The organism is Terriglobus roseus (assembly GCF_900105625.1).
In the GTDB taxonomy this organism is placed as follows: Bacteria; Acidobacteriota; Terriglobia; order Terriglobales; family Acidobacteriaceae; genus Terriglobus; species Terriglobus roseus_B.
Window position 1 is genome coordinate 1,150,532 of sequence record NZ_FNSD01000001.1, and the last position, 115,343, is coordinate 1,265,874.

87 protein-coding genes and 2 pseudogenes (2 of these 89 running past the window's edge) are annotated in these 115,343 nt (G+C 56.8%); 41 read left to right on the forward strand and 48 right to left on the reverse strand.

Features of this window, described 5'->3' with window-relative positions:
* On the reverse strand, nucleotides 1-878 hold the 5' portion of the coding sequence (locus BLW03_RS04505) for a hypothetical protein (protein ID WP_212733131.1). 202 nt of this gene lie to the left of the window's left edge; only the first 878 of its 1,080 coding nucleotides appear in the window; the start codon lies at nucleotides 876-878; its stop codon lies off the left edge, out of view.
* Between the two features lie 613 nt (nucleotides 879-1,491).
* Between BLW03_RS04505 and BLW03_RS04510 the strand changes: the two genes are divergently transcribed.
* Together BLW03_RS04510 and BLW03_RS04515 are read left to right on the forward strand one after the other, a co-directional pair.
* On the forward strand, nucleotides 1,492-1,770 hold the full coding sequence (locus BLW03_RS04510) for a prevent-host-death protein (protein ID WP_074652540.1): 279 nt from the start codon (nucleotides 1,492-1,494) through the stop codon (nucleotides 1,768-1,770).
* 6 nt (nucleotides 1,771-1,776) lie between these two features.
* Nucleotides 1,777-2,187, forward strand: a complete 411-nt coding sequence (locus tag BLW03_RS04515) for a putative toxin-antitoxin system toxin component, PIN family (protein ID WP_074652541.1) — start codon at nucleotides 1,777-1,779, stop codon at nucleotides 2,185-2,187.
* Between the two features lie 417 nt (nucleotides 2,188-2,604).
* Here BLW03_RS04515 and BLW03_RS04525 read toward each other — a convergent pair whose 3' ends face one another.
* A complete protein-coding gene (locus BLW03_RS04525) occupies nucleotides 2,605-4,866 on the reverse strand; it encodes a GH92 family glycosyl hydrolase (protein ID WP_348270828.1) in 2,262 nt (753 codons plus the stop codon).
* A 974-nt stretch (nucleotides 4,867-5,840) separates the two neighbouring features.
* Complete coding sequence (locus BLW03_RS04530; protein WP_074652543.1) at nucleotides 5,841-6,707, reverse strand: NmrA family NAD(P)-binding protein; 867 nt, start codon at nucleotides 6,705-6,707, stop codon at nucleotides 5,841-5,843.
* 90 nt (nucleotides 6,708-6,797) lie between these two features.
* On the opposite strand from BLW03_RS04530, the gene BLW03_RS04535 reads away from it, so the two are divergent.
* From BLW03_RS04535 to BLW03_RS20990, 6 genes are all read left to right on the forward strand, one after another.
* Complete coding sequence (locus tag BLW03_RS04535) at nucleotides 6,798-7,460, forward strand: TetR/AcrR family transcriptional regulator (protein WP_083350693.1); 663 nt, start codon at nucleotides 6,798-6,800, stop codon at nucleotides 7,458-7,460.
* A 295-nt stretch (nucleotides 7,461-7,755) separates the two neighbouring features.
* A complete protein-coding gene (gene tssD / locus BLW03_RS04540) occupies nucleotides 7,756-8,262 on the forward strand; it encodes a type VI secretion system tube protein TssD (protein ID WP_074652545.1) in 507 nt (168 codons plus the stop codon).
* Nucleotides 8,263-9,475: 1,213 nt separating this feature from the next.
* The gene (locus BLW03_RS21280; RefSeq protein WP_432279821.1) at nucleotides 9,476-10,330 is read left to right on the forward strand and encodes a tyrosine-type recombinase/integrase; all 855 of its coding nucleotides are present in this window, start codon (nucleotides 9,476-9,478) and stop codon (nucleotides 10,328-10,330) included.
* A 239-nt stretch (nucleotides 10,331-10,569) separates the two neighbouring features.
* A complete protein-coding gene (locus BLW03_RS21285; protein ID WP_432279822.1) occupies nucleotides 10,570-11,286 on the forward strand; it encodes a tyrosine-type recombinase/integrase in 717 nt (238 codons plus the stop codon).
* Nucleotides 11,287-11,796: 510 nt separating this feature from the next.
* Complete coding sequence (locus BLW03_RS20775) at nucleotides 11,797-12,069, forward strand: hypothetical protein (protein ID WP_074655775.1); 273 nt, start codon at nucleotides 11,797-11,799, stop codon at nucleotides 12,067-12,069.
* A gap of 418 nt (nucleotides 12,070-12,487) precedes the next feature.
* Complete coding sequence (locus tag BLW03_RS20990) at nucleotides 12,488-12,634, forward strand: hypothetical protein (protein ID WP_244502219.1); 147 nt, start codon at nucleotides 12,488-12,490, stop codon at nucleotides 12,632-12,634.
* Nucleotides 12,635-12,868: 234 nt separating this feature from the next.
* Here BLW03_RS20990 and BLW03_RS20995 read toward each other — a convergent pair.
* Together BLW03_RS20995 and BLW03_RS04565 are read right to left on the reverse strand one after the other, a co-directional pair.
* Nucleotides 12,869-13,165 (reverse strand): annotated as a pseudogene (locus BLW03_RS20995) (glycosyltransferase family 2 protein); the annotation flags it as partial.
* A gap of 38 nt (nucleotides 13,166-13,203) precedes the next feature.
* Entirely contained in the window at nucleotides 13,204-14,046 is an 843-nt protein-coding gene (locus tag BLW03_RS04565; protein WP_074652549.1) for a PIG-L family deacetylase, read from the reverse strand.
* A 163-nt stretch (nucleotides 14,047-14,209) separates the two neighbouring features.
* On the opposite strand from BLW03_RS04565, the gene BLW03_RS04570 reads away from it, so the two are divergent.
* Both BLW03_RS04570 and BLW03_RS04575 read left to right on the forward strand, forming a co-directional pair.
* The gene (locus BLW03_RS04570; RefSeq protein WP_244501962.1) at nucleotides 14,210-15,607 is read left to right on the forward strand and encodes an MATE family efflux transporter; all 1,398 of its coding nucleotides are present in this window, start codon (nucleotides 14,210-14,212) and stop codon (nucleotides 15,605-15,607) included.
* A 32-nt stretch (nucleotides 15,608-15,639) separates the two neighbouring features.
* Nucleotides 15,640-19,188 carry a TonB-dependent receptor gene (locus tag BLW03_RS04575; protein ID WP_074652550.1) on the forward strand — a complete coding sequence of 1,183 codons (3,549 nt, stop codon included), beginning with the start codon at nucleotides 15,640-15,642 and terminating at the stop codon, nucleotides 19,186-19,188.
* Between the two features lie 236 nt (nucleotides 19,189-19,424).
* Here BLW03_RS04575 and BLW03_RS21290 read toward each other — a convergent pair.
* Nucleotides 19,425-19,799, reverse strand: a pseudogene (locus BLW03_RS21290) (amidohydrolase family protein); the annotation flags it as partial.
* 48 nt (nucleotides 19,800-19,847) lie between these two features.
* On the opposite strand from BLW03_RS21290, the gene BLW03_RS20785 reads away from it, so the two are divergent.
* From BLW03_RS20785 to BLW03_RS04615, 7 genes are all read left to right on the forward strand, one after another.
* A complete protein-coding gene (locus BLW03_RS20785; protein WP_212733132.1) occupies nucleotides 19,848-20,006 on the forward strand; it encodes a hypothetical protein in 159 nt (52 codons plus the stop codon).
* A gap of 1,431 nt (nucleotides 20,007-21,437) precedes the next feature.
* Nucleotides 21,438-21,737 carry a DUF3761 domain-containing protein gene (locus BLW03_RS21295; protein WP_074652553.1) on the forward strand — a complete coding sequence of 100 codons (300 nt, stop codon included), beginning with the start codon at nucleotides 21,438-21,440 and terminating at the stop codon, nucleotides 21,735-21,737.
* 175 nt (nucleotides 21,738-21,912) lie between these two features.
* Entirely contained in the window at nucleotides 21,913-22,164 is a 252-nt protein-coding gene (locus BLW03_RS04595; protein WP_074652554.1) for a hypothetical protein, read from the forward strand.
* Nucleotides 22,164-22,352, forward strand: coding sequence for a hypothetical protein (locus BLW03_RS04600; protein ID WP_074652555.1), 189 nt, complete (start codon nucleotides 22,164-22,166; stop codon nucleotides 22,350-22,352). The genes BLW03_RS04595 and BLW03_RS04600 overlap by 1 nt, the downstream gene beginning before the upstream one ends.
* 2,108 nt (nucleotides 22,353-24,460) lie before the next feature.
* The gene (locus BLW03_RS04605) at nucleotides 24,461-24,868 is read left to right on the forward strand and encodes a response regulator (RefSeq protein WP_074655777.1); all 408 of its coding nucleotides are present in this window, start codon (nucleotides 24,461-24,463) and stop codon (nucleotides 24,866-24,868) included.
* 358 nt (nucleotides 24,869-25,226) lie between these two features.
* Nucleotides 25,227-25,478: a hypothetical protein gene (locus tag BLW03_RS04610; RefSeq protein ID WP_074652556.1), complete on the forward strand. Its 252-nt coding sequence runs from the start codon at nucleotides 25,227-25,229 to the stop codon at nucleotides 25,476-25,478.
* A 515-nt stretch (nucleotides 25,479-25,993) separates the two neighbouring features.
* Complete coding sequence (locus BLW03_RS04615; RefSeq protein WP_083350327.1) at nucleotides 25,994-28,447, forward strand: EAL domain-containing protein; 2,454 nt, start codon at nucleotides 25,994-25,996, stop codon at nucleotides 28,445-28,447.
* Between the two features lie 542 nt (nucleotides 28,448-28,989).
* Here the strand turns inward: BLW03_RS04615 and BLW03_RS04620 are convergent.
* Nucleotides 28,990-30,234, reverse strand: coding sequence for a GGDEF domain-containing protein (locus BLW03_RS04620; protein ID WP_074652558.1), 1,245 nt, complete (start codon nucleotides 30,232-30,234; stop codon nucleotides 28,990-28,992).
* Nucleotides 30,235-30,682: 448 nt separating this feature from the next.
* Complete coding sequence (locus tag BLW03_RS04625) at nucleotides 30,683-31,210, reverse strand: hypothetical protein (protein ID WP_074652559.1); 528 nt, start codon at nucleotides 31,208-31,210, stop codon at nucleotides 30,683-30,685.
* A gap of 1,069 nt (nucleotides 31,211-32,279) precedes the next feature.
* On the opposite strand from BLW03_RS04625, the gene BLW03_RS04635 reads away from it, so the two are divergent.
* Nucleotides 32,280-33,968, forward strand: a complete 1,689-nt coding sequence (locus BLW03_RS04635; protein WP_083350328.1) for a putative bifunctional diguanylate cyclase/phosphodiesterase — start codon at nucleotides 32,280-32,282, stop codon at nucleotides 33,966-33,968.
* Nucleotides 33,969-34,445: 477 nt separating this feature from the next.
* Here BLW03_RS04635 and BLW03_RS04640 read toward each other — a convergent pair whose 3' ends face one another.
* The 3 genes from BLW03_RS04640 to BLW03_RS04650 all read right to left on the reverse strand — a co-directional run bounded on the left by BLW03_RS04640 (nucleotide 34,446) and on the right by BLW03_RS04650 (nucleotide 37,090).
* Nucleotides 34,446-34,940: a response regulator gene (locus BLW03_RS04640; protein WP_074652562.1), complete on the reverse strand. Its 495-nt coding sequence runs from the start codon at nucleotides 34,938-34,940 to the stop codon at nucleotides 34,446-34,448.
* 253 nt (nucleotides 34,941-35,193) lie between these two features.
* The gene (locus tag BLW03_RS04645) at nucleotides 35,194-35,934 is read right to left on the reverse strand and encodes a Crp/Fnr family transcriptional regulator (RefSeq protein WP_074652563.1); all 741 of its coding nucleotides are present in this window, start codon (nucleotides 35,932-35,934) and stop codon (nucleotides 35,194-35,196) included.
* A 901-nt stretch (nucleotides 35,935-36,835) separates the two neighbouring features.
* Nucleotides 36,836-37,090 carry a hypothetical protein gene (locus BLW03_RS04650; RefSeq protein ID WP_074652564.1) on the reverse strand — a complete coding sequence of 85 codons (255 nt, stop codon included), beginning with the start codon at nucleotides 37,088-37,090 and terminating at the stop codon, nucleotides 36,836-36,838.
* Nucleotides 37,091-40,077: 2,987 nt separating this feature from the next.
* Between BLW03_RS04650 and BLW03_RS04655 the strand changes: the two genes are divergently transcribed.
* On the forward strand, nucleotides 40,078-40,791 hold the full coding sequence (locus BLW03_RS04655; protein WP_074652565.1) for a PAS domain-containing protein: 714 nt from the start codon (nucleotides 40,078-40,080) through the stop codon (nucleotides 40,789-40,791).
* A gap of 32 nt (nucleotides 40,792-40,823) precedes the next feature.
* Here the strand turns inward: BLW03_RS04655 and BLW03_RS04660 are convergent, their stop codons facing one another.
* Entirely contained in the window at nucleotides 40,824-41,093 is a 270-nt protein-coding gene (locus tag BLW03_RS04660; RefSeq protein ID WP_074652566.1) for a hypothetical protein, read from the reverse strand.
* A gap of 78 nt (nucleotides 41,094-41,171) precedes the next feature.
* Between BLW03_RS04660 and BLW03_RS04665 the strand changes: the two genes are divergently transcribed.
* Nucleotides 41,172-41,471, forward strand: a complete 300-nt coding sequence (locus BLW03_RS04665; RefSeq protein ID WP_074652567.1) for a hypothetical protein — start codon at nucleotides 41,172-41,174, stop codon at nucleotides 41,469-41,471.
* Between the two features lie 1,044 nt (nucleotides 41,472-42,515).
* Here the strand turns inward: BLW03_RS04665 and BLW03_RS04670 are convergent.
* On the reverse strand, nucleotides 42,516-45,251 hold the full coding sequence (locus BLW03_RS04670) for an outer membrane protein assembly factor BamB family protein (RefSeq protein WP_170834962.1): 2,736 nt from the start codon (nucleotides 45,249-45,251) through the stop codon (nucleotides 42,516-42,518).
* A gap of 1,404 nt (nucleotides 45,252-46,655) precedes the next feature.
* Between BLW03_RS04670 and BLW03_RS20790 the strand changes: the two genes are divergently transcribed.
* Entirely contained in the window at nucleotides 46,656-48,095 is a 1,440-nt protein-coding gene (locus BLW03_RS20790) for a hypothetical protein (RefSeq protein WP_212733134.1), read from the forward strand.
* Nucleotides 48,096-48,219: 124 nt separating this feature from the next.
* Complete coding sequence (locus BLW03_RS04685) at nucleotides 48,220-48,513, forward strand: PqqD family protein (RefSeq protein WP_074652571.1); 294 nt, start codon at nucleotides 48,220-48,222, stop codon at nucleotides 48,511-48,513.
* Between the two features lie 377 nt (nucleotides 48,514-48,890).
* On the opposite strand, the gene BLW03_RS04690 is transcribed toward BLW03_RS04685, so the two are convergent.
* The 3 genes from BLW03_RS04690 to BLW03_RS04700 all read right to left on the reverse strand — a co-directional run bounded on the left by BLW03_RS04690 (nucleotide 48,891) and on the right by BLW03_RS04700 (nucleotide 52,900).
* Complete coding sequence (locus BLW03_RS04690; protein WP_083350329.1) at nucleotides 48,891-50,840, reverse strand: TonB-dependent receptor; 1,950 nt, start codon at nucleotides 50,838-50,840, stop codon at nucleotides 48,891-48,893.
* 89 nt (nucleotides 50,841-50,929) lie between these two features.
* Nucleotides 50,930-52,168: a hypothetical protein gene (locus tag BLW03_RS04695; RefSeq protein WP_074652572.1), complete on the reverse strand. Its 1,239-nt coding sequence runs from the start codon at nucleotides 52,166-52,168 to the stop codon at nucleotides 50,930-50,932.
* Nucleotides 52,169-52,216: 48 nt separating this feature from the next.
* On the reverse strand, nucleotides 52,217-52,900 hold the full coding sequence (locus BLW03_RS04700; protein WP_074652573.1) for an RNA polymerase sigma factor: 684 nt from the start codon (nucleotides 52,898-52,900) through the stop codon (nucleotides 52,217-52,219).
* A gap of 188 nt (nucleotides 52,901-53,088) precedes the next feature.
* On the opposite strand from BLW03_RS04700, the gene BLW03_RS21300 reads away from it, so the two are divergent.
* The 7 genes from BLW03_RS21300 (at nucleotide 53,089) to BLW03_RS04730 (ending at nucleotide 63,206) form a co-directional block, all read left to right on the forward strand.
* Nucleotides 53,089-53,301: a helix-turn-helix transcriptional regulator gene (locus BLW03_RS21300; RefSeq protein ID WP_432279813.1), complete on the forward strand. Its 213-nt coding sequence runs from the start codon at nucleotides 53,089-53,091 to the stop codon at nucleotides 53,299-53,301.
* 287 nt (nucleotides 53,302-53,588) lie between these two features.
* A complete protein-coding gene (locus BLW03_RS20320) occupies nucleotides 53,589-54,194 on the forward strand; it encodes a hypothetical protein (RefSeq protein ID WP_139285096.1) in 606 nt (201 codons plus the stop codon).
* A gap of 37 nt (nucleotides 54,195-54,231) precedes the next feature.
* Entirely contained in the window at nucleotides 54,232-55,008 is a 777-nt protein-coding gene (locus BLW03_RS04710; RefSeq protein ID WP_139285097.1) for a hypothetical protein, read from the forward strand.
* Nucleotides 55,009-55,101: 93 nt separating this feature from the next.
* A complete protein-coding gene (locus tag BLW03_RS04715; RefSeq protein ID WP_074652576.1) occupies nucleotides 55,102-56,598 on the forward strand; it encodes a TIR domain-containing protein in 1,497 nt (498 codons plus the stop codon).
* Nucleotides 56,599-56,603: 5 nt separating this feature from the next.
* Entirely contained in the window at nucleotides 56,604-59,027 is a 2,424-nt protein-coding gene (locus tag BLW03_RS04720; RefSeq protein WP_170834964.1) for an nSTAND1 domain-containing NTPase, read from the forward strand.
* Between the two features lie 5 nt (nucleotides 59,028-59,032).
* A complete protein-coding gene (locus BLW03_RS04725) occupies nucleotides 59,033-61,021 on the forward strand; it encodes a hypothetical protein (RefSeq protein ID WP_139285098.1) in 1,989 nt (662 codons plus the stop codon).
* A gap of 736 nt (nucleotides 61,022-61,757) precedes the next feature.
* Nucleotides 61,758-63,206 carry a DUF6438 domain-containing protein gene (locus tag BLW03_RS04730; RefSeq protein WP_244502189.1) on the forward strand — a complete coding sequence of 483 codons (1,449 nt, stop codon included), beginning with the start codon at nucleotides 61,758-61,760 and terminating at the stop codon, nucleotides 63,204-63,206.
* Nucleotides 63,207-63,469: 263 nt separating this feature from the next.
* On the opposite strand, the gene BLW03_RS04735 is transcribed toward BLW03_RS04730, so the two are convergent.
* From BLW03_RS04735 to BLW03_RS20560, 6 genes are all read right to left on the reverse strand, one after another.
* A complete protein-coding gene (locus BLW03_RS04735) occupies nucleotides 63,470-64,498 on the reverse strand; it encodes a PstS family phosphate ABC transporter substrate-binding protein (protein ID WP_074652580.1) in 1,029 nt (342 codons plus the stop codon).
* 28 nt (nucleotides 64,499-64,526) lie between these two features.
* A complete protein-coding gene (locus BLW03_RS04740; protein ID WP_083350331.1) occupies nucleotides 64,527-66,917 on the reverse strand; it encodes a TonB-dependent receptor in 2,391 nt (796 codons plus the stop codon).
* A 108-nt stretch (nucleotides 66,918-67,025) separates the two neighbouring features.
* Nucleotides 67,026-68,192, reverse strand: coding sequence for a PepSY-associated TM helix domain-containing protein (locus BLW03_RS04745; RefSeq protein ID WP_074652582.1), 1,167 nt, complete (start codon nucleotides 68,190-68,192; stop codon nucleotides 67,026-67,028).
* 774 nt (nucleotides 68,193-68,966) lie between these two features.
* Nucleotides 68,967-69,725, reverse strand: coding sequence for a cupin-like domain-containing protein (locus BLW03_RS04750; protein ID WP_244501964.1), 759 nt, complete (start codon nucleotides 69,723-69,725; stop codon nucleotides 68,967-68,969).
* 415 nt (nucleotides 69,726-70,140) lie between these two features.
* Complete coding sequence (locus BLW03_RS21185) at nucleotides 70,141-70,728, reverse strand: hypothetical protein (RefSeq protein ID WP_074652584.1); 588 nt, start codon at nucleotides 70,726-70,728, stop codon at nucleotides 70,141-70,143.
* Between the two features lie 313 nt (nucleotides 70,729-71,041).
* On the reverse strand, nucleotides 71,042-71,188 hold the full coding sequence (locus BLW03_RS20560) for a hypothetical protein (protein WP_170834966.1): 147 nt from the start codon (nucleotides 71,186-71,188) through the stop codon (nucleotides 71,042-71,044).
* On the opposite strand from BLW03_RS20560, the gene BLW03_RS20565 reads away from it, so the two are divergent.
* Nucleotides 71,187-71,345, forward strand: a complete 159-nt coding sequence (locus BLW03_RS20565) for a hypothetical protein (RefSeq protein WP_170834967.1) — start codon at nucleotides 71,187-71,189, stop codon at nucleotides 71,343-71,345. The two genes, BLW03_RS20560 and BLW03_RS20565, sit on opposite strands and share 2 nt — an antisense overlap.
* 1,963 nt (nucleotides 71,346-73,308) lie before the next feature.
* Here the strand turns inward: BLW03_RS20565 and BLW03_RS04775 are convergent.
* The 5 genes from BLW03_RS04775 to BLW03_RS04805 all read right to left on the reverse strand — a co-directional run bounded on the left by BLW03_RS04775 (nucleotide 73,309) and on the right by BLW03_RS04805 (nucleotide 79,229).
* A complete protein-coding gene (locus BLW03_RS04775; RefSeq protein ID WP_074652588.1) occupies nucleotides 73,309-73,566 on the reverse strand; it encodes a hypothetical protein in 258 nt (85 codons plus the stop codon).
* A gap of 2,239 nt (nucleotides 73,567-75,805) precedes the next feature.
* Nucleotides 75,806-76,480: a response regulator transcription factor gene (locus BLW03_RS04790; RefSeq protein WP_074652591.1), complete on the reverse strand. Its 675-nt coding sequence runs from the start codon at nucleotides 76,478-76,480 to the stop codon at nucleotides 75,806-75,808.
* A gap of 1,210 nt (nucleotides 76,481-77,690) precedes the next feature.
* The gene (locus BLW03_RS20120; RefSeq protein ID WP_212733135.1) at nucleotides 77,691-77,924 is read right to left on the reverse strand and encodes an OsmC family protein; all 234 of its coding nucleotides are present in this window, start codon (nucleotides 77,922-77,924) and stop codon (nucleotides 77,691-77,693) included.
* A gap of 51 nt (nucleotides 77,925-77,975) precedes the next feature.
* Nucleotides 77,976-78,554: a hypothetical protein gene (locus BLW03_RS04800; RefSeq protein ID WP_074652593.1), complete on the reverse strand. Its 579-nt coding sequence runs from the start codon at nucleotides 78,552-78,554 to the stop codon at nucleotides 77,976-77,978.
* A gap of 102 nt (nucleotides 78,555-78,656) precedes the next feature.
* The gene (locus BLW03_RS04805; RefSeq protein ID WP_074652594.1) at nucleotides 78,657-79,229 is read right to left on the reverse strand and encodes a TetR/AcrR family transcriptional regulator; all 573 of its coding nucleotides are present in this window, start codon (nucleotides 79,227-79,229) and stop codon (nucleotides 78,657-78,659) included.
* A 140-nt stretch (nucleotides 79,230-79,369) separates the two neighbouring features.
* Between BLW03_RS04805 and BLW03_RS20125 the strand changes: the two genes are divergently transcribed.
* A complete protein-coding gene (locus BLW03_RS20125) occupies nucleotides 79,370-79,693 on the forward strand; it encodes an Ada metal-binding domain-containing protein (RefSeq protein ID WP_083350333.1) in 324 nt (107 codons plus the stop codon).
* 797 nt (nucleotides 79,694-80,490) lie between these two features.
* Here the strand turns inward: BLW03_RS20125 and BLW03_RS04815 are convergent.
* Together BLW03_RS04815 and BLW03_RS04820 are read right to left on the reverse strand one after the other, a co-directional pair.
* The gene (locus tag BLW03_RS04815) at nucleotides 80,491-82,575 is read right to left on the reverse strand and encodes a putative bifunctional diguanylate cyclase/phosphodiesterase (RefSeq protein ID WP_074652595.1); all 2,085 of its coding nucleotides are present in this window, start codon (nucleotides 82,573-82,575) and stop codon (nucleotides 80,491-80,493) included.
* 53 nt (nucleotides 82,576-82,628) lie between these two features.
* On the reverse strand, nucleotides 82,629-83,225 hold the full coding sequence (locus tag BLW03_RS04820; RefSeq protein ID WP_083350334.1) for a PAS domain-containing protein: 597 nt from the start codon (nucleotides 83,223-83,225) through the stop codon (nucleotides 82,629-82,631).
* A gap of 81 nt (nucleotides 83,226-83,306) precedes the next feature.
* On the opposite strand from BLW03_RS04820, the gene BLW03_RS04830 reads away from it, so the two are divergent.
* Complete coding sequence (locus tag BLW03_RS04830) at nucleotides 83,307-85,154, forward strand: sensor domain-containing diguanylate cyclase (protein ID WP_083350335.1); 1,848 nt, start codon at nucleotides 83,307-83,309, stop codon at nucleotides 85,152-85,154.
* 385 nt (nucleotides 85,155-85,539) lie between these two features.
* Here the strand turns inward: BLW03_RS04830 and BLW03_RS04835 are convergent, their stop codons facing one another.
* From BLW03_RS04835 to BLW03_RS04850, 4 genes are all read right to left on the reverse strand, one after another.
* A complete protein-coding gene (locus BLW03_RS04835) occupies nucleotides 85,540-85,986 on the reverse strand; it encodes a pyridoxamine 5'-phosphate oxidase family protein (protein ID WP_244501965.1) in 447 nt (148 codons plus the stop codon).
* Complete coding sequence (locus BLW03_RS21005; protein WP_244502220.1) at nucleotides 85,869-86,174, reverse strand: hypothetical protein; 306 nt, start codon at nucleotides 86,172-86,174, stop codon at nucleotides 85,869-85,871. Before BLW03_RS21005 ends, BLW03_RS04835 begins: the two co-directional genes overlap by 118 nt.
* A 192-nt stretch (nucleotides 86,175-86,366) precedes the next feature.
* The gene (locus tag BLW03_RS04840) at nucleotides 86,367-87,269 is read right to left on the reverse strand and encodes a c-type cytochrome (RefSeq protein ID WP_170834969.1); all 903 of its coding nucleotides are present in this window, start codon (nucleotides 87,267-87,269) and stop codon (nucleotides 86,367-86,369) included.
* A 950-nt stretch (nucleotides 87,270-88,219) separates the two neighbouring features.
* Complete coding sequence (locus BLW03_RS04850) at nucleotides 88,220-89,431, reverse strand: PP2C family protein-serine/threonine phosphatase (protein ID WP_139285100.1); 1,212 nt, start codon at nucleotides 89,429-89,431, stop codon at nucleotides 88,220-88,222.
* A 579-nt stretch (nucleotides 89,432-90,010) separates the two neighbouring features.
* Between BLW03_RS04850 and BLW03_RS04860 the strand changes: the two genes are divergently transcribed.
* Both BLW03_RS04860 and BLW03_RS20795 read left to right on the forward strand, forming a co-directional pair.
* Nucleotides 90,011-90,805 carry a Crp/Fnr family transcriptional regulator gene (locus BLW03_RS04860; RefSeq protein ID WP_074652603.1) on the forward strand — a complete coding sequence of 265 codons (795 nt, stop codon included), beginning with the start codon at nucleotides 90,011-90,013 and terminating at the stop codon, nucleotides 90,803-90,805.
* A 934-nt stretch (nucleotides 90,806-91,739) separates the two neighbouring features.
* Entirely contained in the window at nucleotides 91,740-91,928 is a 189-nt protein-coding gene (locus BLW03_RS20795; RefSeq protein WP_212733136.1) for a hypothetical protein, read from the forward strand.
* 151 nt (nucleotides 91,929-92,079) lie between these two features.
* Here the strand turns inward: BLW03_RS20795 and BLW03_RS20800 are convergent, their stop codons facing one another.
* Nucleotides 92,080-92,301 carry a hypothetical protein gene (locus BLW03_RS20800; protein ID WP_212733137.1) on the reverse strand — a complete coding sequence of 74 codons (222 nt, stop codon included), beginning with the start codon at nucleotides 92,299-92,301 and terminating at the stop codon, nucleotides 92,080-92,082.
* 300 nt (nucleotides 92,302-92,601) lie between these two features.
* Nucleotides 92,602-92,853, reverse strand: a complete 252-nt coding sequence (locus BLW03_RS04870) for a hypothetical protein (RefSeq protein ID WP_074652605.1) — start codon at nucleotides 92,851-92,853, stop codon at nucleotides 92,602-92,604.
* A gap of 68 nt (nucleotides 92,854-92,921) precedes the next feature.
* On the opposite strand from BLW03_RS04870, the gene BLW03_RS04875 reads away from it, so the two are divergent.
* The gene (locus BLW03_RS04875) at nucleotides 92,922-93,122 is read left to right on the forward strand and encodes a nucleotidyl cyclase domain-containing protein (RefSeq protein ID WP_074652606.1); all 201 of its coding nucleotides are present in this window, start codon (nucleotides 92,922-92,924) and stop codon (nucleotides 93,120-93,122) included.
* 754 nt (nucleotides 93,123-93,876) lie between these two features.
* On the opposite strand, the gene BLW03_RS04885 is transcribed toward BLW03_RS04875, so the two are convergent.
* The 5 genes from BLW03_RS04885 to BLW03_RS21010 all read right to left on the reverse strand — a co-directional run bounded on the left by BLW03_RS04885 (nucleotide 93,877) and on the right by BLW03_RS21010 (nucleotide 98,258).
* Nucleotides 93,877-95,046, reverse strand: coding sequence for a GGDEF domain-containing protein (locus tag BLW03_RS04885; RefSeq protein ID WP_170834970.1), 1,170 nt, complete (start codon nucleotides 95,044-95,046; stop codon nucleotides 93,877-93,879).
* Between the two features lie 1,462 nt (nucleotides 95,047-96,508).
* Nucleotides 96,509-96,973 carry a LexA family protein gene (locus BLW03_RS04895; protein ID WP_074652610.1) on the reverse strand — a complete coding sequence of 155 codons (465 nt, stop codon included), beginning with the start codon at nucleotides 96,971-96,973 and terminating at the stop codon, nucleotides 96,509-96,511.
* Between the two features lie 189 nt (nucleotides 96,974-97,162).
* Nucleotides 97,163-97,504 carry an SOS response-associated peptidase gene (locus BLW03_RS21115; protein ID WP_280138041.1) on the reverse strand — a complete coding sequence of 114 codons (342 nt, stop codon included), beginning with the start codon at nucleotides 97,502-97,504 and terminating at the stop codon, nucleotides 97,163-97,165.
* A gap of 49 nt (nucleotides 97,505-97,553) precedes the next feature.
* Nucleotides 97,554-97,883, reverse strand: a complete 330-nt coding sequence (locus BLW03_RS21120; protein ID WP_280138027.1) for an SOS response-associated peptidase family protein — start codon at nucleotides 97,881-97,883, stop codon at nucleotides 97,554-97,556.
* Between the two features lie 78 nt (nucleotides 97,884-97,961).
* Nucleotides 97,962-98,258 (reverse strand): hypothetical protein, encoded by a 297-nt coding sequence (locus BLW03_RS21010; RefSeq protein ID WP_244501966.1) that lies wholly within the window; start codon nucleotides 98,256-98,258, stop codon nucleotides 97,962-97,964.
* A gap of 875 nt (nucleotides 98,259-99,133) precedes the next feature.
* On the opposite strand from BLW03_RS21010, the gene BLW03_RS21305 reads away from it, so the two are divergent.
* Complete coding sequence (locus BLW03_RS21305; RefSeq protein ID WP_074655778.1) at nucleotides 99,134-100,876, forward strand: ArdC family protein; 1,743 nt, start codon at nucleotides 99,134-99,136, stop codon at nucleotides 100,874-100,876.
* Between the two features lie 213 nt (nucleotides 100,877-101,089).
* On the opposite strand, the gene BLW03_RS04915 is transcribed toward BLW03_RS21305, so the two are convergent.
* The 3 genes from BLW03_RS04915 to BLW03_RS04925 are packed head-to-tail and all read right to left on the reverse strand — an operon-like array spanning nucleotide 101,090 to nucleotide 104,846.
* Complete coding sequence (locus BLW03_RS04915; protein ID WP_074652612.1) at nucleotides 101,090-102,391, reverse strand: HupE/UreJ family protein; 1,302 nt, start codon at nucleotides 102,389-102,391, stop codon at nucleotides 101,090-101,092.
* Nucleotides 102,388-103,539, reverse strand: a complete 1,152-nt coding sequence (locus BLW03_RS04920; protein WP_074652613.1) for a DUF3500 domain-containing protein — start codon at nucleotides 103,537-103,539, stop codon at nucleotides 102,388-102,390. The genes BLW03_RS04915 and BLW03_RS04920 overlap by 4 nt, the downstream gene beginning before the upstream one ends.
* Nucleotides 103,536-104,846: a DUF3500 domain-containing protein gene (locus BLW03_RS04925; protein ID WP_083350696.1), complete on the reverse strand. Its 1,311-nt coding sequence runs from the start codon at nucleotides 104,844-104,846 to the stop codon at nucleotides 103,536-103,538. The genes BLW03_RS04920 and BLW03_RS04925 overlap by 4 nt, the downstream gene beginning before the upstream one ends.
* 367 nt (nucleotides 104,847-105,213) lie before the next feature.
* On the opposite strand from BLW03_RS04925, the gene BLW03_RS04930 reads away from it, so the two are divergent.
* Nucleotides 105,214-105,708 (forward strand): hypothetical protein, encoded by a 495-nt coding sequence (locus tag BLW03_RS04930; protein WP_074652614.1) that lies wholly within the window; start codon nucleotides 105,214-105,216, stop codon nucleotides 105,706-105,708.
* Between the two features lie 75 nt (nucleotides 105,709-105,783).
* Here BLW03_RS04930 and BLW03_RS04935 read toward each other — a convergent pair whose 3' ends face one another.
* The 5 genes from BLW03_RS04935 to BLW03_RS04955 all read right to left on the reverse strand — a co-directional run bounded on the left by BLW03_RS04935 (nucleotide 105,784) and on the right by BLW03_RS04955 (nucleotide 108,970).
* Complete coding sequence (locus BLW03_RS04935; RefSeq protein ID WP_074652615.1) at nucleotides 105,784-106,404, reverse strand: cytochrome c; 621 nt, start codon at nucleotides 106,402-106,404, stop codon at nucleotides 105,784-105,786.
* Nucleotides 106,405-106,472: 68 nt separating this feature from the next.
* Nucleotides 106,473-106,949, reverse strand: coding sequence for a hypothetical protein (locus tag BLW03_RS04940; protein ID WP_083350338.1), 477 nt, complete (start codon nucleotides 106,947-106,949; stop codon nucleotides 106,473-106,475).
* A 91-nt stretch (nucleotides 106,950-107,040) separates the two neighbouring features.
* On the reverse strand, nucleotides 107,041-107,511 hold the full coding sequence (locus BLW03_RS04945; protein WP_074652616.1) for a DUF6644 family protein: 471 nt from the start codon (nucleotides 107,509-107,511) through the stop codon (nucleotides 107,041-107,043).
* A gap of 22 nt (nucleotides 107,512-107,533) precedes the next feature.
* Nucleotides 107,534-108,028: a DUF6644 family protein gene (locus BLW03_RS04950; protein WP_083350339.1), complete on the reverse strand. Its 495-nt coding sequence runs from the start codon at nucleotides 108,026-108,028 to the stop codon at nucleotides 107,534-107,536.
* Nucleotides 108,029-108,100: 72 nt separating this feature from the next.
* Nucleotides 108,101-108,970 (reverse strand): hypothetical protein, encoded by an 870-nt coding sequence (locus BLW03_RS04955; RefSeq protein WP_074652617.1) that lies wholly within the window; start codon nucleotides 108,968-108,970, stop codon nucleotides 108,101-108,103.
* A 479-nt stretch (nucleotides 108,971-109,449) separates the two neighbouring features.
* On the opposite strand from BLW03_RS04955, the gene BLW03_RS04960 reads away from it, so the two are divergent.
* From BLW03_RS04960 to BLW03_RS04975, 4 genes are all read left to right on the forward strand, one after another.
* Nucleotides 109,450-109,881: a DUF6152 family protein gene (locus BLW03_RS04960; RefSeq protein ID WP_074652618.1), complete on the forward strand. Its 432-nt coding sequence runs from the start codon at nucleotides 109,450-109,452 to the stop codon at nucleotides 109,879-109,881.
* A gap of 113 nt (nucleotides 109,882-109,994) precedes the next feature.
* The gene (locus tag BLW03_RS04965) at nucleotides 109,995-111,308 is read left to right on the forward strand and encodes a TlpA disulfide reductase family protein (protein ID WP_170834971.1); all 1,314 of its coding nucleotides are present in this window, start codon (nucleotides 109,995-109,997) and stop codon (nucleotides 111,306-111,308) included.
* A 681-nt stretch (nucleotides 111,309-111,989) separates the two neighbouring features.
* Complete coding sequence (locus BLW03_RS04970) at nucleotides 111,990-113,402, forward strand: arylsulfatase (RefSeq protein ID WP_074652620.1); 1,413 nt, start codon at nucleotides 111,990-111,992, stop codon at nucleotides 113,400-113,402.
* Nucleotides 113,403-113,631: 229 nt separating this feature from the next.
* Nucleotides 113,632-115,343 carry the 5' portion of a TonB-dependent receptor gene (locus tag BLW03_RS04975; RefSeq protein WP_170834972.1) on the forward strand. Its footprint extends 1,606 nt past the window's final position, so 1,712 of the gene's 3,318 nt are visible here — the first part of the coding sequence; the start codon lies at nucleotides 113,632-113,634; the stop codon falls past the right edge of the window.

Here is a 115,343-nt window from a genome sequence, read left to right on the forward strand (position 1 = left end):
CATGGATCCTTCGACGCGTCGATCATGGTGAGGTCTACCTGGTGCATGGTGAGTTTGCCGAAGTCCAGATCGCCGCCGGAAAGGCGCAGGAAGTTATGCCAGCGCGCCAGATTCTGCTCGTCTTGGCCTGCGCTGCCGTAGACGACAGTCAGGTCGGACTCCGAGGCACTCACCGATGTGATCTGGCCGTGAATGTGTGGCGGTGGAAGCAGTCGCTGAGTGTCGAAGAACACGTCGTTGTCAACGATCTGGACACCCGGGGTCTGGGACTTGGAGGCGAGGTCCGCGAGGTCAATATGGAATAGTCCAAAGAGGCCCTTCATCGGCATCTTGAGGACGTTCAGCTTGACTAGGTGGTACTTCAGGCGACCGTCTGGGAGAGGAGTCAACGTGCCGTCAAGTCGAACCGGCAGTGAGACCAATTTGTGGACCGTACCTTGGAGACGGATCTGTCCATTCTCATTGAAGATCTTGATGTTCTTGAGCGGAGCTTTGTTGGAGGCATCACTGTTTAAGAAGTCGGCGATATCGGCGAGCTTTACGTTGATAAGGCCTTTGTCGATTTCGAGGACGGAGGAATTGGGATCGTCAAAGGACGGATTGCGGGCAGCGCTGGTGCGGAGCATACGGCCCCGAATCCAGCGAACATAAACGCGGAAGTGATCTCCCTTGCGGAGCAACAGGTTGTGCGCGTAAACCTGCGTGGGTTCAACAGGAGAGTTCGGTGTAGTCGTGGACAGGTCCGCGGGGACGTTTGTGTAAATGGTCGTGGGACCCGGGTAGAGATGCCGACCGAGAGCAAAAGAGAGAGCGCAGAGTGTGAGGACGCCAGGAATCCACAGGAAAAGCGCGGGGATGGATTTCACCTTGTTGAGCACGGTGGAAAGGTAGATAGATGCTGTGACGGGATGGTTGTTCGAACTGGCACAATGGAGCCGCCTGCTCGTCGTTTCTGCTGCTGACGCTTGGCTTTAATGCTGTCCTGCCCAGGCTCAGCGTGTCGCAGGCGGAGTAGCCGTTCCCGAAGTTCTACAGGCTCACCGATCGAAGTTCCTCCGCGACGGCCAGCTACCAATCCCTGCAGGTAGAGTTCACCCGGCGTATGAGGGTCGGTCTCTCGTTCGACACGACGTACGCCCTGGCAAAGGGCCTGAATGGCCCCTCGAACGGCCCAGTTGAGCTCTTTGCAAAACCTAAGTTGTTGATTTAAGTGGTGACCCGGGCAGGAGTCCAACCTGCGACCTTCGCCTTAGGAGTTGTCAGGGCTACGCATTATCAACGACTTAGGCGGTATGGATTGGAACGTAACCGTGCTTTATGCAACGTTCTGAAACCCTTAATGGCCCCAGATTGGCCCCACTAATGGCCCCACGCTGGACCTCGTACCCACGCGGCACGAACGGCAAGTCCGGCCGGTTGGTCAAAGATTGAAACCTGGTTCCGTGCTTGAGACGCGTAGTCGAATTGGCTACACTACATCCAGGGGATCCAATGCGTCAGATTTCACTTCGAGAGTTCCGAACGAGAGGAACAAAAGCACTCCAAGCCGTACCCGTTGGGGAGACGATTCTGCTCTCTGGTCAGGACGGTCCCACGTTCTTTCTGGTACCAGTGATGGGCGACGTCGCCGCCGAAGATCGTGAGTTGCGTCGCGCGATTGCCAAAGCCAGTCTTCGAAACAGCTGGAAGCTAGCGAACGCATCACCTCCCCTCACCGAGGAAGAGATCGACAAAGAAGTCAGCCAGGTGCGTTCCAAGCGTAAGCGATAAAGACCGATGAGACTGGCTGTCTTCGATACCAACGTGATCGTGTCTGCAGGAATCAGGCCTGACGGTGTGCCGGCGCGGCTACTGATGGATTGGGTCTTCGAAGGCCAAGTACAAACCGTTACCTGCCCAAGCATCATCAAGGAATACCGCGAAGTTGCGAGACGCACCAAGTTCGCTAGGTATGGCTTCCCTCCTCTCTGGCTGGAGTTCCTGATTGAAGAGAGTCTGCAGCTTCCCGATCCGGGTATCAGCTGGCGGCAAGGCCCGGATCCTGCCGACATCCAATTCCTCACCCTGGCTCACATCTCCGGAGCATGGCTCGTGACAGGTAACGTGCGAGACTTTCCGGAAGATATTCGCCAGGATGTAACTGTCATCAACCCAACTGGGTTTCTGAAGCATTTGATCCACGGATGAAGTGAACAGAGAAACACTTTGAGGCTCTGTGGGGATCGTTTTTGCACGGGCGACTTGGCACGGCGATATCGCTGTCAGTGAGGTTGACCCTAGATCGATCCTCTTCGAGTTGAAAGGGTCCCCAGCACCAACGGTAAGAGGACTAGACGTTGTTGGTGACCTCGATGAGCGCATCGGCGATCTCGCTCCGTACAACACGATGCCAGTCCGCGAGCCACGGTACACAACGAGCATCTACTGCCGCAGCACCCTGTCTGATCCGCGAAAACGGACGATAATCCGCGAACGGTACTTGACGAAGCTTCGCCGCCACAAGGTGGTCGCGGTGACAGGCGGTCCCTTTGAGTAGAAGGTGCACAGTGTCTGGACTAGGGGTGGCCGGCCGGTGCTCCCTCGCACCGATAACGTAGCGGGCGCTTAAGCCTTTAGAGTGAATCTCAGAACCCGTGCCCTTGTCAGGTCCGCATGTTGCACGAAATCGCCGCTGTGTAGGACACCATCAACGGAGATGGAAGCACGGTACGGTTTCGTAGCCGGGTTTCCGATCGATTCGAGGTTCACAGTTGTCCCCTTCAGCCCCATACGCACTTCAGCAGACTTCCATAGGGGGGAGCCAAGCAGCCACTGAGGTTTGCCCGGGCATAGTGAGTACAAGCCCAGAGAACTCAGTACATACCAGGCGGCCATCGCACCCGTATCTTCATCGCCGCAGAAATCCTGCGGGGAGTAGAGTTCAGTGAGAACTTTGCGTACCCACTTCTGAGTCAGGTCCGGACGCCCTCCAACCGTAAACATATACAGGATGTGGTGAGACGGCTGGTTGCTGTGTGCATATTGTCCGAAGCGGACAGCAGCCATTTCGCTCATCTCGTGGATCTCCTGGTGGTAGACGCCGACCTCAAATCTGGGTTCCTGCTCCACGCATTTAACGAGTTCCGCAACGAACGCCTCCTTGCCACCGAAAGCCTCCATCATGGCCTCAGGTTCGTGCGGAACGCTCCATCGGTGCTGCCACGCACAGCCCTCAACGTATGGCGATCCCCATTGGTATTCACGAAAATTCGGGACCCACGATCCATCGGAGTTCTTGCCACGAAAGAATTTGGTGTCACGATCAAAGAGAAGCCGCCAGTCGCGAGAGCGCTTTGCGAACATACCAGCATCGTCCGCGTGTCCAAGCTTCGTCGCGATCTGCGCGATGCAAAAATCGCCGTAGTGCGCGTCGAGCGACTCGACGCACGACTGCTCGACCTGATCGTTAGGAACGAAACCAAGCTTCGTGTACGCTTCCTGTCCGCGCCGTCCGTATCCTTTTGCTGGGTCGCCGGGTTGGGTGGCGTGCTTCTTCAGCAGTTGGTATGCAGCTTCCCTGTCGAAGCCCGCGATGTCCTTCACCACGGCATCGGCGAATAGCGAATCGATGAGCGACCCTGTCATGCAGGCGCGATATCCCGGGCAAGGAAACTGCGGCATCCATCCGCCCTCCGTACCGGCATTAACCCAGCTTTGTAGAATCTCGCCCAGTCGCTCCGGATAGAGCAGCGTCATCATGGGATACCAGGCGCGATATACGTCCCAATACCCGTGGTCCGCATACATGACGCCCGACGTGAGCTTGCCTGTATATGGACTTCTATGTACCGTCTTGCCTCTTGCGTCGACCTCGTGCCACGTGCGCGGAAAGAGCAACGTGCGAAACAAACAGGAGTAAAACGTCTGCATCTGGGTCTCGGTGGCACCGTGGATCTTCACTGCCGCCAGGTGCTCATCCCACATGGCCTTGGTCTTCGCCTGAACTGCATCGAAGCTGCTCGATCCAATCTCTGTCTCAAGGTTGAATGACGCCTGTTCAAACGAAAGGAACGATTGCCCGATCGCCACCTGCGCCTTTGTGGCGTGTAGATGAAGCAGACCCACCGTGCTGCCGGCATTATTTCGGCCGGTCGCTGTGGCCTTTACTGTTCTCTGCTCGAACGACAGACCTGCGAATCCGACCCGGAGGACGTAGTAAGTAGCAAAACCATCGAAGGTGCCCCCTGCATTTGCCGAGGTTTTCCACATGAGCACACCTTTGTCGCCGTCCCAAGTGAACTCCGCGCCAGGCTCGGGGACGTCGATGATCAGTGAAACGGGCTCATCGAGTCGACTTACAACGCGCAGCAAGGCACCGCGGCAGGTCGGCGTCAGTTCCGCATCGATACTGTAGCGAAGCAGGTTGGCCTTGATGCCGTACGGATGCGCCGCTAGCTCGCTCGGACGATACGACGAGGCCCGGGCGCTCGCACGCAAGTCCGGCTCGCCTGTTACCGGCATGATTGTCGACCATCCATAATCCCCGAGCCACGGGCTCAGTTGGTGCGTGCATCGGAAGCCCTGGAGACGTTGGTCCTCGGGAGAGAACATCCACGGTGAGCCACTTCGCGACTCGAGCGTCCAATGCACCATCCCGAATGGCTCAGCAACGATCGGCAGCGTGTTCCCGCGCGAAAACTGAGGGTTTGAGTTAGTGCCTTGCAGCATATTCACGTAGTCGCTCAGGGGCAGCATTGGCGTCAGAGATCTGTCCGCATGCGTCTGTGCAATCGCATCTTCGACAGGAACCGTGGGAACCGCGGCAGCCGCCGCCAAGGCCCCACTACTCTTTAAGAACTGACGTCGCGTTGCTGTCATCGGATCCATTCTCCAGCGATGCTCTCGGGAGGGCACGAGGTGAATGATACGAAATATCCGCCACTGAGAAATATCTTGAGGCACCGAACATGAGTTCTGCTCAAACGTCGCCGTCCGCTGAGCCTACCGGAAGCTTACAGTCGGTACGCATCATCAAGCTGGCCCGCGAGCCCATCTGAAGACGAGGGTTTCAGACGTCGCAGAGGATCACGAACCAGTCTGCGTCCACCTTGCACCTGAGCGCGGAGCGGAAGCTCCTTGTGGGTCGAGAGCGGATTGTCCAATCTTGGACAAAGACCGCCCTCTTTAGGACTCTATTGAAGGAAGCTACTGTTTAAGTAGCGTCGAGGCATTCCTCCTAGCCTTTGCACCGCACGAGCGCGCGCGAGGATCGCAGCGCTCAGCGCGCTGCGATCCTCCTGAAGGAGGTTGGACACAGTCATTCCGGCAGTCCGGCTTAGACGTATGCATCCGTTTGACCAGGTTGCTATGAACCCCGACTCGCAGAGTTGGATTGTCGCCTTATCTGAGCTAACCCGGAACGAATGTACGATGGCGTGGCTAGAGCTCGATCAATGATCTTCTTCCACGCTGCACTGTTCTCCATCATCAAGAGATCGGGCGTAAGATCCGAAGGACGCACATGACTCTCAATAGGCAAGCCCGCCTGTTGCGACCTCTCCCACCGGGCAATCTGTGATTCGAAATTCTTGTCTTCATCAGGCAATGTGTTCACTCACCACTTTTTGACCAGCGATTTTCGGATTGTATGAAGAGACGACTCTAGGGTAATGCACTCTTGGGCCTCTCAATTGTCCATCCCGGACCGGATAAGGAACGAGAAAAGCTGCTAACGGAAGTTGGCAGAGTGTAGATGTCCCTCGACCGCGTCAATGACGAGTGCGACTTCTAGTTATCAAGTAATCATAGTGGCGCTCAGACTCCGTGACTCATCTCTGAGCACCACCAGATCGCATCGGGACCTACCTGATCCCGCGCGAGAAGACTTCGACGGTCGTTGGTCCGTGGAATGCCTCGGTCCCAGGATTGCCGAAGTGAATCCAGCCTGAGTTGAACCCCTTCACCATCTCGATATACAAACCAGTCCTATCTGCCGGAGTACCCATGCTCTCCAGAGCGGCTTGCCATGCCCGCTCGGGCAGCGGCACTGCTTCCACTTCGCGGCCCAACGCTTCGCCGAACGCGGCTGCCACCGAATATAGGTCCGTTCCGCCTTCTGGCCCATCGACTTCGAGTACGCGCTCGCCCGTCCAGTCCTCCTGTAGCACCTTCGCGCCAGCCAAGCCGATGTCTTTCGTGGCGACCAAGGGAAATTTGCGGTTGAGTGGCGCGTAGAAGAAAGGCATCTCGCCGGTCGTGCGAATGTGGTCCACCATCCCTAACCAATTCTCCATAAAGCTACCCGCACGCAGATATGCAACGGGGATCGAAAGCGTGCGCATCGCTTCCTCCATGAGGTGCGTGGACGTGATCAGTCCCAGTCCGCTCGCCTGCTCTGAACCGATGGAGGAAAGAAACACAGCCCTTCCGGGCCTCGCCATTTCTAAAGCCTCAAGCATGGCTTTGATGCTGCGCTTTTGATCCGGCAGATCGGGAGCTGGGGCAAAGTCTGGCGGTACCATCAAAAACACACCCTCGGACCCCGCGAATGCCTGGGAGAGCCCCTTTGCGTCGTCGAATGCCGACGTCATCAGCTCTACGCCCTGCTCTGCCCAGCTCTTGGCCTTCTCCGGATTGCGAACCACGCCGCGCACTTTCTTGCCTGCCTTGAGCAGGGTATCCGCTACTGCTCCGCCTACCTTGCCCGTGATTCCCATGACTGTGAACATGCTTGCTCACCTCCTATACAAGTAGATACTTGCATCCTTTTCGGAGATGCAAGTATTTACTTGTTTCCTTGCTTCTGCAAAGATGGCTATGTGACGGTCTTCGATCCAAATCGAAAGCGCAACGCCAGAGGAGAACAGCGTCAGCAGGATTTGCTTCGCGCGGCAGCGCTGGTTTTTGGGCGTCTCGGCTACCACGAGACCACCACGAATGCGATCGCCTCAAAAGCAGGTGTGTCCCCCGCTACGCTCTATCAGTTTTTCCCGAATAAGGATGCAATCGCCAGCGCGCTCGCTTCCAGCTATGCCCGCGAGATGGCCGAAGCAGAACGATCGATTGATCCGGAAGAAGAGCTGGACTTCACAACGGCCATTACTGAGTTGATTGATTTGTGTACCAGCTTCAACCAGAAGCGTCCCGAGTTCCATACCCTTGTGGTCGATGCGCCGCTCGCACCTTCCGCACGCGAAGACAAGAAGAAACTAGGGCAGGCCTTCGTCAACTTCATTGCGGAGCGCCTTGCCAAAGAACTGCCGAGTCTTTCACACTCGGAGGCACTTCATCATGGGCAGGTAGCACTCATGATATTCCGCGGCATCCTCGACGAATTCATGATTTCTTCACCGCGGGCCCGTCCGCGTCTGCAGCAGGCAATGAGAACCGCGATCCTGCGCTATCTCTTGCCCGTGCTTCTCGAGGAGAACCAACCAATCGTGGCGCGGACGTCGCAGAAGCGAGGAGATCGGTCCCTATGATCGCTGCTGCGCTTATTTAGCTTTTGGGTCGCTCAGGAGGCTGCGATGCGAGATCATTCTAAGAAGAAGGACTGATGCTTGGTCAGGAAGACGGCCCTAAGAGATTGAAGAGAGGGATTGTTACAAATGCAGCGTCGTCGGTCACGCTCAGGGGCATCTCACGTCGTCTCAACCATGCGGCCATCGATACTCAGTGCTAAGAAGAAATCTATACACAAATGCCCCGCGCTCACATATAAAAAGCGGGGTGAAGAACTTAGCAGGAACAATCCATCGTTAAGGGAGAAATGAATCGATGTCACTGAATGCCTACCTTACCGTGAAAGGCAAAAAGCAGGGAAACTTCAATGGCTCCGTTCTGCAAAAGGGCAGAGAAAACACCATCTTCGTCCACTCCTACACGCATGACATCGCCCTTCCGCTCGATGCGAACACGGGCTTGCCGCGGGGCTTCCGCGTCCACAAGCCGTTCATCATCACCAAAGAGCTCGACAAAAGTTCACCGATGTTCATGCAGGCTCTTTGCACGAATGAAAGCCTGCCCCAGTGGAACCTCCAGTGTTCGGGACCGCTCCTCAACGCCGGCATCGGCGGCGTCGGCACAGAGAAGACCATCTACACGATTGCGCTCACCAACGCCAGCATTGTTTCCATACGCGAGTACATGTCCGACAACCAGAACCCGACGCAAACTGCCATCAACCCTCGAGAAGAGATCAGCTTCGCCTATCAGAAGATTCAATGGACGTGGTCAGAGGGAAGCATCACGGCTTCTGACGACTGGACGCCGCCAGGCGTGTGATGCGCGCGCCTCTAACGGCGAGGATTAGATCTCGCTGTTTGCAATTCTAAAACCTTACAGTCGGCAGGAGGCCCTGCACTAGTCTTGATCACGCCGATCTCTTGACTCATCGGTCCAGCTCTTTGCAGCTTGGAACAGGAAGTTAGTGCTTTTGACGCCTACGGTTAAAGTGCCCCCTCCGAACGTAAAAAACTTACGCGAAGGATCTGCTGCGCAAACCCATCATCAATGGAAACGTTCGGAGTCGATTTGCCGCACGTTAATCTGCTTTTTGGCCGACGCGAGGATCGTTACACAAACGTGCATTTGCATGACATAGCGAATTGCGTGCTAACGTCAGGCGCAGGCCGCCACTCGGGACGATGTTCTCGCCAGTGAGGTGGTCGAGGTTATTAGCGTTATGACAACCTGGGCGATATCCTGCGGACTAGCTGGCCGCCACATCGACGGCGGGGTCTCGCCAGCTGCTGCGCAGCAGTCCAATCGGCAGTCGGTGGCGTGTCTAAGAGGCTAGGCCACGGTTTGGACTCTAATGTTTTGGGACGGAGCGAGTGGGCAAGCAAGCGGTTGATACGGTCAAACGCTCCTTTAGACGCAGCGTAGGGTTATAGATGCGCTTTTAAGCCCACGCCAACGTATGAGCTGATCTTGACAGGACCTGCCAGTCGACCGCCTGGCCGAATCACTGACCATCGTCCGCTGATGCGAAGAACAAAGGTGGACTTTGAGCCTCACTGACCGTAACGGCATCTCAGTCGCAAAGGGGATTCAGGTGCTTGTCGCAAAGGAAAGGCAAAATGCAACGCACAATCGAGAGCCCATCCGGACAGCATCTGTAATCGCGGAGCTATTCAGTCACCGGGATACTATGGTTCGGCACCTAAGCGCGCCAATGCTCAGGGAACGAGAAGCCTATCTCGGCTCCTTGCTGGCTGCGGGACATCAGCGACGATTCACTAAGGAGCGGGCTTCAAATCTTCTCCACGTCGTTCGTCTACTCCGGCGCAAGCCCAGCGAGGAGCTGGTGGATGAAGCAGCTATCAGGCAAGCGGCGGAGGTTTGGATGTCGGAAGCCCGGTATTCTGAAAGCAAAAAGCGGAAGTCGATCTTCGTTGCCGCAGCTCGCAGCTGGACACGGTATTTAGGTACCTACGTCGGCAAGCCAGCGTTGGGCGGCAGGTTTGCGACCCAGCTGCTAGAGTTTATCGCCGCAATGGATGGACAACTCGGCTATCTCCCGGCGTCTTCGCAATCGTGTGCTTCATCCGTGACAAGATTTCTGTCTTGGATGTCGTCGCGTACCAATAGTCTCATCTCTATATCGCTGGCGGACATCGATGTCTTTCTTTCCGAGCGCCGAAGCGGCGGTTGGAGTCATCGCACGAGCATCAATGAAACCCAATCTCTCCGGACTTTCTTTCGCTATGCGGAGTCGAGAGGTTGGAGCGCCGGCGGCCTTAGCAGGACCGTCCGTGTGGAAAGAGCGGGCGCCTCAGCTGCAACAGCGATGTGCCCGTCATGGGAGCAAGTGTGCAGCCTGCTGGCCGCGCTGGATTGCTCCGGGAAGTCTCACTGCCGTGCTAAAGCAATCCTCTTGCTCGCCGCTCGGTATGGTCTTCGGCGGTCTGAGCTGGTGCGACTCACTTTGGACGACCTCGATTGGCGGGACGAAGTGCTCACGGTGCGCCGCTCAAAGCGAGGCCGGATACAGCAGTTTCCTCTGGAAAAAGAAGTGGGCGATGCCATCATCCGGTACGTGAGCGAGGTGCGGCCGTCATCGCGTTTTCGGCAACTCTTCCTTACTCTCCAAAAGCCTCACCGCCCTGCAGTCAACTTGGGGAGCGCTATGCGGAAACTAATGAACTCGCAGAAAGTGTTTGATCGCGATTGGGGGCTTCATTCGCTTCGTCACGCTTGTGCCACCGAGCTCTTGCGAAAAGGCACTTCGCTCAAAGCAATCGCGGACTTCTTGGGCCGCCGCGGTCTTCAATCCGTTAGCATTTACGCGCATTCCGACTATCGGGCGCTGGCCCGAGTCGCTGAAGCAGACCTTGGGGGTGTCCTTTGATGCTGAACAAGGCCGTTTCACTATATGTAGCTTCGCGTCGGTCGTCCACTTCGCCGTTTTTGAGTAGTGAGTCGACACTCCGCAGTTTCGCAAAGTACTGCGGCAACATCGAGATAACGCAGGTGGATGCTCTGCAGGTCTCGAACTTTTTAAGTATGGGCGCGACGACGTCAGTCACGCGTGTAAGCAAGTTCAGTGCGTTGAAATGTTTCTTTGCCCACTATGCCGACCGCGGGCTGATGCCTCCGCTTCCGCTCACCGCCCCTCCGAAGCCGGAGACTTACCGCGTGCCATTCATATACACGCACACTCAGGTGAAGGCGCTCCTTTCAGCAACGGCACGATGTCACTCCCCCGGGGTAGAGTTGAGCGCCGATACCCTGCGCATGCTGCTGATACTGCTCTATGCCACTGGGACAACTGTGGACGAATTGTTGTCGGTGCGAACATCGGATCTCGATCTCAGACGATGCGAGATCAACCTAAACGCCACAGCGTGCCGGCGCGGACGTGTGTTGCCGATAAGTGCACAATTACGAGACCTGCTTTCGGAGTACTTGAGATCCCTTCGAAGCAGTTCCCGAGACGTTCATCTTTTGCGCTCCTCTGTGGGGCAGGCGCTGAATAGAAAGAGTCTTTGCGTGCGCTTCCGACGACTGCGGAACCTGGCTGATGTCGGGATGGGTCCGCATGGACAGACACCGCGACTTCAGGACTTCCGGTCTACGTTCGCTGTCCATCGCATAAAGTATTGGATCGCGTCGGGGGCCGACCTGAATGTCTTGCTGCCGGCTTTGTCGGCGTACATGGGCTACGCAAGGCTGACGAAGGCCGAAGAGTTTCTGGCATTCACACCGGAACGTTTCCGCTCCGAACTTGAGAGGTTGGCGATAGGGCGAGCCCGACCGGCGTGGAAGACGGACGAGGCGCTCATGACGTTCTTGACTCGACTATGAGTTTCGATGGCTAGCGAACATCTGACCCCTAATTAGGAACAGTCTTACAGGCACACCCGCCCCATGACGCGATCGTCATCGTGAGGTAACGCCGCAAGCCGTTCAATCTGAGGACTGTACTGCTGCGGCTACTGGAGCACATACGAGCCTCCGTCTGGCATGAGTCCTCAGTCATTCACCGCGGGGGTGGCGCTTGGATGGACAGAAGCATCGGTAAGTCCGAGTTAGGGTACTCGCTGACTGAAATCGGCTCCTACGAGTGCAGATCAACGAGAACGCCGACTATCAGCCGATACAGCATCGAGCACCCTTTCCGAGCTGGCTACACTGCGCTCGCAGGATAAGCCTTGGAAACGCGTTCAGATCGCCTTGGGCCAAGGTGCTCGGCAAGCTGTGCAACGGCTTGGTGTAGGGACCGTACCGCCAGTTTCAGCCAGCATCGGGCGCCACGTCTATCGATACGGCGAATCAGCTCCTGGCTCGTGCATCGGATTCTCGTAAAATAGAATGATGAACACTACCGAAATACTCTCCGCGATCGATGCAGAAATTGGCAAGCTTATGCAGGCCCGTTCTATCTTGAGTGACTATTCCGTCCCTGTCGCCATAAGGCGTGGTCCCGGACGCCCTAAGAAGATAGCGAGTGCTCCGCAGCGAGCCGCAACCGTGCCGCATGTCAAGGCTGTGAAACGTGGCATGAGCGCTGAGGGTAAGGCACGTATTGCTGCTGCGCAGAAGAAGCGTTGGGCCGTAGCGAAGAAATTAGCAAAGACGGCCATATAGCCTGAAAGGGCATATGTAGAGCAAAGGAATCGTGCTGTTGATCTAGGAGTTTATAAGCGCTGTTCTCGGGAAGGTGCGGCCGGATCGCGTTCAGATGCCGCCTTCCGGTGCGACCGCCTCAATGACTGTATTGCGAGTTGGCTCCCGGGAAGATCCATGGCGCGATCATCAGAATTGCCGAGATTCCCGCCAAGCCAATGTGCTAAATGCAGACGTCTGGACCTAAGTTGTGGTTGACAGGGCGATCTTTGCTGCGCCCCGAAAGAAAAGCCTCGCGGCTTGCGTTGTGCCTGCGAACGTTTTAGAAGACCAATCACGGTCTGATCCCTAGCGCGGTCGCCAGAAATAAGTCGAAGCTATGTCGGAGATGTCGTTCGTTTTCCTCATCAGCTCGAGCTCGAGCGCAGCATGAATCGATATGTTGCCGATATCTTGCAACGCACTCGTCGTGCACAAAGACCCAGTGAAGCGCAGCTACCTTCGCATGAAAGACCTGGTCGTCGTACAGTCCTTCAAAGCTATCGCAAAAGCCGTCGACCCTGCGAGCGATTTCCGTGCGAACTAGGACTGTACAAATGCATGGCACCAGGCTTTCGTCCTGAAGAAACCACTCAAGAAGCTGTCCGGGCGGGAGCAGGCCGTATGGTTCGCCTTCCGGTACCAGCGGCGGAAGGTAGTTGCTACCCCACTGTCCTGCTCGCGCTGCCTCTTCGTCAAAGGGACGCGAGGCGTCCACCCACCGCTCCGCCGCAGCGTAGACCATGGCTACCTCCGGCATGCTGTCCAACAACGAGGTCATCGTCTCCAGGTGATGTGGAAGCCAGACATCGTCCGAATCCAGAAAAGCGATCGACTGGCCCTTCGCATGTCTCAACGCAAGGTTCCGGGACGCGCTGATGCCACGGTTATGACCTCCGTCATGCGTCAGAACACGTATGCACTGCGGATGACGATCGGCAATGATAGTCACAATGGAAAGTGTCGCGTCGGTGGAACCATCATCCACGAAGAGTAGTTCCCAGGTGCGCGCCGTCTCCTGCTTAAGTACGCTCTCGATCGCTTCCGCAACGAAGGGCGCGGAATTCCGCGCCGTCATAAGAATCGAGATCTCTGGGACCGGTCGATGGCCACTTGTCACGCAACAACTCCCACACCAGCGAGCGCGGATCGCAGCCTTTGCAGGGTCCCTGGCAGAGCCAGAAAGCGTTCACCGCCGTGAAGTTGTCCGTAATGCTCCATAGCGGCAGCAGCAGCCTCGTCAATCTGCGACGGGTAGCTGAGGCAGAGATCTCGCTTCAACCTTGGTTCGACGTTTTTTGTGCCTAGCCACACCTCCTCGAAACCATCCAGATCACCTAATTCCGATGACGACTTGGCCAACTTTCCACACGCGTATGGAAGATCTTCATAGAAGACCATTGAGGAAGCCTGAAAGACCCTTTGTGCTGCGCGGCAGACGAGGCGATGATCCAAATGTCCTCCGAGCGCCTTCGGACAAAGAATAATGTCTGCGGAGGGCAGGCCTCTGAGCGCTTCCTCCAAGGCCTCTACCTCCCTCGGCCGTAACGAACTCGGTGCAAGCGAGGCGCTGTCATCCTTTTGCCATCGGAGCGGGAGATCCTGCCAGTCAAGGTCGATCCGTCTGACAGAAGAAGCGCTGTTCGCACCCGTCACAAGACGGTCGGCGAATCGAACATCTTCTTCGCGTCGCGCCTTCGTAACCTGTTGTGCTCGATCCCCCTCGCCAACCGCAAGGTATGGCGCGTAACTACTGATCGTGCACACATTCGCGATGCACAGCGAGTGACCTGCCTGAAGCAAACGGGCTAGAAGGAGACCACAGGAGAACGCCGCGTCATCGCGATGCGGCGAGAGAATGACGACCTGCATGGAACCCCTCTCTTCCTGTCGTTCTGATGCGTCCGGCATAAGGCGAAACGCCGGAGCCAGAGACGTGGCGGCAACTGTTGTTTGCATCTGAAACAGAACTCAGCGGACCTTTCACTGGCATCAAACCACCGGACGAAGTGACTAACTCACACGGCATCAGAACTTTCATCGGTTGCCACAGTTTGGAGCTAGTGCCATCTCATCGTCCTCTCATAGCGCGGACAGCGCGGTGCCTGTACCTCAACGTCTTGTGCCCTCATCTTCTACCTTCTTCGGTGAAGTCCGAAGCTGCACGCGCATCGGCCTGCCGCTGGCGCTGGGTGAGTTGGGATGGATGTCAACGTACATCGTCGATGCGTTGATGATCGGCAGGCTGCCGCACTCCGCAGTCTCCATCGCCGCATCTTCCCTGGGCAATACGATCTACTACGCCATCGTCTTCTTCGCCATCTACCTGCTGAATGGACTTGAGACCTACATCGCCCAGGCTGCGGGCCGCGGCGATCGCACGGAGTGCGTGCGTATGCTCGCCCAATCCATGTGGATTGTGGGTGTGGCGACACCTGTAGTCATGCTGCTGACGCTTGGCTTCGGCGGGCTCCTGCCCAGGCTCGGTGTGTCGCACGAAGTTGCCGAGGCGACGCAGGCGTATTTACGGGCTCTGGTGTGGTCCACCGCGCCGCTCATGGTGTACATGGCGCTGCGACGCTTTCTTCAGTCAGTCCTCAGGGTGGCGCTCATCACAACATCGTTGATCACAGCCGGCGCTGTGAACCTGCTGTTTGACTGGCTGTTCCTCTTCGGACACTGGCATATGCCCGTCATGGGCATTGCAGGTTCAGGTTGGGCAACGGCCATCGTGCGCGGTTGGATGTTACTGGTCCTGATCCCCGGCGTGGTCCTTGCCTTCCAGCAGATGAATCTCACGCCACGCCTTGCCATGCTTCGCCCGGATGGGATGCGGCTGCGTGCGTTGCTGCGGATCGGCTGGCCGTCTGGCGTGGAGTTTTCGCTGGAGCTCGGTATCTCCACGTTTATGTCCCTGCTGGCTGCTCGACTGGGAACGACACTGCTGGCCGCGCACCAGGTCACGCTGGACCTCAACGCCTTTGTGTATATGGTCCCCACCGGTCTGTCATATGCCGCCATGATTCGCGTGGGTCAGGCCGCCGGACGCAACGACCTTCGCGGCGTGCAGCGTGCCACGAATGCAACGCTCGTGCTGGCGCTGGGCTATGGCGCGCTCAGTACCATCCTGTTCCTTGGCTTCGCGCATCGACTGGCATCGCTGTACACCAATGATGGGCATGTGGTCGCTGCCGCTGTGCCGCTGTTCTGGTTGTGCAGCATCCTCATTCTCGGCGATGCGGCGTTCGTTGTGCAGGCCTCTGCGCTCACCGGTCTTGGCGACACACGCACGCCCATGTGGGTCAGCGTGTTCTGCAATTGGGCGTTGGGCATGCCCGCGGCCTATCTTCTAGCATTTCCCATGGGCTATGGCGCGATTGGGCTTTGGATGGGGCGTGCTGTTGCCTCGGTCACCTCTGGCTTGTTGCTGACCGCGCTCTGGCACCACCGTATGCGTCTCGAGGCGGGGCACGGCTCCGCTCACACCTCTTCCCTCATGACTCCCATGCGAGTTCGCTAACTCCAGCTATTGATTGTTTTCTGAGGATCCGAATGAATCGTTCGCCGTTGTTTCTTGCCGCTGTCTGTCTCGCCTCTGCACCCTTTGCCATGGCACAGTCCACACTCGGCGGCATCTCCGGTACCGTACTGGACGCCGGTGGAGCACAGGTATCCAACGCGACCATCCGTCTGCACCGCGCGGAAAGTAACAGCAGTCGCGTCGTCTCGACGGATGCGAGCGGTAACTACACAGCGGTGAATCTTGAAGCAGGCCACTACGACGTGATGGTGCAGGCCACTGGCTTCGCCCCTACCACTGCAACCAGCGTGAGCCTGCAGGCGCGCCAGCAACTGCGGTATGACGTGACGCTGAAGCCGGGCGGCGCCAGCGATGCAGTAACGGTCAATGCCTCCGAGGCCGGTGTCATCAACCTGGATAATGCACAGATCTCCGCAACACTCACGCCCGAAGCCGTCCTCGCGTTACCGGCGAACTACCGCGGCGCAGGCTCCACATCACCGCTGAGTGTCGTGCAGGCTCTGCCAGGTGTGCAGCCTGACAGTGGAGCCTACCCGCCCCAACCCTCCACACATCCGGCGCCGACGGTGCGCTACTCCATCCAGGGTGGCCTGCCCTCACAGACTGACACCACGGTCGACGGCATCTCCGCGCAGAACCAGACCAGCAACAACGTACAGGCAGATGCCTTTCCCTCCGCGGAATCCATCGCCGAGATCCGCGTCGACGGCGTGAACAACAACGCAGAGTACGGGCAGCCCGGCGAGATCACCACGATCACCAGGAGCGGCACCAACAACGTACATGGTTCTGCGTATCTCTACTACCAGAACGACGCTCTGGACGCGACACCGTACGGCGCAGACCGGAGCACCAAGCCGCAAAAGGATGCTAAGGACTTCGGCGGCAGCGTCGGCCTGCCCGTCGTGCTTCCGCACCTGTACAACGGACGCAACCGCACGTTTCTGTTTGCCGCCTACGAGGGCCTTCGCTTTCCGCAGACCATCCCCTTGCAGCGCACGGTACCAACGGTGCGCATGAAGCAGGGCGACTTCTCCCAGGAGACGGCAACGCCGCTACAGAATCCCTTCACCGGCGGAATATACGCCGGCAATCGCGTCGCCATCAACCCGGTCTCCGCAAAGTTCCTGCAGTTCTATCCGGACCCCAACATCGACGCCAATCTCTCCACCTCAGCAGCCGTCGCCGATCGTGGCTACAACTACCTCGCATCACGACGGAATGACATCAACTCAAACCAGTTCGACATTCGCGGCGATCAGGCTGTGGGCAGCAAAGGCAGCGTCTCCGCACGCTATTCCTGGAAGAACAACAACCAGAGCCAACCGGCCGACCTGACACTCCCCAACAGCACGGCCTATGCTCGCTACCGCATCCTGGCCAGCAACTTCAACTACGCACTCACGCAACATCTGGCCAACGAGTTCAAGTTCGGCTTCACGCTGGAGCAGGACGGCAACAGCAATCCGTTCGATGGACTCGGCTTCACCGAAGGCACCGGCCTCACCACCGCTGTGACGCCCTTCTTCAACGGCATTCCACACCTGAACTTCAACGGTGGCGATGCGCCGGTCACATCCATCGGTTCGCGCCTCGGCTATGAAGAGCGCTCACGCGTCTTCCAGTACATCGACAATCTGACGTACACCGCTGGTGCACATACCGTGCGCGTCGGCTTCGACCTCCGCCACCTGGTTGCGCACACGCAGGCCGGAGGTTCCACGCTATCCATCAACTACGGCAACTTCCTCTTCGACGCGAACAACACAGCGACGGGCAATCAGTTCGCGGACTTCCTCATCGGCGTTCCCTATCAAAATCAAAGCAACAACATCCGACAGGACAACGATGCGAGCACCAACAGCTACGCGTTCTATGTACAAGACAGTTGGAAGGCCTCGGAGCGCCTCACACTTACTGCCGGTCTGCGCTATGAGCTTCACCCCGCACTGGCTTCGACGAACGGACTCGCCGGAAACTTTGATCCGTCCATCGCGCGCACCGGGCGACTGATCTATCCAGCAGGCTTTGCGAATGCGCTCGACGTGCAGGAGTTGGCCAACGTCAGCGCCTGTCCCGTTGCCGGTGTCTCCAACCCCTACGCCACGGGCGGCAGTGTCAACGGTGTGGCTTGCACGCCAGTGATCAGCAACGTTGAAGCAGGCTTACCGGCAGGCCTGCGCAAGAACCCGCAGCTACGCCTGATGCCGCGGTTCGGATTTGCGTACCGGCCTTTCGGCAACGATCGAACCGTACTGCGCGGCGGCGCCGGCTACTTCAACATCACCACAACTGGCGCGTTATTTTATGCGCTCGCGCAGACGCTGCAGCAGAACTACCAGACCTTCACCAACCAATACTCCACCGGATCGAACACAGCAGGCTCCGCGACGTTCGTACCGCCGACGTTTACCTTCCCAAACACCACCGCCAGCGGACAGTTCGCACCGGCCGTCGGCAGCGTGTACTTTTACAGCGCAGTCGATCCGAACTGGCACGATCCGTACTCGCTGCAGACAAACCTCTCCCTCGATCATGACTTCGGCCACAACCTCGGCGGTCGGATCTCCTACGTGGGCCTGCAGACGTTGCACCTCACCTGGCAGCCGCAGTTCAACCAGTTGCAACGTTCCAGTACGCGCCTTTCCTCTCAGGCAGCGCAGACGGAGTACCCGTTCCCGAACTTCTACCAGGTCACCGATCGCAGTTCTTCCGCGACGGCCAACTACCAGTCGCTGCAGGTAGAGTTCACGCACCGTATGAGCGGTGGTCTCTCATTCGACACGACGTACACCCTGGCAAAGAACCTGTCGGACAACCAGGGCAGCGCGGGCAACTTCAACTCGGCGGGCTTTGTGGATGAGCAGGGCGGCTACAGCGCGACGGACAGCTTCAATCGCCACCAGGACTATGGCAACGTAGCGGCAACGCGGAAGCATCGCTGGCTGACAACCATGATCTACGAGTTGCCAATGGGCCGAGGACGCCGCTTCGGCAACGGCATGAACCGGGCAGCCGATGCCCTCCTTGGCGGCTGGCAGGTTAGCAACATCCTTCTCCTGCAGAGTGGGCCTTTTCTGACGGCTTATTTCCCGGCTGGCGCCATCGATCCGTCAGGCACGGGCTCCGGGACTTATGTGGGCGGCGCCAATCAACGGCCGGATCGCATTGCCGATGCAAACAGCGGCGCGCGTATGCGCGACGACTGGTTTAACCAGAAGGCCTTCGCGTGCCCGGGCAGCAGTGATCCGGCCTCAATCTCCACCTGCGATGTGGGTGTTGGTTCGCTGCCCATCGGACGCTTCGGAACGGAGTCCGTGGGCGACCTGCGCGGTCCTGGCACGATCAATCTCTCCAGCGGCGTCAGCCGCTACTTCCAAATCCGGGAGAACCTACGTCTTCGCGCCGAGGGCACTTTTACGAACGTACTGAACCACACCAATCTTGCCGACCCAACGCTGGATCTGACCTCCAGCAGCTTTGGCAAAATCACCCAATCTCGCGGATCGGATTTTGGTGGGAACCGTACAGGCCAGGTCGGAATGCGTCTCGAGTTCTGATCATCCCTACGTCGAGCAGAGCAAACCCGATGTTGACCCCATACGAAGACCCGCTTGTTGAAGCTTATAGGCTCGCACAGCCTCACACTTAATGATAGGGCGATGAACGTCCAAGGTCCGCCTGTTCTGGCTGAGCGCGTTCGCGATTCGTCATCAACTGACGACATCCGCGTTCTACGGAGACGGAACGGTGCGCTCCGGATTGAATCGATAGCTGAGGGGACCGCGTCCGGCCACACCATCTGGTCGGAACCGAACATGATCCGCTTTCCGTAGCCGGCATCAACCAAGTGTTTTAGGTACGTCCAAAACTCCGCACGCGGTTGCGTGAAGTCGATGACAGCGGTGTCGACGTAGACCTGCGGAAACCACATAAGGGCGACCATGTGGTCCGCCATTGGCCAGCCGGCGTGCATCACATAGAGGCGCAATCTGGGATGCTTGGCCAGAACAGGTTCCAAGAGCAGTGGATCGCCCAAGCTCATGCGGTGCTTGGGTGCACCCAAGTAGGGTGCGCCCGGGGGCCCCGGTCCCAGATGGATGGCGACCGGAAGATCCAGCTCCTCAGCCAAGGCCCAGTATGGCTCCAGGCGCGAGTCGTCTGGGGCGACGCCCTCGTATTGCTCCCAGTGTGACCGAACGTCGCCAGGCTCTTAGCCATGTTGACGTTTGACCGTCTGAGCCAGCGGGATACGACTGCCAAGCATTCCTCGCTGGTATCACGCACCGTCCACAAGCCAAGGCGTCCATCCTGGCGATCAACGTCGCAGGAACAGAGCGTCCACGTTTCGTTCGCCATTCCCATGATGAAGGTGTAGACCGCGTGGAAGCGTTGGCTAGGATCGTGCCAGCAGGGCCGACGCAGCGGGGCCATGTCACCGTGAGACTGTCATCCAGTCGTTTGCCGCACGCAGCGCAGTACTCACCGGTGCAGGCGGCGGACCACCGTGCAAGGTCCTCACCCATGTCGGCATGCAGGATTTCTGTGCGCGATTTCGACGCATGAGCCATTTGTCCAGGCTAGGCGACGGAAACGCGAAAGTCATCCACGGATCGCGTGGAGCTCATTGATGGAGTTTCCAAAATGCTCGACTTCGCGCGGGGGCTCGACTTCTATGAGATTGTGCAAGTCGGGTTTCCTTGTTCATTGCGCACAACCTCGCCAGATCGACGAGACCTCGCACAGAAGGAATGAGACTATTCCTCTTGTGGCTCTCGTTCTCATAACCGGGACTAGCAATGTACTTATGGGAGCCCGTGCACGGATCTTGGAGTCTCAATCGTATAGGACAGCCATTGCGCTAGGGCTCGAGCAACTCAGGGCTTCGCTGCTAAGCGGAGCACCAGCTTTGGTTGTTGTCTGCAGCAGCTATAGCTTGCCGGATCGACTCATTGCAACTCGGATGGTCAATGACATATTCCCGGCTTTACCTACCGTGACGCTTATGCGAGGTAGCGAGGACGATCAGGACTTTCCAGGCGAGACGCTCTCGGTCGGCCTTGGCCCCACGGGCCTCCTCGAAGAAGTGCAAAGGTTGACGCGTACGCGTGTTTCGACTTCAGAAGCTTAGGGATTCGACTTCACCCTTCCCTCTGACCCGACGACCCATGACACGGTCAATGGTGATGAATACTTCGCTGTCATTATAGAAAGTCGCGCCGCGAGGAACCCTTCCGTATCGCATAGGCATCCGAGCGACTCACCGAGGTGTAGCATGTCGACTAAAAGAAGCCTAAGCTACCCCCTACGCATGCCACCGACGATGCGCGAAAAAATGACTGCGATGGCCTTGGAAGAAAGCATCTCTCTGAACCACATGATCTGTATCGCGATTGCCGAAAAGATCGCCCGTGTTGACCATGCAGCTTGGCACGGTGAAGAGAGGCGGAAGTCTGGACAAACGCCAACAGGCGGTCCTTGAAGTCCACTCTATCTCCCTAGAAGGCCGTAGTTGCACGCCTTACAACTCTCCACATGAGCACGCAGCGCAGCCTACTCCTTCGAAACGTGAGAGGTGACTCCCGGACTCGTAGGCTCATTGAGCCATGTCAACTGCAGGGCGGCACCGTTAGGGCAAAGCGTTTGCATTCTTTAGTGATACGCCCATCGGACTTGGGCTTCTGTCGGTTGAGCGACGATGCGCGGAATAGTCATGAGAATGAATGCGTCTAGTCGTCCCTGTGCATTTTGATTGCAACTCGTGGTAGAGACCTCGTAAGCTCAGCGACATCCGCCTGGGAGAACCGACGTGAAAGCTTTCCGCTTTGTCAGCGCCGTAATATTTTTGCCAGGCCTCGCATTTGCGCAGCAAACCGCGCAGCCGAAGCCTGCTCTCACATCACGACCGAGAATCACTTCCTCAGTGGGACCGATTTCCGGGCAGCATTACAGCAATGTGGATGGCAATAGGGTGCGTACACCGATGGCCGCGCCATCGGCTCCTGCCGGTTCGACAGCCAAGTGCGGGGATGGCGCTTACAGCTTTAGTCAGCATCGGAGCGGAACGTGTTCGCACCACGGTGGAGTCGCCACGTGGCTCGTTAATTGAAGGTCCGGTTTCGCTGATGTGATCGAGCTTCAGCAGCGGCAAAGGAATCGCAGCTGTCCGCGAGGGTTAGCTGCATTCGATATTTTTGCGTGTACCCAAAACGAACTTTTGATCTGTCTACTGAGTGTCGGCTGCGCGAATGCGCACCGATCTGAAAACCTGTACGCTCCCTCCCATGAACCACGGCACCCTACATGCCAAACGAATCAATCACAACATGTCTGAGGTGTTCGTGAAGGGGAACGGGAAACGGACTCCAGCGAAAACCATCGGAACGACCGAGCTTCTACTTGCAGCAGCTCGCCATAGTCCGGCGCACTCTTTCGACACCTTTTACGCTGCACTAGCGCAGGTCGGCTCTTACGCGTCACTAACCAGCGAAGGCATCGACGCCATGGCTGCGGATCTCGGCCTCAGCTACGCCTGATGGGATCTACTCGACACGACACATCCAAGGCATCACTTGGGTTTGACATCGAGATCGCTCCAACGGAGATTCCGGAGAAGCTCTTCAACGGGAATTGCATCTTTGTGAAGCTGTTCGCTCCGGAGAAGAAGCACCCTCTCGTCGGCGAACGTGATCAGAACGCAATCGGCGATCACTTCGGCCTTTAGGATTCTTGTCATCGGTAACATCCTGTGCGTCGTAGAAGCGACGAAAGCACATTTTTGTCGACCGCCAACATAACATTCTGCCCGCTACCCGGAGGACCGCCCGACGCTTACAGCAAGATTGCGCAATCTACGAGTTTCGTCGGGTACCGGGCAGTTCGCCTTCCTTGAGCTGTCATATTTTATTTCTTTGGCCTGATGCCGAGAAGGTAGGTGCAGAAGTAAATGAAGAAGGGTCCCAGCTATCCATTGCGTATGCCGCCAAGCATGCGAGAAAGCCTAAATGCACTGGCCTTAGCTGAGGGTTCGAGCCTTAACCACCTGATCTGCATAGCGATTGCGGAAAAGCTTGCGCGTGTTCAGCATGCGGCGTGGCACGGCGAGGAGAGGCGCAAGTTGAATCAAACGTTCCGAAATTCCAGGCAAGAAAGCACGTAAAGAACGACGGAACTTCGAGACTTCACCACCCGTGTCGGCTGCAGGTCTTAGATTTGGTCCGAGCATTCAGCACAAGATGCCAAATGAGCGATCAGTGCAGCCCACTCGGGAGAAGGTAAGGAAGGGCCTGCTTGGATCGAGGCTCGTTTCAGCCAGATCTGTCGAAGCAAGTCACCCTGAGGGCACAGTCCCTGAAGTTGCTTCATGGCCAGTCGGATGCGCCACCCATCGAAGAAGTCACCCGAATCTTCATTCTGCGGTGTGGGGTGATCCTCGCGGTTTGAAGCATTTTCTGAATAGTATTCGCTTCCTTATCAGTCGGCGGTCTAGCCCAAGGGCATTCGTTCCAATCGATTGAACGTGCGCCCACCGATGCATTGGCTGCCGAATGGCATCCAGTGCGTGATGAGCATCCATAACACCACGATACTGCGCTGACATCGCATTGGAGATCATGATGTCATCCTAGCGCTGAAATAGTCGCATCTGCTCAATACAATCCCGCTAAAGCTCATTTGAAGACTCCGGGCCAATGCACTCGAAGTCCATCTTTGAGTTCTAAACGTTAGGGGCCGAGAGGAAGTTTTTTGCTACCGGATGTTTGTGGGCCGTTTTCAAAGTCTGATTCTAAGCGGTCCGAAAGATCGTGATCTCCTTCCGTTCAGCAATGGGCATCGCGTTAACGAGCCTGCCTGGTTGGGCAAGATCACGTCATCGCAGACCGCGCTGACTCTCGGCGAGTTTTCTGGAAGTCCGAACCTAGCTAGACGATGTCCAGTCGGAGCGATTCAGCTGAGCGTATTCCTCTTCCTTTGGTCCCCAAATCTCTTCACAATGCCGTACGCAGCCCATTTCCAACTCTTTTTTCCTGCCAAGTCAAGGTAGATCACCAGCGCGCTCAAAAAGCTTCTCTAGCTTGACTGGGGCCCGAAGCGTGAACTCTTGCAGGTCGGCACACCAGTCAGATTGGTCAAAACGGATGAACCAGTCTTCCGCCTGCCGCAAAAATCGCATGTGCACACGATGCTGCATCGCTGTTTTGAGCCTCCCGCCAGCGCCCTGCCCTTCTCGGCCCCGTTGCGCGGGCCCCGAGTACTATTTCGCCATTGCCCGATATTGCCGTTCGTTGAGGAAGATGATGGTCCCGGCATGGCAGAGTGTCGCCGCGTACTTAGCCATGTTGACGTTTGACCGCCCGAGCCATCTGGATGATGACCACTAGGCATTCGTCGCTGGTGCCTGCACTGACCACGAGCTGAGCGGACTATCCTGTGTATCAGCATTGCAAAAGCAATGCGTCCACGCCTCGTTCGCCCTTCCCATGATGTAGGCGTAGACGGCATGACATGCCTGGCTAGGATCTGGCCAGCAGGCTCGACAGAGCCGTAAACGTGACATTTCAAGGCTGTCGTCGAGCCAAGTCCCGCACGCAGCGCAGTACTCACCGGCGCAGGTCGCGGACCAACGGGCAAGGTCTTCTCCCAGGTGGACATACGTCAGTTCATTCCGAGACGCCATGACTGCAAGTTAATCGAACAGCAGGCGAAAATAATCCATAGAGTGGTGTTGCCGTTGCTCTGGCAAGTGACGGAAATCACAGACAGTTAATCTCGGGCGTCGGAACCTTAACGAAGTAGGAGAGTTAAGCCGAAGCAGAAACGGATGTGGCTCAAGTGGATAACGCCCGCAAACGAGTATTCGTCGTAGATGATGAGCCGTTGATAGCTTCGACGCTGGCCGCCATTCTCGAAATGAAGGGCTTCACAGCCTCTGCGTTCACCAATCCATTTGAAGCTCTTGCATGTGCCTATCTTCTGAGTCCAGATCTACTGGTGTCCGATATCGTGATGCCGGGCCTTTCAGGCACAGAGTTGGCTCGCGACCTAAGGGGTCGCTGTCCCACTTGCAAAGTGCTGCTTATTACAGGCCAAGCCGGTTCAGCAAGCTTTCTTTACGCAATGGAGAGCCATAGAGAGCAATATCCCGTGCTTGCCAAACCTCTGCAGCCCAAGGAGCTTCTTCACGCGATAAGACATTATGGATTTTTTCTGCAAGATTGGGCGGGACCGGGCGTGCATTAGACCGCCCAAGCCAGACCATCCTTCTGACAGCCACACCGCGTTTGTAGGTTTGAATGCCAGCGTGAAACCCAGAGATCAGCTCCAAACGGAACCGTCAGGTCCGGCGGATCGGCGCAGTAGTATTGATTCACAAAACGGTCGGAAGGTCGCGGTCAGCAGAACACATCGCGATTTGGACATTCCAAAGCGGGTTATTGAGCAGAGTCGCACACTCGGCGCAGTGTCCTCCAGAACAGGCCGTGGGGATGTTTCCACCCATATGCAAGTCTTCAATCTCAGTAAGGCTGCGCGAAGTCATAGCGACGTATTCCACCGAGGAGGGAGTGCGCGTCCAACGGGAGTCAGCTAGTCTTCACAAATGCCAGGCGGAACCCTCCACGCGAAGCGCATCGATCACAACAACTCTGAGGTCTTCCTGCAGAGTGATGGTGAGCGGAGCTCACTGCAGGTGGTCAAAACGACAGAACTCCTACTTGCGGCGGCCCGACACAGTTCGGCGGTGTCCTTCGATGTCTTTTATGGATCGCTTGCTAGCATTGGCTCCTACGTGGCGCTCACCACCTCAGAGACGGATGCGATCGCTGAGGATCTGAGTCTGAGTTTCGCCTAAGACCGATCTTCCAAAAATAAAGCTGATGGATAAGGGTTTACGATCGATAAACACTCCGTCCGAACGTCTCTGCTCCGATGAATGCCATCGGTAAGCTGGTGTTCATCAAGGGCGACAAAATCTTGCCAATGGTGCGGACGAGCGAAGCGCTTAGGAGGATGTGCTTGCTCTCATCCACATAAGCGCACCTTATGGAATTCGACGCAACCTGCTACTTGACGGATCAATTAGCAACTGCCCAACACTTCTCGAGCGGCAGCGATGCGGAACGAGTGTCTGTTCTTCAATCCAATCTGCTAGCGTCTACTTTCGCGAATGGGCTGACATTTGAACGCTCGCCCATAAAGGACCTGATCCGCAGTTGCTCCCGCTACCTTTAAGCGTCGCCAAAGTCCTGAGATCTTAGTTCACAGGAAGTTCGGCCCATCGAAAACCAGCACGCAGTCTGCTTCATTAGCGAACCTTCTCGAATACGACCACAGGCGATCCCAACCAATTGCGCCTAGACTATCCGAATGCAAACCGCTCTTGCCTTGCTCGAACAGCGCGCTCACGCAGGGACTTGGAGCCTCGATATTTCGACGGGGAAGTTGTGGTGGTCCGAGGGAGTACATCGCATCTGTGGAACAGATCCCAAGAGCTACAGTCCGCAGCTTAAACGTGCCCTAGGGATGTTCGACTCAGCGTCCCGATTGGTCTTGCAGAACGCAGTGGATGAGGCAACGCCGGATCACAAGGACTTTGGGGTGCGGGTCCGGCTCCATCGCAGAGATGGAGAGAGCGTCTCGATATTTGCAGCTGCAAGACCGATCTTCCGAGATGGCATTCTGACGAGCCTCTCCGGCGTCTTGTATGACCTCGACGCCATAGCCCGCGAACGTTCCGCGGCACTCGAAAGCGAAGAGCGCTTTAAAATGTTATTTCGCGACAGTCCGAGTGGGCTGATCCTCGCGTCAATCAACAAACAGATCATTCTTGTGAATCCTGCTCTTTGCAGTCTGCTCTGTTTTGAGGAAGCTGAGCTTCTCCAGAAAACGACAACAGCGATCACACATCCAGATGATTTAGACAAGACAGAGGATGCCGTTCGACGTCTTTGGACTGGTCAAGTAAACAATCTTTCTTTCGAAAAGCGCTATTTGAGGAGCGATGGCAGACCGGTCTGGACGCGAGTAAGCCTAAGCCTTTTGAGGGATGCTGAAAGAAGACCGATCCACTACATCGGACAATGTCTGGACATCAGCGAAAGTAAAGAACGAGAGGACGAACTCTTTGAAGCGAAGGAACTTGCTCAGATCACGCTGTCTTCGATCGCTGACGGAGTTATCCGCACCGATAAAAACGGCATAGTCACGCTCTGCAACGACGCGGCGCTGAGAATGCTCGGATATGACAGCAGCGCGATCCTGGGTCGACCCTTTTGGGACGTCATTGTATTGCATAAACCAAGAGGAGAAGACCTGCTAGACGATCCGGTGACGGAAGCGCTGAATACGGGGATCGCAATCAAGATCCCAGCATTCGCTCGACTGCGAACTGCCAGTGGGAATATGCGGCCGATCTTTGATTCAACGGCTCCCGTGCGCAGCAGTTCGTCCGAGATCGTAGGCGCCGTTTTCGTCTTCCAGGATGCGGCCGATAATCTTCAGATGGCAGAGCGCCTCACTTACCAAGCCACTCATGATGCCTTGACAGGCCTACCCAATCGGCAGGCAGCGGAAGAACAGATCAAGCGCGTCATCACTCTTGCCAAAACAGCACCGGGGCTTTGTGAACACTTCTTGTTCTACATGGACCTTGATCACTTCAAAGTAATCAACGACACCTGCGGCCATCCTGCCGGAGATCAGGTGCTTCGTGAGGTCTCCGAATTGATAGCGGAACGACTCAGAGAGTCCGATTTCCTTGCACGCTTCGGCGGCGATGAATTCGTGCTCATTCTCTCCAGCGTTTCTCAAGAAAGTGCCGCCGCGTTGGCTCGGCGCCTCACAGAAGAGATCAGCAGGTACCGCTTCGTCAGTAGTTCAAGAAGCTACAGTCTGAGCATCAGTATCGGTATCGCCCAGCTTGGCGTAGCTGAAGAGGATGTCCAGGACGTTCTCGCCCAGGCTGACACTGCATGCTATGCGTCGAAGCGATCTGGACGAGGAACATATCAATTCTTTGCCTTCGATGACGTGCTTATCTCTGAGACTCACGTCGACCTGGGCTGGTTCCAACGTATACGGCGAGCGCTTAGCCCCGAATCTGCGCCAGACTCGGAACGATTAGAGCTCTACTTCCAAGCCATCGTCGACGGAGACGGGAAACAGCTGGGGTCCGAAGCCCTCATTCGATTCATTACTAATGAACACAAAGTGATCTCTCCCCAAGAGTTTCTACCCACTGCTGAAAGGATGGGCTTAATGGGATCCTTAGATCGTTGGGTCTGCAAGCACGCTATGCACATCCTGGCTCTGATGGAAGCGGATCCGGCGGTAAGCAACCAGATTGGCGGCTTCATTTCCGTCAATGTCAGCGCCACCACGTTGAGCACTCCGTCTTTCTGCGAAGACCTGCTTCTCATGCTCAACGCCAGACCAACGCTCGGAGGTCGATTGAGAATTGAGATCACGGAGTCAGAGCGGGGTCGTTGGGGTGCAGATGAGCTTCAACTGTTGCAACGACTGCGTAAAGTCGGTGTTTTCGTAATTCTCGATGACTTCGGCTCCGGCTACAACTCCTTCCACTTCCTTAAACTGCTGCAGGTCGACGGGCTCAAGCTTGATAAGACGGTTGTTAATGGCTTGCGCATCGGACCCATCGATCGCAATCTAGCCGCGGCGGCCATTGCGATCGCTAAAGAGTTACAAATAATTGTCACTGCGGAAGGAGTGGAGGACGAAGAGACTATGCAGCGTCTTGTCGCTCTCGGCGTGGATCACTTCCAGGGATACTTTTTTGATCGCCCGCATATCTTGCGGCGATGAGATCAAGAATAGCGATTCAACTTCTCGTGACCGGAATGGCTGGGCTAGGCGTCTCTTGCTAAGTTGATGGCTTATGCCTACCCGATTGTTGCACGATCAAAAGTTGGGACCGCAAGAAAGCTTGGTCTCAATCATTACGCTCGTTCTCATGAGCATGCCCATCTTCGCAACTACAAGCTGGACAACATCGGGCTCGATCGCACCTCCCCGGAAGAGATGCTAAGAGATCCTGGAGCAAAACCTGTCTGAGCTTTAACGGTCTCGCTCTGGCTTTGGTTTGGAAATGATGGTCGAGGGCGTCGACGACAATAAGCAACGTCGACTGCTCATCAACCATGGATTCGATTAGGCGCAGGGACACACACTTCGGCGCTACTGTGATTGCTGCGCATGCGTCCAGCTGGAACGCTGACCGCCCCTCAAGATATAGAGGGCACCACGGCCTCATGCGGGTCATTTCTGATATCGAATGCGTTTCGTCTTGCTGTCGAGCTGGACCTTACCCAAAACCCCTCCAAACGGCTTCCATATTCATCCAGGCTTTACACCAGCTCTTCAGAGGCCGTGTTTGGACTGAACGCACGCCACTCACGCACAAGGTTCCGGCCGTCACGCTTCGCGCGATACAGAGCCGCGTCGGCCGCACCCAGGAGTGCGGATGCCTCAGGGATGAGGGCGGGGATGCCCGCCGAGACGCCACAGGAGATGGTGGCCCGCAAACCGTGTAGGTCTGGGTCGCCTGTACGCACGGCCGGAAGCCCTGCCAGTTCGACAAGGCCGCGGAGACGTTCGGCGACTCGCAACGCTAACTGCATTGAGGTGTTTGGCAAGACAACCACGAATTCCTCGCCTCCATAGCGGGCGATGAAGTCATCTTCACCGCGTAAGGCCTCAGCCATCAGACGCGCCACGCGCTTGAGCACCCTGTCTCCGTAGAGATGGCCGTAGCGATCGTTCAGCCCTTTAAAGTCGTCGATATCTGCCATGACAATTGAGCACTCTTCGGTTGATAGCTCGGGTCTAGACCACAAGTCAGTCAGGTGAGCGTCAAAGGAAGATCGATTTGCCAGACCTGTCAGACCATCGGTAGAGGCGGCTTGAGCAAGGCGCTGGTTGGATTGCGCGAGATCGCCGGCGAGCCTATCTTTCTGCGCAAATTTCAAAAAGGCCAACCGTGCCTCCCTGTCCTGACCATAGTTTGAAATGACAGTAAGGAAACCGGCGCCCAATATCAGCGCTACCCGGTACATTTCAAACGCCCGGCTGCTTTGAGGCTCCAAACCGATCAGCACACACTCCACACTGATCGCCCAGGCAAATGCGGCCACTGCGAAGGAGGGCCGCACCCTCATCACCGTATTGACAAAAATCAGCACGACGAGTACGGCGACGTGCGCCGTGTACTCACCGCTGTCCGGATGATGAAGGCGGGGAAAGATCTCGAGCGATCCTGCAGCGACTGACACGATCAGGAGGGTAGTTTCACGGAACCACAGGGGCAAGCGAGACCGGAGCACATAGGTGAAGATAAAGAGCAGCGGTAACACGAACTCAAAACGCAGCTGAGTTGCTAACCTAATTCTTTCCGGCGCGGCTAGCTGAGTGATGATTGCAAATGCTACGTAAAGCACGGTGCTTATGGAACTCTCGAGCCACTGCCGTCTGCTGCGGAAGGCCCCCAAATCTCGTCTGAACTCCTGCTCGAGTGCTTCTGAGAACACCGGTTTGAAGAAGTGCAGACCAGAAAATCGTTGGATCAGGACGCGAAGCCGTTCTTCTTTTGTCACAACGTCACCCGGGAACCATCCCCTACAGCTAATCTTTAAGCCAACTCAGGCGGACTTCAATACCACCAAAGACGTGGTCGATCAAATGAGGGAATGCTACGTGATGTTGTACCTCGGCGTACTTGTTTTGACGCGGCCCTACATGAGTTGGCAGCTAGGAAGCGGGTGACCCGATAAGAACGACAAGTTCTATCTCCAGCTCCAGATCTGGCGAAGGAGCCTTCACCGCCTTTCTTGACGACGGGATGCGTGCGCGCATCCGCAAATGGCGTTTTCGAGAAAGCTCCTCAACGGAGAGGTGGGCGAGACTCCGGTTGTATCCGTGGTCAGTCGCTGATGGGGAGGCTGCTCAAGCACGGTGACGAAAACAACTCTCCGAATCCGCGATGTTCTGGAGCATTCCATCGACCTATTGGGGACGTTCCTGCGGATAGTTCCGTCGCGATGACTAGGATCCCGCCACCCCGTTGAAGCTCGCACCGGCCGCCGCTGAAGACGCGCCGACCTCTTCCTCACGAGCTATCGTCGGCCCATAGAAGAATGGAGCGATAGCATCGAACTCGACCCTAGAAAGGATCACAGTTTTGCCTACGCTGTCTTGTATCGTTTTCCGTATGGAGGCGCAGATCAAAAGCTGCCGTTCACCCACGACACGCGTGAGGGCGTGCCACTTGTTACTGGCCACCGCGAGCACGCGCGCTTCGTTCTCAGTCCGTACAAGATTTTTTCTCCATGGCGAGAGAAGAGACCGTTGGTACTGAAAGCTTCGTATCAGGGCCTTCTGCTGCTGCTCGCGTTGCTGCGCAACCTGCAACTCAACTTCTTCGCAAGCCATGAGGACAGCGGCACTGTCATACCGATGCCATAAGTCGCCCACGCTCAATCCTCCATCCGTGGAAATTTTACCCGAGAGTGTGCCGGTCTTCTCGTCTGTGCACAAACGTGCGTCGCCAAGTTGCGCAAAATGAATGCCCATATTGATAGGGCGGATTCGATAGCTTGTCCTCGACAAGTGGTCCAAATTTTTCTGAACCGTTTTAGAGAATTCCAGCTGCCGTTACCCATGCCGCCAGGCGTGCGCAAAAGGCTTAAGACTTTGGCCTCAGCCGAGGGCTAAGGCACAGATAACTTCCATGCACCGCTGGTGCCGCTTGTGTCGAAGGTTTCTTGGAACCGCTATCCCTAGTGCGCGCAAACTTCTGGAGACCGGCAGCACGTCAGCTTAAGCAAGGGTCTGGACCGCGACCTGCAAGTGCAAGTCTTGCCGAGCCCGACGGGACAGGTTTTCCTTTCATCCCAAGGGGCTGGAGGTCCCCCGCTCTTTCGCTCGAACGCTTCCGCACCTAAGAGAGTGCCAGGACTGACTCGAAGCAGCAGATATCGCTTTTGCTTCTCCGCCTTGCCGGCGATATGGATGACGCTCGGATCGAACTTGCTCTCCAAGGCGCAATCCCAGTGCTTCGAAACGTGCCTTCACTTTCGAGGAGGATCGTGTACCTATCGGCGCGCCATACCGATCTGTCCCGGCGCAATTTGCATATCGAGCCGGGTAGCACTGCTCGCCTCTGGTAGAAGCACGCTGAAAAGGATGGCTTTGTGCCGCTTAGACTTTCGGTCTGCGTTCAGCATGCCACTGTGGAGAATCCGCGCCCTTCGAGCGTACTTCCCTTCCGCAACCGGTCGCGAACCTCTGCGAGGGATGGACTCCGTGTCCACGGCAAGCTGTCGCCCATTTCCGAAGGTTCCATCCAGTCGCCGAGGGAGAGAATGGCGATTGCACACCCGTTGACCACGCACGCACTGCGGAAAGCGAAGAAAAAGACATCGATTACGAACAAATCGGCCCTATAGGCCACCTCGGACAGAAACCAGTAGCCAAGACTGCCCATAAGGCCGCGCTCACTCAGCACGATTAGCATGCTTCATTCCGTTCACGGCCGCGAGCTGAACGAAATGTGCTCTGAGCGACGGACTTAGTGGTTAGAGTCACGTACGCTTTGCCGTGCAGTCGGATCGCTCTGTGAAGCCTTCCGGGAAGGAAATGCGTGCCTCCTTCGCAAGACGAATTACGTCACCAAGCTTTGATTTTCGCAGCAGTCCAGACTATAGGTGATGGCCTGATCCTCGTGGATCGGGAGAACAGAATTATCTATATCAATCCTGCGGCCGAGCGGTTAACGGGTTGGTTTTTACAAGACGCTTCAGGAAAGCCTCTTGGGGTCGTCTTCCGAATCATCAACGCTATCACGAAAGAGCCCGATTGGAATCCGGTTCTGCCAACTATGGAGGACGACCAGCAGTACCTGCTGCTACCAAACAGCTTACTTCTGAGGAAAGATGGCACCGAGGTCGTAGTGGAGGATTCGGTCAACCCAATTCATGACGCGGCAGGTGAAGTCATCGGTGCCACCATTGTTTTCAGGGATGTCGAGAAAAACCGGGCGATCCTTCTGCAGGTGTTGGCTCGTGCTCAGCGCGATCCCCTGACCAATCTTCCGAACCGAGCCTTCTTCGAAGAAACCTTAAACAAGTTGGATCCCAAGGAGGACCACTACGCACTCCTGTACTTGGACCTAGACAACTTCAAAGCCGTCAACGACACGTGGGGTCATCTCACGGGCGACGTGATCTTAGGTGTGCTCGCGCGGCGACTGCGCGAAACTGCTCCAACCACCAGTACGGTCTGTCGTTGGGGCGGGGATGAATTCGCCGTGCTCCTCCGCAATATTCGAAACTCCGAAGAAGCCAACGGAGTACTCGTTGCATTGCAAGCTGCGTTAGCTGAGCCCATCGCTCTGCAGGCCGCCACCATTCGGATAAATGTCAGCATCGGCGTTGCGTTAAGCTCCAAAGGATCGGTCGCCGGCCTCTTGGGCGTCGCCGACCATGCCATGTATCACGCTAAACGGGCCGACAAGGAGAGAGCAGCAAGGAGCGACATTTCAGGATCACCAGCGTTTCGCCGGAACTTTGTGCACCCCCCGCCGACTCCATCAACCTTCACAGAAACTGACATGATCTTGCATTTTCAACCGATCGTCGATCTTGCAACCGGCAGAATCACCGGCGCCGAGGCGCTTGCGCGCACGCGTGACACAGCGACCCTGCCTGCGGATTTAATTACGAACGCGGAGCGCAACGGAACGATCATCGGTTTGGGCCAAGCGGTTCTACGGGGTGGTTTGAGGCAGCAGGCAGAGTGGCGAAAGGCAGGTCACGAGGATCTCTGCATGAGTGTTAATGTTTCCGCCATTGAACTACTTAATCCTTCTTGTCTACATCATCTCGACCGGATTCTGGAGGAAGAGTCGTATATCCCCGGGCGAGTGATCATCGAGCTGACGGAATCGTCCTCCCTACATACAGAACAGCAAAGTTCGCTGATCAAAGCGATGGCGAGAAGAGACCTGCAAATCGCCATCGACGATTTTGGTGTCGGCTATTCCAACCTGAACTATTTACGTCGCCTGCCAATCAGCATCCTCAAGATTGATCGCGACTTCCTTCGGGAAATGCCTGACTCGGATCAGGATGCCAGCCTCGTCAGGGCAATGATCGCGCTTGCACGCAGCCTGAAGCGCTCGGTGATTGCTGAAGGGGTCGAAACAGAGGCCCAGCGAAAGCTCTTACAAGAGATGCGCTGTGCTAAAGGTCAAGGTTTCCTCTTTAGTCCAGCTGTGCCGCCCGATCGATTCTTGACTCTTCTACGGTCACCGCCGCAGACGCAGACATAGACTCATGCTCGCGGTGGATATTTCCGCACGATGTTCCGAACAGTAAATCCCAACGGCTGTCTTGTCTATGATGAGCAGTCCACAGCGTCGACAAACTTTCGCACGTTAGCACCTAATCCTCTGCTTGCGCGGAACTCACAGATCGCTTCCGTAACGCTTCACAACAAACAAGTTGGGTCAGACTTACCTCACATCGCGCACGGGGCTGTTTGAAACAGCAACAACGAGCGTACCGTTGGCGTCTTGAAAGTAAAGACCTGCTTGTCCGCACGATTGCTGAGCGAATGCACAATGCACCGCCGGTGCCTAGACTCTTTCGCTGTGGTTGACGAAAGACTCTAGAGGAGCAGGTCCACATATGACTTCGCAGGGTGAAGTCGAGCACCACCAGCCTTACGCTGTGAGGTGTTAAAAGGGGCACCCAAGAGGAAGCATTCAAGGAGTAAAACCTGATAGAGGCCTCTCCTGGAGTGATGCTTAGGTTCGACGCGCGTGCTCCACGTTCAGAATGCGGGACCTTCTTTTAGCAACACATCCCATGAGGACGAATTGCAGATCTCTGGCCTCGATAGGGTAGGTCAGGAACGCATCTGCAACACCGAATGGTTCACCAGAACGTTCGCCAACCTCGAAGGGGAAGGCCGTGTGAAAGACCACAGCGGTTAGGTCGAGATTCGGATCTTTCCGGATCTCCGCGCACACATTTCCTCCACCGATATCCGGCATCCGGAGATCCAGGAGCACGACGTCTGGAGACAGCTTCCGAGCCATTTGAAGACCGTCCGCCCCAGTCAGAGTATAAGTCGCCTCATAGGTGTCTCCAGCAAGCATCTTCATCAAGAGAAGGCAATGAGATTCGTTATCGTTGACAACTAGAACCGTTTGTTTCCGCATAGGGCACCGTGTGATAAGCGTTATGATGCCAGGCAACACCCTCAATGAGTAAGAGATCCGGATCAGTTCAGATCGCATCCTCCGTCCCTAAGTGATATATGTCTCCTTCGGACGCGACCGGAACATAATCGGCATTGGCTGGGTCGGTGTACTGTGGCGAAAGCAATTGTGGCTGAAAATTCGATTGGTGACTGTGCGCTACCGTTCCGTTCATTAAAAACGGCCGTGCCGTATACTTAAACGCTTCCGTCGCGAAAGCCGTACCGTTCTCTCCCTCGGCCTCCGATTTTGGAGTCACGGCGGGATGCTTTGAGCGAAATAGCCTCTAGCCTCATCCTGAGTAGCCGCGCACAAGCCCGCCAGGGACAGTGGGGGGGCTAAGATAGAGATCCCTCTGGTAGCGCCGAAGAGACGGATAGCAGTCGCACGCCGCGCTCTCGAGCTTTGCGCGATCGAGGATACGCACCTGACCATATCGATACTCGATTAAGCCTGCTCTTTGCAAGGTGCCTGCACTGATGGTTACCGATGATCGCCGCGCTCCCAGCATCTCCGCCAGGAACTCCTGCGTAAGGACCAGATCATTTCCGTCGATACGATCCGCCACCATGAGCAGCCAGCGTGCCAGTCGCTCTTCGATCTCGTGGAGCCGATTACAAGCAGAGAGTTGGCTTAATGAGAAGCCTTCGTACTGAACCTGCTCCAAGATGCGCGTGTGCAACTCGGCGTTCAAGCGGTATTCGGCGACCAATTCGCGATATGGCATACGCAAGCCGGTACCAGCAATCTGCATAAAGCAGGTCGTGGCTTGGGGCTGGCTGCCGAGTAGAGCCATCGCTCCGGGAAGAGACTCTCGTCCGAGCAGGCCTACTTCCACGCCGATGCCTTCATTCATCTCCGTCACAACTGAAGCGATGCCGGAGGTGATGAAATAGGCGTACCTCGGCTCGACTCCTGGAGAGTAGATGCTGGTCCGGAGAGGAAGAGGAACACTCTCCAGCCTGGATGCTATGCGCTTGCGAGTTTCGGCGGAAAGTGCGTCCAAAAGTCGATTCGAAACAGGAGCAGCCATGGATTCCTCGCGGCAAGGGTTCGCAAGGGAAATCCGCTTTGGCTGCGGGGAAAATTGCGTGGAGTGCCATTTGTATATCTACGCTAACTGTAGAACGGCAATCGTTCGCTGGCGTACAATCTGCCAGATTGAGCACCCTATTTAGCGGATTTCTAAGACTCGGACCAATCGCTAGTAGCGCGCGGTTTCCCGCTTTGTGCTGAATTGCCTCACTTACGATAGCGCTGTTGCACAGACCATGACAAACTCGGAAAGGACTGGCCCCGCTCGTTCCCATTGCCAACGCGCAGCGTTCTTTAGTCAAAGCCAACAGGAGGCTCTTCGGCCCTCTCCTGCGCTGCAATTGGAGATTCTCTTGAATGCGACATTGATCCAAATGCCAGACGAAGTGCCGACGCGCCTTGGCTCAGGTTGAAGGCGGTGTCTCAATCGGCGAGCAATAGGAGATCCTCAACGCACGCGCTGAAATCAGGTACGAGTGCCTTGATGAGGTCTTGCAACACTCGAGATGTTTCGGAATTTCATCAGAGGATAAGTCTACGGTCGCAGACCGGTGTCTTAATGACCTCGGCATAGGGGATCTCAATTCGTGGCGGCACTTCCCGCGCTTGAGAGCAAACATCTGCGTAATATCTGGGCGCATCTATGTAGGCTAACAGCCGCTCCCTCTCACGCCTTTTTCCACCTTCGCCCAAACGACACTTGGATGAACCGGTTCTTGTGTGTAGCATTGTGAATTCGCCGGCACCGCCGCGGTTGCCCCACTAAAAAGCTTACGTGGCTGTCAGGTCTCTTCTGTCCCACGCTGGCGCCTCATTGTTGTAGCTGCCCCTCCGTGTATCGAGCCAAGGCGAATCGGACAGAGGTGAAGTCAAGACCTGTGGTGGGTGTGGACGCTGGATTAAAGCATTCGAAGAATTTTTCGCGCCTGAGTAGCCGTTACGTCGAACTGCCATCCACGGGTATCACGCACCGTGCTGACAAAAAAATGCGCGAAGTCCGGGCGACGGATGGCCATGAACACTCGCTTGATGAGGGCTTCCGTTCCGTTCGACAGTTTGCCGATAAGAGTGGGTCGCATTTTCCCTGCACGGTAGACATGAAGAATGAATTCGTCGGACTGGCCTGGACGTTTATCGATTGTCAGCAGTTGCATCTCCTAAGCCTAGCACTTTGACGTGCCGCTTTAGGAATCTCGCGACTTACCAACAGCGGATCAAAGGTGCGCGGCTTCCTGATCGCTGACTGCGGCGTTAGCTTGCTTTCCCGCGATGAGCGGCGTGAGGAATGCGTCCGCAAGTTCATCTTCAAGTGCGACTCAGCACCTCCGCAAGCTCGACGCTGGTGACACGCCCCGTCGGGTCATAGGACTTCTTAGCTTGTGGTGCTTGAGTGGAGAGTTTAAGCGCGCAATGCACGCCGTCAATGCGGTCTAGGATCATCAAAGTCTCTTTGCCATCAAGGCGGAGCTTAGCGCTGCTCGGTACCTCACGACGGAAACGCACCTAAGGAGCCGGTGTGAATGCCGCGGTTCTTCCTTCGAGTTGTTGCTCGCGCGCTTGGCCTGTGTGCCGCACCCCTAAGCTGGCATGGTTATCGTTTGTCCACTCGAGAACTTGCTTCTGCAGCAATTGCTTAGAGGAAAGCGGGGCTCGGTTCCGGCTACGTAATATGCGCTTGATACCTGCTTTGCAAGTCGGCGGATCAGGACGCTCCATGCCTACGCTCTCAACAAGTTCTCAGCGCCAATCAGAACGTGCACGAACTCTGGGTAGATGGAGACGGTACACCCGTTGTGCACGACAGCCGATGAGCACGCCTGCGATAAACTGCCCGATCGCAGACAGGATGACATCCGCCGCAAGCGCGTCGTCGATCCCAGCTTGCTGCCGATGCGTTCGGCATTTACGTCAACACTAGAAGTGGCATGCGCATTAGAATCCCACTTCTCATAATCGCCTGGAGCGGTCTCGAAGCGCGGCGTACGTCGGTGGGCAAGTAGTTTTCTTTGCGTCGAAGAACGCTCTATCGATCAGCCGGCGTCCTTGCAACAGAGGCGACAGACCCTGGTTGCGGCCACAGGGATGACCCTTCAGAGAAGCGTAGGCTACGGCTCGTCTCGACGCATCGATCTTTACGGCGGGCATGGCCGCAGTACATCGCTATAAGCAGCTGCTAATGACCAGCGGCCCGCTGCGATCTGCATCTGAGTGGCGTGAGGTCTCGGTAGGCGGCGTGCGCCATTAGCCCAATGCCAATCATGCTGAGCACCACGAGCGGGAACCCCACGACCTTTAGCTCGGTGCGGAGCCAAATAGCCGCACTACAGCTCAGAGCTAGCATGAGCCCCGATTCTCGCTCTCGCTGGTAATGACGCCTTTTCCGCACGGTTCGAATTATTCGCCGTTTTTGCTCTGCCCGACAATAACAATCTTCGGTCATTCTGAGCTGCCAGCACCATGCGCATATTGCCTTCGAAGACCGCTTACGCACAACTACGACCAGCCTCTGCACAGCACGACCTGAAGCGCACTCGAGCAGCAGGCAAGACACCGCAGATCCGATTCCTCATCAAACGGGAACCGCTAGACTTCGCAGCAAATTGACAGCAACTCCAGACCGTACGAGTCGTGTGGAGTCGATTCCTATCTAAGGTGGCCACTTTGGTGCTTGTAGCTCTGACCGGAACTAGAGAGGCGCGCTGACAATGGGGCGCGCTGGTTGGCAGAGCTGAGCCTTCGCCTCGCGTCTTAGCCGCCTAAAGTCTGCAATGCCAACTTGCGGAAACTCTTAAAATAATCCAGTCGTTGCGGACTGCAGAACGAGGTTCGGACCTCTCGGAGGTTCCGGAGGCGTCTGCGTTGCCCATAAGACGATTGGTAGAGCCTTGGGTCGCCTTGGGGAAGGCGACCCGACTTTTACCCCTCACGTCTCGACTGCCGATGGTTTACATCGTATAGGGCGCGGCGCTTTACCTCCAGTGATGGCAGCAGCCCGAGTGACCTTCGCACTCATTGCCAGCAAGTCGCTCGTGCGATTTGGGAGGACCATACGACCAGTACTACGTGTTCGTGGATCCGTTACGCTTTCGAAAATTATTTCGCCTCCAGGGGTGGACAAAGCCGTTGAGCTGATGATCCTCCAAGTGATCGACCAGGGACAGTCCAAACATTTCGTCATCCGACGCTTGCAAGTTTTCCCAAGCGATCAAACCCGAGAATTCACAGATAAATAAGCGATCGCCGGGGTGAAGGCACTGCACCAAGCAATTAAAGATATCGTTGGACGAGTGCTCTCGACTCGAAACGATCCAAGCTGCCTCAAGAATGTTGACTGCGTTGATACTCAGTAGCTCGGCGTGCAGTGCAGAATACTCATGTGCTTGCGGTGCTGATAATTGACAGGTAATTAGGAATGCCACTCGACCGCCCTCCGGTGTGGGGCTAGCCAGTCTACCTTAAGACAGGATTAAGCCGCTCGATCCCTGCAACCGCTGTGCTTCGCTTTTGCCCGTCGACTGGAGTCAGAGACTGAGCTCGGCAGCAGAACGAGACCGCGTGAGCACGGTTGATGTCGGCTGTGGCCTTCATGTTAGCCACCCTCGAAACTCTTCCAATAGCGCCAACGGTCGCGTGTTGCAAAACACCGATAGGCTTTCAAAGCCACCAAAGCGTATGCAGACCGGGAAGAAGCCTGACAGAGCCCTGCTCGGCTTGGGACCGGCGACCCGGTCTCTTGAGCTGGAGCTGTCCGGCGGCTGCCCTTCCGTGGCTCTTATGAGATGGCGACGTGACCACTGTTTTGGAGGTCGAGCAGAACGCATGGCCCTAGCACGATACGCCAGACAGGCCTTCAGCATCTTCGTCAAATCGCGACTGCGCGGTTCCCTCTGTGATGGACGGTCACCGAACACTCGCTGCCCTTATGGTTGAGCCCAAGGCACGCGACAACCGTATCGGACCACCATATCTGGCGACTCCTTCCGATGACTTTGAGGCGCTGGTCAGGCAGGGTTCGGACCAGAGCGTACACATGCCAGTGGCGCTATTCCTTGTAATCTGCGTAAAACGACGCTCGCGAGTCGTTCATCCGCCTGCTACATTGACCTTCCGATACGAATCGCACTCTGGATAAGAGATCTCGATGGATAAGACCTTAGCACTGCTGCAAAGCCTCGCCCCCTCTTTGTGCGAAAGTCTAGAGTCACTCTCGCGGGCTGAGGGTTCCTCGATAGATGAACTTCTCGTCATGGCCGTGGCTGAGAAGGTTGCGCGCTCTGAACACTCGGTCTGGTTGACGGAGCGGCGATCTATGGCTTCCCCGATAACAGCTTCACCTGAAGACGCTCCACGACCAGACCGACGCAAGAACAGCGTTTCGCTTCCGAAGCGCGATAACTGCGCGTCGGAATCGTCGAAGAAGATGGAGGATCCGGAACGCCAGAGGCTTGCCGATCTCTTCGAGAGTGCTCCGGTGTTCCTCGCGATACTGCATGGCCCAGATCACGTATTTGAATTGGTGAATCAGGCTTATCGTGAACTCCTAGGCAATCGCGCACTGATAGGCAAACGCGTGGTAGACGGTGTACCTGAACTGGCCGGTACTCCCTGCATGGAGCGGCTTGACCGAGTGTATGTGAGTGGGGAACCGTTGGTAGAGCGCGGCACTCGCTTCTCATTTGTTCCCACGCCGGGACAATCACCCGCAGATAAGTACATCGATTACGCTTACAGGCCTCGGAGGGCATCCGATGGTTCTATCACTGGGATCCTTGTGCTGGGAGTGGACACAAGTTTGATCCATCAACTCGCAGAGGGGAAGATGTCGGAAGTGGTTGCCATCGAATCGTTGGGTTGAACTCGCAGAAGAGGGGTTTTGCCGCGAACCTGCTATTGCAGGACCGGGAGGAAGCCCAAGCTACGCGCATCTTTATCTGAGATCAGGCGGTGTACGATCTCACCAGCCTCGATGAGAATCAAAATGTCATCAGTGGCATCTTCCGTCAGGAAGGCTCTCAGGCGCTTCCGCAGGCAGGTCGGAGAATTCAAAGTGAAGGGTTTCGCGCATTTAAACGTGATTTCTACGAGTGTAGTACAGCTCACGCGCGCGTAGATATCCTCCCCGTGAACGGGGAAGATGCTCAGAAGATGGTTTTTCAACGGGTCAAATCCTTTTGCGTGGGAGCTTGATTTGCTCGCTACTGGACAGATATTGAGACGAATTCCGTAAATAGAACGTTGTCCGACCGCCGCCATAAGCTAGCTCAATCCACACGGCGATCTGCAAAACCGACTGGCAGTCGCCCAGCCATCCACGCTTCGCCTCCAAGTGACCGCAATCTTGCCTGGATCGACTGGCATGCCGGCGCATGGTGGTCCTGCTATGCAAACTACGACAACAAGGGCGGTGACCCCACACGCGATCACACCGCAACCACGCTGGTGAAATACGACGCGCACTTCGTCGAACAGGGTTCATGGCTATTCCCTGAAGACGTGCTCACAAAGTTCGGACACGTGAGCGCTTCCAGCGGTTGATGGGGCCACGATGTCCTCTTGTACGTCACCGGTCACGACCTGCCAGAGAGGTACGCGCTGCGCCTGCCAGTTGCGGGTGCTCGGCTGGAATACTTGAGCACGATCGTGCTTCCAACGAGCTGGCAGACCTTTGATCGGGATATGGCAGAGCCGAGCCATCTCTGGACCATGAGCGTATAGATTCCGCCTAGCCGAGAGTAAGATCCCAGCAAATGTTTCACGCCCGCGTTGATGCCTAGATCGATGCCACCCATATCGGACGGGTGTCGCGAAAGAGGCCCTTATCTTGTTCTTCATCTTGGGATGTCAGGCTCGTTACGGTTTAACGCTTCGCTGGGATCATCGGTGGTTCGCTTGGCACGCGGGAAAATTTCGCGTGTGGTTCGCGGGCCTCCATCCCTGTCTGTTACATCGGCAAGATCGCGCCCACGGAGAGCGCCTTTTCCCATCGCTTACGAGAGCCGCCTTATCAGGACTTATCGCACTACCTGACGACCGGAACGCAATTCAGGCTCGAACGACTCCGACGACTCCTGTGGGCGCGACTCAGCTGTGGCTTCAGGAGCCATGAGTGTGGAGAAGCGAACACGATGCCCAGTTTCCGCTCCAGACCTCGACGAAGCCCTACACGCGGAGGTTGCTGTCCCAGACCGTGGCGAAGCCTTGGCATCGGGCGTAGCGGGTCGAGACGGTTGAAGTAAATGCCGTTGACGAGTTCGCGCGACTACTGCTCGATGCGCAGGGATTCGGTGCGCCGATAGACGGGACTGAACTGTGCCTCACTTTGATCCAGTCAAAGCAGATGAAGACCGGCTCGAATGCCGAGACCACCATCCGGTGCCGGCCATCCGCGCGTTTAGCATCCTCGCTCGATGGTTGAAGCTCCGTCATCAATCTCAGTCTTCCGTCAGACGGTCATAAGGCCGGATAATGATCAAAGTAATGGCTGAGCCAGCCTTATAAAGCCAATAAAGATTGGTTCCAGAAGCCGCAAGCAGAACGAGCCACTTCCAGCGAAATGACAAAGGTGTGGAGACAACGCCCTTATTGCGGAGTCCCCACCACGAGCGTCCAGCTTTCGATCGATAGTGCTGTGGTCAGCTGGCCTGTTCCGGCGGTGAAGCCATAGAAGGCGGTAGTGCCACCAAGCATCGCTGGCAAATCGACCACCTTCGACCAAGTCGACGCCGCGCCATTCCGCGGGTCCGTGAGGACCAAAGTGAGCGTTGTGCCGTCGTAGGAGACATCTGCCTTCACATCTGTCGCGTTAAGAAAATCCACGCCGATGGGCACGGAGTGGGTCGGATCCGTTAGCGAAACGCCCGCGGGGTAGAGCCCAGTGGTGTTTGCGCCTTCACCATCGTTGTCAAAGAAATCGAACTTCAATGCCACACTGTTCGGTATGAAATTGAATCCGAGCTCACCACCTGGCGAACCAATTGCGCTCGAAACGGAACGCTGCAGCGTAAATGTAAAACCGTCCGCAGGTGGCCCATCTCCCGCGTAAGCATTGGTGAATGTGAACGTTGAGTGAAAGCTGGTGATATCGAAAGGACTTGGCGTCCAGGCCGATGCAGCCTTGTTCTGAGCCGTAGGCACCGATTGAACATTCTGCGTCATGTTGAGCAAGGTACCGCCTTGGATGTTCGCCGTTCCATTCAGCGACAATCCGAGGTTTTCAAAGCGCGCTCTCGAGTCGATCGAAAGTGTTCCTGGTTTGTAGACCCAGTCGAGTATTTCGATAGTTGAAGTCAGGCCGCCCGTTGACCCAGTGAATCCGACATAGGCTGTGTTCGAACCAATCGTTCCGGGGATATCAATGACCTTCCGATAGGTTGCGGTTGCGCCGGTTACCGTATCAGTAAGCAATAGATTCAATGTGTAACCGTCGTACGTCACGTGAGCCAACATAGTATGGCCTGCGAGCAGGGACACGTCCGGAGGCAACACCGTCCCGGGACCGGTGAGTGAGTTGCCCGCCGTGTACACACCGACGCTGTTCGCTCCCTCACCAGCGTTATCGTACAGATCGAATTTCAGGGCGATGCTGTTGGGGATAAAGTTATAACCCAACTCTCCTCCTGCTGATCCTAAAGCTGAAGGAGCCGCGTTCTGAATGGTAAAAGTTAGTCCATCCGCCTGCGCGTTCGTTATCTTGAAGTGGAAATCTGAGGTAAAGCTGGTCGCCTTCACAGGCGCTGCGCTCCAGGCTGCGCCCGCTTCATACCCGTTACCATCGGTAAGCTGCAGCGCGGTCCCATCCAACCGTCCCGACCCGCTAAAGTTTAGCCCGAGGGATGTCGAGAAGCCGCTACTCGCGTCCACACCGCCGCCGCCGGGGATGACCGTACCTTTCGGGACTTCAAACGCGTACAACTTGTTGTTTGGCGTCCCGCCTCCCGAATGGCCGTAGCCACTACCCCAATACACGACACCGTCAACAATCGACGGACCGTCAGCAACGGATCCGCCGCTTGCGAACTTCCAAAGAGTCTTGCCGTCTTTCGCATCGAGCGCGACCATATCTCCCGAGAGAGATGGTGCAAACACTACACCGTTCGCGACAGACATCTGTCCTATGGCGCCAGCGCCATAGGACGGATGGAGCGGGTCTTGACCAGAGGCCCGCACCTGCCACTCAATCTTTCCCGTAAGTGCGCTTAGACCAGCCCAAGAGCCGGCACTCGCCGATTGCCCCCCCGGGAATGTGTAAGGGTGGTGGTCACTGTTGTTAAGGGCCACATAGACACGTTCATTGTCGGTTGCGGAGCCCCACAAGATGCCGCCCGCACCGCCACCCGGCCCTACCTGTGTGCCCCAGAGAATGTCCCCTGTGTCAGGGTCGAGTGCCCAGTACATACCACTCTTCTGGCCCGCTCCGAGAACGTCGCGTTCGCGGCCGCCCGCCTGCACCGTAAAGAGATTAGGAGCCGAGCCGAAGTCATAATCGGGACCATGATTGTCCGGGCAAGGAATACCAAGGTTCGGGCTGGCGCCACAGGCGACTGTCCAAGTATCAGGCCCGAAAAGACGGCGGCCCCAACGCTTACGTCCAGTCTTTAAGTCGATGGCCAGGATGGAGTCTATGCTGTCCTCGCTGTCGAGGCAAAAGTATTTGGCTTCCGGGGTACTGGCATTTGTGATGCACGAGTTGACGCTAGAAGGTATGGAGTAGTTATTGCCGGTACTCGCATAGAGCACCTCGCGCTTGTGATCGATCACGAAGCTGCTGCCCCACACTGCACCGCCACTATAGCCGTCTGGCACGCTGAAAGTACGCCAAAGGACGTCGCCAGAGCGGCGATCGAGCGCAACAACGGAGCCACGGAAATCTGGAACAAGGGTAGGATCTACGGAGGCAAGATATTCCTGCGCGGAAGCGATACCGACGTAGATACGGTCGCCATCAATGACAGGCGAACTGGTGATGTAAGAACTCCGGGTCGTATCGAGTGTTCGCTTCCATATTAGAGAGCCGTCGCTCTTGTTGATCACCACAACAGTAGCTGCGCCCTGGTCTCCAATGGCGACGATGTCACTGTCAAGCGCGGGCGAAGTACGAGAGATCGAATAGTCGAGGCCCGTGTATTCAGAGACTTTGTGCGACCATATCGCTTTGCCTGTTTCGGCGTCGATGCGGTGGATAAATCCGCCCCAGTCCGTGGAGTAGACAGATCCATCCCCGACGGTCGGGGTAGATGAGACGTCGCCGTTGGTCGTGAACTGCCACTTCAACTTTAGACTGCCGACCGTACTCGGATTGATTTTGGATTCGTCCATGCTGCCATGAGAATTGTTGAGGTTACCACCCCAAGAAGGCCAACTATGTTGACGCTGCTCGCTCTGCACGCCGTCATGATCTACTTTTTCCTTGTATTGCGCTTGCGCCGCAAACGGGAACAGCAGTGAAACTGCTGCAAGCCATCCTGCACTTGGGAATGACTTGAAAGCCAGAGGCGGTGCCTGCGGCTGGTCGCTTTGCATCATGAACGGTTACCCTCGGTTGGAGTGGTTGCGGCCGGGTACTCAAAAATAAAATGGTGGATCGATCTCAGTGTCCGAATCTGTCAGCGCTCCTTTGAGTGGGCGTCACACAAAGTTCGAGCGGCCTGGTAGCCGTTACTCACGGTGCGCCATTGAGCAATCGCGGGAGCGAGTCGAGCATACTACAAGCACTAACACTTTCGTTGTAGAGACAAGACGCAGTCGTCAGGTCTCCTCCTCGGCTGGACCACGCTTACCCTGGCAGCCTCGTCGTGACCGCCGGGCTCACAACTCCAACACGCTCATGGACCGGGATCGCGATTCCAGCTCGACCCGAGTTGAGGCTCCGTCCTTTACATCGACTTATGTCCCAGCAAGAATTGGTCCGCCCTAGGTTGCCGCCGGCTTCACGGCAGAGCTCTGCACATGTGCAGCGAAATCATGAGCCCCGAAGTTCTCGATGCCGATCTCCTTCGCGGCTTCAGCGACAGCGGCCAGATAGCAAGTCGCTCAGTCTCCCCGACCTTGCCGCCCCCTAACCGGCTCCGATGCCGATTCTCAATACGTCCCGCCTCCTGCAAGGCATAGATCCCCTTTTACTCAGACCGGTATCGCCACGGTCCGCGCCCGGCTGCCCTTGCCGACGAGATCGATGATCATCCGGCGCTTCTCCCGCATCTAGATATCCTCGACGGTCAGCGAGGCCAGGCCCCTTCTCCGCAGCGCGCAGCCGACAGGCAGAGCAAGTATCCGTAACCCCGTTTGCTCTTCACGGTCGAGCGGTCTGCACGCCGAGCAGTTCCCACGCCTGTTCCTTCACCACCAACCCTAGCCGGGCCCCTCTCTTTCAAATTCGACATACGGTCCGGGCTACCGGCCTCCTTTTGAAGTACGTTGTTCGCGACGGACGTGTAATTTGGACAAAAACCATTTAGCCTCTTTCCACCCCAACTCGTTTCTCCAGACGCCAACGATTGCGAAACCACGAATGCATCGTAAAGAAGGCAAAAAGCCTCGATGGCATCGGTCGGTACGGGGCGCTCTGCTCCCATGTTCATCCCTCGGTGGAGGCCATGCGTGGTGTACCAAGAGACCTCGAAAGTTCAGATTGCGGACCGCCTAGTCCACCTCCGGGATCTGTTCCGACGCCTTCCGCTAAAGAACGAACGAGACCGTCTCGCTCACGAGCGGCGTGAGTTGTTGACGAAGAACCTGCTATCGAATCTCGTTCGAACAAAGGAACACCCCACCTTACGAGTAGTCCTGGATATTGCTGAAGCTTTCCGACTCACACTGGATGGAGCGCATCAGTTGTTTGGCTATCAGCTGGATGCTATCCGTCATATCGATCGGGCTTTGAATGGCAGCCGTACGCACATAGTGGAGGCATATTCGTTTTATCGAGATCTCCCGGTTGACCTTCCCTTCCTCCTCGTCGCAAGTACCCTTCTCAATTCGCACGCAGCACTGCACGATCTGGTCTCCGAATGGCAGACACAGATTCCGATCCGAGCCATCGAAGGGGAAGGATGGCGTCGCCCCGGCTCGTTCTATATCCACGTTGGAACGGAAGACAGCCTTGGTTCGAGCTTGCCACCCGGGTCAATGGCGTTGGTCGAACCGATCTCGAGAAAAGAGGAACTGCGGCCAAATCCTAGAGCGACATATTTGCTTCAATTCGGCAATGGCTACCGTTGCTGTAAGTGTCTCGTGACCGGAACGAAACTTATTCTGCTGCCTGAGGGACCCTACCCCGGGGTTCGAGAGTTCCGCTATCCCGGCATGGTGCGCGTTGCAGGCCGCGTGCGAATGTTTGCTCTCTCGCTGCCTATGCCGGACTATCCAAAGCCAGGAATGCTTCCACCCTCACCCCAGGGTGCTCCGCTGATCCTTCCCTGGGAACACCCAACACGGGACCGCCTGTTCTTAGCGAAGCACCGCAGGTTCACCCGACGAACTGAAGAGCGTGCGGAGATCCGGGATGCGCTGCATGCAACGTTCGGAAATAGTCTCACCGAACGAACAGAACGCAGATACAGGCTGCCGTCCGAATCCCGGCCGCACGTCGACTCGCTGATCCAGATGGTGATCCTGAACACCGCCCGCTACAGCGATGCCATCCGTTGGGACCGTCCTCTCACAGCAGATCGTGGGCATTACTCGCTGGATACACTCTTGACCGCGCGAAACTTAGCGGAGCTAATCGATCATTCGTCATCGGCTCTCACGCCGCAGCCGATCGAAATGTGGAACGCTTTGCGAGAACAGTACACGGAGTGGCCCGAGCCACTGTCGGCGAGATTTCCAGACCTTAGGGCGATGGAAGACCGCATCGTTCGGTTGCCAGTCGGTTCGGAACTCCGTGGTACCTCTCCGCCTATTCCTTCCGGCTCAATATTGCTGCTGAATCCATCTACATCCTCCATCGAGTCCGTCGAGCACACACACCGCGCCGGTGCATGGAGCCGCCCCATCTACGCGCTCCGGCGAGGAGCTCAGGTGGTATGTGGCTATCTGCGAATCGATGAAAACCATTACGCACTCGGCGCGTCTCCTCTCGGTTCCGAGCCCTTCCTGACACTCCACAAACGGGACCTTGATGATTTGCGAAAGGTTTGCGGAGTCGCGGTTTTGGTATAGAGCAAACGTCTTCACGCAAGCGTTGGAGTAAGTTTGGCCGGAATTACGATTCTGTCTCCGCGATACAGGCACGAGCGTTACGCTCATCCCCATCGAGTTCCGATTCGGGCTACGAGGGGCAACGATGAGCGAAAGCCAGTATGCACTCCGCAGTGTCATAAGCGCAGATGGCGCCGCCATACTTGATGTCGGCCGTGGAACGATCACCACGTTGAACGAGAGTGGTGCTTATATTTGGCAGCGGCTGCGGCGTGGAGAAGCGCTTGAGTCAGTGCTCGTGAACCTCGCGTTAGAAACAGGCCGGGACGTCGCCGACATCGAGCAAGATGTCCGTGGCTTCGTGGAGATCTTGCGACGCTCAGAGCTTCTTCGGGATGAAAGCGGGAGAAGCTCTGATGAATCGCGCTTTGACGCCTGAGGGCATCCGGTATCACCTGCTCATCACGGACACGGCCAGGGCTGGCCTTTTCGTGATGGCATCCTTAGAGGGCTTCTGCCTGCCAGAGGTGTGCGTTCCGGTGTGGCAGAGACCTGCTCAGGCGTTGCAGACCGCCTGTTTGAGGTCCTGGAACGTGCACGCGATCGTTGCATGCTTTCTTCCGGTCAATCGGGGTTCGGATGATCGATACGCAGTCCTCGAGATCGTCGCTCCTTACGCGAACGGCACTTTGAAGCGGGTCGATCCGCGGCGAAGCTTTATCCGGCTTGCCGACGAGCAGATGGATGCGCTGACGACGTTGAGCACGAGCGGGAACGGTGGTTCTACTTCTGCGCTGGGATGGATACAGGAGGCTATCACATGGGTCGAGGCATCGGTGGGGTGCCACGGGGTGCGACCACGAGAGAACTGGGATCCGAAAGATGACCCCTTAGCGTGAAGGCGTCATTGCCATGAGCCTCCGTGGGAGGCGGATTCACCTCCCACCGAATGCCGCCCGATAACGTGAGGTTAGACCGGACACGCCATTCGTCCTGGGCGAAAGCTGCAGCCTCATGGAAGACCGGAGTGGAAGGAAGGATCTTGTCCAGGAGCGCAAGATCCGCCACATTGTTCACGACAGAGGCCTGACTGTAGAAGATCCCGGCGACATAGGGTGCAGCGGGATAGAGAGGCGAGTTGATGTGGCGATAGTCGAAGCCAAACTTCAGTTGATGCGTACTGAGGCTCAACCCGAAAGTATCGACGACGTTCCACTGCCTTCCCTGGTTTGCGCTCGAAGGAACGCTCAAGTCGGCCTCGCCTGTCCCCGCAAAATAGAGATCGAACTCAGAGGACGGGGTTCCGGGCGTCACATTCCCCAATGCCGACCCCAGATTGATGGGCGTTGCGCCTCCAAACGAATCGAGGGATGCGCTGGTTGTTGCATCGTTGCGCGAGTAGCCGATTCGAAACTCATTCGTCGCCTTGTCCGTGAGCTGGCTGGTCGCGCCGAGGGTGTAGGTCTGCGTGTTGAAGGAGGTTGCTGTCAACGCAGACAGTGCGCGCGAGTTGACAGAGCTCGGTGTGTCGCTGAAACGAAAGAACAGATGGAGGCGCGGTGACACGGTGTTGTCCAGACGGACACTTGTGGAATCGATCTGGCTTGGAAGTGAATAGCCCTGGATGAACTGCGTAAGGCCGCTGCCGTACGTGATCCCTCCAGCTGAGGGCAAAGGGTAGGCGTTCAAGATCGATTGCAGGGCGGCTGGTGCAGCCTGCCGCAAGGCAATGCTTGGGACGTACTGGATCGACGCGGCTTGCGGCTGAGTCAGACGAAGCCCTTCATAGGAGACGAAGAAGTAGCTCGGGTGCTGCTTGGCGAACGTTCCCGGCAGGAGCACAGGACCGCCGACGGTGCCACCAAAGTCATTCTGGTGGAGAGCCGTGGTTCCCAGGCCGTAGTGATTATTGAACCAATTGTTGGCGTCGAAGTAGTTGTTCCGCAGGTAGTCGAAGACGCTCCCGTGAAAAACCTTGGTGCCGGATCGTGTCAGGAGGGAGAACTGACCGCCAGGACTGCGGCCGTACTCTGCCGAGTAGGACGAGCTCGAGACACGGAACTCCTGAAGAGCGTCGACGGAGATGAGGCTCTGCGTGGTGCCGAGAGCAGTGCTGGCGCCCACCGCGCCTGCGGTGCCGGCCTGAGGACCACCATTCGCCGCGCCGGACGAGATGTTCGCACTGACACCATCAACGGTGTAGTAGTTGCTCTCCGTCCGTTGGCCGTTCACGCTGAAATCGCCGTTTTGTCCGGTTGTTTGAGACGTCTGCGGACTTTGCGTAACGACGCCTGGCGTCAACGAGATGAGGTCCTGGAAGCTGCGGCCATTCAGGGGCATGTTCTCCACGAACTTGCTATCGATGACCGTACTCACGGAAGCATCTGTCGTGTTCAGCGTTGAGGAGCCGGCTTGAACGGTAATGCTCTCGGACTTCGCCCCTATTGGCAGCGCAAAATTAAGTGCGATCGCGCTCTGCACGTTCAGGATGACGTCGGGCTTGATGAGGGTCTTAAAGCCGGGCTTCGAGACCTGCACGTGATAACGACCTGGTGGAAGGATGGGTACGAAGTAGATGCCGGAGGCGTTCGTTCTTACGGAGTAGATCAGGCCGGTTTGATCGCTGACGATATCCACGGCGGCATCCACGACGAACTTGCCGGACCCGTCCGTCACGCCACCGCTGATGGTCGCATTCGTACTCTGGGCACGAACGATTGATGCGAACAGACAAAGACCAGCAAGAAAGCAGGCAAGTCGCTTCATGCAGCGGCACTCCGAGTGGTGAGGATGAATTGGGTTCACCCTATCTACAACTCGCCGCCCGATCTTGTACCAACTGCCCCGCAAAAACTCTAAGGATGATTCGCTTGCACCTGAAGGTAGGCCAGCAAGAGTAGCTTGCCCGTTGGCTTAGCGCTTCCCCCTTGCGGCTCCGCGGTGACGAACACCATGTTCAGACGGGCGAGCGTCTTTGTGTCCTTGAACTGCAGGACCCAGCGCTTCTTCGTTTCATCCTGGTAGAAGAGACCGAGACTCACGTTCTGCTTATCGTCGCCACTTCCCCATGCCTGGAAAGCGACGGCCTGCTGCTTCAACCCGGCTTGCTTGTCCAGGTCATAGCCGTAGAAGACGAGGGAGCGGTCTTTCGTATAGAAGATGCGGCCGAAAGGCTTGGCGGTCTTGCCATTCTGCGCAACGTCGTAGATGTCGGCGATGTAAAGGTCACGAGCCGCAATCAGATCCCGGATCTCCCGGTCATGCGATAGAAACTCCCTATCGAGCGACAACAGACGGTCCTTCTCTTCCACAGCGGCGGTGAGTTCCTTCAGCTCAGTCTCAAGAGATGACGCGCGGCCGGCCTCCCGCGTTGCGGCGGTGCTAGATGCTGCCGCACGCTCCTGCAGGCTCTGCGAGTCAGCCCGGACCTCAGCTAGTTGTTGAATTACGGTATCCCGCTCTGCGGTCATCTTCGCAAGTTGCGTCTGCTCAGCTTCCACCTGCTCCTTCGCGGTCGATGACGTCGAGATAGACTCTCGGGATCTCGCTTCTGCTGCACTGAGTTGGTCTTGCAAACGGGCGATCTCACGCTTTGCGGCAACAAGGTCCACCTTCAATGACGCTTCCCCGTTTGGTGACCCGGCGGGCTGCACAGCAGCCCCTGAGGGTGCGGGGGCACGTGTGGCTGGAGTCGTCACGCTGACGGCCATGGGTTTCGTGTTACCCAATCGGAACCCGACGAAACATCCTACGCCCACAAGGCAGGCAGCGAGGCCGACATATGGTCTCCACGAGGTCTTCGGTTGCTGCCTTGGCGGCTCCTCAGCGGCTTCGGACTCCAGATGTTTGAAGAGTCTTGCCTCAGCAGCTTCGAGGGAGAAGGACATCGGCTCTGGTTTGGATTCAAGATAGGCCGCGGCCCCCAGTGCGGGCATCACCTCGGAGGTCAAATGCTCATACTGATCAAAAACAATGCGGCATTCCTCGCAAAAGGCGAGGTGGACCTGCAGGTGTGCCCACTCCTCTTCCGTCAGGTCGCCGGTCGAATAGAGGCTGCAAAGCAGAATGTATTCTTCGTGCTTTTGAGGATTCACTGGCTCAGCTTCCCGCCTGGAACTGCTATCGGCTTCGATTCTCTCAAGTCAGCTGCGCTTCTTCGGAAACACAAAGGACCGAAGCCTTTCGAGGCCCCGGTAGTAGTGGTGCCGGACGTTGCCTAGCGTCTGGCCAGTCTTTCCCGCGATTTCGTGGAAAGTATAGCCCTCGTAGAAGTGAAGTTCCAGAACTTGTCGCTGCTCCGCATTGAGCTCAGCCCGGAACTGGTTGAGCAGCTCCCGGCTAGCGATTTCTTCCAACGCGGTTGGCGCGTCCATCGGTCGCTGAAACTCTTCCTCGAACGATCGGGCATCGTAGTGTTGGCGAGCATTCAGGTACTTCCGCCGGTTGAGAGCGCGGTGGTAGGTGACCTGGATGATCCACGAGATGGCCGATCCCTTTGTCGAATCGAAGAGAGCCGCCTTTTGATAGACAAAAAGGAAGACCTCTTGAAGTAGATCTTCTGCTTCGGCGCTATCCCGGAGTATGCGCTTGCCCACGCCTAATACCGGCGACGAGTGGCGTCGAAATAGAACCGCCAGCGCATCTTTACTGCCACTCTGGATCTGGCACATCAACTTTTCGTCAGATTGCTCCCCTGCGGCTCGGTCGAGGAGATTCGACCGATCAAGAGAGTCATTTGAACCGCTACCGGCGCGTGATAAGTTCGGGGCGCTAAGAGCCACGTCCGTTATTACTCTAGCGAAAAGCGCAGCAGCTTCGGAACTCATCGAATCATCCTCGCTACCGCGATCCCAACGCAGGAAGGCTCAGAAGCGATGGCATCAAGATTTAAGGCACTATAGTGCCCCTATTAGAAGGCACTATAGTGCCTCCACATGAGGTCGTCAATCCTAAATATGGGAGTGTGGCCACACGGATTTTTAAACCGCTCACGTTGGAGAAGGCGGTCGGTCGCGTGTTCACAGAACTAAGGGAAAACAAGGGCTTGAAGCAAGTCGACGTAGCAGCTGCAACCGGCTATGTTCTTCGTACGGTGGGCATGGTTGAACGGGGCGAGAAGAGCCCAACGCTCCGCACCATGGACAATTTTGCTTCGTTCTATGAAGTCCCTCTTGAGACAGTCATTAGGCGCGCGAAACTGCTGAGGCAAGCTTCCACTGCGAAGTGATAGTGCGCTAGGAAGCTGCCATTCAGCTTGAGGTGACTCAAATACTAGGCACCGCGGACTACTACTGCGCGCTAATGGCCCTAGCAACTCAGCTTCTCTTCCAGCTCGATTCCGTCTTCACTCGGCACCCAGGCGTCTCAGCTTTGGCCGAGCAGCGGCAGCCTTCAGGATTATCGCGGCACCAAAGGATGTGAAGCAGGAATCGAATCAGGTCTCATCTGTCAGTTCGCGAGGAGCCGTTCCCGTTGCAAGCGAGGATTCGAACCTACGACTGCCACCGTGTGAAGGTGTCCGAAATCCTGCCGAATACACATTCTAAAGGGTTAGAAGCCGGTGCAATAGCTAAAAACCGGCTCAAATGGCCCCTCATGCAACAAAAATGCAACAAGGATTTCGCTGATGTGGGCAAGGACAAACCGGGTGATCGTCAAGCTCCTCATCCGGAGTTGTCGAAACAGAAGCCGCTGATCTTTATCGTTACCGCAGGTAGCTTCCTTTGCGCTTCATCGATCTTGTCAGTCTTGGAGGCTCGGCCAGCATCGGCGCGGACAATCGACTCTGCGATGGGTATTGTAAAAATCGCCCAGCAATGGTCGGCCGCACTCAAGAGCGTCCGAGCAGGCCGAATGGCATCCGTTATCGGTCCCGCCCTGCTCCAGCGCGTACTGCATACGCAATCTGTGAGCGGTCCAAGCTCGGTTTCAAAGTCACCACGATGGGTTCGTCAGCTGCTGCGCGGTTTAGTGGATCGTCGATATCTCGCGACAGAAGCGATACGGGGCGGAAGCTCGAAGATCGCCGTTCGTCGGTGTTATCAGAAATCACAGCCCAAATATTTCGGAGCACTCATTTCTGCAGTCGATAGCCATCATTCCCCAAGTTTGTCTCCGTGATAATTTGGATTTTTCTGATGTGTCACGGACATAGCCCATGAAGCAATTGCGCCTCTTGCTAGCGTTGCTCGCTCTTCTGGCTCTTCCGGCCGGCCTGAGAGCACGCGGCCAGCAGCCGCAGAATCAGAACTCGGTAACTCAGTTTTTCCAGCAGAGCGCTAAGTTCATATACAACCTTGCATGGCCCACAGCGACCTACTCTGATTTCGGGCTCAGGGGGATCGAACCTGTACAGGGAGGCTTCGACGTCAAGATTTTGCTCGACGGTCGCAGCGGCTTCGACAATAGCGATCTCTGGATTTTGCTCCGGATCAAGATCCGTAGAAACGGCATCGCCGATATCGTCGTGCTCAACGACAACCACTTCCTGATGGCTCCGTTTGCGACCAGCACCGCCGTCGGTCAGGCCGTTGTCCAGCTTTCCCAGCGCTACGCTGAGTCTCAGCCCAGCTCCGCAGCGGTGAAGACTCCTCCCGTTCAGAATCAACTTCCCGCGACGCCCTCGCCGTCCACAGTGAGCCAGGCGGTCTGCATCGAGAATCGAACAGGTAACCCGGTTCCCCTTCTCTATCGCTGGGGCGATCAGGATTGGGCGTCTGATAGCCTGCCCGCAGCAGGTAGCCATATCTACTACTGGAACAGCGCTACTTCGCCCCCTTTCTTCGTCCGCTATGATGCAGATTTTGCAGAAGGACTTCAGCTCAAAACATACGAACTCAACCACAAAACCGCGGCCGCAAACCCTGACTGCGCATCGTCTCAGCGCTACCAGTTTTCCATTCAAGGCAATGGCATCGAGGTGTATGCGGAATAGAGAGTGCTTCTGCCGGCGGATTAATCCTTTTCAGCGTTCAAGACAGCGCGCTAGTATGTTCCACACACTGAATCTGTTGCCTCACGACCCCCCATGAGCTTCGATAACCATCTTTTTATTAGTTATGCCCACATCGACGATATTCCGCTCAGCGTTGAACAAGACGGCTGGGTATCGCAGTTCCACAAAGACCTTTGGGGTATGCTCACCCGCAAGCTGGGACGCAAGGCAACGATCTGGCGCGATCCCAAGCTGAACGGGACGGATCGCTTTGAGAGCCGTATTGTCGCTCAGTTCGCGCACAGTGCCCTTCTGCTCTCCATCGTCAGCCCCCGTTATCTCGAATCGGAGTGGTGTCAGCGAGAGCTGAAGGAATTCTGCGAGATCGCGGAGCGACAGGAGGGACTTACTATTAGCGATCGCTTTCGCCTTATCAAGGTCGTAAAGTCGCCACCCTTCTCTGACCAGACGCTGCCCGCGATCATGCGACAGATGCTCGGCTACGATTTCTATGAGATCTCAGACGACGAAACTCCCGTTGAGTTGGACCCCCTCTTCGGCAAGCAATACAAGGAAAAGTACTATGCAAAGCTCAATAAGCTTGCATGGGAGTTATCGAAGACGCTTCGCGAGATGGAACGCGGCGTCCTGAGCCCTGCTCAGGACGCAATTGAAGCACCTGTCCCGACTGTCTACCTTGCTGAGTGCAGCTACGATCAGCGCGATGTCCGTGAGGCACTCGATGCAGAGCTAAAGGCGCGCGGCTACCGCATTCTGCCTGAGTCCCCGCTCGCGCGGGATGAATCCACGTTCCTACTCCAGGTGGAACAGTGCCTGCGTCAGAGCCAGCTTGCCATCCACCTGGTCGGAGCGAACTACGGCGCCGTTCCTGACGGTCCCAGCCAGAAGTCCATCATCGTTCTACAGAACGAGCTGGCGATCAGGATCTGCCGCGAACAGACGCTGCCTCGAATCATCTGGATGCCGGAGAGCGCGCGTTCCCGCAGTACCGCACATAACGAATTTGTCACCTTGCTCGAGACCGACCCTGAGACCCAGTTTGGCGCCGACCTGATAACCGACGATAACCCCGAAACCATCAAAACATCCATCACGGCGGCATTGTCAAAACTCCAGAATACACCGGAGCCGCCACCCGTTCCGGTTCCGGGCGCCGTCAATCGTCTGATCTATGTGCCATGCACCGTAGGCGACCGGCGCAACCTAAAGGAGCTGCTGCAGCAGTTACGCGCGTTGGGCTACGAAACGGAATTGCCCGCCTTTGAAGGGTCGGCGGAAGAGATGCGCGCCGCCAACCAGGCACTCATGCAGCAATGCGCCGCTATCGTTATCTTCTACGGCAGCGGAACTGAGGCCTGGAAGCTGTCCGTGCGCAATGAAATCCGAAAGGTACTCGGGCTCGGCCAGCTACAGGGCGGTGTGCCTGTCTTCACCTATCTCGCGGCTCCGTCGACGGAAACCAAGCTCATGATCGCGGACGTGGAAACTAATATCATCGACGCCCTCAACGGACTCACGCCCGAGGCGCTCGCACCGTTGCATAGAGCAATTCAGGCCGGCGCCCGATGAAAACCGTGAGTTCAGGAAATCCCTTTCCAGGTCTACGCCCCTTCCGTGAGGGAGAAGAGTATCTGTTCTTCGGCCGCGAGAGCCAGGTCGATCGCATGATCGACAAACTCGCCGCGACGCGATTTCTGGCGGTCGTGGGCACCTCTGGAAGCGGCAAATCATCGCTTGTCAGTTGCGGTCTCAAGCCTGCCCTCAATCGAGGCCTCATGGCTGTAGCAGCTGAAACGTGGCACATGGTTCAGTTCCGCCCGGGCGCGTCGCCGCTCACCTCGTTGGCGGAGGCATGGGCCGAGAGCCTTCCCCTCACCGAGGAAGAACTGCAACCCGGCTGCCCCTCACTCGTGGACATGACCGAAGCAACACTCCAGATGAGCAGCCTTGGTCTCCTCCACCTCTACGAGGAGTCTCACTTTCCCACAGGTACCAGCCTGCTGCTCGTCGTGGACCAGTTCGAGGAGATCTTTCGTTACGGCGCTGCCGCGAATCGATCCGCCGATACCTTCGGCGTGACGCAGGAGACATCGGCCTTCGTCAAGCTGCTGATCGAAGCGCATGCTCAGCGCGAACTGCCTGTCTATGTCGTGATCACCATGCGTTCGGACTTCCTTGGTGAGTGCTCTCAGTTCGAAGGCCTTCCTGAGGCCATCAACGAGGGCCAGTATCTGGTGCCGCGTATGACCCGTGATGAACGACGTGACGCCATTCAGGGTCCTATCGAGGTCTTTGGCGCGGAGATCAGTCCTGTTCTCCTGACGCGGCTCGTGAACGACGTTGGAGGCAACCCCGACCAACTTTCTCTGCTGCAGCACGCAGTGCATCGCACATGGGAGCGTTGGCGAGCCTCGGGAGGCACGTCCGGACCGTTGCTGCTGGAGCATTACGAAGCTGTAGGGACCATGGCGGGTGCGCTCGATCGCCACGCGGAGGAAGCGTTTAAGGATCTGAGCGAGATCCAACAAAAGCTTTGTGCTCGGATCTTCCGTGCACTCACCGACACCGGCACCGATTCACGTGGTATCCGGCGTCCCATGCCTTTGCGCACACTCTGTGCCGTCTGCGGTAGCGCGGAGGCTGAGGTACTGCGGGTCGTCGATCTCATGCGAAGCGCGCATTACTCCTTCCTCATGCCTCCTCCCATGCAGGCCGTACGTCAGGACACTGTCATCGACATCACGCACGAAATTCTGATGCGCGTCTGGCTGCGATTGAAGGACTGGGCCGAGGATGAGTCACGGTCCGCTGCCATCTATCGCCGTCTTGTAGAGTCTGCGGCACTCCACAAGGCGCATCGCGAAGCCCTGCTCGGCGATCCAGGGCTCCAAGCTTCGCTGGACTGGTATGACCAGCAACAGCCTAACGCTGCATGGGCCCGACTCTACTGTCCCGGCTTTGAATCGGCCATGCAGTTTCTCCGTCTGAGCAAAGAAGAACGGGATGCCGCTGAAGTGCAGAGGGATTTCCAGCATCGTTGGCAGACCGTCTCAACCGTTCTGGCGTCTCTTATGGCGGTGCTTTATCTGCTCGCACTTTATCGCGTCTTTCTCACGTTCAAATCCATCGAGGAAGCCCTTAACCAGGACCCGGCAAATCTGCTCCATCACCACAGGGTTCTGTCTTTCATCTCGTACATCTCTGAGAAGTTGCGGCAATCTCTCAACATCGATCCGGGACCTGCTGCGATCTTGAATGCGCTTTTACTCTTCTTCGTTGTCACGGTCGTTTGTTTTGGCAGCTTCCTTCTCGTCGATGCGATCTGCAAGAATGCCGCCCGACGTCTGTTCACGCCGCGCATGCTCCACAGACGCCTGATAGCCAGCCAATTTGAGGGATCCAATGCCAGCCAACCGCTGACTCTCCCGCTGCAGACCTGTACCACTGCTGAGCCAGTCCGACCCGCTGGATTCTGGTTGCGCTTTATCTCCGACTTGATGGACTCAGTCTTCCTTACTGTCCTTGGCGGCTTCTGCGTCATGACTACCAGCGTCGTTGCGGCCGTTGCTCACGTCAGCTCGAACGCTTCATCCAACATCGTGATCATTGCGACGATCGGTTTTTGTTGCACTTGTTGGCTCTATCCAGTGCTATGCATCATCGGTCCGGCACGCGGTACTTTGGGTGATGTTCTCTGCGGTCTCGCCGTCGTCCGCAAAGATTATCGTCGTTGCGGCTTCTGGAGGGCTCTTGGAAGAACCGTCACCAAGACAGTTCTTCTTTCGGTCTTCAGTGGTGTGCTGCTCGCTGCCATTGTCTTGCGCGAGAACAAGAGCCATCCGGTGACGGCTCGCTTCCTCCTTTACTCTTTTCTGCTCGGCTCACTCTCTTACCTCTTCATCGTCGTCTTCCGCCGCAAGCGTAGCTTGGCAGACCGCATCATGGGGACAACCGTCTTGCGTCGCAGGAGGCGCTACGCCGACGAGGTCGCAGCTTGATGGGCATGGACACCCCAGCGTGCACATACCGTCCTCCCCGTCCGCGCCTTGTCCTACGCATGGGCATCACGGGCCATCGCCCTACCGCCAGACGTCCTATGGATGTCGCCGCGATTGAGCAAGCCCTCTTCCGCGTCATGTCCGTGGCAGACGAACTCCTGCCTTCGATCGAAGGCACAGCCTACGACCTGGCTCACCCGCCACGACTGACCCTCATTTCTGCCCTCGCTGCGGGGGCAGATCAGATTGCGGCGCATGTCTTCCGCAGTCTGCCGATTCGCGACGACCGTGCACGCCAGTTTGAAGTAATCCTCCCATTTCCGATCAATGCTTATGCAGAGACCATGGATGACCCCGCGGACGCGGAGACGATGCGAACCCTCTGCAAGGGCGCAGACAAGTGCCTGCAGCTCGCGGACTTTCTGCCGCTTCCGGGAGACACCAAGGACTCCATAGCACAATCTCGCCAGAACCGGCGTTACGAAACAGTCGGCAAGTTGGTTGTGCACCAGTCGGACGTCCTGCTTGCCGTCTGGAACGGCCTGCCCAGCGAAGGTGTGGGCGGCACAGGTGACGTGGTGCTCCATGCGATCCGGCATGGAGTCCCTGTTGTCTGGATTCACCCTGACGGTATCTGCTCCATCATTCCGGTGGGGACCATCCGGGGTGACGCATTCCAGTGGGTAGCCAGCAATGCCGTCACATTCGCGGACTCCGTTCTAGAGAAGCTCCTGCGGGATGCCCTCTGCCCGCCCCCTGTCGACGTCGAGTCTGGCGCAGAGGAAGCTGAGACGACTCCGCATTACACTCTGCAGGAGTATCTGCTGGAGGATGAGCGTACCCTTCGGCTGAATTGGAGTTTTTATAACTTCCTTCTCGCGGCACCCGCTGGACGGCGCGCCAATCTACAGAATGTGCGCCGCATCCGCGGCCCGGTGGGCTGGTGGACAGATGCTCGCGATAGTTGGAGGATGCCCAGTGACTACGTCCGGCGTTCCCTATCCGCCGACTGGAAGGGCTTTCCCGGTACCAAATCGTCAGAGGAGCAACTGCACTTCGGCATTGCCTGGTCCTCGGCCGACGCAATCGCTACAGGGCTGGGGCATGTCTATCGTTCAGCCTATATCCTGGTGCTCGCACTCTCCTTTTTCGCAGTAGCGTTCGGTCTCGCGGGTATCGTCCTGCACGAGTACAAGCCCTGGTTCGTTGGGACTGAACTCACCGTTCTCTTTGCAGCGCTGTATCTGTACCACCATGGCCGCGATAAGGGGCTGCATGAGCGCTGGCTTCAGACACGCGAGGTTGCCGAACTGCTCCGCGCTGCCTGGGCTCCCATGATGATCGGCGGAGGAGGACGCAGGTTGGCCCGCGACGGGAAGCATCACTGGAGTGCGTGGCTCAGCAACGCTTACATGGCGGAAGCCGGTCTGCCATCACTCAACCTTACGCCAAACGTGCTTGCCCAAATTGCGGAAGCTGCGTTGCACGGCATTGCGGAAGATCAGGAACGGTATCACACCAAAAACAATTTGGTCCTGCGTTCTATTCATCATCGCCTCGAGAGCATCGGGCGCGGCTCGCTTACCCTGGCCATCGTCAATTCGCTTATGCTGCTGGTGCTCCTGATTCTTTTCCACCTGTTGCCGGAGAGACTCGGCGATGTCGAATGCCACCAGCGGCTCATTCTTGGTATGGCCGCGGCAAGCGCAGCGCTGCCGACTCTCGGTGCGACGGTCGCCGCGTTGCGGTTCCAGGGTGACTTCGAGCGCTTTGGCCGCCGATCCGAACAGACGAGCGGTCAGCTTCGCCAGGTATGCGAGCAGCTGCGCGCATTCATTCTTGCGATCCAGAATGAAGAGACTTCAAACAACGCGCACCTGCCGCGCTTCGAGAGTCTGCTGGAACTCTTCTCACTCCTCGAGACCGCGTTGGTGGCAGATCTGGATGACTGGCGATTCGTTTACATCACACGAACGATGCCCGAGCCCAGCTGATCTCGCAGTCTCTATTCTTCTTTGAGCATCCTCCAAAGCACGACGCCTTTTCGGGTGTGCCTGAGAGGCATGGAGAACTACCGAGCTCAGAGAAGCGATATGTGGCAGAAGTGTGTCGTCTTTCTACTTATCTGGCCCACTTCTATCCAGATCATATGGCCCGGTTTGGAGAGCTCAAGATCTAGTGAGTCATCAAGAACTTCGCAAGAATCGCTTCCAAGCCGCAGGCGTCTTTTCCGCTCTACGGCCGCAACATGCCCAACAATCTATGCCCTGCGGACCGTCACCGAGAACGAGGTTTGGAATCGACGAGCGCAAAGGCGATTTAGCGAGAACTGAAGATTAGCGCGTTTGTCCGGCGTCAGCCTTAAAGAGTTCTAGACTGCTGCGATTGGCGCCGAGCCGTGATCGGTGGCAGAAATTAAGTATCTGACCGAAAGTTGCCGTGTTGACATCATTGAGGTCATCACGTCTTCTTCTTACGAGGCGAAACATGAGACCTGCCGCTCTAACGGTGTTCCTTTGGCTAGTTGCTCTGGGGACCGCTCAATCGCAGTCGAGTTCTCCTGTGATCATCCCGGGGAGCGAAGTGCGGGATCACGCGATTCAGCCACAGCATACGTGGGTGCATTTCCCAACAAGCGGCCGCTGGATGGCGATTCCCCTTCGCCTTACGCTTACCGTCTCTCCGCAAGGCACCGTTATTGGGGCAGAGCCCCATGGCAATCCAGAGCAGATGCAAGCTTGGCCTGCGGCGCAAGCCGTTGTCTACGGTTGGACGTATCGACCTTTTCTTCGTAGTGGAGAACCTGTGATTGCTCTTATACAGAGCAGCATTTCGATTGTGCCACCGGAGGTTCCGCCAAGCGCCGTTCCAGAGCCAGGGCTGAAGCCGGACAGCCAGATCATCCTCTCGCTCCAACGCACGGTCTGTTACGGCTCGTGCCCCGAATACACTGTCATACTCAGCAACACTGGCGTGACCTTTGAAGGAGGGAGGTGGAGTGCTGAGGACGGCACACACCATGCCCCCTTGGAGCAGGACGCTTTGCGTGCAGTCGCAAAGCACATGCTCGATGCCGGCTGGTTCGGCCTCAAGGACAGCTATCACGGGAACTGGACCGACAATCCCGCACAGACGATCACACTATCCATCGACGGGAAGACCAAGAAGGTAGTCGATTACGTCGGCACAGATGCCGGGATGCCTGACTTTGTGCGTGACGCGGAGTTCGAAGTCGACCATCTGGCAGGGTCTGACCGTTGGGTGAAAGCGGCAAGCGGCCTGGCGATGCTGCTTCAGGCGGAGGGCTACGACTTCAAAACCTATGCAGCACAGAGCTTGCTACGCAGCGCAGCTTCCAACGGCGATGCCTCCAGCGTTCGTGAGCTTTTAGCGGCAGGCGTCGCCCGCGACACCTTGGCAAAGCCACTACAACAGATTCAGACCTGGGGTGAAAGTTGGAGCGGCTATGACGGTCTCTTAACCACCGCTGTCCGTCACCCTGATGTTCTGAAGGTGATGATCGCCTCCCGCGTGAGTTCACAAAATGAGTTGGAAAAAAACCTAGCCTTTGTCGCATCCGTTCGGGCTGGCCAAGCCGAGTCAGCGAGACTGCTGCTTGCGTATGGAGCTGATCCGACAGTGAGCTTCGGGGAACTGAAGCGACACACCGATGCGTCCGCTTACTGGATCAACGACAGCACCGACCTGCTCACCAGCGCAGTCAAGAGTGCAAATCCCGAAGTTGTGCAGCTCGTTTTGGTGACGAAAGAGTGGAAGGATCCTCTACGAGTACGTCGAGGCAAGTTTCTGGTTGATCTTGCGTATTCTGCCAATCCCGAAAACCTGAACAATTTGGCAGAATGCGCGCACCTCCTTTTACAGGCCGGAGCGGACGTGGGCGCAACCGACGATCGCGGACGCACCGCGTTGCATTTCGCACGTGGCGCATCCTTCGCCAAGGAATTGGTAGAGGCTGGTGCGAACGTGGATGCGCAAGACGTGGACGGGAATACGCCTACCTTTTCTACCTATGACCCTGACATATTCCGAATCCTAGTCCGGCACGGAGCAAACCTGCAGATTCGGAATAGGGCTGGTCAAAATGCGATGCAGAATCCCCATCGATCTGCCCAAGAATGGGCCCCCATTTACGCGGAGTTCCAGGCGAAACCTTCCTAAAAACTCTGTGAAAGCCCTTGAGACTCGGACGTCAATCTCCGCGTCTCGCCTATCAGGCGAGTGCGGCGACGCAGCATGGGCTGATCGCTGCGTGCGAGTTCAGGATGTCGGCTTCTGGGAATCGATCCGCCCGAGGCGTTCTCATTTGTTGCCAACAGGCCAATGCACTCATCGACAGTAGGTCATCAAGTGCTACGCTTCCGCGTCGCCAGTCCGCCCGACTACATGCACGCTCATCACCCATGTTCATTTCACGCAAGCGGTCAGTCGAGCTTGCTCAGTTCCGTGCCAATCTTGTCGGGACTGAGAGGGACGTAGCCTTCGTCGGTATCCCTCTGCGATGCGATGATGGCCTGTCCGCTTTCGGAGAGAAGCATACGAATGTATTCCTTCACAAAGGGGTCCAACGGCTTGCCTGGTTCGCGGTCGATATAAACGTGCAAATAGGCCGGGAATGCCACATTTTCGTTGGAGACATTCTCGTAAGTCGGCAGTAAGAACGGTGTGCCTGGTGTTGTTGCCACCGGCAGCGGACGAACCGAAGGCAGCTTTGATGCATCGAAGAAACCCATCAGCGCGATTCCGTAGGGATCGTCCGCAATGGCTTCTCCGATATCTGCTGCCTTTGGAAGCGCCTCGTAGGTTCGCGCAAACGTCCGGTCTTCCAGAAACTGCGAACGGAACGCCAGTGTGCCGCCGCTTCCTTCATCCAGGCCGTAGATGTGGATGGCACGCTTGGCCCACGGTCCCTTCAACCCAAGCTGTGACCAACGTGTGATCGATCCACCTTTCGCGCCTTCCGTAAGAATCTGACGCACCTGTTCGATCGTGAGTCCGCCAATCGGATTTTTTGCATTCACATAGATGCCCGGAGGGCTCTTACGTCCGTCGCGCGGGCCGAAGGCTGCATAGCCAATGTGAATATCAACGGGGTCATAACCGCGCAACCGATTAAAGGCGAAACGATCGTCTTCCCACATGGCACGTGCCATGGGCGCCATCGCGGAGACGCCCGTCTGCAAGGCAGGGATTGCAACCGAGCTGCCCTTCATCACGGGAAGCAACTCACGTTTGAAACCAGGGTGTGTCTGGATGAAGAGTGCATCAAACTTTGCCATCATGTCTTCCCATCCGTCATTGCCCACGATCTGGATCTTCCCATCGCGGGTGAGATAGGACGCAGTATTCGGCACCGTCACCGGCGTCGGCGTGTAGGCCGGGATGCCACTTTGGGCGACTGCGACACTCGACAGGCCGCACACGGCAAGAACTCGAAATAAAGAACGGAACATAATTACTTCCCTTTCAGGCAGGCGCTGTCTAGCGCGTCCAGGTGATGGAGCCGATGATGGTGCGGGGTGCGCCCGGAGCAACGCGCACGCGCGTGCTGCCGCCTTCGAAGTAGCGGCGATCGCCCACGTTCTGCACGTTGAAGTTGACGTTGAGGCGGCTCGCATCATGCAGCGTGCGAGAGTACGAGAGGTTGGTATCCACACGCGCATACCCCGGTGTCAGGTACGTGTTGTTTGCGTCACCGTAGCGGCGGCCGGAGCCAAACACGCCAGCGCCAACACCGAGCCCCTTCAACCCACCGTTCGACATGGTGTAGTGCGTCCAGAAGTTCCCTGTGTGTCGCGGTGCACCCGCGAGAAGATTGCCAACGCGAATCGTGTTGTCCTGCGTGACCTGCGGAATGTTGTAGGCGTACCCGGCAATGATGTTCCAGTCACGCGTCAGTTGGAACGTGTTGTCCGACTCGATGCCTTTGCTGCGCTGCTCTCCCACGGCAATGGAGTAACCGGTATGGACCGGGTCTGCGGTAAGAACGTTGGTCTGCTTGATCTGAAAAGCGGAGATGGTGGAAACGTATCGCTGCGAAGGATTCGTGAAGCGGATCCCCGTCTCCATCAACTCGCCTCGCGTGGGCTTGTAAGGAGTGCTGTCGAAAGTCGTACCGATCTGGGGCTGGAATGACTTCGCATAGGTCGCATACAGCGAGATGCGTTCGATCGGTTGATACACGATGCCCGTACGAGGCGACCATGCCGTGTTGCGGCCGGACACATGGGGAACATACGCCCCGCGGGCGCTGAAGTAGGTATCCGTGATCGTCTTGGCGATGTCATACCGCGTTCCCAGCGTGAGCTTCAGATTCTTCCGCAGCTCAATCTGGTCCTGAAGATAGAAGCCGCCATAGGAGCCATCGGCGTTGTTCGAAATGTCCGGGCCCAGAACACGTGTCGGCAGCGCCGCATAGTTCGGGTTGTAAAGATCCAGGGTGACCGCACCAAGTGCTGCCGGCCTGGCCTTCGCATAGTTCGGGTTGATCTCACGGTCAAGCTCAAACCCGCCAAGAATCGTATGCCCGATCGGACCAGTGCGAATCCGTCCAACAGCCTCGTTGACCCAGTAGTGCGTCTGGAAGTTCTGCTCTGAGGTCGAGTCGTTCAGCGTGATCGTGCGGTTGTCCTTGGTCGACAGCGATTGCGCGACACGCGAGTTGTAGATCGAGACGCCGACGGAACTGCGCTCGTAACTGCGAAGAACCCAATGGCTGCCGATCGTCTTGTCGACACTGATGCCCACCTTCCCCTGGCGATCGGGAGCAATCAGCTTGGGGTCGTTCAGGTAAGTGCTGATCGGTACGTTCGCTGGGCGGGTTCCGACTGCGATGAGGCCCTGGTCGTTCACCGAATTCTGAATCAGGAACTCGCTATAGAAACGCACAGACATCGTCGGATTCACAACCCACGTCAACACTGGGGCGATGAACGCCTTCTGGGTGAACGCATAGTTGCGGAAGCTCTTCGTATCCAACCCGGACACCGTAAAGCGATAGAGCAACGACTGGGTCTTATTGAAAGCGCCGGTGAAATCCAGGTTGAGCTGGTTATAACGGAAGCTGCCACTGGTATAGCTGGCATTGAAGGCACGATTAGGACTTGGAGCACGAGTAACAACATTCACCACGCCACTCGGATCAAGTCGGCCGAACACCATCGATGACGGTCCCTTGAGCACTTCCACACGCTCGACGTTGCTCAACTCCAACGGCGCACGGTTTGAGCTGGGATCATTACGGAAGCCGTCCTTGAACTGGTTCATTGTCGTAAAGCCACGAATCGTGATGCTCTCGTAGCGCCCGCCCGACGTCCAAGGGATGACCACACCGGCAACATTGCGAAGCACGTCGTTCATACTGCGTGCCTGCTGCTGATCCAGGACCTGTCGCGAGACAATCTGCAAGGACTGCGGTACGTCCCGCAGCAAGGTCTCTGTACGCGTGCCGATGTCGCTGGCGGCAACGAGGGAACCATTCGAGGTGGACACTGTCACCGTCTCTGCGTTGGATCGCACCGCCATGGCAACATCGAAGTGCGACGCAGCCACTGAAGCCAAGACGTGGATCGTCTTCTCCTGCGCCTGAAATCCCTCTGCTTCGGTATGCATCACATACGATCCCGCGGGCACTTCCACCACAACAACACCACTCTCGTTGGTGGTTGCGCTCTTGACCACGGAGCCGCAGGTCATCGCGATGTGGGCACCGGAGATTGAGGCTCCCTGCGCATCGGTGACGGCAAGTTCCACGGGCGTCATTGCCCCACCGCAAACCACAGAAGACGATGCGGTTTGCGCAGTAGCGTGCGTCGCGGCCAGAGCACTGGCAGCCAGGGCCATCCCCATGGCCCTTGATCGAAATGTTCGCATGGTGTTCCTTCTCCTCCTTTGCGGGAGGGGTTGTTGTCGATCTCACTCACACACCCGGCGCTTCGCCAAAAGACAACCGTTGCGTGGCTTCTTGATAGAGAAAGTCTGTTAGACCGCTACTGCGTCCGGCGCTCTGTGTGCCGTTCTCACGGCACGTCTCTTACGGCTTCGCCATGCCAGCCAACGGCGGATGGAAAGCGAAAATCCTGTAACGACAAGTAGCAAGGCTCCAAGCGCAGTAAAAAACGCAACCATCTGGCCTGTAAGACCGAACAGCTCGCCCGTGTGGATGAAGTGGGCAAGAAGCCTCCATCTGCGTCCCCGCGTATTGTCCTGGTAGTGCGCCCATTTCAGGACTTCTGCAGACTTGCGTGCCAGCGTAAGTTGCGATTTGGTGCGAGGATCGCCGCCCTCGCCCTCATCGATGGAGAAGGCAATGTCCTTGCCCTTCGCCAGGGGGACACGCAACGTCAGGCTCGTCCACGAGGGGTCTTGCATCGCCGCTTTTGCAATCAGTGGATCGAGTTCCTTGTAGCGCGAGACGGGCAGAACTTCGCTTGTCTTCAGTTCACGCTCCGCTCGTACTGAAGGCAGCGTATCTCCCGCCGCGCGATACAGCAGGCCGTTGGCCCATGCATAGGCCATGATCAGCCCGGTCAGCGAGATCGTCACAAGGGGCAGGAACAGCCAGAACCCGGCAACGGTGTGCAGACTCCATTCCGACGCACGGCCGAATCCCTTCCACTTGGGCACCAGGCCCACGCGGGTATGCTTCCATGTCCACTGCCGGGGCAGCCACAGGATCAGGCCGCTCAGCAACAGGAAGACAAAAGCAAGAACACACGCATTCTTGATCGACCGCAGTCCCTCGTTACGCGTTCCTACCAACGCGACATAGCGATGGAGATCATGCACTTCATCAAAGAACCCGCGCAACCGTCCCGCGTTCGTATCCAGCAAACGCCCGCTGCATGCGTCCACCAGAAGAAGCCGTCCCTTGGGGAAAGCGATCTCGTCCGGTCGATGCGGATTCGCATAGGACGTCCAGGAAAGCGGCTGACCATAGCCAAGGCCGGCCGTCGTCGTCAGTATCTCGGATGGAGCAGTGCATGTCTGCGTTTGTGCCGTAGACGTCCTCAGCCTGTGCTCCGACCAGCCAATGATCTGCGGCTGAAAGGCCAGGATGCAGCCCGTTACAGCAAGAAAAGCCACCACGGAACCCACGATTATTCCAGTGGTCAGGTGCAGCCAAAACAGAACGCGGCGAGCGGTCACGCTGCACCACTTTGCTTTGCGAAAAGACAGATAACAATGGGACTACTAGGGCGCATTATGGCATCCATAGCCGACCGCGCACCACATGATCTATAGTGGAGCAACTCGTCAGCCTTCTTTGAGGTTGTCGATCTCAGCCTCCTTCCGGGGCTTCGCCAAAAAGACAACCGGGGGAGGCTTTTGTTGTGTCCCCATCATATAGGACGAATCCGGTCCGCGTTGTGGTCAGTTCCAGTACAAAAGAGAATTACCTCTGACCAAATCGTCATTGAAAACCATCCATAGCTCCTCAGAGGCGCGCTAAATCGTCCTTAGGTCATCCCCGCCACCAAATCTAATCCCAGAATCGTGGGCACATCGTGGGCTCGGCGGTTGTGCCGACGGCGTCCTTTCAGGTCCACACAGTCGCGGCCTGCGGGGGATCGCCTTCTCACTATCGCTGGTGCGAGGCCAAGAGACGACCCCAACGAACCTTGTTCTGGATGCCTATAGGAACAGCGCTTTACCCGCAAATGCCGAAATTATGACGTTCGCCTCCAGAATCTGCTCTGAGATCCGTCATTGGGATTGGGCTCAGGTCTTGCCAAACGCCCTGCCCGTACAAGTGTTTCTGGATTGTCGACCTATCGCCAATGCACTGATCGACCCGGCTTAGTACCGCTATGTCGGCTTATCGCCAGCGACCGCCAATGAAGAAAGTGGATTTCCCGAGAAATAAGATTTAGCCCTGGCACATGGGAAGAGAGAGGGACAGGAGACTGGAGTGAACTCCTGTCATCGGTCCCTGCCTAACACCGCAGGGGATCTTCCGCGTCTTAGCCAGAAATTGATCATCAGAGAGTCTTCGTGATTCTCCACGAAATGACTCCACCCCGCAGGCACATAGAGCAGATCGCCCGCACGCTGCGTGATGGAGATCGATTTAGCCTTCGAGAACTCCGGGAAGCGCGTCGCATCCGGAGACTTTGCGTTAACCATGCTGACCCCGAAGTCTGGAAGTGCATTCGGTTGCGGATGAATCATGTAGAGATAAGGAAAATCGGCTGGCGGATAGAGGAGCCATTCTTTGGCACCGAAGTAGGCAAACGAGAAGTTGTCCGGGATGTCCTTGTGCAGGGCGGTCACCGTTCCCCTCTTACCCATCCACATCCGTGGCTCATTGAGAAAATATTCAGGGTAGAACATCGGAAAAGGTACCCCGAGATCGCGCGCCATCTCGACGGGGATCACGGTGCCGGCGGCATAGGCCGTCCCGGCATCGTTTACCTGCATGAAGTGTTCCCCAATGAAATTTCTTAGGGGCATCCCTTCTTCGCGGCGATTCAGATAGCTACCTGGATCTGCCATATTGCCGAAACGGACGGTCACGGTCTGATCGCCGTAGGCCTCTTGCAGCAGACCTAAGATCTCCGCTTCAGAGAACTTTAACGCGCCCAGCCGCAGTAGAAAAGGCACGGAGCGCGCTGCATACTCTTTCGAAAATGCCTCGTCACTCAGAGAATCAAGAACGTCCAGGGCGGCGAGGCGAGGCATCTCACAGGTCGCCTCACATATCTGGGGAAACCAAACAACAGGACTATCCATCAATCGACTCCGACACATTTTGAGAATAGATCCTGGACGACTCCAGCCCGGCCTAAAGTCCCTAGAAGTCGGCTTGTGTTAACGATTGCTGGCGCAGGGAAGCTCTTCTAGCGAGAACAGGCCGATGCACTCACTGAGTCAGGATTAGTCTTCATGAGGGTGCCTCGCTTCATTCGAAAGCGCCGCAGGAAATCAAGGGAAAGAATGCAAAGAGGAGGAACTTGACTCTTTGCCGCGCAGCCGGCGAGCGGGGCCGGTACCCAGCGGGATGAGGGTCGGGAGAAACCGAAGGGGTTCTCCCGCGCTTTTTGCGAGCGTTCCAGAGAAAAACGGCCCCGGACGAACCGGGGCCGGAGTGAAGCAATTAGGCGGCCCTCTGTTTCTTCGCACTTGTCTTTTTCTCGGCAGGTTTGACGAGAGTTGGAGCGGCTTTGGGCTTGCTGGCTTTCTTTGGACTGGCCTGGGGCGGAACGAAGATGACCTCGGCTTCCGTCAGCAAGTCGGGGTCGGTGTCGCGCGGAAGGCTGAGATGGTCCGTCAACGCGAGGCGCAGCGCGAAGCTGGTTAGCTTTATGTCTGCTGTTGTGCCAAGTGCGGAGAGAACGATCTCCTGCTCGGCCTGTCTGTGGTTCTCGTCGTCCCCTGCGAAGTGACTGGCGACTTCCTCAAGGAAGCGCTGCGCGAAGTTTCCGGAGACCCCGGCGAGAGCATCGATCGTCTCGCGGCCTTCCTGAGAAGCCAGGGCATCCAGATTGTCTACAACCCGAAGATTGCCCCCGCCATGGGGATGAGCTACGGCGGACGCATCGCCATCCCTTGGAACGGAGGCGAAGATGGAGTGGAAAGGACGAGCGAAGCGAAGGTCTGCACAAGCGCAGCGCGGAAGACTGCGGGAGACCCCTTGCGCCGCGCGATCGGGGCAGAGCCCCTTAGCGAGGTTTGGCTTCCACATACGTGCGCGTTAGCGCACGGGATCTCCCAGGGTGGGCGTTGCGGGCGGGAACGGCCCGCTGAGGTGGGTTAGCGCAGGACGCAGAGCGGCTGAAGACAGGGAGGAAAGCTCCTCCTCCGAACCGTCAAGCTAGCGTCGGCGCTAGGTCGGAAAAGTAGAACTTCAAGAAGGCAGCGGTGAAGCACGCAGGGAAAGACACATGGTCAACATGCCGCTTGTAAGGAAGCATAACCACGACCTTTTCGCCCTTCGTGACAGCTGCTTTGAGGTCACCTGTCGCGGACTCTCTCTTCCTTCTTGAAGAGATCCAGGGCTATGTGATGATCCTGCGCGGTTCCCGTCGTATAAGTCCTGTCGAAGTCCATTCGCCCATTTTGCTCAAGACGTCAAACTTCTGCTGGTATTCCGAATCCAGCTTGGTCACAGGTGTCACGCCTGCCTGCTCCGCAAAAGGCTTCATGTCCACTTTCAAGCTTTTGATGGTACGTCACCATCTGCTGGCGCAGGCCTTCACCTTCGGATTGGAAGCTTTCTCCGTGGCCAACTGGCTGAACTTGATCTCAGTGAAGTCACTCTGCGAAGACTTCGTCAGTACCGCTTCTCCATATCACTCGTAAGCGCGCATGCAGCTACACCGCTCACTATCAGAAAACAACCCAGATCTACTGAACGCATCTACATTTGGAACTTGTAAGCGCACCTACGCCAATCCGTAAGTCATAGAAGCTGCTTCCCTTCCTTGTTTGGTCAGCCTACACATCAGGCTGGTGTTCGACAGGCGCCTCTGTATCATTGAATCGATCCTCGGCGTCCCTGCACATTACGATTTAACGCGGACGATCTTGGCGCGCTCAGATGACGAAGTCTTCGCACCGCGGTGCTGTGACAAAGCAGAATCGCTGCTGGTTGGTAGACCGGTTGCCAGATGCCTTGCGCTGAACCGGCGATTGGCGGCGTAAGTGCATCGAACCTGTCATGGATGACGATTTCAGTGTTCTTTGCCCCGCAGGGGAAGGCCTCCGCCGGGAGTGGGCTCTACGTATCGGAGAGTACGGCAGTCCGTTCGAATATTCCGCAGAGTGGCGGGCATTGGTCTACCACACTAACACTTGCCTGCTTTGCAGGATGAATCGTCGCGAAGGTTAACTCTCGTGCGAGGGCCGCGGCTCACGAATGTGCGGGCAGTTCTGGGCTTCCGATTACTCTCGCGCTTTATTCAGTGAACGATCTTCTCGTGACAAGCGCGGCCGCTCGTGTCGAACAGCCCTAATCGTGTAATCGAGGACTGAGATGCCGGGGTCAGTGCACGTCTTTATGGGTCTCTCGTCTCGACCGCGGTTCATGAGACGGACTTTCGTGGTCTCTGACAATACCTATTCAGGAGTGCTACGTGGACACGGAGTTGGGAAGCATGGCTGGCACGCAAGAGGTGCAGTTGCTGGTTCATCGATTGCTGGAAGAGGCGAGAGCCTTGGCAGGCTTTGACTGCATTTGGCTAGATAAACGGGGTGAGATCAAGGCTGCGAAACATCCCCCGGAGGGGAGGCTAGCGGCTCGCGGTGTCTTCTTACACATCTCTCCAGGGAAGGATAGGCCAATAGTTTATTTCACAAAGACCTACGTCAAGCGTTGGGACCTCACCACCGAGAACATTGAACGCATATCACGCAGATGAAGGAAGAGTACCGATGCGGTCGATTAGGCAGCCGTACCAAGTCTCCATACATCTGGGATGGAGATCTGTAGCCACTTAGGCGTGCCGCTCACCTTGACCTGGGCCAAGGGAGGATACTCACCGGCTTTCGCGCTCACCCTGGTCATCAGCACATGGCGTGACGGCGCGCTCTTTACGGCGGAGAAGCGGATTGGCAAGTAATTTAATGCCTGCTCCTCGGGTACAAGCCTCACCGGCAGAGAAGTCGACGTTCTTCGCCTGTCGCTGTTCCCCCAGGTCACTTCCCTTACCTCGGTCACTGTTGAAGCGCCGGTCGATAACCATCCGTCAGGTTCGATGTCTCGAAGCCGGCAAGTCATCTGGTAGCGGCGGCGTCATTCAGAGATCCCTCAGTGACAGCGGACGGGCTGAGGATTGGCTGGCGGGATAAGCCCGAACGCTGTTCCGCTTCAGATGCGGCAAGGTGGAGACTCTGACACAAGAGATAGAGATGAAGTTTCGTATCCTGATCGAGAGCAGCCCTGGCAGCACGGCTCGTCATTTCCTGGTCATGACGGAGTCGGTGGGCGAGATCCGTATAGTGCCTCGACATTCCCTCGTCCGATTCAAGATGACCAACAGAAGGCATATGGACCTCGATGCGAGAAATATTGAAGCTGGGACGGAGCATGGCTCACTAAAGTTGCCCGGTGAGTCTTGAGCCAGAACCAATGATCTAACGAAAGTGGTTCCGAAAACTTTGACTGCGCCGCTTCTTTGGAGCAGCGCTCAGCGGTGTTGTTCTCTGTCTCGTCCCTAGGGACAGGGCAAATCCGCAAGAGTGTCTTCCAGGACCGCATGGTCCGCATTGGTGATCAGCTGCGAGGAAGCCTCTTTCTTCTCTGAACGAAGAGCCTTACGGCCATTTACAGCGAATCGAAAAGGTGTGCAGCTTCGTGGTCACTGAGCTCTGCTTCGGCATTCTTCCCGGAGATGAGGTCCATGAGAAATCTGTCGGCCAGATCCATCCTGCCAACTCGGTTCAAGATCGTCACCAGTTCGCCGCTGCTGATATTCCGCGGCGGATCGTACGACTTCAGAGCATGAGGTTCTGCGGGGAAAAAGGTGAGCTTGCAACGCACGCCATTGTGGCGATCCGGAACCATCAGAAGTCTCTTCGCCATAGAGACTTCAATCTAACACTGGCGGGACTGCGTCAGCACGCTGTTGGGCCCTTAGTACTGAGGCTTCTTCCTTTGTGATCGCTTCCGCAATTTTGCCGATGCGCAGGCCTTTGAAGCTGGCGTGGCACAGGTGGTCGCCGTCCGTCACCACGGCTTTGCAGCAGAGCTTCACGCAGGTACGGCGAAGATGCTCGACCTTACAGCTGTGGCCCCAGTGACACTTTGGCAAAGTGTAACTTATCCAGCACCATCCGGAAGCCGCGGCCCGATTGCGACTTCCTTGGTCGAGGGCTTGCCTGGCTGTGAGGTCTAACATGGCGCCACCACGCTCTGCCAAGGCCTCGACCGTGTCCCGGCTCGCGAACGTCAGGTCTCGCATGTGAGATTCGCCGCGCGGTTCAGTGGGTGTGACGCGCCAGACCAGACCCTCACGCTGGAAGCGAGCGTAGTCGTTGTAGGTCACCGCGGCCTTGCACTTGCCGCGAAGGCGCTCGCGCCATGGGTACGGCGGCGGAACGCTGCCCTGGCACCTGCAAACAGACCTTCCCTCACTGGCGTTGGCAGGTCGTAGACGCACGTTCGCCTTCCATGACCAAAGCCTAGGCGGAGAGGAGGCGAGGCTATAGCCCCCATGATGTGGGTCTGTGAAAGCCGCCTGACCGGATCGGTCGCTTGGACCATGGGCGTTCAAAAGCGTGAAGGAATCTCACCGCAGCCCCGTCACCTATGTCGATGTACAGGCGAATGCACCCTTGAGGTGGTTGATTGCCTCGATCATCTCTGGCTCCAGCGCTTCCGTATCTGCAGCGCTCTGATAATCAGACCGATCGCGGTAGGCGTCGGGTGGCGCAGGACCAATCGCTGGCCGTCGCTGAGTACTCCTTCTACCGAGTAGATGACAAGGCTCAGTTCTCCGTCGGATTCGATAGACAGAACAAAGCAGGATTCCATCCCGCCAATGCAGCACTGAAGTTCCGCGAGAGGAGCCTCACTTCCACTTACAACGGTCGGAATGAGGATTGCCTGCTCATAAGTGAGAAGCCGGCCCAGGCCTACAATATTGCACCGCCGAGCTCCCTAAAAGACCGATACCTTCGCATCCAGGCGCTAGTATTGCGTACTTAATGAGTTTGACTGGTCGATTTTGAATTGAGTCGGCCCATTTTGGGGTCGAGACTCATGATCGCAGTCGCCTAAAGGCTACATAGCCATCCGTGCCGAACTACTAAAATATCGCCAGTCGTTGTGTACTGCAGAACGAGATTCGCGCCAATCAAAAGCTGCGGACGTGTCTGCAGTGCTTAGAAAACGATTGGTTAGAGCCTTGGGTCGCTCTGGGGAGGGCGACCCGATTTTTAGCTCCACGTTCCGGCTGCTGGTGGATGTGCGTCGTGTATTCGGCGGCCTTTGCTTCTACCTCATTGTGTGCGGCTGTCTGCGATCGATCGAACACCGCAGACAGATCCAGTCTTTTCCACTCCTTTGAGTGTAGGCGCGAAACGAAACAGGGTTGGAGGGCATAGGATCAGCGGACACTCGTTCCATAACCCATGTCAGCCGTGCACATGCGTAAGAGCTATGCATCCGCAGCCATGTCTCAGACAGCCGCTGGCGTTCGGAGAGGGGCTTGGCCAGCATGCTTTTGCTGTCGAGGTGCAAGGGGTCAAACGCGTAGGAGACAAGTCGCAAGTAGCGGCTCTTGCGGATCTACATGAGTGGGAGCTGGGACGGCCGGCAGCATCCAGCGCGCACATTCGCCGTCAACAGAAGTACCGAGCGGTAGCAGCAGCTTTAGAGCGGAAGTTGACCGTGAGCGTGTTCTGCGAGAGCTTGCCGGTGCGAGAAAAGAGCAGCACGCCACCGCTGCCCCGGATAGCCTGAGCACAGTGACCATCGAGCTTAATCTCGTTTCCACGCCGGGCCCTCCGGCATTTTCCACGGCTAGGCCTGCCAAGGGGGCCATGATTGGTGGCGCAGGCATAGAGGTCACGGAAAGCAGGCTGGAGGCGGCGGCTGGTCGCAGGTTATGTGCTGCCCACACGCTCCCAGCGTTCCTGGATAAAAGGGCCAGCCGTCACCGGATAGATGGATGGCACAACACATCTGCAGGTTGCTGAGTCGGTTGAGTCGATGCTCCATACATTCGGTGGGACCTGTTCAAGGGGCCGGGCGCTCAGACACAAACCGGAGCACATCACAGCACGAACGCCCATATCACCCACCGATGAGCGCACGGACATTAGCTCTCGGCTAGGCGGTATCCACGTCCGCGCACAGTTTCGATCGTAACGACATCTGTGCATTCTCGGAGCCTCTTCCGAAGATTCGAAATGTGGGCTTCGATCACATTTGAGTGCTGTTCCCAAGTGAAGTCGTACAGGTTTTCAGAGAGCTCACGCTTTGAAACCACCATCGTTGGGCGGCGGATCAGATATTCGAGGATGCGAAACCCTGTCGGCGATAGTTCGACGGGAATCTCGTCACAGGTCAGCAGGTATTCTCCCGTGTGCATCTCCAGGTTATGGAAGCGCAGCGTTGATGCGCTTGTTTCCTTCGAGCGCCGGATAAGCGCACGGCATCTCGCGATCAATTCGCCAAGGTCGAAGGGCTTCGTCATGAAGTCGTCCGCACCAGAATTTAGAAGTGCGACAGTTCGTTTCGTGTCGATCACTGCCGTGAGTACCAGCACAGATGACCCAATCTTCGCGGCACGTAGCTGTGACAGAACAGAATCGCCACTGCAGCCTGGAAGCATCAAATCAAGCAGGACCAAGTCGTATTGACTGGCTATGCAGAGCTCTAGAGCCTTTGAGCCGTCGTGCGTTACGTCCACGGCATAGCCTGGCCCCTCGCGCAGCGCCCGCGCGACGTTTTCCGCAAGCCGAACCTCGTCCTCAACCACAAGAACACGCATAGCTGGTTTCAGAGTATCGCAACAAGGATCGCCTCAAAATGCCCCTGCTGCTTGCATTCTGCCGTTAGCCAAGGAAGAGGAGCTCTGCAAGCTCACGGGCTCATAGTCGAAACTCAAGCGCGAGTGTCGAAGGCGTGAATAACCAGCTGATGTCTGTTTCCGCGCTCGCTTTCGATGAATTGATGCCGTCACGGGCTTCCGGGCAGACGCATCCGCCGGGGCGCACTATACTCCCGGAACTATGGCTTATCTATGTCCAATGGGGCTTGCGCTCAAGGATCTCTGGCTGAATAGACTGGATCTCCCTTCACTCCATGTGGCCTCCAACGAATGGAAGACCTATCGTGAGCACATCGCAAGGTGCGAACTATGCGAAGCCCCTCAGCAAGCGTTGGCTGCAGAGGCGTCTGCAAGACTGGACTAAGTGTCGGGTAGGCGGAAGATCGCTCCCGTCCCTTTTTGGATAAAAATCCGAATGGATCTACATAACCGCAAAATTTTGGCCGCGAGGGCGCTTCCGACTGGCCTACTCGTAACGTTCGCTGACGCGAGTGCGGCTCTCTTCAGTACGGACCAGCTAGATTCCTTCGATCTGCTGCGGAACTCCGATTGGAGACGGAACTTCTGGACGTTGCGGTTCTGCAATTGCAGGACGAACTCCTCGATGCCGCCTTGGCTCAGCGACAAGATGAACTCTCAGCCGGCGAGAACTAGAAAAGATCACACTTCAGTCAGAGAGCAGACATCTGTGAGTTCGTAGTTCTGCGGGAAATGAGAGCACGGCGCTGGAGGCCATGACTTGGGCTCTCTGCGGCGCCCATCACTTCAATCGCGTGTGTCGGAGCTTAGGCAAATGGCGTGGACGAGGCCCGGATCGAACTTGCCCTTAAAGACGATTACTTTCCCGCGCCCCCAGCTCTTCCAAGCGTGCTTCCTACATCCGGAGAACCATGATAAAGGCGAGAGACTGGGCAGAGCGGTAGCCAGCGACACTCCGCGCCCCAGCGGATCTCTTCGTGCAGTTGCCGCGACTGTTCTAGTTCTGAGCTGGCTTTCGCTACTCGCGCCATGAAGGAACACCGTTGAACTGGATGGCTCCCTCCGGTTTGCCTTTCTGTCTGCGTTCAGCAAGTGAATCGCCAACTCGATCGCCAGTCCGAAACCACCTTCCGGGTTGGCTCCGATGCCTACGGCGGCAGTGACCGTAGCTTCAGGGGGAGATCCCAATCTTCAGTTTCTGCCCCGCACCTTTGACTGCGCTCAGGAAGCAGGCGGCATAGCCAGCAGCGAAGAGCTGCTCAGGGTTTACTCCATCTCCTCCGAGGCCACCAGATTCCTTAGGGGTGGCGAGGTGTGGGTCGAGTCGTCGGTCTTCGGTGCGGGTTCTCCCGTCCCGGCCTCCAGTGGCGGTAGCAGCAGCGCGATATTTCACGTCGATAGCCATGATGATTCCTTCCATCACAAGTGTGAATTTCTACAGAGTTTTGTGACTGCGTTAGCTGATGGCAGCCGCTGTTGTCGCTGTCTTCGACAGCTTCCGGCTAAGGAGAACACCTCCGATGAGGAAGTACAGGGCACCGAAAATGGCGTATCCACCGATGTCCTTAACGTGTTGTTTGTCCTTAAGTCCGAGAATCACGAAGAACAATCCCGCAAGCGCTGACTGTGCGCCGCTCAGGATCATGCTCCACTGGCCACCGCCCAACTCCTTGCGGCGGATGAGACCCACCACCCATTGCAGGACTCCCGCTCCAAACGCCCACAAGCCGAAGATGGCGACGGCAAGGATCGGATTGTGAAACACAGTCAGGCCGATGCCGGCGGCGGTAGCTACTCCTAAAACAGCGTTGATGATCTGCGAGGTACGTGCAGAGCCTGACTTGCTGAATGTGTTCAGGTCGTAGATGGTGCAGGCTACATCCCATAGCGGGTACAGGAGGAAGAGAACAGCGGCCACTTGTGGCTGTCTTACCGCGGTTGTGATGACGCCTGCCGCGAAAACCACTTGGAAGGCGGTGCGAACGAAGTAGAGATTGCGTAGTGATCGTGCTGAAGCGATCGAAGGCGTTTCCATGATGTCTCCATGCTATCTTCTAGTTGGTAGGTATACGTGTGTGACACGTTCACCTGGTTGATGGTTTGAGGTTGACCTACGCAATCGCAGATCGCGGTATTTTTACAAGGAGATACGGTCGATCGCCAGGTGCGTGATCTCTCGGAAAATTCTGGGGTCATTCGTCGCACGCGCTGTGAGCATGGCTCCGTGCATCGTGGCAATGAGAGCCTGAGTCTCGGCAGCAACGGTGCCCTTTAGCTCCGCCTTCCGTGACTTCGCTGCCGCTTTAAGAGTTTTTTGGAACCATTCTGTCAGCATGGAGAAGTGAATCCGTACTTCTACTTGCACTTCCTCGGGCAAGGATGGCATTTCCACGCCCAGAAGAGCTCCGATGCAAAACGAGATGGCTTGGCCTTCGATGCACTCTTCCCAGTACTTGAAGTACTTCTTAATTCGCAGGACTGGATCGTCGATCCCCTGATCCAAGGCTTTCATGCCTTCCGAGATTCTCTCCCTGTGCCTCCTCAAGACTGCGACGACAAGTGCCGCTTTCGTCGGGAAGTGGTGATGAATGCTTGCCTTCCGGATGGCGACGATCTCCGCGATGTCGGCGTAGCTGAAGGCGGAGTACCCTCGATCAATCAGGAGGGTGTTGGCCGCGTCGAGGATGCGTACTGCCGTTTCACCTTGCATACCGATGAGACTACCTACTAGTAGGAGTGGATGCAAGGTTTTTGGTTTTTGTTCGGGCGTGCTCCGAATTCAACAGCAAGATCCGGAGTTCAAGTCTGCCTGGTCATCCGTAGAGTTGATTTCAAGAAGGAGCGAATCCAATGAAGACGACAGAATCTAGAGCGGAGCGAGCAGAGGCGGTGCTCCGTGACACCCGTTGGAACTCCCTGGTAGGGCGTGACCGACTGGCCGATGGAAAGTTCTTTTACTCCGTCGCGAGTACGGGTGTGTATTGCCGTCCGTCGTGTGGCGCGAGAACTCCTCGACCGGAGAATGTCGCGTTTCACGCCACCATTGAAGAGGCGGAAGCGCAGATGCAGCTTACGGTTACAACGGTATGGCCGGGTCAACTATGGGCAGCAGTTCGTCGCGATTGCCTCCGAGATCGCGTCCACCGGCTCGTTAGGAAGAGAGACCTGCGTTGACCCGGGTGCAATGGTGGAGTCACTCTACGAAGCCTTTATCAGGAATTGCTTATCCGCATCACTCGTCTGCGCGCAGTAGCTACGCTGCTCTCCGTCATGCAACATTACCGAACTACTGAACGCATCTTCATTTGAAAGTCCGGTAGCGCACAATCTGTCAATCAGAGGAGCTGCTTCCCTTCCTTGTTTAGTCAACGTGTACATCACGCCGTTGAGCCGAGAGGAGCCTTGGTTTCACTCAATCGATCCTCGCCGTCACTACGCATCTACGATGCAACGCGCACAATCTTGGTGCGCGCAGATACGAATTCTTTGCACAGCGGTGGTTCCGCATCCTCGAATCTCTGAAGAAACATACCAAACAGTGTTTTCAAAGCGTTACCTGTCGTCAATTTTTACAACGTTACTGTGACGGCACGCGGATGTGCTCGAATCTCTTGAACGGCCTCACGCATAGTTTGACTTGCAACTTGCCGTCAGGCCAAAGTCGAACATCTGTTCCACATGAATACCGGGCGTTAAGATCCATATGCTGTGCGTCGCGCTCTATATGCGTAAATCGACAGATACCTAAGGGGACATACTCCCCGACCGATTTCCGCGAGTTTATTACCTCCGAGCGACTCCGGACAGGACGGATTCAACCATCTCGAAGACATGTCAGGGCTCCGAGATAGCTAGTAAGACGGGAGCACACCCTCGGTGGCCTGTTCCCTACTACATGGCCATATACCTGCTGATTGCGTAGTTCTGCTAGCGGTCTTCCCCAGCGTACGCAGAGCCTCCAAAAGCTTTCCTCACGCATCCATGCATGCGCTAAGCAGGAGTTGTTTCATCTGGTCGGGGGGTTGAGGCTTGCCGAGGAAAAAGCCTTGGAATAGATCGCACTTCAATCTCGAGAGATGGTCGAATGTGTCCTGATTTTCGATTCCCTCTGCAACAACTTTGAGGCCGAGGGCGTGTGCCATCGTAATGATTGCGGCTACTATGGAGCGGGTTCCCTCAGCTGCAGACAGACGATTGACGAAGGAGGAGTCGATCTTAAGGGTATCTAACTCGAGATTGTCAAGTTGCCCTAAAGACGAGTACCCCACACCGAAGTCATCGACTGAGAAGCAGATGCCGGCATCGGCCAGGATCTTTATCTGACGAGCGGCTTCGTGGATATTACGCAGCATTGCGGTCTCCGTAATTTCCATACCAATGAGCGAAGGATCGACCCCGAAATGGGACAGCGAGTCCAGCACTGTGACCGCGAAAGTCGGTGAACTGATCTCCACGGCAGAAATGTTCAAAGCGATCGGCACCAGGGGTATCCCGGCATCCCTCCAGTTCACTATCTGTGCACACACCTCATTGAAGACCCAAGCGCTTAGAGGGACAATCAGCCCCCTTTCTTCGGCAATGGATATGAATCTGTTAGGGAACACCATGCCTTGCTTAGGGTGGTGAAGCCGTACGAGCGCTTCGATACTGTGGATACGCCCTGAGACATTGAGAATTGGCTGAAGGAATAATTCCAATCCTCCTTCTCTTAGTGCCCGACGAAGCGAGACTTCCATGTCGTTCGCTTCAGAGCTTAGTTGAAGGATTTCCGGAGACATAGAGACCATCTGATTGCCACCGGATTTTTTTGCTCGATACATCGCAGAATCCGCATTTCGCCATAGCGCCGCGGAATCTGACCCGTCATCCGGGAAAACGGCGATCCCGATACTCGCGGTGATCTCAATCAAAAACTTTTCCGCTTGCATTGGTTGCTTTAATGCGATTCCAACCTGCCGTCCGAAGCTCTCAGCTTCTTCATGAAGCGAGATGCCACTGAGAACGAGCGCGAACTCCTCCCCGCCAATGCGGGCCGAAGTATAATTCAGTGCTTTCAATTGAGACAAACGCATTCCCGCAGTTTGCAGACAGATGTCTCCTACGCCGTGTCCATAGGTGTCGTTGATGTGCTTGAAGCGATCCAGATCGAAACAGATCAAGGCACACTTTGTCGATTCGTCGCGTGCTGCCTCAACAGCAGACTTCAGATCTTGTTCCAATGTTGCTCTGTTTCGCAGACCAGTGAGTTGATCGTGAGTAGCTTGGAAAAGCAGGTTCGTGCCGGCTTCGTTCGCTGCAAGGATCTCATCCTCCAGCAACATCAACATCATGCCAAAGGCAACAAAATATTTCGGTATGTTCCAAAACTCGGGATGAACGCGCTGTTCGATACGCAGATGATCGAGGAACACAGCCGCTGGGAAGACTGTCGCCCATGCAATAAGTCCAAGCAAAACAGTGAGAGTACCTGCGGAAATGCGGCGGATTGTCCCGATATAGGTGAGACCAACTAGAACGTAGACCTGCGTGAGCAGGATTGAAAGTAGCAGGTCGATCCGGCCATGCAGAATCGCCCAATCGAACCAACAAACGGTCGCAGAAACCGCAGTAGACAGCAGAAGTCGCACGAAGGGCGGGGTACCCTGTAATTTGGCACTGTAACCGAGCCATCCAACCGTCGCTATTGTCCCAGCAGCGAAATAAGGCAGAGGCGAGGCGAACTCACAAACGGCCATAACCAAGCAGACAAGGGTTCCGGACCCCGCGATGCCAAGTACCCAAAGCAGGTCATTCCCTATACGTCCCCGATCAGGTCTTGGCGGCGCCGCGAGAAACATAACGCCGCACGCCAAGAGAGCAGCCATACTGATAGAGCTTACGGTGCGGTTTGCGATAACACCGGACGGCGCCATGAGGCGTACCGCGAAGTGCACAAGTATCATCACCCAACCGAAAAGCCATGCACCAACCATCGAAGATGGTCTCTTTTGGTATGTAGAACCGAATAGCAGCACAAGGCAACCGATGATTGTGATGTCGAGGATCTCGCTCTGCATGCCTCACCCTCTGATGATGGAGTTCTACGTTACGTACATCCCGCTCGTTCTTGTCACCCGCTTCGAGAATAAATGCACCAGTTTTGCGCAAGCTTCTGTCCCGAAATGTAGACCTCCGGGACATCTTGACAGGTCACGAGCACCCCTTCGGTCTGGCCCGAGTCACCGAAGACTGGACTGTAGCTGTAGGTCCAATACACATCCTGGAGAGCGCCGTCTCGTTTGATTGGTACAAGTCTGTTCTCGAAGAAAACAGGTCTTCCTTGCTGCATCACGGCCTCGACCTGAGGAGAGACGAGCTCCCAGGCTTCAATCCAGCACTCCTTCGCAAGCTGCCCCAGGCCCGCAGGATGTTTCTCTCCCATGAGCGGCCGGTACGCATCGTTATAGAACTGCACCCCATCGCCTCTCCACCAGATGGAAGTCGGGAACCCGCATCCGAGCATCAGGTTCACCGCGCTTATCAGGTTGTTCGGCCAGCTGTGGATGGGACCTACAGATGTGAAGCTCCAATTATGGGAACGGATCAACTCCGCCATCTCTGAGGATTCGTGGATGAGTTCCGAGCTGGTGCGGGTTAGCATGTCTTGTTCTCGTTTGCTGGGCAGGTTGGTGCGCTGGGGCAGGAAGCGACTTCGATTGTCTCTCATGCGCTACCGAGTAGGCGAATCGCAGAAAGCAGGAGCAGTTCACTCCTGAATCGCGCGAGAGCGCTCGCGTTACACTCACCCATGAGCGAGCCGCCGACCACGAACGCGCGCAGACGGATTCTGCTCCAAAGAACCCATCGCTGGATGCTGCCGCTATATCTCGCAGCGGCGTCCAGCTTGAGCATGTGGGTAGCCTTTCAATGGTTTGCGGATGCTAGCCACGTCATCTGGGTCTGGCCTGTCACTGCCGTGCAGCTCGGCATCCTTCTGCCGTTTTGGTCCGATGTCAGATTGCGACTCTGGTCGATAGGTTGTGGCTTGGTAGCAAATGCAATCGCTGCAAGGCTCCTGGGGACGCCGCTGTGGTTTTCCTTAGCGATCAGTCTTACGAGCGCATTCGATGTGACCGTCGCTGGCGCGATCCTCTCAAGAGGAGTTTCCGGTTTCGAGGATCTCAAAAGCCGTGCCAGTTTCAAGCTGTTCGCAACGGCTGCCTTCGTCGCACCTGTTGTCAGCGGATTGCTGGCAACTCTCCCCGTATCTAGTTTGTTGCACGGACCATTCGGGCGCGTCCTTGTCACCTCTATCCTGAGCGACGCTATCGGCATTGCCGTTTTGGTGCCAGTGATTCTGTTCTGCCTCACGGGAAAGTACCGGGATCCGCGCAAGCTCGCTCCGCACCTGCCGCCCGGCGTGCTTCCTGCGATCCTCTTCACAGCCGTTGTGGTTGGCGTCTTCAGTCAGTCGATCTACCCCCTCCTGTTCCTTATCTTCCCTCCGCTTGTCTTATTGATCATGGTCATGGGCCTGGAAGGAGCGATCTTTGCGAATGTAGCGCTGGTTCTGATTGCTTGCTATGCCACGGCACACGGGCATGGGCCGCTGTGGCTGTCCCGCGATGTGCAATGGGAAGAGCGCCTCGTGATCCTGCAAATCTTTCTTTGGGTAGCCATGGTCACGGGATTACCGATCGGTGCACTTCTGGACGAACAGCGCCGAGCGGAGATCAAGGCCAACGATGCTCGCTCGATCTACATGACCTTGCTCGAGAACACAGCCGACATGATCATCCTGTCGTCGTTTGACGGCGAGCAGCGATTCATTACAGCGGCGAGTGAGGCGCTCACAGGCTGGACACCCGAGGAGTTCGCAAAACTGGACCGCTTGAGCACCTTCCATCCAGAAGATCTTCCCGTAGCGGATATGGTCATCAGCAGCATGAAGGAAGGAAAGCGCGAGCATCAATTCCGTTATCGCCTTCGCCAGAAATCGGGCGGCTGGCGTTGGGTCGAAGCATCGGCGCGTGCGTACTTCGACGATTTCACCGGAGAAGTGCGCGGGTACGTCGGAACGATCCGGGACATCTCGTCTGTCGTGAAGACAGAGGAAGCGCGGGAGCAACTCTCGCTCGCACAGGAAGGACTCGAACTGATGGCGAGGACCGATGCCCTCACGAGCCTGCCTAACCGGCGGGCCTTCGACAATGCCCTCGACCAGTACATCCTTGGCTACCGGTCTGAGGTCCAAGGCGTTCTGTTGATATTGGACATCGATTTCTTCAAGTCCTTCAATGATGAGTACGGACACCAAGCAGGAGATGAATGCTTGCGCAAGGTCGGGCAGGCCATCAGCTCCTCTCTCATACGGTCCACTGATACTGCTGCAAGGTGGGGCGGCGAGGAATTCTGCGTGTTGATGCCTGGCGCGCCGGTGCATGTCTCGGAGCGCGTCGCGCTCAATGTGCTCGATGCTGTCAGAGGGCTCCGCATCCCACACGCTGGAAACCCAGAAGGCATCGTCACGTTGAGTATTGGTATCGCCCAGCGAACTGAGGCGAACGAAGATCCAAGCCTCTGGGTTCAACGGGCTGACGCAGCTTTGTATGCGAGTAAACGCAGCGGGAAGAATCGCTTTACGGTAGCTACCTGAGAAAGTGGAACACCTCGAGATCAGCTCAGCCTGTAGATGTTTCCGCATCGCGGACATCCCGTGCGATCTCTTGGTCGTAGGCGATCTCGTCTCCTGACGCAAATGCAGCGGGTCGTTCAAATCAACCAGCCCACCGAACTCTCGATCGGCGTAGTGGCGACCACCAGATAGAACCTCGTCATCGGTCAGGCTTAGGTCTATGCCGTCGTTCCCAAGCTCATGTGTGCCAAATAATTCGAACAGAAGTGTGCCACATAGCTAGACAAGCGACAGCCAATGCACAGTACAACGACCGCACACGGGCCCTGAGTGCCGCGGCATACTGGTATCAGTTCATCAGGATAACTTTATGTCCGTTGGACTTCTCAACTTCATGTTACTCAGCCTATGGACGAGCGGCAGCTTCGATCGTGGCGCGAAGTTCTGCGTTCTCAGCATCGAGCACGGCTAGGCGGTCTTGCAAGCGGCGGAGAGCCGGCTGCAACTCTTCTGCCGTGTACCGCGGAGTGATGTGCTGAGGGCAGTTCCAGTCGAAGCCCTCGATATGTATGAGGATGGCGCGCTCGGGAATGTCCTTCGGATCGGCGGTGCGCAGGCGGTCGATCAGCGTGGCAGATTCGGAGTCGTTTTCGTGAATCTCGACGCGGCCAAGGATCTTCAACCGCGTCTGGTTTGGGTAGTCCATGAAGAAGAGTGCTACACGCGCGTCGTGCTCTAGGTTGCCAAGCGAGATGTACTGCTTGTTGCCTCGCAGGTCCGCGAAGCCGACAGATCGGGTGCGAGAAGCTTCACGAAGCCAGCGGCACCGCCGCGATGCTGGATATAAGGCCAACCGGTCTCGCTGACCGAGGCCATGTAAAAGCTGTCACGCATCGAGAGGAACGTCTCTTCGCTGATGCCCAGGCTTCGACCGGTCGTCCCGCTTTGGGCCATACGCCCATACTGGCGACGGCTGCCGTGCTCCTGCTGACGTGCTTTGACGAGGTCTGTGAAGGCAATCTCATGGAAGCGGTTTCCCATGTAGTGATCTTATGCTCTTCGCTATCGAAGACTCTGGGTGATCTGAAGACTGCAGTGAAGGGCTTAGCCCTGGCCGCCCGGACTGAGCTTTTACAGACTCACAGCCTATGACGGAGCCCATCGAGAATAACTCACCCAAAGCTGCAAATCGTTTCATCGTCATCGACGAGGAGCACGCGTGAGGAAGAGCCTCTATTTCGAAGCAGACTCCGGGTACGCATGATATAGGGGCGGGGTGTTTACACGGATAACTTCATAGCTTTCCGCGCACATCTCTTCGCGGCGAACAGCACCTTGAGCACGATCCATTCCTATGGGGAGAGAGCAGTGCACCGGGCGCGCCGACTCGACTTTTCTCTTTAAGTCCGAACTATACTGCGGGAGCGTTGTGAGGTAGGACACGATGTTCAGAATATCCTCATCCGTCAAGGCTGCAACAGTCCCCTTCATCAAAGCAGCATTGCTTCCGTCTCGTGCACCGGTTTTGAAATCATAAAGCTGCCGACCGATAGCGCTCGGTGAGCGACCCGCAATAGGTGGGACGAGTCCTCCCGTGCCATGCAGGCCAGTTCCATGACAGGTAGCGCAAGCAGTTGTTTTGTCTCCACCTGTTTCCACGAGGATCTTTCCTTTCGCGATGCTCCCTTTGGGGACATAGGCTATGAAACCGGAGGACGCGTCGCGCATACTGGTCCGGTTCGCGTCAACGGGCAGCTCTACGATTCTGTTCCCAATCGGTTCTGTTCCGCCTTCCGCGATAGCGATGAAACGATACCCAGCAAGTTCCGTTTTGGGCACGACGTCAGCCTCAATCACCTGGACCCACTTTGCGGGCGGTATCGATGCGAAGTACTCCGCCGCGTCCTTCGCTTCCGCTGGACTGATGTTCGCTGCCACAGGGAGCATACTGCGTACGCTCATTCCCGGCACGGAGGCGTCACGACGGCCGTTCCTGAACTCCTCCATTTGCTGCTCAATGTAGGCGGCAGGAAGAGCATTCAATGCGGCCGTGTCCGGCTTACCTCGTCCGTTAGCGAGATGGCACTCGGCGCAAGCACGGTAATTCACTCCGCCGTGCGCCACAGGTGCAGGCATTGTTGGATGGTCATCAGGTCTCTTTTTTCCCATACAGGAATCGCCACGGTGGCCGGAACCAGTCACCCTCCGACGAGATCGATGATGACCACTGTAGGCCTTTGACTGCTTCAAGCGGACGCAATCACGATAGTTCGCCGTTAGCCTGTGAAGGCTCTCACGTGCGAGAGACGTAAAGGCATGCCCGACATCCAGACTTGCTGACTGCCGTCATGCATCGGTCCGATGAGCATAACGACGCCGCGCGCCTTTGCGTCTGTTACGACATAACCCCATTGACGCTCGCAACACGTTTGGCTGCGAGCCATATCTCTACATGGAGTGAAACAGTATTGGAAAGGACCTTTCTTAGGCTCTCAGTTGCGTCCGCTTCTGCGAAAAAGAAACGCATCAGACTCTCCAGTTGACCCTGATCTATACCAGTTATTCGGTCAAGGAGCATATCAGCAGATAACGGCAAATCAACACGCAATAACTCAAAGCGCCCATCGTGGAGCTGCACGGCGGCGCCTCAGACCGAGCCGTACGACTTCCGAGGCAATTAGCTCTCACCTCCGCTGTCGAACATCCATCACTTCTGGAAATGACTGATCATTGTTCGGTCCTAGTGCCCAGCGCGCCGATATTATAAGCTAGCAGACGGCACCTACCGCGTTGCTCATCATTCTTCTCATTCCTGTGCTGAGCAGTCACAGACCACCCTGGGAACGCGGTGGCCTCTGCTGTGGCGACCGGCCAATTTGCGGCCTCGGTCCGCGCGATGTCCCATTCGTCTACAGGATCGTCGGGCTACCAATCTCGACACTTCACGCGTCGCCAGATACCCTCTGGAACGTCAGCTTCGAACCATTTTCAGTGATGCGGGGCACTTCTTTTGTCCATGTACGGCTCCATAGCGCCTGAGAAATGCGTATGGTGGCCAACTTCTGGACGGTGTCAGTCGTTAAACGCTATGTGAGTGCTACGACCATGACTGAGGCGTCGTCATAAAAGTGGTCTTCGGCGAACGCTCGCACTTCGCGCATGATTTGTGAGCGAATCGCGTGTGCGGATGATCCGCCGTGCCGTGCTGCGTCGATCATGCGCTGCTCGCCGAATTCTTCTTCCGTGGCATTGAAGGCTTCGGTTACGCCGTCCGTCGAGAGCAGCAGGCAGTCACCCGGCCGCAGTTGCAGTACGTTATCTCCGTAGCTGGCGTCAGGCAGAAGACCGAGTACAGGGCCAGTGCCGGGCATGAGGATTGCATCCTCGCCACGCAGGAGCAGCGGCGGATTGTGCCCGGCGAGTTCGTAGGTCAACGACATCCGTGCGCGGTCGAGGATGGCATAGGCCAAGGTGACAAATCGTCCCGGCGGCAGGTTAGCGCAGAGCGCATCATTCAAACGCTGGCAGAGACGAGCGGGGCTGTTCTCATTCGGGGCGAACGCGCGGAAGCTTGCCATGAGATTCGCCGTGATGAGCGCCGCGCTCATGCCCTTGCCTGATACGTCTGCCAGGCAGAAGCCGATGCGTGTGTCGCTGAGCACGATGACATCGAAGAAGTCTCCGCTGACCGTACGTGCGGGCTGCCATGCGCAACTGATCTCGACGCCTGCGATCTGCGGAATGGTTCGCGGTAAGAGGCTGGACTGGATGTCGAAGGCTGCCTGCAGTTCTGATGCGTGCGAATCAATCTGCTGCTGGCCGTACTGCACCTGCTGCGCGAGTTGCGCATTGAGCGCCTGCATGCGAAGGCGCGCGCTGACGAACAGGTAGTCCGCGATGCCAATGATGAAGACGATCAGGGCGGCAAACGGAATGTCGCCGCGCTGCCAATCCCGAAGATCGTTAACGGGAATCCGCAGGATGAGGTGATCCAGCACACCACCTACAACGCTCGATATAAAGGACACGGGCAACAACAGTGCAGTGTAGATAATCCAGTCGCGCGGGAACGGTTGGTCTGCAAAGAGGGAGCTTGCGGAGGACAACAGCAGAGAGACGGCATTGCCGGCAATGAGCGTGTAGATGAGCGTGCTGACAAAGTTGTCATGCCCGACCAGCAACCATTCTATGCCGAACACCGCGGAAGCGACGCCGAGCAGGTACACCTGCGAAAGCAGGACTCCAGAGCCGAAGAGACCTTCGTACTGCGACAGACCGTTCATGAGCCATTTGAGCAATTGTTTGTCCTCGGCGTTGCTGGCACTAGAAGCAACTGCAGTCTCCCATGCGAGTCATCCCGTGTTGCAAAGTCGTAGGATGGTGGCCCTTAGAGCGAGATGAATGATCGCACGCTCTAACTTCCTTGACTAGGCTATATGACGCTTGATGACTTGCGGACCGTCGCCCTAGCGGCCCACGCGACGCCACTACACCGATTCAGTACCGCACATATAGGCGGGACCTGCAGCGCCTCATGCATAGGAGCGGATGATTGCGAAGCTGCATATGAAAAGAACCCGCGACAAACGTGCCTCCTGCAAGATTGCGGGCGAGCCGCAAGAACCGTCCGGCGCTTGCTGCAACACTGTTTTTTGCTGCCTGTAGATGGCCTGGGCCAACGGTTCGATCAAAGGGTGTCGCTCCCGGATCCAAGGAGACTGCGCCTCGGGCAACGCTCCTTCTCGATCGCCCATTTGCGGGCTTCAGTCGCGCTCGGAGATGCCTTCGCTCCAACCGCAGCTCTCTTCAGTCCACGCGGTTCGTTCTTCTTCCTGGGTTGGTTGGGAGATGCTGCTTATCAGGAATAGTCTAGGCTCATGCAATCTGGCGCTGGAAGTCTGACGACGTTTCAAAATACCCTATTAAGCCATCTTCCGGTCGATTCGATAGAGCGTCTCCAACTGGTCAAAATAGAGCTGCCCCTTAAACGTGAGATCGAGTTTCCTGGTGACGAGATTAGGTACCTCTTCTTCCTTGAGGCCGGCGCTGCTTCGATGACGACTACTTTCCACGATGGGAAGCAAGTAGAAGTCGCGCTCTGTGGCAGTGAAGCTGTGCTGGGTGCCTCGTTCCTCATGGGGACGAGGAGAAGCCTGAACCGTGTTTACATGCAAATTGCGGGATACGGGTATAGAACAAAGAGCGCCGTAGCCGCTGATGAATTTAAGCTCCATGGGGAGTTTCATCGTTTGATTCTCCGTCATAATCAGACCCAGTTCATCCAGTCGGCCCAGACGGCAGGGTGTAATGCCCGCCATCCCATTCAGCAACGACTGGCGCGTTGGCTCCTCCTGTGCGACGACCGCGTCCAGGGCGGGCCGATCCGTCTTGCGCAGGAGTCCATCGCGGATATGCTTGGAAGCAGGCGTACCAGCGTCAGCATTGAAGCAGGTAAACTTCAGAAGTCCGGCCTGATCAGCTATAAACGTGGAAAAATCCTCATTACAGATCGTCGCGGCCTTGAAGCCGCGGCGTGCGAGTGCTACGCGGCCGTCCGCAACGACGCTCAGCGCTATGCTGATGACAACTGGGATTTAGAGAGGCCAATTCCGCGGACGGCCACCCGGGGCGCAAAAGGTGAACCTGCGCTGAATCGGCGGAACTGTGAGTAAATTTCTAGAGGATCAACGGGGAAAAGCGCTTGATCTTAAGGTCATGACCGATTGCCCAATTTATCGGATCATTTGTTCAGCCTGCGGGACTTACAGGGACATCACTGGCGACTCCGCCTTAGCTTCTCTCGCCGTTTGGAAATGCGGTAGCTGTAGCAATCAAGGTCGCTACGTCCTCACGAGACCGCCAACCCATTAGCGTCAGTGACGATGCCACTGTCACTGGCCCGCTGAAGAGGGCTCTTGGAGCAACTAATCTGCTTCGTTTGCCTGCCGTTTCAACTCCTCGACGCTCTCGAATCCCTTCGTCTGCTCCGCGCATTCGATTACGTCTTCGTCGCGGACCAGAGCCTCGCGTCCGTCGTTTAGTGCGAGAAGAAGTCGTCCATCGGATAATAAGTCCACGTGCATTATCTTTTTCGCCAATCGACACCTCGGCACGAATCCTAGTACGGCACGAACCGTATGTTCCTCCTCTTAAACGACAGAGTCTCATAGCAGGCATACGGTACGGAGACGCCGGTGCCCTCTATTCCTCGGGCCTCATAGAGCCAACTTGGCTCTTGCCCGAGGCGACCGGCTACTGCCAGATACTCGTTCTCCGGCGATGGTCTCAGTTCCTATCCTGCGAAGCCGGATTTTCGGGATCTGTGTTGATGCGTGAGCCAATGATCCGGGTGGATAGTAGCCAGCTCGATGAACACGAGGCTTGACACGACGGACGCAGGAACAGCAGCCCAAGCGTTGACCATCGATTCGATTGAAGCCGTCAGTGCTCCCGCTACGTCCTGATCAAAAAACTGGCAGATGATCGAGCGTGGAAGCACCAATGGCTACTGAGTCCTGATTGTCAGCCGCCCCGGTAGAAAGAGCAGCGGATTCTTCGCACAGCGGTGGTTCCGCATCCTGAAATCTCTGACGTACTCTCACTGTCTTGCTTGGACTTATTGCATGGGCGACAGTCTTCCCAGCGGCTGTGTTCCTCGATCATTTGCGTATCGAACAGCGAGTTCATCCCGAGTTTTGGAACATACCGAAATATTTTGTTGCCGGTTTGGAAGGCGAAGCTGAGATCATTTCCCGCCAGCATGCGTCCAAGAGTGAGAGCCGCAAAAGCGTGTAGCCTTAGGAAACTTGTACGCGATCTGAGCGGACGGAGAGCGAACACCAAGCTGCCCATGCTCCTTCGGATGTCGACAAAGATTGCCCGGCAGCGCTGATGGACCGCAAGGTTTGTCCACCTTTCCCGCAACTTCCGAAGCCTGCTAGACCAGCTATTGCGACTTCGGTCCGCTAGCATTGGTGGTTGGAAGGCCAGGCCAAATATCGTCTACGAGCCATAACGTTACCGTTTCTCCGATAAAGGTTTTCATAAGTTCGATGAACTGCGCGATGAGAATACTGTTCGCATTTACTGCCTCACCAGTGAGCCCCTTGATAGATCCGCTCTCTGTAATCTGCACCGCCTCGAGGATCGGAGCTTCACGCTTTGCCAAGCCCAGGGCTAGGGTAGCGAGAGAGCTGTAAGCACCGGGCCCTAGATGTTTCTCGAGAGAACGCCGCAGCTTTTCACAGACACGGCAAGTGTCGGAGCTTTCCCCGCGCAACGAAAGATCCAAAGCGGCTTCGTGAGCGATGAGCCGTTCAGCAAGTTCTCGTGTCGCTGGACTCACTTCACCCTCAGTCGTCTGGCATGCCGCATCGCAATAAGAGGTCTTTTGCCCCCTTGGGGTTGCAGCTGTGACTGTCGGCTGAAAAGAAGCGCTGGATGGAGGCCGACGACCACGCGGGACCGCTCATCCCGCAAATGATCGCTTGGCCGCGAGCCAGCTGTCTTGACTTACGACGATGGCCCCACCAAGCACCCTCTTCAGGCCGTCTTCTAAAGCGGTATCAGGCAGCAAACATGCGATGACTTTCTCTAGTTGCGGCTTATCCATCGCGGTGATGCGATCTGGGCGCGTACCCACGATCTGCGGGATGTCCAAACACAACAATTCGAAATGTCCGTCGTAGATCTGTATGGCGGCCACTTCTAGAGTTGGCATGGCCGGAAGATTACATCGTCCCTCGTGGTTGCTGCAAGCGACCGTTCTTTCACCAGTAGAATCATCCCATGATCCCAGGGCCCAATCCGAAGGCGGAGAGTGACGGCGGCGTAGCGATGTTGAACGACCTGGCTGGTGAGCTGGCTCTGGAGCTCATCGAGGCCGCAGATGAAGCTCTCTACCGCGCAAAGGCAAATGGACGGAACTTGGTTAATGCTCTCGCAAGCACCTCCAATCTCGTCGACATGATCAGGTTCGAGAGGGTTTGATCGTCCGTTTGCATGACAGCGCCATCTGCAGCCGTGCTTTATGTCTGCACCTATGGACTACGCACCGCCTTCGCCGAGAGAGGTGACGATGCCTTGGAAGGTGGTCTCTATGAGCAACGCTGCTAAAAATTTGACCTTGCGCTCCCACCTGGTCGGGGGCGACCGCATCTTTCTCGCTTTCTCGAAGTCTCAGGGCTTCCTAATGACTTGGACCAGCCGGCGTGTAATCTGAGGTTTCTCCGCTTCCAGACGTCAGACTCCGACGCGCTGTGCTGCATCGACTTCTTCAATATCGCAGCGACAGTCGGACCGAATCACAAGTCTGTCCGCCCGCTCATGGGAACAATCACTGATCCGAAACCGGGCATCTACCTGCTCGCGACTGTAACCGTCATGGGCCGCTTGCGCGACGGCCGGATCTGCACCAGTTTCAGCGGGACAGAATTTTCACCGATGAAGGAGAAACTGGGCTTTTGCGTGAACTACACGCATTGCGAGGCCGAGTTAGCCCAACCTGTTTACCGATTTGTGCCAATGCACGTCCGGCTGAAATGAGCTCCGATACGAATCGCTTTGCAGCCAAACGCCAGTTCGTCTTCTCGAATGCTGAGTCGTTCTAGTGGACGCACGCGGAAGTATAAGGTGACTTAGACGCACCTTAACTACATCGTCGTCTGTTGACGATAGAAGGGGTTCGTGTCGCTGTCAGAAGTGCCTGCCCGGATCATCAGCGCTTCCGAGCACGACAGACTGCTTAGGTAGGGCTCGGCGACTCGCGGACAACATTCCGGCCCTCCCGCTTTGCGCGATATAAGCCCAAGTCTGCGCCTCCGATGAGCGCATCGGGCTCGGAAAGGAGCCGCGGCAGTCCTGTCGCAACACCGCAAGAGATGGTGGCGCGCATGCCCTCTAGGTCAGGATCTTCCGTACGCAACGAAGGCAGGCCAGCTAATTCGATCAATCCGCGCAGCCGTTCGGCCACGGCCAAGGCCTGTTGAAGTGACGTGTGGGGCAAAATCACTACAAACTCTTCGCCTCCATAACGTGCTATAAAGTCGTCTTCGCCCCGAAGAGCCTCTGACATGAGATGTCCGACACGCCTGATCACCCTGTCTCCATAGAGATGACCATAACGGTCATTGATGCTTTTGAAGTGATCGATGTCTGCCATGATGATCGAACACTCCTGCATCGAAAGGAGCGGTTCTGCCCACATCTCGGCTAGACGTTTATCGAGGGACGATCGATTCGCCAGGCCCGTCAAGCCATCGGTCGAGGCCGCGGTGACAAGTTCCTGATTGGACAGTGCAAGATCGCCAACCATCTGTTCTTTTTGCACCAACCGCAGGAAGGCGAGACGCGCCTCCCGGTCTTGGCTGTAGCTCGCTATGACTGTGAGGAAGCCCACTGTCAGGACCAACGCTGCACGGAAGATCCCCGAACTGAGAGTATTCGGCGGCTGTAGTGCGATCAACACGCACTCGACCCCGATTGCCCAAACAAGCGCTCCCACCGCATAGAAGGGTCGAAGCCTCATTACAGTATTTGTGAAAATGAGGACCACAATTACAGCTAGATGAGCTACGTAGCGACTACCGTCGTGGGGGGATAGATGGGTGAGGATCTCAACTGAGCCAGCGATGCCAGATGTGATCAAGGTTGCCATATCGCGCAGCCAAGTGGCGAAACGAAACCAGAAAGCCAGGTTCAGAAGCAGAAGGAGCGGGATGACAAGTTCGAAACGAAGACGCGACTCAAGGCTGTGGCCTTCAGGGGCTGCTACAAGACTTAGGACTGCAAAGACAGTGTAAAGCGCAATGCTGATGAAGCTTTCCAGCCATTGCCGCTTACCACGGAATGCTCTTGCGTCTTCGATGAAGTCTCGCTCGAGAGCCCCCGAAAACATTGGTCGGCTGAAGCTCAAACTAGAGAGACTTCGCGTTAGAGTGCGGAGTCGTTCTTTCCTGCTCACGATTTTACCTAGGGATCCGCCCCTCTCCATAATCCAGCAAGCGATCATGGTACCCAATACAACGATGGGGTCTCTTTTTCATCCGGTTGGATCGGATGTTCGCCTCACGAGCAGGTTCCCTGCGCTGCGCGCATTCTTACTGCAAGGATTCTCGCAGCACTCTGACAGCTCTCGGGATGTGTGGCATCTCTTTAGCAATCCTCTGCCAGTACATGATCCCTGCATAAATTTTTCTTTAAGGCACTCCGGACGGTAGGTGTCAGGACCAATCAACGAAGATGCGCCGTTGACGCTGTCGTGTCCAAGCATCCGATCCCTTGGTGCCTCCACCGATTATCGAAACGACAGGGGATGCCATACCCGACTTGAAGAATACGATGTTGGCCGGGAGCCTGCCGTTCCGTACCAGTACACGCTTGAGTTTGAGTTCGCCAGGCCGAGCAACGACATGATGGTGTTCCGTAAGGGGAGCTCACTCCCATTTCGAGGCGCACTGCCGACCGACACATCCCGCCTCCGAAGCTATAGTTGAAGGCCCGGGAATATACGCCGGCGTGGGGGTATGCAATGGTCTACGATTAAACTAGTCGGACTCGGATTCAACATGATGCCTAGTCGGAACGAAAGCACCTTAGATGCGGGTTCGACGAAGCGCAATGGACTTTTGTGAGTAACTATCTGATGGCCGCTACAGCCTCAACCTATTGAGGCTTAGTCAGATGTGGGATGGTGGACCCACCAACTAGCAGACGTTGAAATTAAACATGCGTAACACGATAGTTCATGACATTGAGACCGCTTCCAGGAGGCGATATGACTTGGAAGCTAAGCGATCTGGCAGGTACACAAGAAGATAAATTGCTCGTTCGTCGATTGTTGCGCGAGGCGAAGGCGTTGGTAGGTAGAAATTGCGCCTATATGCTAAAGAACGGAGAGATAAGGGCTGCAATTCATCTACCTGCGGATGGAACTAGCGCTCGAGGTGTCTTCCTACGTATCCGAATGTTGGCAAGAGGCCCGGTGGTTAAGGTAAAGAGCGTCGATGTAATACCCTTCGTGCTTACGAGCGAGACTGTCGAGCAAATCTCGCGTCAGCTCCCGGTTTGGAAGGCGAAAGCTGAGATTATCTCCCGCCAGCAGGCACCAAAGTAGCAACACTGGTGAGGCCACCTTCACGACTTCAAAGCAGGCATCATCCTGCTCTGTACCGCAGCGATGTACCGGTAATGAGCGCGGCTAACTCCTCTTGAAGCAGTCCCATCGCTCGATAGAGGACTAACATTCCGGGATCGGTGTATGTCATAAGAGGTAATTCCGGGATGCTGCGGGAGTCTGAGAGGGGTTGGTGTCCCTTCTCTGGATTCAACACGACACAGTCTCCGGATAGCGTGATTCACCGGTAAAGACAATCTTACTATTGTCGAACTTGTTGTATCTCCTGTGTTCTCCTCGACCATTCGGCCATGAGAACGGGGTGATGGCGATCTGTGACAACGCGTCTTTCCGTGTCCCTCGCCTCTGACTGAGTTTTTCGAATCTGGATGATTGAAACTCCAACGGTCATCGTTAGAGTATGGATACCATCGTCACCAAATTGGATGAGAATCAGAAAAGCACGGTACGAATGAGCATCACGCAAGCTCCCACGCGCTTCAGGCGCGCCATTGACCGCGACAATCACGACGGAACCATTCACCGGTTTCGCCGCGCGATCCACGACCAGCGGATCACCGTCCAGAATGCCGGCATCCTTCATCGAGTCGCCATCGACCCGCATCATGAACGTCGCGGCCTTGTTCTCGATCAGGTATTCGGACAGATCGAGAGGAGTCTCCAGGTAGTCCTCTGCGGGGCTTGGAGCCCGCAGGATCGCTGCCATCGAAGTATGGAAGGATTAACGGCCAGTCACACGCCCACTCGACCTGAATCAGGCTCATCGCTTCCCCTCACCTCAGGTATAGCAGGTGTGGCGAAGGAAAAGCGAAGACGAGTTTCTTCCTCTTGCGCGCGAGCGAAATCTCGTTTGTTTCCAACGTCCACGCATCATCACAAACCGTGAGCAACCAGCCTAGAGTGGCAGTGCGCCATCCACGGCGGCCTTTTCGGCCGCCTTCAGCATCTCCGGGCCGTTGTTTCTTACGTTCCCGACCTTCGGATTGGCCTCATAGACTTTCATTTCTTCAGATTCGAAGGGCCGGAGGAGATCGATCGGCAAACGTTCCGTCTCTTCCCTGTCCAGCCAGCGGTCATAGTCGCGTGCATGAAGGATGACAGGCATACGCGGAAGGATTTTCGCCATCAGCTCGTTCGCCTCAGTGGTCACGATGGCATAGGACTGAAGCCAGTGACCGTCTTTGTCTTTCCAGGCGTCCCAAAGCCCCGCAAACGCGAACAGGCTACTATTCCCCAGCTCAAAGGCATAGGGCTGCTTCGGAGGCTTCCCTTCCTTCGGCCACTCTTTAGAAAAACGAGGCGGGAATCAGGCACCGTCTTTTCTTGAAAGGTTCACGCCACGTCGAAGCTTTGGTGATCGTTTCCGATCTCGCGTTGATCGTCGAGAGACCTTTGACGTCGTTCAGATCCTTTGTGAAGAACGGCACCAGTCCCCATCGGGCCAGGATCATTTCTCGCTCACCCGTCTCGCGACTCTGCCGGATGATGGGCTGATGAGTCGTCGGCGCGATGTTGTAGTCGGCATCAGGCATCGGCAACTCAGCCGGTGAAGGCTTCGCGCGAAAGTGTTCCGCGATCTTCTGTTTGTCACTCCGCCTTCCGTACCGTCCACACATCGGATCTACCGCCTTGAAAGCTTTTAGATGCCGCGGCGCTCGGGATCCTACAATCGCACGAGACCGCCAACGCTCTACCTAAGGAGCTTTTGAGACATCCAGGTACTGCGTCCAGTCTGCCGCGATACCTCGCTGTGCTTCCTCCAGCGACATTTCTCCAGCTCGTACCTTTGCTGCCAGATAGTTCTCCACCTGATCCTTGCGCTTGAAGTACCGGTCTCTAAGCCGAACATCATCCGGCCCGCACTGTGGCCAAATGTTCCCGAGTCCGTCCGCGCCCCCAAGCTCAAGCGGAACAAGGTGATCCAGCTCGCAAATCTGGCTCGCTCCATTATTGCCGGTGGGCGCAGCCAGACCGTACCAGCTGTAGGTCACGTGCTTCTGCTTTTCCGTGCTCTGACAGTTACGAATGCACTTCGTGCGCCAGCGAGGATCTTCCAACAATGATGCGCTGAGGTTGGCAACAATCCCTCCCGGCGTGCACCTTGGATCGGGTACTGGATAGCCGTTCCGTGTTCCAAGAGCACAGCTGCCGGCCTCTGGCCATTTCCACGTAGAGAAGTAGTTGGAGGCACATGTCACACCGAGCGCATCGCAGGACTCTGTAGACGTGGTATCGGCTTTTTCTTGTGCTGACTTTGGGCGTGGTTGTCTCCTGCGATCACTCCGCTGCGAAGGAGTGCTTTCGGGAGGTGCTCCGTTCCAATGTTTGGGAGCCTTCCTGAAGTACAAGAAGCAGACAACACATAGAACAGCGACGACAAGGAAAGTACGACGTTTCATGATCTCTCTACGCAGGATAGCTTCTGTGCCCTCACCCAAAGCGATGCTTTGCCCTGTGCTATAGGCACGTCCTGACGGACCAGCCAAAACAAACCTCAAACACATTGCTCGAGGGGAAGGACTGCGCCCTGGCCCCAGCTTCCAGACACGGCGACAAAGATCAGCCGGCCTTGTCTCGAAGTCTCCCCATCCCAGCGGGGACACCCCGCAACGCCCCAAGAACAATTCCTGCGCTACGCGCTCAGCTAGGTAGCCAAACCTGCTGAGGGACTCCGTCCCTGGCGCGCGCAAGCTGATGGAAAAAGCTCCGTGCAGCTCCAGGTGTTCGCTTCCTCCGTGCCTCCGGCATGCCCTTTCAGGGCACTTTTCCGCACAGCCTGCACTTGCCGCCCCTGCTGGCGTGGGCCAGGGCCAAGGCGTGTTTGAGAGCAAACACAGCACAGCCATTCCAAACGGAGAAGCCCACCATGAACAGCAACGCCACCGCACACAACGTCACTACTCTTCCCTCCATACCGAAGCCGCAGACCTCGAAAGAAGTCATCGCCGCAAACGTTCAGTTGCTGATCGAGCAGCTTGAGGCAGGACATTCTGAGGGCCTGACCGCCTACCTCACAGCCATGGGGCGGTTTCATAACTACTCGTTCGGCAACATCCTTGAGATCGCACGACAGATGCCCGAGGCGACCCGTGTTGCTGGCCTCTACGCGTGGAACCAGCTTGGACGCAAGGTGATGAACGGACAGAAGGGCATCCGCATCCTTGCCCCGATGAGCGGCACCCGCAAAGAGAAGGACACCGAAGCTACAGCTGATCCGGCCGTCACACACAAGCCCGTCCTCGTGGGATTCCAGAGACTACTGGACATGCCCGGCTACGATGTCGCCGCATTGGTCGAGAAGTCCGGCAAGAGCGCGAGCCACATCTACGCGCGCTTATCGCTTCTGCAACTCATCCCTGCCATTGCCGAGGCGTTCAGCACCGAGCGCATTACGGCCAGCCATGCCAACCTTCTATCCCGTCTCCCGCACGAGTCACAGACCGAAGCCTTCGAACAGTGCTGGCGCAAGGACTGGCAGGACAAGGAACCGCACCTGCTTCCCGCCAAGCACCTGAGCGCTTGGATACAGGCGAATCTCTATCTTGAGCTTGCCGAAGCACCCTTCGACCGCGAAGACCCCACGCTTAACCCCGCCGGAGGAGCATGTGTCACCTGCCAGCGACGCAGCGGCTACAACACGACCTTGTTCTGCGACGTCCAGGGCGATCAGTGCCTTGATGGAGCTTGCTACGAAACCAAGGTCAACGTACACATCGACCGTGAGCTTGCCGCGCACCCCGAACTTATCCAGATCGAGAACGGCTACCGCAGCCCAAAAGAGAAGCGCCCCGGAGCCGTCCAGCGTGGCCACTTCCGTGAGATCGAGCAGCCCGACAACCCCGACGCAGAGCCGGTCACGCCCTGCGAGGCATTCAAGCCCGCCATCATCGTCTACGGCAGGCGTGTCGGCACCACCCTCATCGTTTGCACCGACAACAAGTGCCCCATCCACGACCCGCGTGAGTCAGCACGCCGTGCTCAACAGGAGAAGGAAAACCCTACACCAGTGATGGCTCCCGCAGCCGAGACCGAAACTGAAGAAGAAGCCGCACAACGTGAAGCGGAACACCAGCAGCGTCGGCAGCAGTACGAAGAAGAGCTGCACCGCAAGGGAGAAGAGCGCTGTCTTCAGCAGGAGCAGGAAGACGCAGAGTACGAGGCACGACAGGCAGAGCGGGAGCAGCTTCGCACCCAGCGTGAGGGGACCTTCGAACGCCTCATCGCCGACGCTCCCAAAACCTTCACAGCACCACAGCTTCGCACGCTGCTCCGCGCACTCGTTAACCTCGACCCGTATAGCTTCACTGATGAGCTGGCCGAGGAGATCGCCAACGAAGACGAGAACCATAGCACCGAGGAATTCCTGCTCTCAGTGATCGACGGCACCGCCGATGGCAAGCTGACTGCGTTTGCTCTCCGTCTAGCCCTCTCGGGACATCGCGGCATCCCGCGTGAAGGCGAACCCGACTTCTTGGCTGAAGCCGAGGCCGTCTTTGCTCTATCAACCAAGAAGGCAAAGGCACAGAAGACCAAGAATGGTCAGATCACCATGTCCGAGCAAAAGGCCAAACCAAACAAGGAGACAGCCAACAAGCAGATCGCAGCCTAACCTTGCAGCGGGAGTCAGACCATCGGCTCCCGCGCACTTTCAAACGAAGGTCGATGCGATGTTCGATCCGTTGAACTCCGGCTCCCAACCTCCGCAGTTGCAGCGCCTGCTCTCACCTCGCCCACGAGAGGCGGGCGGCAGGGTCCAGTTCCGAGCCTGTTACGAAACACAGAACGTCTTTTGCGGATCGAATGCTCGCGACAAGCCGCCGTATCAGGACCTGAGGGCTTTTGGACCCCTATCAAGAAGTAGGCACAGAAGGCTCGCTGCGAACAATAGGACCGCGGCCACGACACCTCTTTGCGCCACCAAGTTCACGATTGCGTCCGCGGGAGTCTGAATCTTGAAGAGCCGTTCGACAATCCACATGGCAGAAGCCACAGACGCGAATGCTGCTCCGGTGATCCGGAACGCTGAGTAAGCACGTGTGCGGCTCATGAGCAGCAACGATGGCAGAACGAACGCCACAACCAGCAGTTGCATCGTCTCGATGCCGAGATTGAACGACAGAATGCCCACGACTCGATCCCACCGAGCGAGCCCGAGGCGGTCGAGCGTGGACGCAAACGCCAAGCCGTGGATAAGACCGAAAAATGCGGCGATCCACGCCTCTCGGCCAGGGAAGATAGGCCGTAAGGCATGGACTGCGGACACCAGGATGGATACGGCGATGAATACCTCCACCGGCCGCGCCGGGACGTGCACGAAGTTCATCGCTGCCAAGGTCAGAGTTAACGAATGACCGATGGTGAATGCCGTGACGATGCCGATGATGTGGAGAAGGCTTTGACGAACAGTCGCGGTCGAGGCCCAGCGTGAGCCAACTGCCAATAGCGGCGCTGGAAGCAACAAGACCAGGAGAAAAAGCAAATGGTCCGTGCCCTCTGCAATGTGGCGCATGCCAAGGCGAAAAAGGCTGGAGAACTGCAGACCATTCCACCATGCCCGAACTCTCAACCGCGTCGCTGCCACCCCGGCTTGCTCAAAGTCCAGTTCGTAGTTCGATTGCCGCGCATTCCTCTTCTGATCGACGATGCGGAGACCGTGATCCTGCGGAACCTCAACGTTGACGAGGTAGACCGACCCGTCGTTCATATGGTGATTGGAAATTGTCAGGGACCGATTGGATGAAGTGGCCGACGGAAGACCGACGTGATACTCCAGATGCATTTCACCCAAGCCATCGCGCAGTTGCAACGCTTCCGGAATAGCCAGGGAATCAAGTTGAGGCGTCGCTGCCTCGCCGTCAATCGTGATGGACAGGTCACGTAGAACGCGATCGGCATAGGCCCGCTTCTCGGCGTCAGAGAACGCCCCATCATGATCCGTGTCGATCGTCGCGATGACCGAAGGCGCAATCATGACACCGGGAATCAGGCGCATGGACGCGTGCATGCGATTCGATTCCAGCGAGAGGATCGTCGCCTGCAGATACTCGTCAATCCGATGCGCCCACGCGGGTATGCACGAAAGCAGCAGACCCGTGGCGACTGAAGCGGCCAGCTTCGGCTTCATTGCTTCGCTAGGGCGCTGCCGTAGTCGTTAGTTGGATCGCGGTACATGGTGTGCACATGGTTGCCGGGCTCGTCGCTCTGCGGAGCGTATTCAATGACCAGGTGCGGCCCCTGGATGCGGTAGTACGCCGTGATGTTGGTGCCGGCTTCCGCCGTGGTCGCACCGCTCCATGCGAAGTAGGTGTCGTCCAGGTCGTCCTTCATCTGGTTCAAACGCGCACTGGCGTAGGGTTCGGTCAGGATGCCGGACCACTCCGCAATGAGGTCGAGCAGCATGGCCTTTTGCTGCGCGTTCATCTTCTGTGCCTTCAGGCCTTCCGGTGTGATCTTCTTGCCGTCCTGCCCCGGTCCAAGCACAAGGTCCGCAACCTGGTAGCTCAGCACTGCTTGTTTCTGCTGCGCTTCATCCAGTGACTTCAACAGCGCCAGCGCCTTGTCGCTCTCGCGACCAACGGGACGTATGGTCTTGCCGTTGAGCTTAAATATTGCCGGTTGTGCGCCGGTCAGCGTTGGTGTCAGCACGCCCTTGCTGCCTGCGATGGTGATGTTCAACGCAAGATGATGCCCGCCAAACTGCAACATCCACGGCTGGGTTGCGGAGGGTGTTCCAAGGAACGAGATGAAGTAGAGATCGCTGCCGAAGAGGTCTCCGCCGCCGGGAGGTCGGCCACCCGGACCACCGGGGCCACCTGGACCGCGCCCGCCGCCGCCAAACTGTGGCGGAGGTCCGCCCTGGCCGCCGCCCGGCGGTGGTCCCTGCGGACGCGGCCCGCCACCACCCGGTCCGCGCTTTGACCCGTTGGCCTTGAAGTCATCGTCGGCCTCGCGAATCTCGTTCACCTTCTCAAGCCCCATGGGGCTGAGTACGGTGCCCATCAGCTTCATGGCGGCCTGCTGCTGCTCTGCGGTCATCTGCTTGAGGCTAATGCCGCCGCGCGCGACGACACCGGTTGGAAAGTTCGACCAGCGAGCCCGCTGTGTTGCATCGTCAAAGGCGTACATTACCTTCTGCTTCTGCTCTACGGTGAGCGTTGCAAGGAAGTCATTCGCAGCGTGTACGACTGCTTCGGTTGAGCTCTTTCCCTGCGCGCGGACCAGAGTTGGAACGCAGAACACTACTGCGACGGCAAGCGATAGAAGTCGTTTCATTTTGCACCCGTGAGCTTTACGCCGTAGTCGTTGGTGGGATCGCGGTAGATGGTGTGGACGTGCATCGTAGGGTCGCCGCCGACGCCCTGGGGCGAAAACTCGATAACCAGTCGCGGCCCTTGGATGCGGTAGTACGAACTGCCGTTCTTGCCTGCCGCGTGGGTCACGGGTCCGCTCCACGCAAAGTAGGTGTCGTTCAGGTCTGCTTCAATCTCTGCCATGCGAGTCTTCGCATAGGCTTCGTTCACAATGCCAGCCCACTGTGCGATGACGTTCAGCAGCATGGTGCGCTGCTTCGCGCTCATGTCCGCTGCCTTCAATCCCTCCGGCTGAATCTGCTTGCCAGCCTGTCCCGGCCCAAGCACCAGATCGTTCACTTCATAGTTCAGGATGGCCTGCTTCTTCTGCTTTTCATCCAATGCGTCCAGCAGGGCGAAGGCTGTGTCGTTCTCCTGGGCAAGCACGCGAACCGTTTTGCCGCCGTGCGTGTACACGGACGGCTGCGCGCCGGTCAGCGTTGGGGTCATGGTGCCACCGGGACCTGCGATCACGATGTTCAGTGCGAGATGATGGCCCCCAAACTCGAGCATCCACGGCTTGGTCGCGCTCGGCTCGCCGAAGATGCCGATGGTGTATACGGCCTCGCCCGATGCGAAGTTGGTCCCAGCATCGGTCAGCGCCTGATCTGAACCCATGATCTCAAGCACCTTTTGATAGCCCATAGGACTAAGCACAGTTCGCAGCAGGTGCATCGCCGCCGCGCGCTGCGGAGCGGTCAACGTGCCAAGACGAAGGCCCGGTCGCAGCACATCGCTTACTGGATAGTTTGACCATACCGCTTGGCCGTACTGCTCTCCGATGAAACCACCCGGAGGTCCGCCGCCAAAACCACCACCGCCTCCGCCGGGGCCACCAGGGCCGCCCGCTGGACTACCTTGCTTACCGCCCGGACCACCTGGGCCTCGCCCTTGACCGCCGGGGCCCCCAGGCCCACCTGGACCGCGCCCCGGTCCACCTGAACCGGCTTGCTGCCCACCAGCAGGAGCGCCCGGTGCTACACCGCCGTCTGCCGTTCTATGAAAGGGAGCGTTGGCGCCAAGCTTCTGCGACGTGAAGGCAAACTGAACCTTCTGCTTTTGAACCGCCGTCAACGACGCAAGAAACGCAGACGTAGCGTCGACCACGGCGCGCGTCTGGCGATCTGGGGACGCGTGCGCAATGATCTTTGCTTCGACCCGTGGAAGGCTCACATAACCCGAAGCCACCGTGAGCGCGACGGCACCGGCCAGTACGATCTTTTTCCTCATGGCACTCCCATGCACCGGCAACATCCATTCACAACGTTGCGGCAATCCTTCTGTAAAGATACTGACGACGCCTCTTAGAATGAGTTTCACATGTTGAGCCAACTCTGAGTTGGCTGACCCAGTTAATCGCCCAACCGTCCGAATCGGAATGACCACTCCTCATAGACGCCGTTGTCGTCACTAGAACGATACGTGAGGAGTTCCGGCTACCTCGTTTCGTGCGATTTAAACAGCCAATAATGAGACGATGTCCTCGAAGTGCGAGGACATCGTCATTTATGGCGTATAGACTGGCAGCCCGAACGGGATTTCACCAGACAGCCAGGCTACCGTCATCGAGACACAGACACGCACGAATCGGCTCTCCGTGAGGCTAGACGCCAGCAGAGACCTTGTTTCCTTCAACCCAAGCGAACGGCCCGCGCAGACGCGTGCGAGCCGTGTTTTCCAGGAAGGAACACTTGAGATTGCAGAGGGAGAACGCATCCGTTTCACGCGTTACGACAAAGGTCTAGGGGTCAAGTCGGGCGAGCTAGGCACCGTGACGCGTCTCGGCCAGGACAACACCATGACCGTCAAACTTGATTCCGGCAAGACGACTGAGCTTTCACCAGAGAAGACCAAACACCTCGATTACGGCTACACCGTCGATACCCTGAAGAACGTTCGTGCCGAACGGGTCATCGCAACCGGCGATGGACTCACACAGCAAGCTTTTCAAGGCGCTTCCCCAAAAGCCGAACTCAACCTTTACACCGGAACACCAGCACCCGCGCAGGAGTTCAGCTCCGCCAAGGAATTGACTTCGCCGGAAATCGCGCAGCCCGCCAAGCAGCAGCATGACTTTGGTATCGGCTTCTAACCACTCGGATACGGCACAAGCACGAACCGCAGGCGGGAGCAGACTCAGCAGACGGTCATGCAGAAACCAGCCATGCTACTTAACCCGGTTCACTTTGGCCGCAAACTCCTTTGCTGACGGCAGGACCTGCGGTGCTGTCCTTGGATACCAATAGGCAGCGTGGCAAGCCTCGCAGGCAGCATCGAGTGCACCGCCCGCATCAAGAATGCCGGCAACATCATGCTTGCGAGCCGCTTTCCATGCGTCGTTCGACACTTCTTCCAATCGGATTGCCGCGGCTCGGAAGCGTTCCGGGTCTGCGTCTATGTCGGCGCGGATCTGCGCGGCAGTACGCGTGCCCGGCGTGTCGGCATCGGCGAGACGGCTATGAGCATTGGATCCTACGGGCAGGCCTGGTGCCTGCAGGCGCTTCGCTCCGGACACGAGCAACTGCGCGTAACGGGCAACCTTCGCCCATTCCGCAGCGTTGCGCGGTTCGTGGACGCGTGTCCCGCGACTCGATACGGACGTTCCCACGGAGGCCCAGAGAGCATCGGCCGCCGGGTCAATCAGGAGATCCATCGTCTGCTGGACGCTGACGGGATCGTTGCGGTGGCCAGGCTGTGGGCCATCCTGCGGACCGGCAGCGAAGACCAGCACCGTGCAGGAAAGTGCCAGGCCGGCGCTTATGGAGGAGATAAGGAGCCAAGGACGCATATAAGGAGCCTTTCTTCAAAGCGAGAGTCGGGACTCACGCCCCGCGGTGTCATCGTGGATGTCTTCTGTTAGTGGGTCGCGGAGAGATTCACAACATGGATGGGGAGGTCCCAGTGATTGGTCGTCAGCTCCCACCGTCGGTTCTCCTCACGCGCGTAAGTCGCCTGATCTGGAAACAGTTGCTTTGCGACCTCGCCTTCGGATTGACCTGCAGGCGCATCGGCCGAGGCGCGAACGATGATGATGCGGTAGTCCCAACGGGAATCTTCACTGGTGTGTAGGCTGGGCGCGAAGACGGTGTATTCCTTCACATAGCCGAGCTGCTTCTGCTTCTCAAGGACTGAGATCTGGTTCTTCTTAAACAATTCCCACCATTCGTCCTTGAAGCCATACTTCACGCGATAGACCCATTCGACTGTCACGGGCTTCGCGATGACCGTCGGTCCAGACTGCGCTGAGGCAGCCTTTGGCAGCCCGATCAGGAGACCGGGTATCGAAATAGCGAGGACGAGGGAAAGCTTCTGTAGATGCGTTGCGTTTGCCATGAGCACCTTTCAATTGCGTTTGAGATAGGTTGCCGACATCAAGACGGATGCCGTGCTGCGAGTTACATCAGGCGGGACCCAACTCATGGAGCTACAACAAGCCGATGGCGCGGCCCGCAACACCAACACCAAGCCATAACGTTAGGGAGATGACTGCGACGGCACGCGACCAGGCATTTGCCTGATGCTTGTCCGTTCGCAGGAGTGCGGCGCGATGCAGTGTGAAGTAGAAGAGGAGCGCGGCAGCAAGTAGCACCATCTTCCAGCGGAATGCCGGGCTGCTGTAGCACTTGAGCGCCTCTTCCGAGACAAGCGCAAACCCCGTAAGAATCATCAGGATCAGGCTGCTGAGGAGTACTTTGCTAAGGCCGCGAGAGACCGTGCGGGCCGACTCTGCTTTCAGGACGACGCCGAGCAACCTGAGGTCAACGATCAGCACCACGCCACCGAGGATCGCGAGTCCCAGAAGGTGCACGGCCTCCACGACCGCGAAGCCCCATCGAGAAGCCTGCATGTACTGACCGAGCCCGGAATTTCCAAGTGCTACAAACCACGACAACATTCGATATTCCTCGGTGAGGCGTTTAGAAGTAGGCGATCATTCGGCCGGCCACAACGATGCCACCCCACAGAGAAAGTGATGCGATCGCTGCAGTGCGTGCTCTCCATGGAGAGACCTCCAGCAGCTCCCATTCCTGTACGCGCCGATAGATCGTTGTGTGAAATATCAATGGATTCAGGCCGACCAGTAACAGCAGCAAAATCTTGATGCGGAAGGCGGGATTGGTATAGTTCTTTGCCGCCTCTGCCCAGAACAACAGGAAGCCAGAAACGAACATAATTACGAACCCCGACCAGGTAAGTGGGAAGACTGTTCGCGCGATGCGAGTAACCGAGATACTGCGCAGAACAGCGCCAAGCATCCTTAGATCGAGCAGAGCGATGGTTCCCACAAGCAGCGTGATACCCAAGACGTGGATCGACTCAATGATGGAAAAGGCATAGTCAGACTCACGTATCGATGTGCCGATACGCGAGTCATACAACAACTGGCATAGGTGTTGAAGCAGGTAAAGCAAGAGACAACCTCCGCAAAGGTTTGGGTGCCCCGGAAATCTCGACAGGTCCCGGGACACCTGTGGGTAAACAACCTAATCGGGGATGTAAGTCTTTGCCGGGTGATCCTTGTCAGGCGGTGGTGGCAGTGGTGCCAGCTTGCCGTAACCGCGGGTACCATCGGGACCGATGGGGCCAGGGCCTGGACCGATGTGTGGCGCATCCACGTTGTCCTCGGCGCAGGAGTATTCCTTCACCTGGAGGCCTGGTTTTCCGGCGAGCCACGTGCGTTTGTAGTGCAGAGGCTCCCGATAGAACTTGGGGTCTTCCACGATCAGTTCCAGGTGCAGATGCGACTCATCCGGCCTTGTCCAGCGTTCGACGGTGTGTTGCTGATCGCTGTGTGGATTCGCGTTCTCATCGATCCATGTGCGCTCTTCCTTGAACGAGGTGGCGTCGACGACGAAGGTGTCGCCGTCCCACCATCCAATCTCATCGCCGAAGAAAGAGGGATCCGGGTCGGGATCATGCTTTCGTACGTCATACGGGATAAGTCGATAGGTTGTGTACCAGTAAAGGAAGGCGACGTGGTCCTTCCCCTGCAGCAGTTGGAAGGGGAGACCGCTGGCATCGTGCCGTGGAGTTCCGCCCACGATGCACAGCGCTTCGGGGTCGACCGTGTGTTCCACGTTGTGCTTCAGCGCTGCTTCGCCGGCGGGCGTAAAGGGCAGCTTATACCCCGGATAATCCTTGCCGATGTTGCCACCGGGTTTGTCCTTGCGATCTGGTTGCCAGTACCCGGACAGGTCGGGATGGCCCTCCAGTCGAGGTGCTGGTCCTTTCGGCAGTTCGGCTTCGGTGCGTGCGGAGGGTAATCCCTGTGCGAGGGTGTTCGGCACGGCGGCGAAGTTTGATGCAGCAAGCAATGCGAACGCAAGCAGCGGTCGGTGGACGCGATTAGACACAGGGATCTCCTTCGAGGGAAACGGCCTAGCGGTGCCGCAACATCATGCGAGGGCACACGTGACCGGGCTGCCGCATGAAGAAGCGGACCCGCGAAGATATTGTTTAGGGAAAGGGCGGCGAACTCAGGCTAGAGGGCGCGCAAAATGCCTCCGCGAATCAGCAGATGTGGCTTGCGACAACAATTCGCGGTGAGTGGAAGCATGAGCGAACCTTATGACAAATTCGCGCGCGGCGTCAAGTCAATTGTTGACAGAAATCAGAGTCGTAGTTACATTCGGGCTATGCACATGAGTCTGCAGGCGCGTTGTTGTAACACCCTCTCCCCGAGCCGGTGTTGCGCCCACTTGTGTCAAGCGAACTAGTTTCTAACTAGCAGCGTGTTGAGCAGGCCCGCAGTCCGGTAACTTCCGGCCCGGGCCTTTCGTGCGTCTGCGCTATTTTTCCACTTTCAACTTATGATCCCAGGGAGACTTTTGCCATGAAGGCCAAAGTGTTTGCAGCCACGTTTGTCGGCGCGCTACTTGCAGCTGCGCCCGCCTATGCGCATCATTCGTTTGCCGCGGAGTTTGACGGCACCAAGCCAGTCCGCCTCGTCGGCAAACTAACTCGCGTGGAATGGACGAATCCCCATTCCTACTTCTACGTTGACATCGTCGATGACAAAGGCAAGGTAACGAACTGGGGCTGCGAAGGTGCTGGCCCGGGCGCACTCTCACGCCGCGGCCTGGGCAAAGGCGATCTCAAGATCGGCGACACCATCGTAGTGGACGGCTACCGGGCGAAAGACGGCTCGCACCTCATCGACGGCCGCCGCGTGACACTGCCCGATGGCCGAACCATCTACGGTGGAACACCCGGCGATGGCGGTCCAAGTGACACAGGTGGCGCTCCTCCACAGAAGAAGAGCTAACAGCCAGGCGGAGCTGTCCGTTTTGATGCTCCGCAGGTTTCCTCTTCCAACTAAGGATCTTCATCCCCATGCAGCTCACGCAGCATCAGCAATTCAAGTACGGAGCCCTTCTCATGAAGCTTTCCCATCGTGTTCTCGCATCTTCCTTGGGTGCCATGTCTCTTCTGTCACTCTCACCCATAGCCTTTGCACAGGCTGGGGCGCCCAAACCGGCGAACGGCATCTGGCAGGGCATCGCCAAAGTGCGGGATACGGAGATTCCCATCACAGTCCGCATCTCCGCCAGCGGCTCCAGGCTTGAAGCAGCGTTTCTGAATGGACCAGCCAATCATCCGGATGTCTCACCGGCTTCTTCGGTAACGCTGGACGGAAATCATCTGGTTGCATCGTTCGATTACTTCGCACGGCAGCTCGATGCCACCATTGATGGTGATTCGCTCACGGGAACTTACGGAGCTGCCCTGCCGGGCAAGCGTGCGTCCACACCCACGACGTTCACCGCGAAGCGCGTGAGTAAAGCCTCCGATCCGGCTGCTGCGGCCAACGCTCCCAACATTTCGGGCTCCTGGGAGATTGCGACGACGAGCACCAAAGGTGAAAAGGCTTGGGAGCTTCGTGTGGATGCGCCTGCCGAAAAGTCTCCTGTGATCAAGGCAGCCATTCAGCGTATCGATGGCGATACCGGCGGTCTCTGGGGAACGTGGAACGGCACTGCTTATGTGGTGGGACATTTCAATGCATCCGGTGGGGCGGCCTACTCCATTACGCCGCAGGCGGACGGAACACTCAATGTACGAAGCCTTCTTGGAGGCGTGCATGGCTCCTCTCCGGATCTGGTCGCGCGCAAGTCAGAGGAAGCACGCAAGCTCAACCTGCCAGCACCCACTGAAACCACGCAGCAGACCACGGTGAAAGATCCCAGCGCACCGCTGGCGTTCAGTTTTCCTGACCTGAGCGGCAAGGTCGTCTCCAACACGGACCCGGAGTTTCGCGGGAAGGTTGTCATCGTAGCAATTGGTGGCTCCTGGTGCCCCAATTGCCACGACGAAGCGCCTCTCCTCGTCTCGCTCTACAAGCGCTTCCACTCGAAGGGGCTTGAGATTGTGAACCTCGATTTCGAGCAGGGAGATCCTGAGACGGATACCTTGCGCCTGAAGGCCTTCATCCAGCACTACGGCATCACCTATCCCGTGCTGGTTGCCGGCACCACGGAGCAGTTGAACGAAAAGATCCCACAGGGCCAAAACCTGAACTGCTGGCCGACAGCATTCTTCGTGGGTCGGGATGGGCTGGTGAAAGAAACTCATGCCGGCTTCGCAGGGCCTGGAAATACTGCCGGCCATGTTGCACTAGAGCACGAAGTAACAGCGCTGGTAGAGAAGCTGCTCGCCCAACCCACAACATCGCAGCACGCACAGTTGAATTAGATCAATCCGGAAAGAAGGCGGTCGGACCTATGACCGCCTTCTCATGCGAGAAAGCCTTGAATTGAGAGTGCCTTTCCTAGCCCAGCACTCGGATGACGCCAGATCGCCGAGGCGCCCCTCAACGAAGCAGTTCTTTGGACCGGTATCGGTGGAGGGTCATATCGGCGAACCGGATTTTGGCAGCATTATCCAAGCCATGGTCTACGGCTCATGCAGGCAGTAGCGAAGGTTAGCTTCTAGGGCCACTGGACCAAAGAACATCAGGAGAGCCGTCAGAGTGAGGTTCCACTTTGGCGAGGACGACCGCATTTGCAATTTCGGTATCAGTATGGGCGCCAGTCGGTGCACGCTTGGCAGCTTAATTCCGAAGATGCTGAGTTGAGCCCGGATTGCGAACTGATCGGTACGGTGGATCGCCCACTCCTTATTGACGCGACGTCATGCATGTGAGAACTTCGTTAATGTGATTCTCGTCGCAAAAACGTTTTATTGCTTCATCGAAGGTACGCCTTGTTGTTGTCTACGGCCTCCCGTGGTGCGATGACGGCTGTGTCTCTGTAGCGTCCTACAGATCGAAACCAGCAAGTTGTTTGCCCACGTTACGGTGGGCATTGCTGTTTGTAGCTGTTGCAATCCCGCCCTCATCCCAAGTGATTTCTCGCTTGCACAAGGGAGTATGGATTGGCCTCGACGTCACAAAATCGCAGACAGTTTTTACAAAATGTTTTAGCGGTCTCTTCCGCATTCAGCCTGAGCAGTCCCCTGCAAGCGTTTGGCGAGCCGGCAAAGCAGCGCCCAAACATCATCTTCATCCTTGCGGATGACATGGGCTACGCGGACACCAGCGTCTACGGACAGCGCAAGTTTAAGACGCCCAATATCGACCGCCTTGCTGCAGAAGGTGTTCGGTTTGCGCAGGCGTATGCCGGTGCGCCTGTTTGTGCGCCTTCCCGCAGCGTCCTCATGACGGGCCTGAACACGGGGCATACCCGGGTTCGCGATAACTTCGCGATTGCCGGAGGCCACGTTGGATTCAAGGGTAAGGAAGAGATTCGCCGGGCGAGCCTTACGGACGCCGATCGCACCGTTGCGGACTACCTGTCACGCAGCGGCTATAAGACCGCGCTGTTTGGGAAGTGGCATCTGGATGGCTATGATCCGGCAGCGATCCCAACGCGACACGGTTTTGAAACCTTCAAGGGCTGGCTTACACAGACGGGCAGCACTCAGGGATATTTTCCGCCGCAACGTTACGACAACGGGCGCCTGATCGATATTCCGGAAAATGCGGATGGCAAGAAGGGCCGCTACGACACGACCATGATCACGGAGGATGCGGTCGATTACATCCAGAAGAGTGGCCGTGATCCGTTCTTCGTCTATGTCGCTTACGACGCGCCACATAGTCCGTATCTCGCGCCGGATCTAGGTTCTTATGCCAATGAGCCGTGGGATGAGGATGAGAAGACCTATGCCGCGATGATCGAGCATCTCGATCGTGGTGTTGGCAAAATTCTTGACGCGTTGGCCAGGAAGGGAATCGACGAAAACACGATCGTCTTCTTCGCCTCCGATAACGGTCCTCGCTCCGAACCGACACCACAACAGACAAAGGTCGTGAACTTCTTCGACTCAAACGGAGCGCTGCAGGGATATAAGCGCGACATGTATGAGGGTGGCATTCGTGAACCCTTCATAGCGCGTTGGCCTGGGCACATACCAGCCGGCAAGGTCTCGCAGGTTCCAATCTTCTTTCCGGATGTCCTGCCGACCGCGCTCGACCTGGCGGGCGCACCTCCAGAAAAGACGGATGGCATAAGCATTCGACCCTATCTCCTCCACCCAGAAGCGAAGGTGAAAGATCGGTTTCTCTACTGGGAGTTTTACGAACCCGTGTTCGAACAGGCAGTGCGTTGGGGGAAGTGGAAGGCCGTGCGCCATGGACGGAAGAGCCCGCTGGAACTGTATGACCTGACGGCCGATCCGGCGGAGAAGAACAACATCGCGTCTCCGAATCAGGATGTTGTCAGCCGCATTGAGCGCTACATTCGCGAAACTCATACTCCCTCTGTGGAATACCCTGACCCCGCATGACCTTCGACAACATGACAGGCACAAGAACAAACACGCGGTGTTGCTCGGATCTCCTCCCCGGAGATCGCACGTCGCTGTGCGCCTGTTGTCGTTGTTATTTGCTGTAGCTCTCTAAATCAGAAGGCCAATTCTTCCTATAACCAGAGGCGCGGCTGCATCTCGCAGACCCCCATGCCCCGTCCACGAAAGGACTACCTTGCTCAACTCGCGTTCTAGCTTGCGCTCTTCGTTGTTCGACACAGCCGTGTCTTCGCATGGCATCACCATCGCGACGGTGGCTGTTTTTAGTGTGCTGTCCATCACGGGCATCGCTCACGCTCAATCGACACAGGGCACCATCAACGGCATCGTCACGGATGCACAGGGTGCCGTTGTTCCAAATGCGACGATTCGCGTGACCAATGACGCCACGGGCGTGGCCGTTGATACAAGCTCCAATGGTGCCGGTCGGTACAACGTACCGGCACTCAACGTGGGCACCTACACAGTGGTCGTGGAGCGTTCCGGCTTCGGACGGTATACACGGAGAGGGCTGACGCTTTCGACGGACCAGGTGCTCGGTGTCGATGTCCAGCTTGCAGCGGGTTCGGCGGATCAAACGATCACCGTGACCAGCAGTGCCGCCGAGCTCGAGACACGCACGTCTTCCATCGGACAAACGATCGAATCCAAGAGTGTCTCCGAACTGCCCCTTGGCAATCGAACCTCGATGAACATCGTCGCTCTTGTAGGCGGAGCAGTGTTTATCGATTCCGCAAACTACAGCCTGTCGGGTGGCAGAACGAAGAGTTCGATGACCTGGCTCGATGGAGGATCGGGCCAGAATATCCGCATCGGCATCGGTACCGCGGAGGTCAGCCCACCGGTCGACACCGTGCAAGAGATCGGCGTGATCAGCAACAATTATGGAGCAGAGTTTGGTGGATCGGCGGGCGGCATTGTGATCCAGACGACCAAGTCCGGAACGAACCGCTTTCATGGATCAGCCTATGAATTCTTGCGGAATGATGCGTTCGACGCACCTGGCTATTTCGCTGCGACGACGAACGGCGTCAAGAGCAAGCCGGAACTTCGCTATAACATCTATGGCGGGACCATCGGCGGCCCTATCCGCAAGGACCGTACGTTCTTCTTCTTTGGCTTCGAGGGTGGTCGGCAACGCACGGGGTCATCTGTGACGCTCACCGTACCCACGCTCCTGCAGCGTGCGGGCGATTTCTCGCAGACCTATACCACCGCCGGAAAGCTCATTCCGATCTACGATCCGTCCACGACCAGAACTGTGGGCGGTGTGACCACGCGAACGCAGTACGTAAACAACAAGATCACCAACATCGATCCGGTTGCAGCTGCGTTGATGCAGTACTACCCGCTGCCGAACCGTTCTGCTGACAACATAGCGGGGGCGAACAACTTCCGGGCCAACGATGTCAGTGGAAACAACACGCAGTTTTACCTCGCTCGTGTCGACCATGCGTTGACGGCCAATGACCGCTTGGCACTGCGGTACATCCACACGGATGGAGTAACAGTCAACAATTCGGTCTACCCCTTAATCGCTGCAGACCCAACGCTCAACAGCACCTCCACGGACGACATCGGGTACGCACAATGGACGCATACCTTTTCCCCAACGGTGCTGAACGATCTCCGTTTTCTCTATGACGTTCGTGTTTATCACCAGTATTCCGACGGCGTTGGGAAGTTCCCCTCGATCGGTCTCACGGGTGTGTCCGCGAACGCTTTCCCGAACTTCGCGCCGGCCGGATTCAGTCCGCTGGGCAGCAGCTCGCAGGAGCGCCAGCAGTACCCGGTAACCGTATATCAACTGGTTGACAATCTTTCCCAGAACCTTGGTCGACACAATCTGAAGTATGGAGCAGAAGTCCGGCGTTCGATGGACCATGAGGTAAGTCTTTCCACAGCCTCCGGCTCCTTTAC

Coding starts and splice junctions, on each gene's coding strand:
- BLW03_RS21285 (WP_432279822.1), top strand. CDS start 10,570: ATGCCTCCGCTTCCGCTCACCGCCCCTCCGAAGCCGGAGACTTACCGC.
- BLW03_RS04715 (WP_074652576.1), top strand. CDS start 55,102: ATGAGCTTCGATAACCATCTTTTTATTAGTTATGCCCACATCGACGAT.
- BLW03_RS04655 (WP_074652565.1), top strand. CDS start 40,078: ATGGATAAGACCTTAGCACTGCTGCAAAGCCTCGCCCCCTCTTTGTGC.
- BLW03_RS04790 (WP_074652591.1), bottom strand. CDS start 76,480: ATGCGTGTTCTTGTGGTTGAGGACGAGGTTCGGCTTGCGGAAAACGTC.
- BLW03_RS04725 (WP_139285098.1), top strand. CDS start 59,033: ATGGACACCCCAGCGTGCACATACCGTCCTCCCCGTCCGCGCCTTGTC.
- BLW03_RS04515 (WP_074652541.1), top strand. CDS start 1,777: ATGAGACTGGCTGTCTTCGATACCAACGTGATCGTGTCTGCAGGAATC.
- BLW03_RS04800 (WP_074652593.1), bottom strand. CDS start 78,554: ATGGAAACGCCTTCGATCGCTTCAGCACGATCACTACGCAATCTCTAC.
- BLW03_RS04860 (WP_074652603.1), top strand. CDS start 90,011: ATGCAATCTGGCGCTGGAAGTCTGACGACGTTTCAAAATACCCTATTA.
- BLW03_RS04830 (WP_083350335.1), top strand. CDS start 83,307: ATGAGCGAGCCGCCGACCACGAACGCGCGCAGACGGATTCTGCTCCAA.
- BLW03_RS04645 (WP_074652563.1), bottom strand. CDS start 35,934: ATGGCTGCTCCTGTTTCGAATCGACTTTTGGACGCACTTTCCGCCGAA.
- BLW03_RS04895 (WP_074652610.1), bottom strand. CDS start 96,973: ATGGCAGCGATCCTGCGGGCTCCAAGCCCCGCAGAGGACTACCTGGAG.
- BLW03_RS04710 (WP_139285097.1), top strand. CDS start 54,232: ATGAAGCAATTGCGCCTCTTGCTAGCGTTGCTCGCTCTTCTGGCTCTT.
- BLW03_RS04600 (WP_074652555.1), top strand. CDS start 22,164: ATGGGATCTACTCGACACGACACATCCAAGGCATCACTTGGGTTTGAC.
- BLW03_RS04820 (WP_083350334.1), bottom strand. CDS start 83,225: ATGAGAGACAATCGAAGTCGCTTCCTGCCCCAGCGCACCAACCTGCCC.
- BLW03_RS04920 (WP_074652613.1), bottom strand. CDS start 103,539: ATGAAACGACTTCTATCGCTTGCCGTCGCAGTAGTGTTCTGCGTTCCA.
- BLW03_RS04700 (WP_074652573.1), bottom strand. CDS start 52,900: ATGAGTTCCGAAGCTGCTGCGCTTTTCGCTAGAGTAATAACGGACGTG.
- BLW03_RS21305 (WP_074655778.1), top strand. CDS start 99,134: ATGAACAGCAACGCCACCGCACACAACGTCACTACTCTTCCCTCCATA.
- BLW03_RS04940 (WP_083350338.1), bottom strand. CDS start 106,949: ATGGCAAACGCAACGCATCTACAGAAGCTTTCCCTCGTCCTCGCTATT.
- BLW03_RS04730 (WP_244502189.1), top strand. CDS start 61,758: ATGCAAGCTTGGCCTGCGGCGCAAGCCGTTGTCTACGGTTGGACGTAT.
- BLW03_RS04640 (WP_074652562.1), bottom strand. CDS start 34,940: ATGCGATCTGAACTGATCCGGATCTCTTACTCATTGAGGGTGTTGCCT.
- tssD (WP_074652545.1), top strand. CDS start 7,756: ATGTCACTGAATGCCTACCTTACCGTGAAAGGCAAAAAGCAGGGAAAC.
- BLW03_RS04870 (WP_074652605.1), bottom strand. CDS start 92,853: ATGCCAACTCTAGAAGTGGCCGCCATACAGATCTACGACGGACATTTC.
- BLW03_RS04965 (WP_170834971.1), top strand. CDS start 109,995: ATGAAGCTTTCCCATCGTGTTCTCGCATCTTCCTTGGGTGCCATGTCT.
- BLW03_RS04805 (WP_074652594.1), bottom strand. CDS start 79,229: ATGCAAGGTGAAACGGCAGTACGCATCCTCGACGCGGCCAACACCCTC.
- BLW03_RS04610 (WP_074652556.1), top strand. CDS start 25,227: ATGCCAGGCGGAACCCTCCACGCGAAGCGCATCGATCACAACAACTCT.
- BLW03_RS04595 (WP_074652554.1), top strand. CDS start 21,913: ATGAACCACGGCACCCTACATGCCAAACGAATCAATCACAACATGTCT.
- BLW03_RS04935 (WP_074652615.1), bottom strand. CDS start 106,404: ATGCGTCCTTGGCTCCTTATCTCCTCCATAAGCGCCGGCCTGGCACTT.
- BLW03_RS21120 (WP_280138027.1), bottom strand. CDS start 97,883: ATGTGTGGACGGTACGGAAGGCGGAGTGACAAACAGAAGATCGCGGAA.
- BLW03_RS04690 (WP_083350329.1), bottom strand. CDS start 50,840: ATGAAGCGACTTGCCTGCTTTCTTGCTGGTCTTTGTCTGTTCGCATCA.
- BLW03_RS20565 (WP_170834967.1), top strand. CDS start 71,187: ATGTCCACTTTCAAGCTTTTGATGGTACGTCACCATCTGCTGGCGCAG.
- BLW03_RS04875 (WP_074652606.1), top strand. CDS start 92,922: ATGATCCCAGGGCCCAATCCGAAGGCGGAGAGTGACGGCGGCGTAGCG.
- BLW03_RS04615 (WP_083350327.1), top strand. CDS start 25,994: ATGCAAACCGCTCTTGCCTTGCTCGAACAGCGCGCTCACGCAGGGACT.
- BLW03_RS04840 (WP_170834969.1), bottom strand. CDS start 87,269: ATGCCTGCACCTGTGGCGCACGGCGGAGTGAATTACCGTGCTTGCGCC.
- BLW03_RS04510 (WP_074652540.1), top strand. CDS start 1,492: ATGCGTCAGATTTCACTTCGAGAGTTCCGAACGAGAGGAACAAAAGCA.
- BLW03_RS04925 (WP_083350696.1), bottom strand. CDS start 104,846: ATGAGGAAAAAGATCGTACTGGCCGGTGCCGTCGCGCTCACGGTGGCT.
- BLW03_RS04670 (WP_170834962.1), bottom strand. CDS start 45,251: ATGGACGAATCCAAAATCAATCCGAGTACGGTCGGCAGTCTAAAGTTG.
- BLW03_RS20775 (WP_074655775.1), top strand. CDS start 11,797: ATGAACACTACCGAAATACTCTCCGCGATCGATGCAGAAATTGGCAAG.
- BLW03_RS20560 (WP_170834966.1), bottom strand. CDS start 71,188: ATGAAGCCTTTTGCGGAGCAGGCAGGCGTGACACCTGTGACCAAGCTG.
- BLW03_RS04530 (WP_074652543.1), bottom strand. CDS start 6,707: ATGTTCACAGTCATGGGAATCACGGGCAAGGTAGGCGGAGCAGTAGCG.
- BLW03_RS20990 (WP_244502219.1), top strand. CDS start 12,488: ATGTTGCCGATATCTTGCAACGCACTCGTCGTGCACAAAGACCCAGTG.
- BLW03_RS20785 (WP_212733132.1), top strand. CDS start 19,848: ATGTTGACGTTTGACCGTCTGAGCCAGCGGGATACGACTGCCAAGCAT.
- BLW03_RS21280 (WP_432279821.1), top strand. CDS start 9,476: ATGGATGGACAACTCGGCTATCTCCCGGCGTCTTCGCAATCGTGTGCT.
- BLW03_RS04915 (WP_074652612.1), bottom strand. CDS start 102,391: ATGAAGCCGAAGCTGGCCGCTTCAGTCGCCACGGGTCTGCTGCTTTCG.
- BLW03_RS21005 (WP_244502220.1), bottom strand. CDS start 86,174: ATGGGAAACCGCTTCCATGAGATTGCCTTCACAGACCTCGTCAAAGCA.
- BLW03_RS04685 (WP_074652571.1), top strand. CDS start 48,220: ATGAGCGAAAGCCAGTATGCACTCCGCAGTGTCATAAGCGCAGATGGC.
- BLW03_RS04525 (WP_348270828.1), bottom strand. CDS start 4,866: ATGGATCCGATGACAGCAACGCGACGTCAGTTCTTAAAGAGTAGTGGG.
- BLW03_RS04575 (WP_074652550.1), top strand. CDS start 15,640: ATGAATCGTTCGCCGTTGTTTCTTGCCGCTGTCTGTCTCGCCTCTGCA.
- BLW03_RS04960 (WP_074652618.1), top strand. CDS start 109,450: ATGAAGGCCAAAGTGTTTGCAGCCACGTTTGTCGGCGCGCTACTTGCA.
- BLW03_RS20125 (WP_083350333.1), top strand. CDS start 79,370: ATGAAGACGACAGAATCTAGAGCGGAGCGAGCAGAGGCGGTGCTCCGT.
- BLW03_RS04650 (WP_074652564.1), bottom strand. CDS start 37,090: ATGCAACTGCTGACAATCGATAAACGTCCAGGCCAGTCCGACGAATTC.
- BLW03_RS04945 (WP_074652616.1), bottom strand. CDS start 107,511: ATGTTGTCGTGGTTTGTAGCACTTGGAAATTCCGGGCTCGGTCAGTAC.
- BLW03_RS21185 (WP_074652584.1), bottom strand. CDS start 70,728: ATGTGGAAGCCAAACCTCGCTAAGGGGCTCTGCCCCGATCGCGCGGCG.
- BLW03_RS20120 (WP_212733135.1), bottom strand. CDS start 77,924: ATGGCTATCGACGTGAAATATCGCGCTGCTGCTACCGCCACTGGAGGC.
- BLW03_RS04735 (WP_074652580.1), bottom strand. CDS start 64,498: ATGTTCCGTTCTTTATTTCGAGTTCTTGCCGTGTGCGGCCTGTCGAGT.
- BLW03_RS04750 (WP_244501964.1), bottom strand. CDS start 69,725: ATGCCTCGCCTCGCCGCCCTGGACGTTCTTGATTCTCTGAGTGACGAG.
- BLW03_RS04775 (WP_074652588.1), bottom strand. CDS start 73,566: ATGGCGAAGAGACTTCTGATGGTTCCGGATCGCCACAATGGCGTGCGT.
- BLW03_RS04625 (WP_074652559.1), bottom strand. CDS start 31,210: ATGGGCATTCATTTTGCGCAACTTGGCGACGCACGTTTGTGCACAGAC.
- BLW03_RS04740 (WP_083350331.1), bottom strand. CDS start 66,917: ATGCGAACATTTCGATCAAGGGCCATGGGGATGGCCCTGGCTGCCAGT.
- BLW03_RS04565 (WP_074652549.1), bottom strand. CDS start 14,046: ATGCAAACAACAGTTGCCGCCACGTCTCTGGCTCCGGCGTTTCGCCTT.
- BLW03_RS04815 (WP_074652595.1), bottom strand. CDS start 82,575: ATGCAGAGCGAGATCCTCGACATCACAATCATCGGTTGCCTTGTGCTG.